This window comes from Marinobacter sp. JSM 1782161 (assembly GCF_011421605.1).
Lineage (GTDB): Bacteria > Pseudomonadota > Gammaproteobacteria > Pseudomonadales > Oleiphilaceae > Marinobacter_A > Marinobacter_A bohaiensis.
Map to the genome: position 1 here is coordinate 1,322,204 of NZ_WSSA01000002.1, position 111,418 is coordinate 1,433,621.

The 111,418-nt window shown below is 63.5% G+C and carries 115 protein-coding genes, 1 pseudogene and 2 riboswitches (2 of these 118 cut by a window edge); of the genes and pseudogenes, 44 read left to right on the forward strand and 72 right to left on the reverse strand.

The genetic code is table 11. From position 1 onward, the window contains the following. On the forward strand, positions 1 to 175 hold the 3' portion of the coding sequence (locus GQB00_RS05825; RefSeq protein ID WP_165855528.1) for a DUF1338 domain-containing protein. The gene continues 632 nt to the left of window position 1, outside the view; only the last 175 of its 807 coding nucleotides appear in the window; the start codon falls outside the window, past its left edge; the stop codon is at positions 173 to 175. Between the two features lie 80 nt (positions 176 to 255). Here the strand turns inward: GQB00_RS05825 and GQB00_RS21825 are convergent, their stop codons facing one another. Next, a complete protein-coding gene (locus tag GQB00_RS21825; RefSeq protein WP_111495620.1) occupies positions 256 to 951 on the reverse strand; it encodes a PEP-CTERM sorting domain-containing protein in 696 nt (231 codons plus the stop codon). A 357-nt stretch (positions 952 to 1,308) separates the two neighbouring features. On the opposite strand from GQB00_RS21825, the gene GQB00_RS05835 reads away from it, so the two are divergent. Then, the gene (locus GQB00_RS05835; RefSeq protein WP_165855529.1) at positions 1,309 to 1,869 is read left to right on the forward strand and encodes a DUF5615 family PIN-like protein; all 561 of its coding nucleotides are present in this window, start codon (positions 1,309 to 1,311) and stop codon (positions 1,867 to 1,869) included. Positions 1,870 to 1,875: 6 nt separating this feature from the next. Here GQB00_RS05835 and GQB00_RS05840 read toward each other — a convergent pair whose 3' ends face one another. The 3 genes from GQB00_RS05840 to GQB00_RS05850 all read right to left on the reverse strand — a co-directional run bounded on the left by GQB00_RS05840 (position 1,876) and on the right by GQB00_RS05850 (position 4,530). Then, positions 1,876 to 2,451 (reverse strand): sugar O-acetyltransferase, encoded by a 576-nt coding sequence (locus GQB00_RS05840; protein WP_165855530.1) that lies wholly within the window; start codon positions 2,449 to 2,451, stop codon positions 1,876 to 1,878. 59 nt (positions 2,452 to 2,510) lie between these two features. Beyond that, entirely contained in the window at positions 2,511 to 3,641 is a 1,131-nt protein-coding gene (locus GQB00_RS05845) for a fatty acid desaturase (RefSeq protein WP_165855531.1), read from the reverse strand. A gap of 385 nt (positions 3,642 to 4,026) precedes the next feature. Further along, positions 4,027 to 4,530, reverse strand: coding sequence for a gamma-glutamylcyclotransferase family protein (locus tag GQB00_RS05850; protein WP_165855532.1), 504 nt, complete (start codon positions 4,528 to 4,530; stop codon positions 4,027 to 4,029). Between the two features lie 207 nt (positions 4,531 to 4,737). Here GQB00_RS05850 and GQB00_RS05855 point away from each other — a divergent pair, with 207 nt between their 5' ends. Together GQB00_RS05855 and GQB00_RS05860 are read left to right on the forward strand one after the other, a co-directional pair. Continuing rightward, positions 4,738 to 5,610, forward strand: a complete 873-nt coding sequence (locus tag GQB00_RS05855) for a helix-turn-helix transcriptional regulator (protein WP_207950618.1) — start codon at positions 4,738 to 4,740, stop codon at positions 5,608 to 5,610. Positions 5,611 to 5,647: 37 nt separating this feature from the next. Then, positions 5,648 to 6,250 carry a LysE family translocator gene (locus tag GQB00_RS05860; RefSeq protein WP_165855533.1) on the forward strand — a complete coding sequence of 201 codons (603 nt, stop codon included), beginning with the start codon at positions 5,648 to 5,650 and terminating at the stop codon, positions 6,248 to 6,250. Between the two features lie 5 nt (positions 6,251 to 6,255). On the opposite strand, the gene GQB00_RS05865 is transcribed toward GQB00_RS05860, so the two are convergent. The 17 genes from GQB00_RS05865 to GQB00_RS05945 form a co-directional block, all read right to left on the reverse strand. After that, on the reverse strand, positions 6,256 to 7,200 hold the full coding sequence (locus GQB00_RS05865) for an AEC family transporter (RefSeq protein WP_165855534.1): 945 nt from the start codon (positions 7,198 to 7,200) through the stop codon (positions 6,256 to 6,258). A gap of 8 nt (positions 7,201 to 7,208) precedes the next feature. Continuing rightward, complete coding sequence (locus tag GQB00_RS05870) at positions 7,209 to 8,150, reverse strand: 2-hydroxyacid dehydrogenase (protein WP_165855535.1); 942 nt, start codon at positions 8,148 to 8,150, stop codon at positions 7,209 to 7,211. A 155-nt stretch (positions 8,151 to 8,305) separates the two neighbouring features. Then, the gene (locus tag GQB00_RS05875; RefSeq protein WP_165855536.1) at positions 8,306 to 9,883 is read right to left on the reverse strand and encodes an aldehyde dehydrogenase (NADP(+)); all 1,578 of its coding nucleotides are present in this window, start codon (positions 9,881 to 9,883) and stop codon (positions 8,306 to 8,308) included. A 98-nt stretch (positions 9,884 to 9,981) separates the two neighbouring features. Continuing rightward, on the reverse strand, positions 9,982 to 10,746 hold the full coding sequence (locus GQB00_RS05880) for a FadR/GntR family transcriptional regulator (protein ID WP_228160527.1): 765 nt from the start codon (positions 10,744 to 10,746) through the stop codon (positions 9,982 to 9,984). Between the two features lie 42 nt (positions 10,747 to 10,788). Continuing rightward, positions 10,789 to 12,114: an enolase C-terminal domain-like protein gene (locus tag GQB00_RS05885; protein WP_111495598.1), complete on the reverse strand. Its 1,326-nt coding sequence runs from the start codon at positions 12,112 to 12,114 to the stop codon at positions 10,789 to 10,791. Positions 12,115 to 12,169: 55 nt separating this feature from the next. Further along, positions 12,170 to 13,081, reverse strand: coding sequence for a 5-dehydro-4-deoxyglucarate dehydratase (gene kdgD / locus GQB00_RS05890; protein WP_165855537.1), 912 nt, complete (start codon positions 13,079 to 13,081; stop codon positions 12,170 to 12,172). A 172-nt stretch (positions 13,082 to 13,253) separates the two neighbouring features. Continuing rightward, complete coding sequence (locus GQB00_RS05895; RefSeq protein ID WP_162628772.1) at positions 13,254 to 14,747, reverse strand: tripartite tricarboxylate transporter permease; 1,494 nt, start codon at positions 14,745 to 14,747, stop codon at positions 13,254 to 13,256. Between the two features lie 2 nt (positions 14,748 to 14,749). Continuing rightward, positions 14,750 to 15,256 carry a tripartite tricarboxylate transporter TctB family protein gene (locus GQB00_RS05900; protein WP_111495592.1) on the reverse strand — a complete coding sequence of 169 codons (507 nt, stop codon included), beginning with the start codon at positions 15,254 to 15,256 and terminating at the stop codon, positions 14,750 to 14,752. Between the two features lie 10 nt (positions 15,257 to 15,266). Beyond that, positions 15,267 to 16,220, reverse strand: coding sequence for a Bug family tripartite tricarboxylate transporter substrate binding protein (locus GQB00_RS05905; RefSeq protein WP_165855538.1), 954 nt, complete (start codon positions 16,218 to 16,220; stop codon positions 15,267 to 15,269). A 385-nt stretch (positions 16,221 to 16,605) separates the two neighbouring features. Continuing rightward, the gene (locus tag GQB00_RS05910) at positions 16,606 to 17,559 is read right to left on the reverse strand and encodes an HlyD family secretion protein (protein ID WP_111495588.1); all 954 of its coding nucleotides are present in this window, start codon (positions 17,557 to 17,559) and stop codon (positions 16,606 to 16,608) included. 2 nt (positions 17,560 to 17,561) lie between these two features. Next, positions 17,562 to 17,894, reverse strand: a complete 333-nt coding sequence (locus tag GQB00_RS05915; RefSeq protein ID WP_111495586.1) for a DUF3302 domain-containing protein — start codon at positions 17,892 to 17,894, stop codon at positions 17,562 to 17,564. Between the two features lie 117 nt (positions 17,895 to 18,011). Beyond that, positions 18,012 to 18,962: a LysR family transcriptional regulator gene (locus tag GQB00_RS05920; RefSeq protein ID WP_165855539.1), complete on the reverse strand. Its 951-nt coding sequence runs from the start codon at positions 18,960 to 18,962 to the stop codon at positions 18,012 to 18,014. A 59-nt stretch (positions 18,963 to 19,021) separates the two neighbouring features. Next, positions 19,022 to 19,888, reverse strand: coding sequence for an HlyD family secretion protein (locus GQB00_RS05925; protein ID WP_111495582.1), 867 nt, complete (start codon positions 19,886 to 19,888; stop codon positions 19,022 to 19,024). Between the two features lie 47 nt (positions 19,889 to 19,935). Next, the gene (locus GQB00_RS05930) at positions 19,936 to 20,148 is read right to left on the reverse strand and encodes a DUF1656 domain-containing protein (RefSeq protein WP_228276672.1); all 213 of its coding nucleotides are present in this window, start codon (positions 20,146 to 20,148) and stop codon (positions 19,936 to 19,938) included. Then, on the reverse strand, positions 20,135 to 22,309 hold the full coding sequence (locus GQB00_RS05935; protein ID WP_165855540.1) for an FUSC family protein: 2,175 nt from the start codon (positions 22,307 to 22,309) through the stop codon (positions 20,135 to 20,137). The genes GQB00_RS05930 and GQB00_RS05935 overlap by 14 nt, the downstream gene beginning before the upstream one ends. Next, positions 22,299 to 23,759: an efflux transporter outer membrane subunit gene (locus tag GQB00_RS05940; RefSeq protein ID WP_207950619.1), complete on the reverse strand. Its 1,461-nt coding sequence runs from the start codon at positions 23,757 to 23,759 to the stop codon at positions 22,299 to 22,301. Before GQB00_RS05940 ends, GQB00_RS05935 begins: the two co-directional genes overlap by 11 nt. Before the next feature lie 307 nt (positions 23,760 to 24,066). Then, entirely contained in the window at positions 24,067 to 24,330 is a 264-nt protein-coding gene (locus GQB00_RS05945; RefSeq protein WP_165854814.1) for a hypothetical protein, read from the reverse strand. A 108-nt stretch (positions 24,331 to 24,438) separates the two neighbouring features. Here GQB00_RS05945 and GQB00_RS05950 point away from each other — a divergent pair, with 108 nt between their 5' ends. Beyond that, positions 24,439 to 25,368, forward strand: coding sequence for a LysR family transcriptional regulator (locus tag GQB00_RS05950; RefSeq protein ID WP_165855541.1), 930 nt, complete (start codon positions 24,439 to 24,441; stop codon positions 25,366 to 25,368). Between the two features lie 9 nt (positions 25,369 to 25,377). Here the strand turns inward: GQB00_RS05950 and GQB00_RS05955 are convergent, their stop codons facing one another. Further along, entirely contained in the window at positions 25,378 to 26,010 is a 633-nt protein-coding gene (locus GQB00_RS05955; RefSeq protein ID WP_165855542.1) for a LysE family translocator, read from the reverse strand. A gap of 101 nt (positions 26,011 to 26,111) precedes the next feature. On the opposite strand from GQB00_RS05955, the gene GQB00_RS05960 reads away from it, so the two are divergent. The 6 genes from GQB00_RS05960 (at position 26,112) to GQB00_RS05985 (ending at position 34,272) form a co-directional block, all read left to right on the forward strand. After that, on the forward strand, positions 26,112 to 27,047 hold the full coding sequence (locus tag GQB00_RS05960) for a LysR substrate-binding domain-containing protein (RefSeq protein ID WP_165855543.1): 936 nt from the start codon (positions 26,112 to 26,114) through the stop codon (positions 27,045 to 27,047). 231 nt (positions 27,048 to 27,278) lie between these two features. Then, positions 27,279 to 27,381, forward strand: a riboswitch (guanidine-I (ykkC/yxkD leader). Between the two features lie 59 nt (positions 27,382 to 27,440). Beyond that, positions 27,441 to 28,166, forward strand: a complete 726-nt coding sequence (locus GQB00_RS05965) for an urea amidolyase associated protein UAAP1 (RefSeq protein WP_165855544.1) — start codon at positions 27,441 to 27,443, stop codon at positions 28,164 to 28,166. Positions 28,167 to 28,179: 13 nt separating this feature from the next. Continuing rightward, on the forward strand, positions 28,180 to 28,818 hold the full coding sequence (locus tag GQB00_RS05970) for an urea amidolyase associated protein UAAP2 (protein WP_165855545.1): 639 nt from the start codon (positions 28,180 to 28,182) through the stop codon (positions 28,816 to 28,818). After that, complete coding sequence (gene uca / locus GQB00_RS05975) at positions 28,809 to 32,435, forward strand: urea carboxylase (protein ID WP_165855546.1); 3,627 nt, start codon at positions 28,809 to 28,811, stop codon at positions 32,433 to 32,435. The genes GQB00_RS05970 and uca overlap by 10 nt, the downstream gene beginning before the upstream one ends. Positions 32,436 to 32,488: 53 nt before the next feature. Continuing rightward, positions 32,489 to 33,556 carry a putative urea ABC transporter substrate-binding protein gene (locus tag GQB00_RS05980; RefSeq protein WP_165855547.1) on the forward strand — a complete coding sequence of 356 codons (1,068 nt, stop codon included), beginning with the start codon at positions 32,489 to 32,491 and terminating at the stop codon, positions 33,554 to 33,556. Positions 33,557 to 33,636: 80 nt separating this feature from the next. Next, positions 33,637 to 34,272 carry a TetR family transcriptional regulator gene (locus GQB00_RS05985; RefSeq protein WP_165855548.1) on the forward strand — a complete coding sequence of 212 codons (636 nt, stop codon included), beginning with the start codon at positions 33,637 to 33,639 and terminating at the stop codon, positions 34,270 to 34,272. A gap of 118 nt (positions 34,273 to 34,390) precedes the next feature. On the opposite strand, the gene glnT is transcribed toward GQB00_RS05985, so the two are convergent. Next, positions 34,391 to 35,749 carry a type III glutamate--ammonia ligase gene (glnT, locus tag GQB00_RS05990; protein ID WP_165855549.1) on the reverse strand — a complete coding sequence of 453 codons (1,359 nt, stop codon included), beginning with the start codon at positions 35,747 to 35,749 and terminating at the stop codon, positions 34,391 to 34,393. Between the two features lie 150 nt (positions 35,750 to 35,899). Between glnT and GQB00_RS05995 the strand changes: the two genes are divergently transcribed. The 4 genes from GQB00_RS05995 (at position 35,900) to atzF (ending at position 40,721) form a co-directional block, all read left to right on the forward strand. After that, entirely contained in the window at positions 35,900 to 36,910 is a 1,011-nt protein-coding gene (locus GQB00_RS05995) for an alpha/beta fold hydrolase (RefSeq protein ID WP_165855550.1), read from the forward strand. Between the two features lie 238 nt (positions 36,911 to 37,148). Next, positions 37,149 to 37,252: riboswitch (guanidine-I (ykkC/yxkD leader) on the forward strand. Between the two features lie 49 nt (positions 37,253 to 37,301). Further along, complete coding sequence (locus GQB00_RS06000) at positions 37,302 to 38,117, forward strand: ABC transporter permease (protein ID WP_165855551.1); 816 nt, start codon at positions 37,302 to 37,304, stop codon at positions 38,115 to 38,117. Further along, on the forward strand, positions 38,117 to 38,920 hold the full coding sequence (locus tag GQB00_RS06005; RefSeq protein WP_165855552.1) for an ABC transporter ATP-binding protein: 804 nt from the start codon (positions 38,117 to 38,119) through the stop codon (positions 38,918 to 38,920). Before GQB00_RS06000 ends, GQB00_RS06005 begins: the two co-directional genes overlap by 1 nt. A gap of 7 nt (positions 38,921 to 38,927) precedes the next feature. After that, the gene (atzF, locus tag GQB00_RS06010; protein WP_323127251.1) at positions 38,928 to 40,721 is read left to right on the forward strand and encodes an allophanate hydrolase; all 1,794 of its coding nucleotides are present in this window, start codon (positions 38,928 to 38,930) and stop codon (positions 40,719 to 40,721) included. A 72-nt stretch (positions 40,722 to 40,793) separates the two neighbouring features. Here atzF and GQB00_RS06015 read toward each other — a convergent pair whose 3' ends face one another. From GQB00_RS06015 to GQB00_RS06065, 11 genes are all read right to left on the reverse strand, one after another. Next, positions 40,794 to 41,162 carry a DUF3703 domain-containing protein gene (locus GQB00_RS06015; protein ID WP_165855554.1) on the reverse strand — a complete coding sequence of 123 codons (369 nt, stop codon included), beginning with the start codon at positions 41,160 to 41,162 and terminating at the stop codon, positions 40,794 to 40,796. A gap of 40 nt (positions 41,163 to 41,202) precedes the next feature. Continuing rightward, positions 41,203 to 41,838: a glutathione S-transferase family protein gene (locus GQB00_RS06020; RefSeq protein WP_165855555.1), complete on the reverse strand. Its 636-nt coding sequence runs from the start codon at positions 41,836 to 41,838 to the stop codon at positions 41,203 to 41,205. A 128-nt stretch (positions 41,839 to 41,966) separates the two neighbouring features. Then, the gene (locus GQB00_RS06025) at positions 41,967 to 42,284 is read right to left on the reverse strand and encodes a DUF3175 domain-containing protein (RefSeq protein ID WP_165855556.1); all 318 of its coding nucleotides are present in this window, start codon (positions 42,282 to 42,284) and stop codon (positions 41,967 to 41,969) included. Between the two features lie 55 nt (positions 42,285 to 42,339). Continuing rightward, positions 42,340 to 42,723, reverse strand: a complete 384-nt coding sequence (locus GQB00_RS06030) for a nuclear transport factor 2 family protein (RefSeq protein WP_165855557.1) — start codon at positions 42,721 to 42,723, stop codon at positions 42,340 to 42,342. A 186-nt stretch (positions 42,724 to 42,909) separates the two neighbouring features. Beyond that, positions 42,910 to 43,452, reverse strand: a complete 543-nt coding sequence (locus tag GQB00_RS06035) for a DinB family protein (protein WP_165855558.1) — start codon at positions 43,450 to 43,452, stop codon at positions 42,910 to 42,912. 188 nt (positions 43,453 to 43,640) lie between these two features. Further along, positions 43,641 to 44,084 (reverse strand): SRPBCC domain-containing protein, encoded by a 444-nt coding sequence (locus tag GQB00_RS06040; RefSeq protein WP_165855559.1) that lies wholly within the window; start codon positions 44,082 to 44,084, stop codon positions 43,641 to 43,643. 111 nt (positions 44,085 to 44,195) lie between these two features. After that, positions 44,196 to 44,756, reverse strand: a complete 561-nt coding sequence (locus GQB00_RS06045; RefSeq protein WP_165855560.1) for a hypothetical protein — start codon at positions 44,754 to 44,756, stop codon at positions 44,196 to 44,198. 111 nt (positions 44,757 to 44,867) lie between these two features. After that, positions 44,868 to 45,290 carry a hypothetical protein gene (locus tag GQB00_RS06050; RefSeq protein WP_165855561.1) on the reverse strand — a complete coding sequence of 141 codons (423 nt, stop codon included), beginning with the start codon at positions 45,288 to 45,290 and terminating at the stop codon, positions 44,868 to 44,870. Positions 45,291 to 45,370: 80 nt separating this feature from the next. Continuing rightward, positions 45,371 to 45,742, reverse strand: coding sequence for a molecular chaperone DnaJ (locus GQB00_RS06055; RefSeq protein WP_165854815.1), 372 nt, complete (start codon positions 45,740 to 45,742; stop codon positions 45,371 to 45,373). A gap of 196 nt (positions 45,743 to 45,938) precedes the next feature. Further along, positions 45,939 to 46,619: an SIR2 family NAD-dependent protein deacylase gene (locus tag GQB00_RS06060; protein ID WP_165855562.1), complete on the reverse strand. Its 681-nt coding sequence runs from the start codon at positions 46,617 to 46,619 to the stop codon at positions 45,939 to 45,941. Positions 46,620 to 46,767: 148 nt separating this feature from the next. Continuing rightward, positions 46,768 to 48,162 carry an FAD-binding oxidoreductase gene (locus GQB00_RS06065; protein ID WP_165855563.1) on the reverse strand — a complete coding sequence of 465 codons (1,395 nt, stop codon included), beginning with the start codon at positions 48,160 to 48,162 and terminating at the stop codon, positions 46,768 to 46,770. A 212-nt stretch (positions 48,163 to 48,374) separates the two neighbouring features. On the opposite strand from GQB00_RS06065, the gene serA reads away from it, so the two are divergent. Together serA and GQB00_RS06075 are read left to right on the forward strand one after the other, a co-directional pair. After that, the gene (gene serA / locus GQB00_RS06070; RefSeq protein ID WP_111495532.1) at positions 48,375 to 49,604 is read left to right on the forward strand and encodes a phosphoglycerate dehydrogenase; all 1,230 of its coding nucleotides are present in this window, start codon (positions 48,375 to 48,377) and stop codon (positions 49,602 to 49,604) included. Positions 49,605 to 49,904: 300 nt separating this feature from the next. Next, complete coding sequence (locus GQB00_RS06075) at positions 49,905 to 50,189, forward strand: hypothetical protein (protein ID WP_165855564.1); 285 nt, start codon at positions 49,905 to 49,907, stop codon at positions 50,187 to 50,189. Positions 50,190 to 50,407: 218 nt separating this feature from the next. Here GQB00_RS06075 and GQB00_RS06080 read toward each other — a convergent pair whose 3' ends face one another. Together GQB00_RS06080 and GQB00_RS06085 are read right to left on the reverse strand one after the other, a co-directional pair. Beyond that, entirely contained in the window at positions 50,408 to 51,067 is a 660-nt protein-coding gene (locus GQB00_RS06080) for an OmpA family protein (RefSeq protein ID WP_165855565.1), read from the reverse strand. Positions 51,068 to 51,156: 89 nt separating this feature from the next. Beyond that, a complete protein-coding gene (locus GQB00_RS06085) occupies positions 51,157 to 52,191 on the reverse strand; it encodes an alpha/beta hydrolase (RefSeq protein WP_165855566.1) in 1,035 nt (344 codons plus the stop codon). Between the two features lie 282 nt (positions 52,192 to 52,473). On the opposite strand from GQB00_RS06085, the gene GQB00_RS06090 reads away from it, so the two are divergent. Together GQB00_RS06090 and GQB00_RS06095 are read left to right on the forward strand one after the other, a co-directional pair. Further along, positions 52,474 to 53,361 (forward strand): alpha/beta hydrolase, encoded by an 888-nt coding sequence (locus GQB00_RS06090; protein ID WP_165855567.1) that lies wholly within the window; start codon positions 52,474 to 52,476, stop codon positions 53,359 to 53,361. Between the two features lie 10 nt (positions 53,362 to 53,371). After that, positions 53,372 to 54,139 carry an SDR family oxidoreductase gene (locus GQB00_RS06095; RefSeq protein ID WP_165855568.1) on the forward strand — a complete coding sequence of 256 codons (768 nt, stop codon included), beginning with the start codon at positions 53,372 to 53,374 and terminating at the stop codon, positions 54,137 to 54,139. Here GQB00_RS06095 and GQB00_RS06100 read toward each other — a convergent pair whose 3' ends face one another. Continuing rightward, on the reverse strand, positions 54,140 to 54,418 hold the full coding sequence (locus GQB00_RS06100; protein WP_165855569.1) for a GIY-YIG nuclease family protein: 279 nt from the start codon (positions 54,416 to 54,418) through the stop codon (positions 54,140 to 54,142). Next, positions 54,415 to 55,317 (reverse strand): DMT family transporter, encoded by a 903-nt coding sequence (locus GQB00_RS06105; protein ID WP_111495518.1) that lies wholly within the window; start codon positions 55,315 to 55,317, stop codon positions 54,415 to 54,417. Before GQB00_RS06105 ends, GQB00_RS06100 begins: the two co-directional genes overlap by 4 nt. 270 nt (positions 55,318 to 55,587) lie before the next feature. Here GQB00_RS06105 and GQB00_RS06110 point away from each other — a divergent pair, with 270 nt between their 5' ends. Next, entirely contained in the window at positions 55,588 to 55,965 is a 378-nt protein-coding gene (locus tag GQB00_RS06110) for a DUF4168 domain-containing protein (protein WP_111495516.1), read from the forward strand. A gap of 76 nt (positions 55,966 to 56,041) precedes the next feature. Here the strand turns inward: GQB00_RS06110 and GQB00_RS06115 are convergent, their stop codons facing one another. Together GQB00_RS06115 and GQB00_RS06120 are read right to left on the reverse strand one after the other, a co-directional pair. Continuing rightward, positions 56,042 to 57,322 (reverse strand): TRAP transporter large permease, encoded by a 1,281-nt coding sequence (locus GQB00_RS06115; protein WP_111496791.1) that lies wholly within the window; start codon positions 57,320 to 57,322, stop codon positions 56,042 to 56,044. A 43-nt stretch (positions 57,323 to 57,365) separates the two neighbouring features. After that, on the reverse strand, positions 57,366 to 58,115 hold the full coding sequence (locus GQB00_RS06120) for a TRAP transporter small permease (RefSeq protein WP_162628767.1): 750 nt from the start codon (positions 58,113 to 58,115) through the stop codon (positions 57,366 to 57,368). A 67-nt stretch (positions 58,116 to 58,182) separates the two neighbouring features. Between GQB00_RS06120 and dctP the strand changes: the two genes are divergently transcribed. Further along, positions 58,183 to 59,298 (forward strand): TRAP transporter substrate-binding protein DctP, encoded by a 1,116-nt coding sequence (gene dctP, locus GQB00_RS06125; RefSeq protein WP_165855570.1) that lies wholly within the window; start codon positions 58,183 to 58,185, stop codon positions 59,296 to 59,298. Positions 59,299 to 59,370: 72 nt separating this feature from the next. Here dctP and GQB00_RS06130 read toward each other — a convergent pair whose 3' ends face one another. From GQB00_RS06130 to GQB00_RS06150, 5 genes are all read right to left on the reverse strand, one after another. Next, the gene (locus GQB00_RS06130) at positions 59,371 to 60,378 is read right to left on the reverse strand and encodes an META domain-containing protein (protein WP_165855571.1); all 1,008 of its coding nucleotides are present in this window, start codon (positions 60,376 to 60,378) and stop codon (positions 59,371 to 59,373) included. 32 nt (positions 60,379 to 60,410) lie between these two features. Next, the gene (locus tag GQB00_RS06135) at positions 60,411 to 61,214 is read right to left on the reverse strand and encodes a mechanosensitive ion channel family protein (protein ID WP_111495508.1); all 804 of its coding nucleotides are present in this window, start codon (positions 61,212 to 61,214) and stop codon (positions 60,411 to 60,413) included. A gap of 34 nt (positions 61,215 to 61,248) precedes the next feature. Beyond that, on the reverse strand, positions 61,249 to 62,436 hold the full coding sequence (locus GQB00_RS06140) for a hypothetical protein (RefSeq protein ID WP_165855572.1): 1,188 nt from the start codon (positions 62,434 to 62,436) through the stop codon (positions 61,249 to 61,251). A gap of 1 nt (position 62,437) precedes the next feature. Further along, positions 62,438 to 62,848 (reverse strand): DUF1330 domain-containing protein, encoded by a 411-nt coding sequence (locus GQB00_RS06145; RefSeq protein WP_111495504.1) that lies wholly within the window; start codon positions 62,846 to 62,848, stop codon positions 62,438 to 62,440. Positions 62,849 to 62,910: 62 nt separating this feature from the next. Then, on the reverse strand, positions 62,911 to 63,756 hold the full coding sequence (locus GQB00_RS06150; protein ID WP_165855573.1) for a 23S rRNA (adenine(2030)-N(6))-methyltransferase RlmJ: 846 nt from the start codon (positions 63,754 to 63,756) through the stop codon (positions 62,911 to 62,913). Between the two features lie 168 nt (positions 63,757 to 63,924). Between GQB00_RS06150 and GQB00_RS06155 the strand changes: the two genes are divergently transcribed. The 5 genes from GQB00_RS06155 to GQB00_RS06175 all read left to right on the forward strand — a co-directional run bounded on the left by GQB00_RS06155 (position 63,925) and on the right by GQB00_RS06175 (position 70,243). Continuing rightward, a complete protein-coding gene (locus tag GQB00_RS06155; protein ID WP_165855574.1) occupies positions 63,925 to 65,226 on the forward strand; it encodes an imelysin family protein in 1,302 nt (433 codons plus the stop codon). Between the two features lie 69 nt (positions 65,227 to 65,295). Further along, positions 65,296 to 66,696, forward strand: coding sequence for a di-heme oxidoredictase family protein (locus GQB00_RS06160; RefSeq protein ID WP_228276673.1), 1,401 nt, complete (start codon positions 65,296 to 65,298; stop codon positions 66,694 to 66,696). Between the two features lie 13 nt (positions 66,697 to 66,709). Continuing rightward, positions 66,710 to 67,744 carry an imelysin family protein gene (locus GQB00_RS06165; protein WP_165855575.1) on the forward strand — a complete coding sequence of 345 codons (1,035 nt, stop codon included), beginning with the start codon at positions 66,710 to 66,712 and terminating at the stop codon, positions 67,742 to 67,744. A 3-nt stretch (positions 67,745 to 67,747) separates the two neighbouring features. Next, positions 67,748 to 68,851 carry a DUF1513 domain-containing protein gene (locus GQB00_RS06170; RefSeq protein WP_165855576.1) on the forward strand — a complete coding sequence of 368 codons (1,104 nt, stop codon included), beginning with the start codon at positions 67,748 to 67,750 and terminating at the stop codon, positions 68,849 to 68,851. Positions 68,852 to 68,935: 84 nt separating this feature from the next. Then, the gene (locus GQB00_RS06175; protein WP_165855577.1) at positions 68,936 to 70,243 is read left to right on the forward strand and encodes an MFS transporter; all 1,308 of its coding nucleotides are present in this window, start codon (positions 68,936 to 68,938) and stop codon (positions 70,241 to 70,243) included. Between the two features lie 65 nt (positions 70,244 to 70,308). Here GQB00_RS06175 and GQB00_RS06180 read toward each other — a convergent pair whose 3' ends face one another. From GQB00_RS06180 to GQB00_RS06190, 4 genes and pseudogenes are all read right to left on the reverse strand, one after another. Then, a complete protein-coding gene (locus tag GQB00_RS06180; RefSeq protein ID WP_165855578.1) occupies positions 70,309 to 70,836 on the reverse strand; it encodes a YgjV family protein in 528 nt (175 codons plus the stop codon). Between the two features lie 263 nt (positions 70,837 to 71,099). Continuing rightward, positions 71,100 to 72,197, reverse strand: a complete 1,098-nt coding sequence (locus GQB00_RS06185; RefSeq protein WP_323127281.1) for a thrombospondin type 3 repeat-containing protein — start codon at positions 72,195 to 72,197, stop codon at positions 71,100 to 71,102. Further along, positions 72,192 to 72,479: pseudogene (locus GQB00_RS22005) on the reverse strand (thrombospondin type 3 repeat-containing protein); the annotation flags it as partial. The pseudogene GQB00_RS22005 and the gene GQB00_RS06185, both read right to left, overlap by 6 nt. A gap of 132 nt (positions 72,480 to 72,611) precedes the next feature. Then, positions 72,612 to 73,628, reverse strand: coding sequence for an OmpA family protein (locus tag GQB00_RS06190; protein WP_162628766.1), 1,017 nt, complete (start codon positions 73,626 to 73,628; stop codon positions 72,612 to 72,614). A gap of 716 nt (positions 73,629 to 74,344) precedes the next feature. Between GQB00_RS06190 and GQB00_RS06195 the strand changes: the two genes are divergently transcribed. Beyond that, on the forward strand, positions 74,345 to 74,647 hold the full coding sequence (locus GQB00_RS06195; protein ID WP_111495486.1) for a DUF6316 family protein: 303 nt from the start codon (positions 74,345 to 74,347) through the stop codon (positions 74,645 to 74,647). Positions 74,648 to 74,755: 108 nt separating this feature from the next. Here the strand turns inward: GQB00_RS06195 and GQB00_RS06200 are convergent, their stop codons facing one another. From GQB00_RS06200 to GQB00_RS06210, 3 genes are all read right to left on the reverse strand, one after another. Next, positions 74,756 to 76,828, reverse strand: coding sequence for a phosphatase PAP2 family protein (locus GQB00_RS06200; protein ID WP_165855580.1), 2,073 nt, complete (start codon positions 76,826 to 76,828; stop codon positions 74,756 to 74,758). A gap of 361 nt (positions 76,829 to 77,189) precedes the next feature. After that, on the reverse strand, positions 77,190 to 77,552 hold the full coding sequence (locus GQB00_RS06205) for a DUF4870 family protein (RefSeq protein WP_111495482.1): 363 nt from the start codon (positions 77,550 to 77,552) through the stop codon (positions 77,190 to 77,192). Positions 77,553 to 77,601: 49 nt separating this feature from the next. Continuing rightward, entirely contained in the window at positions 77,602 to 78,234 is a 633-nt protein-coding gene (locus tag GQB00_RS06210) for a LysE/ArgO family amino acid transporter (protein WP_111495480.1), read from the reverse strand. Between the two features lie 89 nt (positions 78,235 to 78,323). Between GQB00_RS06210 and GQB00_RS06215 the strand changes: the two genes are divergently transcribed. Further along, on the forward strand, positions 78,324 to 79,226 hold the full coding sequence (locus GQB00_RS06215) for a LysR family transcriptional regulator ArgP (RefSeq protein ID WP_165855581.1): 903 nt from the start codon (positions 78,324 to 78,326) through the stop codon (positions 79,224 to 79,226). 5 nt (positions 79,227 to 79,231) lie between these two features. Here GQB00_RS06215 and GQB00_RS06220 read toward each other — a convergent pair whose 3' ends face one another. The 5 genes from GQB00_RS06220 to GQB00_RS06240 all read right to left on the reverse strand — a co-directional run bounded on the left by GQB00_RS06220 (position 79,232) and on the right by GQB00_RS06240 (position 84,363). Further along, a complete protein-coding gene (locus GQB00_RS06220; protein ID WP_165855582.1) occupies positions 79,232 to 80,869 on the reverse strand; it encodes a methyl-accepting chemotaxis protein in 1,638 nt (545 codons plus the stop codon). A 132-nt stretch (positions 80,870 to 81,001) separates the two neighbouring features. Further along, complete coding sequence (locus tag GQB00_RS06225) at positions 81,002 to 81,517, reverse strand: DUF4136 domain-containing protein (protein WP_165855583.1); 516 nt, start codon at positions 81,515 to 81,517, stop codon at positions 81,002 to 81,004. Positions 81,518 to 81,615: 98 nt separating this feature from the next. Then, positions 81,616 to 81,933, reverse strand: coding sequence for a YtxH domain-containing protein (locus tag GQB00_RS06230; protein ID WP_111495471.1), 318 nt, complete (start codon positions 81,931 to 81,933; stop codon positions 81,616 to 81,618). Between the two features lie 180 nt (positions 81,934 to 82,113). Next, positions 82,114 to 82,371 carry a hypothetical protein gene (locus GQB00_RS06235; RefSeq protein ID WP_111495469.1) on the reverse strand — a complete coding sequence of 86 codons (258 nt, stop codon included), beginning with the start codon at positions 82,369 to 82,371 and terminating at the stop codon, positions 82,114 to 82,116. Between the two features lie 186 nt (positions 82,372 to 82,557). Continuing rightward, positions 82,558 to 84,363 carry an acyl-CoA dehydrogenase gene (locus tag GQB00_RS06240; protein WP_165855584.1) on the reverse strand — a complete coding sequence of 602 codons (1,806 nt, stop codon included), beginning with the start codon at positions 84,361 to 84,363 and terminating at the stop codon, positions 82,558 to 82,560. Positions 84,364 to 84,516: 153 nt separating this feature from the next. Here GQB00_RS06240 and GQB00_RS06245 point away from each other — a divergent pair, with 153 nt between their 5' ends. Continuing rightward, entirely contained in the window at positions 84,517 to 85,491 is a 975-nt protein-coding gene (locus GQB00_RS06245) for a GlxA family transcriptional regulator (protein ID WP_111495465.1), read from the forward strand. Here the strand turns inward: GQB00_RS06245 and GQB00_RS06250 are convergent. Further along, positions 85,474 to 86,391 (reverse strand): LysR family transcriptional regulator, encoded by a 918-nt coding sequence (locus tag GQB00_RS06250; RefSeq protein ID WP_228276674.1) that lies wholly within the window; start codon positions 86,389 to 86,391, stop codon positions 85,474 to 85,476. The two genes, GQB00_RS06245 and GQB00_RS06250, sit on opposite strands and share 18 nt — an antisense overlap. Before the next feature lie 98 nt (positions 86,392 to 86,489). Here GQB00_RS06250 and GQB00_RS06255 point away from each other — a divergent pair, with 98 nt between their 5' ends. Continuing rightward, positions 86,490 to 87,560 carry a YeiH family protein gene (locus tag GQB00_RS06255; protein WP_165855585.1) on the forward strand — a complete coding sequence of 357 codons (1,071 nt, stop codon included), beginning with the start codon at positions 86,490 to 86,492 and terminating at the stop codon, positions 87,558 to 87,560. 16 nt (positions 87,561 to 87,576) lie between these two features. Here the strand turns inward: GQB00_RS06255 and GQB00_RS06260 are convergent, their stop codons facing one another. After that, a complete protein-coding gene (locus GQB00_RS06260) occupies positions 87,577 to 89,631 on the reverse strand; it encodes an NADPH-dependent 2,4-dienoyl-CoA reductase (RefSeq protein WP_165855586.1) in 2,055 nt (684 codons plus the stop codon). A gap of 105 nt (positions 89,632 to 89,736) precedes the next feature. On the opposite strand from GQB00_RS06260, the gene GQB00_RS06265 reads away from it, so the two are divergent. Continuing rightward, positions 89,737 to 90,549, forward strand: coding sequence for a crotonase/enoyl-CoA hydratase family protein (locus tag GQB00_RS06265; RefSeq protein ID WP_165855587.1), 813 nt, complete (start codon positions 89,737 to 89,739; stop codon positions 90,547 to 90,549). Between the two features lie 61 nt (positions 90,550 to 90,610). On the opposite strand, the gene GQB00_RS06270 is transcribed toward GQB00_RS06265, so the two are convergent. After that, positions 90,611 to 90,937 (reverse strand): EF-hand domain-containing protein, encoded by a 327-nt coding sequence (locus GQB00_RS06270; RefSeq protein WP_111495456.1) that lies wholly within the window; start codon positions 90,935 to 90,937, stop codon positions 90,611 to 90,613. A 612-nt stretch (positions 90,938 to 91,549) separates the two neighbouring features. Here GQB00_RS06270 and GQB00_RS06275 point away from each other — a divergent pair. From GQB00_RS06275 to GQB00_RS06300, 6 genes are read left to right on the forward strand one after another with little or no spacing between them, the layout of a single operon-like run. Further along, complete coding sequence (locus GQB00_RS06275; protein ID WP_165855588.1) at positions 91,550 to 94,345, forward strand: monovalent cation/H+ antiporter subunit A; 2,796 nt, start codon at positions 91,550 to 91,552, stop codon at positions 94,343 to 94,345. Continuing rightward, positions 94,345 to 94,728: a Na+/H+ antiporter subunit C gene (locus GQB00_RS06280; protein ID WP_111495452.1), complete on the forward strand. Its 384-nt coding sequence runs from the start codon at positions 94,345 to 94,347 to the stop codon at positions 94,726 to 94,728. Before GQB00_RS06275 ends, GQB00_RS06280 begins: the two co-directional genes overlap by 1 nt. After that, positions 94,725 to 96,248 (forward strand): monovalent cation/H+ antiporter subunit D, encoded by a 1,524-nt coding sequence (locus GQB00_RS06285; protein WP_165855589.1) that lies wholly within the window; start codon positions 94,725 to 94,727, stop codon positions 96,246 to 96,248. The genes GQB00_RS06280 and GQB00_RS06285 overlap by 4 nt, the downstream gene beginning before the upstream one ends. Further along, positions 96,245 to 96,736: a Na+/H+ antiporter subunit E gene (locus GQB00_RS06290; protein WP_111495448.1), complete on the forward strand. Its 492-nt coding sequence runs from the start codon at positions 96,245 to 96,247 to the stop codon at positions 96,734 to 96,736. The genes GQB00_RS06285 and GQB00_RS06290 overlap by 4 nt, the downstream gene beginning before the upstream one ends. Then, positions 96,733 to 97,002: a K+/H+ antiporter subunit F gene (locus GQB00_RS06295; RefSeq protein WP_165855590.1), complete on the forward strand. Its 270-nt coding sequence runs from the start codon at positions 96,733 to 96,735 to the stop codon at positions 97,000 to 97,002. Before GQB00_RS06290 ends, GQB00_RS06295 begins: the two co-directional genes overlap by 4 nt. Positions 97,003 to 97,012: 10 nt before the next feature. Continuing rightward, on the forward strand, positions 97,013 to 97,345 hold the full coding sequence (locus tag GQB00_RS06300) for a Na+/H+ antiporter subunit G (RefSeq protein WP_111495444.1): 333 nt from the start codon (positions 97,013 to 97,015) through the stop codon (positions 97,343 to 97,345). Positions 97,346 to 97,355: 10 nt separating this feature from the next. Here GQB00_RS06300 and GQB00_RS06305 read toward each other — a convergent pair whose 3' ends face one another. Next, positions 97,356 to 97,862: a DUF4112 domain-containing protein gene (locus GQB00_RS06305; protein WP_228160522.1), complete on the reverse strand. Its 507-nt coding sequence runs from the start codon at positions 97,860 to 97,862 to the stop codon at positions 97,356 to 97,358. 66 nt (positions 97,863 to 97,928) lie between these two features. Between GQB00_RS06305 and GQB00_RS06310 the strand changes: the two genes are divergently transcribed. The 4 genes from GQB00_RS06310 (at position 97,929) to GQB00_RS06325 (ending at position 101,249) form a co-directional block, all read left to right on the forward strand. After that, a complete protein-coding gene (locus GQB00_RS06310) occupies positions 97,929 to 98,210 on the forward strand; it encodes a pyrimidine/purine nucleoside phosphorylase (RefSeq protein ID WP_111495442.1) in 282 nt (93 codons plus the stop codon). A gap of 176 nt (positions 98,211 to 98,386) precedes the next feature. Continuing rightward, positions 98,387 to 100,033 carry a fatty acid--CoA ligase gene (locus tag GQB00_RS06315; protein WP_111495440.1) on the forward strand — a complete coding sequence of 549 codons (1,647 nt, stop codon included), beginning with the start codon at positions 98,387 to 98,389 and terminating at the stop codon, positions 100,031 to 100,033. Between the two features lie 214 nt (positions 100,034 to 100,247). Next, a complete protein-coding gene (locus tag GQB00_RS06320; protein ID WP_165855591.1) occupies positions 100,248 to 100,760 on the forward strand; it encodes a DUF2780 domain-containing protein in 513 nt (170 codons plus the stop codon). 15 nt (positions 100,761 to 100,775) lie between these two features. Then, on the forward strand, positions 100,776 to 101,249 hold the full coding sequence (locus GQB00_RS06325; protein WP_407657829.1) for a DUF4442 domain-containing protein: 474 nt from the start codon (positions 100,776 to 100,778) through the stop codon (positions 101,247 to 101,249). A gap of 17 nt (positions 101,250 to 101,266) precedes the next feature. Here GQB00_RS06325 and GQB00_RS06330 read toward each other — a convergent pair whose 3' ends face one another. From GQB00_RS06330 to GQB00_RS06370, 9 genes are all read right to left on the reverse strand, one after another. Beyond that, positions 101,267 to 101,680 (reverse strand): hypothetical protein, encoded by a 414-nt coding sequence (locus tag GQB00_RS06330; protein WP_165855592.1) that lies wholly within the window; start codon positions 101,678 to 101,680, stop codon positions 101,267 to 101,269. Continuing rightward, a complete protein-coding gene (locus GQB00_RS06335; RefSeq protein WP_165855593.1) occupies positions 101,667 to 102,332 on the reverse strand; it encodes a glutathione S-transferase in 666 nt (221 codons plus the stop codon). The genes GQB00_RS06330 and GQB00_RS06335 overlap by 14 nt, the downstream gene beginning before the upstream one ends. A 107-nt stretch (positions 102,333 to 102,439) precedes the next feature. Next, entirely contained in the window at positions 102,440 to 103,312 is an 873-nt protein-coding gene (locus GQB00_RS06340; RefSeq protein WP_165855594.1) for a DMT family transporter, read from the reverse strand. A 72-nt stretch (positions 103,313 to 103,384) separates the two neighbouring features. Then, complete coding sequence (locus GQB00_RS06345) at positions 103,385 to 104,638, reverse strand: D-amino acid dehydrogenase (RefSeq protein WP_165855595.1); 1,254 nt, start codon at positions 104,636 to 104,638, stop codon at positions 103,385 to 103,387. 165 nt (positions 104,639 to 104,803) lie between these two features. After that, positions 104,804 to 105,559, reverse strand: coding sequence for a glutathione S-transferase family protein (locus tag GQB00_RS06350; RefSeq protein WP_165855596.1), 756 nt, complete (start codon positions 105,557 to 105,559; stop codon positions 104,804 to 104,806). A 76-nt stretch (positions 105,560 to 105,635) separates the two neighbouring features. Then, complete coding sequence (locus GQB00_RS06355) at positions 105,636 to 105,992, reverse strand: translation initiation factor Sui1 (protein WP_165855597.1); 357 nt, start codon at positions 105,990 to 105,992, stop codon at positions 105,636 to 105,638. Positions 105,993 to 106,038: 46 nt separating this feature from the next. Then, complete coding sequence (locus tag GQB00_RS06360; protein ID WP_111495422.1) at positions 106,039 to 106,389, reverse strand: DUF2007 domain-containing protein; 351 nt, start codon at positions 106,387 to 106,389, stop codon at positions 106,039 to 106,041. 10 nt (positions 106,390 to 106,399) lie between these two features. Then, positions 106,400 to 106,921 (reverse strand): DUF4136 domain-containing protein, encoded by a 522-nt coding sequence (locus tag GQB00_RS06365; protein WP_111495420.1) that lies wholly within the window; start codon positions 106,919 to 106,921, stop codon positions 106,400 to 106,402. Between the two features lie 59 nt (positions 106,922 to 106,980). After that, a complete protein-coding gene (locus GQB00_RS06370) occupies positions 106,981 to 107,607 on the reverse strand; it encodes a YigZ family protein (protein WP_165855598.1) in 627 nt (208 codons plus the stop codon). A gap of 91 nt (positions 107,608 to 107,698) precedes the next feature. On the opposite strand from GQB00_RS06370, the gene GQB00_RS06375 reads away from it, so the two are divergent. Continuing rightward, positions 107,699 to 107,872 carry a hypothetical protein gene (locus GQB00_RS06375; RefSeq protein WP_165855599.1) on the forward strand — a complete coding sequence of 58 codons (174 nt, stop codon included), beginning with the start codon at positions 107,699 to 107,701 and terminating at the stop codon, positions 107,870 to 107,872. A 5-nt stretch (positions 107,873 to 107,877) separates the two neighbouring features. On the opposite strand, the gene GQB00_RS06380 is transcribed toward GQB00_RS06375, so the two are convergent. After that, complete coding sequence (locus tag GQB00_RS06380) at positions 107,878 to 109,191, reverse strand: sensor histidine kinase (RefSeq protein WP_165855600.1); 1,314 nt, start codon at positions 109,189 to 109,191, stop codon at positions 107,878 to 107,880. Next, a complete protein-coding gene (locus GQB00_RS06385; RefSeq protein WP_111495414.1) occupies positions 109,188 to 109,874 on the reverse strand; it encodes a response regulator transcription factor in 687 nt (228 codons plus the stop codon). Before GQB00_RS06385 ends, GQB00_RS06380 begins: the two co-directional genes overlap by 4 nt. A 205-nt stretch (positions 109,875 to 110,079) precedes the next feature. Between GQB00_RS06385 and GQB00_RS06390 the strand changes: the two genes are divergently transcribed. Both GQB00_RS06390 and GQB00_RS06395 read left to right on the forward strand, forming a co-directional pair. After that, on the forward strand, positions 110,080 to 110,652 hold the full coding sequence (locus GQB00_RS06390) for a Spy/CpxP family protein refolding chaperone (protein WP_165855601.1): 573 nt from the start codon (positions 110,080 to 110,082) through the stop codon (positions 110,650 to 110,652). Positions 110,653 to 110,716: 64 nt separating this feature from the next. Then, positions 110,717 to 111,418: the 5' portion of a GNAT family N-acetyltransferase gene (locus GQB00_RS06395; protein WP_165855602.1), read on the forward strand. 471 nt of this gene lie beyond the right edge of the window; only the first 702 of its 1,173 coding nucleotides appear in the window; the start codon lies at positions 110,717 to 110,719; its stop codon lies off the right edge, out of view.

The window sequence follows — 111,418 nt, forward strand, 5'->3', positions numbered from 1 at the left end:
GTCCTCGACCATGGCGGACAGAGTGGAGGTATCCTTCCGGGACCAGAAGGCAACGATCCCCAGCTGCTTCTACGAGTTCGCCCTGCGCTACCCCAAGCCGGATGGCCAACTCTATTCCGGCTTTGTGGCCGCATCGGCCGACAAGATCTTCGAGAGCACCGACGCCGGGATGTGATCGTCAGCACAGCTGCCGGGAGCGGATACGAAAAATGGGGCCAACAGATGGCCCCATTTTCGTCTGTGGCGCCCGAGTGATCAGGCTTTGCGGCGACGGGTCGCGCCGAGGCCTGCCAGCCCCAGACCCAGCAGCGCCAGGGTGGCCGGTTCCGGAACGGAGGTTGCGGACATGCTGGCGATTGAGAAATCGCTCTGGTTGTTACAGCTGCCCGCGCCGCAATCGCTGGAAGCCAGCGCCTCATAGGACAGCGAGGACAGCACTTCGGTACCGAACAGCGCGCCCAGGTCCACGGTCGCAGCCGCACCAGCGACCGCCTCGGTGGCGCCGAGGATCAGGCTGTTGCTGAGCACACCGTCAATGAACAGCTCAAGCACCAGATCGTTGGTGCTGGTATAGGTGTTCTGGATGGTGGCCGTGCTGGAACCGCCGCCCAGGAAGGTCGCGGTCAGACTGGCCACTTCTTCGTAGTCACCGTGTTCCGGGCCGTCGAACAGGAAGGCCAGTGTCGTGCCTTCAAAGGTGAAGCCCGTGTCGGATGACGCGGTAACACTTTGTCCAACATCGATTTCATTGCCGCCAGCGCCCGTGCTAACACCGGCACCGGTCACACCGTCAACGGTTTTCAGACCCAGTGAACCGCCGCTCGCGGTAAAGCTGATACCACCGGCCGACCCAGACACGATATCCGATGCGCTGATCTCGGCGGCCGACAGATCGGCGGCCCAGAGACCGGAACACATCAACGCAACTGCTAGGGATGCACGCAACTTCATGATTCTTACTCCTTCCTTGAAAGAAATTCCCCTGGCTCAATGCGAAACCGGTGCCATGTCCTCAGGCCACTGTTTTCACTGGGTTTTAAGGATGAAACACAGATGCACTGTAAATAAAGCCGACGCCGCTGATAGCCACGAGCCGGTCGAAAACCGCTATACCGACGCCAACAGGTCAGCGTCCCAGTGGATCAGCAACGGCTCCCTTCCCCTTGTCGTCCAAGGTCTACCGGGGCAATACTGGGAAAAGAAAGAGGTTTGTTCGTATACCTGAGCAGGACCTGGAGCGTCTCCAGGCGACCCGGGAGAGACTGTTAACCTGGGTTAACACCTGATTAGAATTTCGACAGGGCAGGCATGACGGGACGACGACCGCGCTGGATTGAAGGAGCGCTTTGCCCGCTGGAAGCGCCACGTTTTCTGTGCGACGAGATGCTGCGGGGCTTCGGCCAATGGCTGCGCGTGGCCGGCTACGACACCACTTCCCCCGCCAGCGGCACTCAGGATCGGGACGTGCTGGGCACCGCCATCCGCGAGAACCGCTGGCTGATCACCCGGGATCGGGAACTTGAGCTGCACCGCAACGCCCCGCACTACGTGCTGTTGCTTGAATCCAACGGTATGGATGCGAATTTCCGCGAACTGACCCGCCGACTGAACCTGAACTGGCTGCACGACCCGTTCTCCCGCTGCAAACGCTGCAATACGCCGCTGCGAGCCGGTCAACTGCCGGGTAACGACCTGGAGGAAGCCGGTGACCGTCGAGTCTTTTGCCACTGTCCCGGGTGCCGACATGTCTACTGGGAAGGCAGCCACGTGCGACGCATGCGGGCACGCCTGCTGAGTTTTAACCGCTGGCGCACGCCCACCCGCTTCCTGCCCGGCAACAGCCCGCTGGCGGACTACCCAACGAGCTGACGCCGGTCAGTCGTCGGCGCCAATGGAACGGATCACGCGGCAGGGATTGCCGGCGGCAAAGACGTCGGCAGGAATGTCCCCGGTAACAACGCTGCCTGCCCCGATGACGGAACGCGCGCCGATGGACACTCCGGGACAGATGATGGCACCGCCGCCCACCCAGACGTCGTCATCGATGGCGACCGGCTTGCCGGACTCCAGGCCCGTGCGGCGCTCGGCGGCAGAGAGAGGATGTGTCGCGGTGTAGATCTGCACCGCCGGGCCGAACAGCACGTGATTGCCGATGGTCACCGGGCAGACGTCCAGCACGACACAGTTGAAGTTGAAGAAAACGTCACGCCCCAGCGTGATGTGGCTGCCGTAGTCGCAGTAGAACGGCGGCTCGATCCAGACGCCCTCGCCGGCCGATCCGATCAACTCGCCAATGAGGCGGGTCCGCTCAGCCTGCTGGTCCGGTGAGCTGGCATTGAGGGCCCGGGTCAGCAGGCGGGCGCGGCGCTGATCCGCCATCAGCTCCGGGTCCTTGGCGTTGTACAGCTCGCCCGCCAGCATTTTTTGTTTTTCCGTGGGGCTCTTGGTCATCGTGACCTCCTGGTCCGGTTGGCAACGTCAATCGGGCCAGTCTAGCAGGACGGGACATCCTAGGCAGACGTTTTGGACAACACCCCGAATCCGGACACACGCCGCTCCACCGCTTCAAAGGATGTGATCCGGTGGTGATCGCGATCCCACAGGTTATTGCGCAAGGCTTTGGGCACATCGCGCAGGGTAATCCGCGTGACGTCCGCAAACAGGTGGGCATAGGCCCGATGACACTCGGCCAGCCGGTAGTTCGGAATCGACGCCGACAGGTGGTGGACGTGATGGTAGGCGATATCGGCGGTGAACCAGTTCAGCCAGCCCGGCAGGACCAGGAAGCTGGTGCCTTCGACGGCGGCCCGGCTGTAATCCCAGTTGGACTCGTCCGCCGCCCAGGAATCCTCGAAGTTGTGCTGCACCGTAAACAGAATGATCCCGCCAGCACCGGACAGCGACAGACTGGTCAGATAGATGACGACGAAGACCAACGGCCCGACCGCCGCGCACATAAGCGCCCAGAGGCTCAGCAGCACCAGGTTGTTGGCGGTCATGTGCCGGTAGTCCTTCCAGGTCTTCCAGTAACGTGGCTGGAACTCACCGGCGATCGAGCGCATCGACCGCGTCGGCTGGCGCAGTTTGCCGCGCAGGATAAAGGCAAGCAGCGCCAGGCTGCCTTTAAGCCAGGTGTAGCGCGGGTTGAATATCAGGTAGAGGAAGCCACCCAGCGGCGCCACGGCAATGTGACGCATCAGGCGGTAGCGGGTCTGCTGGGCCGGTGTCAGCGCGTTGAATTCATCCAGCGACAGCGTCGCCAGCGGACCACGGTACTGATCCCAGTTCCCGTTGGTGGCATGGTGGAAAGCGTGATTCTTCGACCACACGTACTGCGGCATGCCGCAAACCACGCCGAGCAGGAATCCGGCGCGCCGGTTGTAGGCGACCTTATCGAACAGCGCGTTATGGCCGCAGTCATGCATCAGTACGAAGACGCGGAGCAGGAACAGGCACAGAACCGCAATACACACGGCCGTCAGCCACCAGGAAATGGCGACGCTTTCAACAGCCAGATACCAGACCAGACCATACGGAACCAGGGTGGTAAGTAGTTGCCAGAGGGCAATGGCATTACTTTTGGCGGAAAAACGCGCAATGATTTCTTTCTTCTTATCGGCTAACGCCTGTAGATCGGACATGATTGATGTACTGCTTGTGAACCCAAACTTTCCCTCCAAACGGCACCATTCCCAAGTTGGCGCGCAGCCGTTCCCTTCCATGGACGGCCAGGACGGCCCGTCCATCGACCATACGATCAACAGAAACCGGCAAGCCCTTACACCGTTGGCCTCGCTGTTATCGTCATTTTGAATGTGCAGGCGGGACAGACGGTGAGATGCGCCAAACTAACACGTCACTATGGCAATAGATACGAAATACAATAACTTATTTGGAAACGCTTTGTTTCTGTGTGATGGGCAGCAACCCGCTACGCCGTCGATAGCACCGCCACTGATCCAGCCGTACCGGGCAAGCGGCCACCCGTGACACCTCCACAATGCCTGGACTTTTCGGCAACCGGATTCAGTCACCGCGCTGGTATATCGCGGTCTCCCGGTAATGCCGATCGACGTCCAGATCCTCCACCGTCTCCACCGCTTCGATGACGTCGATATAGGCCGAAGGAAAACCATGCTCCCGGGCGCCGGCCAGAACGTGCTGCTTGTACCAGCCGTAGGGCCGGTAACCCGCGTCAATGTCGGAGGCCACGTAGAGCCAGACCCTCCGTCGGCTTGCGTCGCCGAGTTCGACAACCACCTGCTTCTCGTCATAGCCATGGCCCAGGCCTTCAATCCGATCCAGCACCCGCTTGCCTTCGTCCGACACGTCATAGATCACACCCAGGACACGATCTCCCCTATCGCCGGTGTATAACGCATCACACTTCCCGGATCCGTCACGACGGCTGACCTTGTGAAAACACAGGCGGTGCTCCGGCAGGCTGGCCACCGCGACCGGTTCGGCCTCGGGAACCCTGGCCTGCAACCGGGCGCGAGACAGGTTGGAGCCATAGGCAAAATAGAACATCGTGCGTTTCTCCCATCGTTATCAATAAGGATCGTTATCAATGCAGGTTTTCAACATGGCGTCTTCAATGCGGCTTTCTCAATAAAGGCTTTCGGTACCGCGCCCGCCATATCGGGAGCCGATTGCGCAATTTTGTCCAAGCGTCGCCCCCGCTCCGGCGTTACAGTATGGATGAAACGGGCCAGTCTCCCATGAGGGAGACAGCCCATGAGCAGACCGGCGTCCAGGGGAAGAACGGTGAGTGTAAGGGTGGAACAGGACAGCCAATTTCGCTTCATCCGGAGCCAGCATCTGCCGGAAGTGACCGCGCTGCAGGCAAAGATGGACGGGTTTACCTACGACAAGCACGCCCACGAGGAATACGCGTTTGGCGTGACCCTCAGCGGTAGCCAGGATTTCTTCAGCAACGGTAGCTTCCACCGCAGCCCTCCGGGCAAAGTGATCCAGCTCAGTCCGGACGAGGTGCATGACGGCCACTCCGGCGGCGACGACCCGCTGAGCTATGTCATGCTGTACATCCACCCGGGGCAGATCGAGCCGCTGATGACAGACGCCGCCGGACGCACGCGCATCGGCGACATCCACTTTAACGAGACGCTGCTTGACGACCCGCTGCTGCGCGACCAGATCATCGGACTGGTGCGCCTGATCGCCGACAACGTGGGCAGTCGCATCGAGCAGGAACACGCCCTGTTCCAGATCGCCTCGCGTATGGTGCAACGTGTCGGCTCGTTCGAGATGGACGCCGTGTCCAGGCGCCCCGACGTGTTGCTGGAACGGGCGAAGGACTTTATCCACGACTGCATCGATGCCGACCTGTCTCTGGAAGACATCAGTGCAGCGGCCCACCTCTCGAAGTACCACTTCCTGCGGCTGTTCCGGCGCCAGTTCGGCATCACCCCGCACCAGTACGTGATCAACTGCCGCATCAACGCCGCCCGCTCGGCGCTGGAGGCCGGCGAGTCGGTCAACGATGTCGTCCACCGTTACGGGTTTTCCGACCTGAGCCACTTCAACCGACGCTTCAAGCGCATCTATGGCATGACGCCGACGAGCTACCAGCAAAGCATTGGCGCCTGACGCCAACGTCACACGACGACCTTTTCAGGAAACCACCATGATCGAGATCCTCGCCTACGCCATAGGCGTGATGTACACGCCTGGGCCTGTGAATCTGCTCGGCCTGAACGCGGGCATCCACGGCCAGTTCCGCAGCTCCGCCGGCTTTTACGTCGGCGTCGGCAGCGCCATGCTGATCCTGTTCCTCGGCTTCGGCCTGCTTGGCGGGGCGCTGGTGCACAGCAGGAGCCTGGTGTTCGTCAGCCTGGCCGGCTGCGGCTACATCGCCTACCTGGCCTTCAAGATACTCAGGGCCAGTGTCGACATCCGCACCGAAGCCAGCGCCAATGCCCTGCGCTTCCGTGACGGGCTGTTTATCCAGCTCCTCAATCCCAAGGGCATCGTCGCCACCCTGCCCATCGCCACCATCCAGTTTCCCGGCGCCGGCATTTACGGCCCGGCGGTGGTGGGCTGGTCCTGCGTCCTGGCGGTGCTGGCCGTGGGCGCTCCCGGCAGCTACGCCCTATTCGGCAAACTGCTGGGTCCACGCGTCGGCAGCCCGGTGTTCTTTCGCTGGTTTAACCGGGTGATGGCGGTGTTGTTGCTCTACGTGGCGGGCTCTATCGGCGTGGAATACGTCTGGCCGGAGTTGGCCGGCTGATCCACTCAGATCAGCCGATAATGCTGCAACAGATACAACCCCGCCATAATCGTGGCCACCGAGAGTACCGTGGAAATGGCGATGATGTTGGCGGCCAGCTTGTCGTCGCTGCCAGCGGCCCGCGCCATGACGTAGCTGACGGCGGCGGTGGGACTGGCCAGGAACAGGTAGAGCATGCCCAGGTCCCGGCCTTCAAAGCCCACCAGCCAGGCCAGGACGGTGAAGAGCACCGGACTCCAGAGCACCTTGATCAGGCTGGCGCTGATGGCCGGGCGCCCCGAGTCCAGCAGTGCGCCCAATGACAGCGAGCCGCCGATACAGACCAACGCCAGCGGCAGCGTCATGGATGCCAGGTAGTCGCCGGACACCATGATCCACTGGGGCAGCGTCACGCCCGCCCAGGAAGCCAGCAGTCCCGCCAGGACGCTGAGAATCAGCGGATTCCGGGTCAGGTTGATGACCACCGACCGCAGGTTGGTCTCAAACGTGGGGCTGTAGATGCCCAGCACCACCACCGACAGGACGTTGAACAACACAATGCCAATACCGGCAATCACACCGCCGGTGGACAGGCCATAGTCACCGTAGTAGCTGGCCGCCAGCGCCAGGCCGACGATGCCGCAGTTGCCCCGGAACGCCCCCTGCACGTAGACGCCGCGATCGGAACGCGGCACCGAGCGCATGGACCAGAACCAGGAGGCGGCGAACGTCAGCATGGTGGCGAGGTAGAAATAGCCGATCAGCTTCGGCTGAAACGCGGTACGCAGGTCAGCACGCAGAATCGAGAAGAATAACAGCGTGGGCATCAGCACCCGGAAGCTGAGATTCGAGGCGGTGCCGATAAAGGCATCGTCAATCAGCTGCAACCGTCGCAGGACCAGCCCCGCCAGCAGCATGGCGAACACCGGCCCGGTGACGGTGAAAACCTGGGCGAAGAGATCCGTCTGCATCGTTCAGCCTACACCGGTGAGAGCAGCGGACGCCCTGCGAAGTGGGCCTTCACATTGTCCACCACCCGCTGCGCCATGGCATTCCGGGTTTCCACGGTGGCACTGCCGTTGTGGGGCTGGAGCACCACGTTGTCCATGGCGAACAGGGCTTCCGGCGCGTTGGGCTCGTCGGCGAACACGTCCAGCCCGGCGCCGGCAATCTCGCCTTCCTGGAGTGCTCGGACCAGGGCCGCTTCATCCACCACCGATCCCCGGCCGATGTTGACGAGATAGCCGTCCGGGCCCAACGCCCGCAACACGTCCGGCCCCACCAGGTGTCGCGTGGCTTCGCCCCCGGGCAGCACGATCATCAGGAAATCGACCTCCCCTGCCAGGGTTTCCAGATCGGCATACCAGGGATAGTCGACATTCGACTGCTCGCGCCGGCCGTAGTAGGCCACCTCGATACCGAACACCTCCGCCCGCCGGGCGATGGTTTTGCCAATGCGCCCCAGCCCGGCAATGCCGAGCGTCTTGCCACGGACACAGCGACTGAGCGGCATATTGCCCTCGCGCTGCCAACGGCCTTCCCGCACCCAGCGGTCGCCCGCCACCAGGCGTCGGACGGTGGCCAGCAGAAGCATCATCGCCATGTCCGCCACATCGTCGTTGAGAACGTCCGGCGTGTTCGCCACCAGCACGCCGCGATCGTGGCAGGCCGCGACACAGAGTCCGTCCGTGCCGACGCCCTGGGAGGACACCAGCTCCAGGTTCGGCAACCGGGCGAGCAGGTCTTCGCTGAAGCCCGCGCTGTTGCCGGTCACCACCGCGCGAATCCGCGGGCCGACGTCGGTCAGCAGTGCGTCGGGATCCTCGGCCAGGTCCATTCGGTGCAGTGTAAAGTGTCGCTCCAGCTCGGCCATTTGTGGCGCGCCGCTGGCAGCAACAATGAGAACGTCCGGTTTTTCCATCACGCTATCCCTCGCGGTTCAGGGCGGTCTGGACGGATGTCCAGAGACACGCCCCACAACGAAAAAGGCCCCGCGGACGCAGGGCAAGGAGAGGATCGTCTACGCCGGGCGTCGGCAAGCGACACCCGGCCTGTCTCCATCGACGGAGTTCAGGATCAACGCTGGTCCTGGCCGTCCACCAGCCGGCGGATCGACAACGGGTTGCCGTCCCGGATCGCCTCGGGCAGCAGCGCCTCGGGCAGATCCTGGTAGCAGACCGGACGCACGAACCGCTGGATCGCGGCAGAACCCACCGAGGTGGTGCGGCTGTCGGACGTGGCCGGGTAAGGTCCGCCGTGAACCATGGCGTGGCACACTTCGACGCCAGTCGGGTAGCCGTTACAGAGGATCCGGCCCGCCTTACGCTCCAGCACCGGCAGCAGTTGGCGGGCGGCATCGATATCGCCGTCGTCCAGCTGCAAGGTCGCAGTCAGCTGGCCTTCCAGATGCTCGGCGACGCGGGCGAAGTCGTCCGCACTCTTGCAGGTCACCACCAGCGAGGTGGAACCAAAGACCTCGGCGGACAGGCTCTCATCGGCGATAAAGTTATCCGCCGTGGTGACGAACAGCCCGGCCTGGCACTGGTTGGGCTGATCACTGCCCTGACCACGCGCGGCCTCCGTCACGCGGCCATTGCCGCTGAGCTGATCGACGCCCTTGCTGTAGGCCTGATGGATACCCGGTGTGAGCATGGTCTGGGTGCCGGCGTCTTTCAGAGTGGCGGAGGCCTTCTCCAGGAAACGGTCGAAGTCGTCGCCTTCCACAGCGAACACCAGCCCCGGGTTGGTGCAGAACTGGCCGGCGCCCATCAGCAGAGATCCAACGAGGCCTTCGGCAATGCTCTCGCCACGGGCCTTCATGGCTTCCGGCATCAGGAAGACCGGGTTGATGCTGCTCATTTCCGCGTACACCGGAATCGGCTCGGGGCGATTGGCGGCGATATTCATCAACGCCGTACCACCGGAACGCGAACCGGTGAAACCGACCGCCTTGATCTGCGGGTGCGCCACCAATGCCTGGCCCACTACGTTACCGGATCCAAAGATCAGCGAGAAAACGCCCTCGTGCAGCTCACACTTGGCCACGGCTTTTTGCAGGGCACGACCGACCAGCTCCGAGGTACCCGGGTGGGCCGAGTGGGCCTTGACGATCACCGGGCAGCCAGCCGCCAGCGCCGAGGCGGTGTCGCCACCGGCCACGGAAAAGGCCAGCGGGAAGTTGCTGGCGCCGAAAACGGCAACGGGGCCCAGCGGGATGTTGCGCATACGCAGGTCCGCCCGCGGCAGCGGCTGGCGGTCCGGCATGGCCGGGTCGATGCGGGCGTCCAGGTAGTTGCCGGCGCGAACCACCGAGGCAAACAGACGCAGCTGGTTCATGGTGCGGCCGCGCTCGCCCTCGATGCGGGCACGGGGCAGACCGCTTTCCGCCATGGCGCGCTCGACCAGCTCGTCCCCCAGCGCGAGGATTTCGTCGGCACAAGTCTCCAGGAACACGGCCCGGGCCTCCGGGCTGGTGTCGCGGTAGCTGGCAAACGCCGCGCGGGCCAGCTCGGCGGCGCTATTCACATCCGCTTCGGTGCCGCCGTTGAAGGCCGGCTCAAGTTTCTCGTCCGTCGCCGGGTTGATGGCCTGGATCGGGCCGTTGGTACCTTTTACGGCGCGCGCGCCGATGAGCATTTCGCCAAGAATAGTCATGTGTCTCTCCGTTAACGAGTGTCCGCACTCCGGGCAAGCCGGAGCCACGTTCATTCAGGCCAGAAGACTGAGAACGACCAGCGGTTCAGGTTCGGTGGTTACTCGAATGCCTGACTGGTCCGGTATTTCTCGTAGAGGTGATAGGCACGGTAGAGGTGCGTATGCATCGCCTTTCTGGCCGCTTCGGGCTGTCTCGATTGGATGGCGTCGAAGATCTCGCGATGCTCCTGCCGCACCCGGTCCAGATACTGCTCGGTGGCCGGGTGATCGAGACTGGTATTGACGATCTTGGCTCTGGGGATGATGTTCTTGTTGAACTGCTCGTAGAACTGCCGGAAAAACGGGTTCTTGGTGGCGTTGGCGATGCCCAGGTGGAAAGCCAGGTCCTCGTCCCGCGCCAGTTCCCCTTTTTCCAGCGCCCGGTCGAAGCGATCCAGGCACTGTTCGAGCTGTTCGAGGTCCTGATCGTCCCGGCGCAGCGCGGCGAATTCCGCCGCCTGGGTCTCGACACTGAGACGCAGTTCCAGGATGTTCAGGATGTCCTCAACGGCCGTCGGATTGATGGTATAGGCGTACAACGTTTCCGCCGGCTGGCTGCGGATGACCGTGGTCCCCACGCCGCGCCGCGTCTCGACCAGGCCCAGCGACTTGAGCTGGGTGATCGCCTCGCGCACCACCGTGCGGCTGACCTCGAACATGTCGCACAGCTTGCTCTCGGTGGGCAGTTTCTCGCCCACGGGAATCTGTCCCTGGGTGATCATCTGCTCCAGTTGTGACGCGACATGTGCGCCAAGGCTGCCCGTGCGTTTGACGGGTTGAACCTTGAGGGTGCTTCCGGTGGTGCCCATTTTTGTTGTGTCCATCATCAATTCAGTTCGGCCGAGTTACATTATCCCAAGAGCGGATCAGCGAACAAGCGCGGGACGCTTGGGGTCGAATGTCCAGCCGGGAATCAGGTACTGCATGGCCATGGCATCGTCGCGCTGGCCCAGGCTGAGGGACTTGAACAGGGCGTGGCCCTGCTCCAGTTTCTCCCGGTCCAGATCGATGCCCAGCCCCGGCCGGTCGGGAATGGTGAGTTTGCCGTCGCGGATCTTCAGCGGGTCACGGGTGAGCCGCTGTCCGTCCTGCCAGATCCAGTGCGTGTCGATGGCCGTGATCTCGCCCGGGCAAGCAGCCGCCACGTGCGTCATCATCGCCAGCGAGATGTCGAAGTGGTTGTTGGAATGCGATCCCCAGGTCATGCCCCACTCGTTGCACAGTTCACCCACGGCGACCGCCCCCTGCATGGTCCAGAAGTGGCAGTCCGCCAGCGGAATATCCACGGAATCCAGGCGCACCGCGTTACGCAACTGCTGCCAGTCGGTGGCGATCATGTTGGTCGCCGTTCGCAGCCCGGTCTGGCGGCGGAACTCGCTCATGGTTTCACGGCCGGACCAGGCACCCTCGGCGCCGCAGGGGTCTTCGGCATAGCTGAGCATGTGCTTGACCGGCGTCAGGTATTCGATGGCCTGCTTGAGCGTCCAGGCGCCGTTGGGATCGAGGGTCAGGCGCGCTTCCGGGAAAGCGTCGTAGAGTGCGGCGATGCACTCCGCTTCCTGATGACCGTCCAGCACCCCGCCCTTGAGCTTGAAGTCGCGGAAGCCATAACGCTCGTAGGCCGCCTTGGCCAGCCTGGCCACCGCGTCCGGCGTCAGGGCTTCGCGGGTGCGGACGCGGTCCCACTCATCCTGCGGGTTCTCGCAGGTCGGATACGGCAGATCCGTCTTGTCGGGATCGCCGAGCAGGAACAGGTAGCCCAGGGCCTCGACCTGGTCGCGCTGACGGCCGTACTGGCCCAGCAACTCCACCACCGGCAGGCCCATGTTCTGGCCGGCCAGGTCCAGCAACGCCGACTCGATGCCAGTGATCACGTGGACCGCCACCCGGAGGTCGAAGGTCTGGTTGCCGCGCACATCATCGGACTGCCCGGAGATGGCGTCACGCACGCGGCTGATGATCGCCTTGTAGCGCCCGACCGACTGCCCTTCCACCAGCTCGCGACAGGCTTCCAGCGTACGGACGATGGCATCGGTGGCCGGGATTTCGCCCAGGCCGATGTTGCCGTCGTTGTCTTCCAGGACCACCACCGTCCGGATAAACCAGGGGGCGTGGCCACCGCTGAGGTTCAGCAGAAAGCTGTCGTAGCCCGCCACCGGAACCACCGACATTTTCTTGATTGTTGTAAACATCGTTCTACCTCGCTCGGTTGGGGGCGGATACTTCCACGCCCCGGAATCGCTGCGGTCAGCGGTTGTTGCTGATGATCGCCGCCAGGGCTTCGCGGTCTGTCGGCGTGGGCATCGTCAGCGGCGCGCGTACGTCACCGGCCGGCTGGCCCACGATGTCTGTACCGGCCTTGATCAGGCTGACGGCATAGCCCTTCTTACGGTCGCGCAGGCGGCAGAAGGGAATAAAGAAATCCCGGATGATCGCCTGCACGGTGGCCGAGTCACCGCCCCGCAGCGCCCGGTAGAACTTCATCGCCATCTCCGGCATGAAGTTGTACACGGCGGACGAGTAGGTGTTCACGCCGATCGAGAGGTAGGCCTCGGCAATGATCTCGGCGGTCGGTACGCCGCCGATGTAAACCAGACGATCGCCGACGGTCTTGATGGTGTCGTTCAGGGCCGCCATGTTGCCGACCCCGTCCTTGAGACCGATCATGTTGGGACAGGCGGCCGCCAGGGCCTTCACGTTGTCGGCATCCAGGATACCGTTGGCGCGGTTGTAGTAGATGACCTGCAGGGACGTGCTGTCGATGACCGCACGGGCGTATTCCACGATGCCTTCCGTCGGGCATTCGGTCAGGTACGGCGGCATCAGCAGGATACCGTCGCAACCCGCCTCCTCCGCGGCCTGGCAGAAACGCTGGGCCTCCGGCACGCTGCGGCCGGCGCTGGCAATGACCGGCACCCGGCCGTCCACCACCTCTACCGCGACCCGGACGATCTCGCGGTACTCCTCCAGCGACAGGGAGAAGAACTCCCCGGTGCCGCCAGCGACGAACACGCTGGACACCCCCTGCTGCACGAAGCGCTCAATGCGTTCGCGATAGGTGTCGGCATTGAAGCGGCCGCTGGCGTCCAGGTCGGTGACCGGGAACGACAGCAGGCCGTCGCTCAGCGACTGTCGGATACGTTCTACAGAAAGCGTCATGGTTGTCAGTCCTCATTGTCCATGTTGTTTCGGTTCGCAGCGGTTCGGGCTCTGGCCGGGGACTGAGTGACCTGTTTATATGACATCATACAACAGGACATCCTCTCTTCAAGTCAGCCTCGTCCAGCCAGCCCGCTCCCGGGCGCGCCAAAGTCAGGGAGCTATAAGCCACTCAGGCGTGAGCGGCTTTGCCCCGGTGTTTCGAGTTTTGCCAGTAAGTGAAAATCAGGAACGCCACAGCGATGCCGATGAAAGCCAGGCTGATCGGCCGGGATACCAGCACGGACCAGTCCCCGCCGGACAGCAACAGCGCACGTCTCAGGTTGGATTCGGCGATCGGCCCCAGAATCAGGCCCAGGATCACGGGTGCGGTGCCAAAGCCGTACTTGTTCAGGAAGAAGCCCAGTACACCAAAGCCCAGCATCAGGTAGACGTTGAAGATGTCGCCATCCACCGCGTACACGCCGATGACGCAGAACACGAGGATCATGGCCATCAGGATCTTGCGCGGCACCTGCAGCACCTTGACGAACATCCGGATGCCGAACCACTGGATCAGCAGCATGAACACGTTGGCCACCAGGAAGGCGATAAAGATCCCGTAGATGATCGGCGCCTGGTCGGTGAACAGGGTCGGTCCGGGCTGGATCCCCTGGATCATCAGACCACCCATCAGCACCGCCGTGGCCGCTTCACCGGGCACCCCGAGGGTCAGCATGGGAATCAGCGCGCCGCCCACCAGCGAATTATTGGACGACTCGGACGCCACGATGCCTTCGTGGTGGCCGGTGCCAAACTTCTCCGGCGTCTTCGACATCTTCTTGGCCTGATCGTAGGACAGGAAAGACGCGATGCTGCCACCGGCGCCAGGGATTGCCCCGACAATCACGCCGATGATCGAACTGGAACCGAGCACCTTCCAGCTGCGGAAGACTTCCAGCCAACGTGGGGCGGCCTTGTCCATACACACATCGGAACGCTGCGCCGCCTTCGCCTTGAAGTAGTCCACCACGTCCGTCAGCACCTGGGACACGGCGAACAGCCCGATCAGCGCCGGCAGCAGGCTGATGCCGGTGAGCAGCGAGAAATTGCCGTAGGTGAAACGGGTCACACCCGCCACAGGATCCGTGCCCACGGTCGCCAGCAGCAGACCGATCAGGCCGGCAATGATGCCTTTCATCAGCGTTTTCGCCACGGAGGCGATGATCACCAGCCCGAAAATGCTCAGGGCGAAATATTCCGCCGGACCGAACTGCAGCGCGAAATCCGCGATGGGCGGCGCCAGCAGGCTCAGCACGATCGCGCTGAAAATGCCGCCGAAGAAGGACGCCACGATGGCAATCCCCAGGGCCCGGCCGGCTTCGCCACGGCGCGCCATCGGGAACGCATCCAGCGTGGTGGCCACGGACGACGGCGTGCCTGGAATATTCAGCAGCGTAGCGGACACCGAGCCACCGGCAATCGCGCCGCACAGGGTGCCCAGCAGCATGCCCATGCCCATCACCGGCGGCATGCCGAAGGTCAGGGGCAACAGCAGCGCAATGGCCATGGCCGCCGTCAGTCCCGGCAGCGCCCCCATGATCAGGCCAAGCAGCGTGCCGCCGGCAATGGCCAGGAGAACGTAGAACTGGAAGACCAGTCCCAGGGCGTCGAGATACTGTCCCATGATTACACCCCCATCGCGCCCAGGGTGGGCAGAACCAGCCCAAACCCTTTGCTGAAGAGAAGGAAGATGGCCACGGACACCACCGCAGAGAATCCGACCAGCATGCCGGCACTTCGCGGCGTGATACGCTGGCGCTCACCGGCGCTCAGCAGCATCAGCGTGGCCACCACGGCAACGATCAGCAGGGCCGTGGAGATCACGTAGCCCAGCGGCTCCAGCACCAGTGAGTAGACCACCAGCTCCGCCAGCACGATCAACCAGCCCAGTACCGCGCCCCGGGTATCTCCGCCTTCATCGGGTTTTGCCTCATGCCGCACCTTGAGGAGCGTGCGAAACAGCGACACGCCCAGGAAGATCAGCAACAGGGTACAGATAGCCTTGGGGAAGAAAGCCGGCGCCAGACTGCCGCCGGCTGCGCTGCCACGAATCCCGAAGGCTTCGTAGAGCGCGAATCCCGCAAAGCCCATCAGCACCGCAGTAAAAACGGCTTCACCAACAGACCTGCTCATAAGTCACCCGTTATTGCTTGACCGACTCGGCAATGGGAATCATCAGTTCCGCATTGTCCTTGATGAAGGCGTCCAGCTCGTCGCCGTACAGCGGCTTGATATCCGTGCCGCCGTTCTTGGCCGCTTGCCGGAACTGCGGATCCTGGACGGCTTTCTTGATGGCCGTGACCCACTGTTCCTCGATGGCCGGATCCAGTCCCTTCGGAGCGGCGATACCGCGCCACTGGTTCAGCTCCATGTCGAAGCCCAGTTCTTTCATGGTCGGTACTTCCGGCATGGCGCTACTGCGCTCACCACCGGTGGAGACAATGGCCGTCAGCTTGCCGGACTCCACCGCCGACATGATCTCGGACGGGTTCAGCACGACCGCATCGACATGACCACCCATGGCCGCTGACACCGCCGCGGAACCGCCATCAAACGGAATGAACTGGAAGTCCATGCCCAGCTCGCGCCCCAGCGCCACAGACGTCACATGAGTCGAAGAACCCACGCCGGAGAAGCCCACCGACAGCTTGTCGCCGGACGCCTGCAGGTCCTCCTTCAGGGATTCGAAGTCGGTCCACTGATCGTTGTCACGTACCGCCAGGACGTAGGGCATCACGGTGACACGGGCGATGTATTCAAAGTCGTTGTAGGAGAAACCGACGTTGCCCAACCCTTCCAGAGTGAAGTTGGCGTTGTTGGGGGTGGTGACGGTGTAACCGTCAGGACGGGACGTCACAGCACGGGAGTAGCCCACGGCACCGCCACCGCCGGAGATGTTGCGAACGACCAGGGTGCCGCCGAGCGCGTCTTCCAGAGCCGGCTGGATGGAACGGACGAAGGTATCAGAGCCGCCACCCGGGCCATAGGGTACGATGAACTCAATGTTTTTCTCGGGGTAACCATCATCTGCCTGCACCAGGGCCGGAACGGTGGCGCTGGCAAGCGCAACGGACAATGCGATGATTGTTTTTTTCATATCAAACCTCGTTAACGTCTTGAATTTGTTGTCGTGACCGAGTGTTTTGCTTTCCGGCGAGTGCGTCGCCTTCCAGATTGTCATGCCCACATCCGGCGAGGAAGGGGCGCGATGGCAGGCCAATATCGTATCTGGCCGGACCATAACCTGTGTTTACTTTCCGAGCACCTCCTGCCCTGTTTCATTCACCGCGACGTTCACGTGACGGTTGCTTGAAGTTCGTACTACGTCATACATCATACAACTTAAAAGTCATCCTCTCCGCTTTACAGAAGAAATGCAACCACCGAAAGAAAAAAATCGACGAAAAATATGGGCGCCTGTTACAGGCGCCCATCGGAAAGGCTCGGTCCTTTTTGACGAATCGGTGGAAAGGGTTGACGACTCAGTGGAACGGGAAAAGGTAGTTCATCCACGCCGACATGCGCAGCAGGATTTTGCGCATGATCGCCACGTGCTCGAAATGCTCGCTGTAGAGGGCCATCTGGCCATAGGCACCGCCGGGCAACGTCTGCCGGTATTTGTCGAAGGATGGGTCCGTGATGTGCACCCGCACCGGCACCCTGCCCGGCGGGGCGTTGTCGATGGCCAGATTGCCAGTGGGCTGGAGCTGGCCTTCAGCCAGAATCGGGATAACGGTGACCACCTCGCCGGAGAAGACCTTGCCCGGAATGCCATCGAACGCCACTTCGGCTTCGTCCCCTTCTTCCAGACGCAGCAGGCTGTTCTGGCGGAACCAGCCGGTGAAGATGTCCGCTTCCTGGTGCACAAACACCAGTGACGGCCGCAACGGCAGATTCACCGCCATCATGCCCGGCCGCAGGAACAGCTGCGACACGTAGCCTCGCGTCGGTGCCCGGACGACCGTTTCCTCCAGATTGTATTGCGCGGCCGTCAGCTCACTTTCCAGCTCATCCACCTGGGCCTCGGCCACGTCCTGATTACGGCGTGGTCCGGCGCCTGTGCGGGCCAGTTGGGTGGCACGATCCAGATCCAGACGGGCGGATTTAAGCTGTGCCTGGAGCGAATCGACCTTGGCCTGGAACGGTGTCGGGTCCAGCCGGAACAGCACATCTCCCTCCTCCATCAGGCGGTTGGGCGTGGCCTCCACACTCACCACCCGGCCGCGAACGGTGGGAATGATCGGCGTGGTCAGCTCGTACTTGCGGGCCCGCTCCGAATACGGATGGTTGTAGTTCATCAGCATCAGCAGCGCGCCGATCAGGAAAATGCCGCCCAGCACCGCGGTCGGCACGGTCCATTTGTTGAGCGGCACCCGGAAGACCTTGAAGACAACGATGCAGATCGCGGTATACGTGAGGATCAGCAGCAAATCCATGTTCAGCCCTCCCCACGATCGGATTCGAGACGCTTCAACCGATCACTGAGTTCTGTGACCTGGCGCTCGAGGCTTTCGATGTGATCGTGACCGGAGCGGCCATCCTGGAAGCCCCAGCCGCGGTCGCTGCGGTAGAGGGTGGCCCAGATCCAGAGGAACGGCCACAGCACATGCAGGGTCAGCAGACTGATCCAGCCGGTGACGTGGATGGCGTCCTGGTGGGGGTGATTGCGCTTTTTGGCAATTTCGTACGGAATATCGTGAATCGCAATAATGCCGTAGAACAGCACCACGACCACAAAGAACAGCATGAACAACGCGAAGTAATCGAGCATGTACGGCTTCCCTGGCCAGCTAATATTAAGAGGTTATAAGCAACCCTTAAAAAGATTAGCAGCAATTCGGCAGAGCGCCGGGAAGACGGTGCCGGGAAGACAGGAGAGCCGTTCAGCCTATTGCAGCGAACACCCCAGACTCATGGCGCGAACCAGCTCTTCGTCCTCCCCGACCCACTGGGGCAGGTTGGCCTGCAGGAATTCGAGCCAGGTCTTCACCTTGGCGTCCAGATACTGGCGCGACGGGTACAGAGCGTGGATGTTGAGGGTTTGCAGCCGGTATTGAGGCAGGACGCGCACCAACGCGCCACTGCGCAACATGCTCATCGCCGAGTACAGCGGCAACGCCACGATCCCCAGCCCTCCGGCGGCCGCCTCGGCGATGGCGTCACCCACGTTGACCTGCAGGGGCGATGCCCCGAGTTCAACGGTCATGTCGCCATCGGGCCCGTGCAGATTCCAGTTGTCCATCGGCAGCACCGGGCTGGCCAGGCGCAGGCAGTCGTGGTGGCGCAGATCCTCGGGCGTGCGCGGCTCGCCCCGGGCGCGCAGGTATTCCGGTGACGCACACAGCACGCTGTAGGTCTGACCCAGACTGCGCGAGATCAGGCTGGAGCTGGGCAGCTGTTTGCTGATCACGATGGCGACCTCGAAGCCTTCCTCCAGCATGTCCGGGATGCGGTTGGCCAGGGTCAGCTCGAAGGACACGTCCGGGTAAAGCTGGCGATACTGATTGATCGCGCGGATGGCGTAGTGCTGCCCCACCCCGGTCATCGAATGCAGCCGCAGGACGCCGCGCGGGCGCGCATGGGCGTCCGAGGCCTCGGCTTCGGCCTCTTCGATGATCGGCAGGATCTGCTGACAGCGCAGCAGGTAGCGCTGGCCGGCTTCGGTCAGCGCCAGACGGCGGGTGGAGCGGTGCAGCAGCCGCGTTTGCAGATGCGATTCCAGATTGCTGACCGCGCGGGACACGCTGGCCGTGGTGGTATCCAGCACCTGCGCCGCGCCGGTGTAGCTGCCGGTTTCGGCCACCTGCACGAAAACGCGCATGTTGTGCAGAATATCCATCGACGACGCTCCCGTCCGTGTGCTTCACCCAGTTGATTCACTCAGCCCATTCAGGCCACTCAGCCGGCATCCGGCTGGACGATCACCGTGGCCGTGGTGCCTGCGGCCAGCACCAGTCCGTCCGGCACCTCATCGATATGGACCCGCACCGGAATGCGCTGCGCCAGACGCACCCAGGTAAACGTCGGGTTGACGTCCGCCACCAGTTGGCGGCTTTGCGGGTTGTCGTGATCGTAGATGGCGCGGGTGATGCTCTCCACATGGCCCTTCAGTATCTCACCGCTCATCAGTTCCATCCGTACGGGATCCCCGACGTGCACGCCGGGCAGCTTGTTCTCCTCGAAGTAGCCGTAAACCCAGTACGAGTGCTCGTCGACCACCGCCAACCGCGGCTTGCCGGCGGTCGCGTAGTCGCCCTGGTGAACGTTGAGATTGGTGACGTAACCGTCTACCGGCGCGCGGATCTGCGTGCGCGCCAGCGACCATTGGGCCTCGTCGAGTCTGGCCAGGGCCTGCTGGTATTCGGCGCGGGCGATGGCGGCGGCGTTGGAGGCATCGTCCAGGCTCTCCCGCGAGACCACCTTGCGATCCAGTTGCACCCGGCGTTTGGCTTCCGCCTCGCGCATGCGCATGGAGGCTTTGCGGGACGCCACCAGGGCTTCGGCCTGTTCCACAGCGATCTCGTATTTCTCGGGATCGATGCGCATCAGCAGGTCGCCCTTTTGCACCCGCTGATTGTCGGACACCGGCATTTCCACCACACGCCCGGACACATCGCTGGCGACGTTGATGATATCGGCCCGAACCCGGCCGTCCCGGGTCCAGGGCGCGTCCATGTAATGCTGCCAGAGTAGCGTGCCCAGCAGGGCTGCGGCGGCGAAGACGAGCAGTGTCACCGCAAGACTGATGACTGTTTTCAGTTTCATGGCTAAATCGAAGATCCGTCAGTGAACGAGTGTGAATGGCCGCGCCATCAGTAGATGAGCAGCGCCATGGCGCAGAACAGGGCCAGGAACAGCGACACCCGGAACAGCGCCGGATGCCAGATGACCTCGTAGGCCCCGAACCGGCGCAGACCGACGTCCAGCCCCCAGGCCAGGGCCAGCGCGCCCACAAAAACCAGCATCAGCGTGGGCAGCAGCAGCCCCTCCATCGGGGTTTCACGGGCCCACTCAAGATTGAGCATGGAGGTCTCCTTCCGCGTTTCCGGTCTGTACGGCGATCTGACGCCGCAGGATGGAATGGCGATCGAGCAACGTGGTGCGAACGAAATGCAGGTAGCTGAGCACCCGGCGCTCGGCCGAATGCTGGAAATGGGACTGCGCCTCGATGCGACCGTGCAGGTCCCAGATCACCCGCTCGACCTGCTCCCTGGCGCGATTCAACGCCCCCGGCGACGGCGTCGCGAACAACGTCACCAGCCGGCGTTCAAGCCCGGCCAGCTCGACGGCCAGGTCATCAGCAACGGGCTGCGCGGCGAGTTCCTGGCGCCAGTTGATCATGGCGTGCCCCACTTCCTGCACGATCAGGCTCCACTGCACCAGGGCGGCCTGCACGTCCGGGCGCCGGGCCGCCAGACCATAGGCCTGGGCCAGGATGTCCCGGGTCCGGCTTTCGAAACGGCCGTTGAGACCATCCAGCCCACCCGTCGCCGCCAGGCCCAGAACGCCGCGCAGATCTTTTTCCAGCACCCACCACATCCAGGCGCTGGCCGGCGGCAGGATCACGCTGGTGGTCACTGCGGCCAGAACACCGCCCATGAACAGCCCGAGGTAGTTGCTGATCACCGTGACCGGCGCGTACTGGGTCGGGTTGGTGGGCACGCTGCCCATGGTGAACATGATCAGCAGCCCCAGGCCGACAAACGCGTAGGCGGGTTTCAGGCTCAGGTAAAGCCCCAGCAGGTAGACCGGCAGCAACGCCATCAACAGTAACGGCAGGCCATCGATCAACGGGAACACGTAGACGCTTTCGATGACCCCGAGCACCCCGCCAATGAAGGTGCCGATGGCCATCTGGATCGCCAGCCGGGTGGGATGGGGCATCCCCGAGGACAGCGCGCATATGGCCGCCGCGTTGGCGATCATCAGCACGCCGGCGCGCCAGTCCAGCGCGAACCAGATTGCCCCGCCCAGGAAGATGGTGATCGCCGCCCGACTGCCGGCCACCAGCGACGCGTAAAGATTGGCCCGGGAGGCAAACCCGCCCCGCACCTGCTCGCGCGCGTGGTTCCGGCTGCCCAGTGTCTGGTGGGCCCGGGCGTAGGCGTGCAGGGTTTCGGCGAATCGGTACAGCAGTTCGGCGGCCGTGTTGAATTCAAGCAAATCGGACTCGGAAGCCCCACCCGCCAGCAACGCCCGGCGGCTTTGCCGGATGCGCTGCATCAGCGGCGCCCGCGCCTGCTCCAGGGCGTCGGCAAACTGGCCGGCTTCCTGCGGGCTCATCAGGCTGTCGGGCCAGGGCTGCAACAGGCCCGCAACGAGTTCCAGGCAGGGCGACAGCGACTCGATTACCGGCTCCAGGGATTCCTCGCGCAAACGCCGCAACTGGCGGTGTAGCGCGTTGAAGCGGGTCAACAGCCCCAGGAATGCGTGGTTCAGGTGCTGCAATCGCCGGCTGCGCAGACGTGTGTGGGGATCTTCGATGGCGGACGCCGAACGGCTCGCCTCCAGCCCCACCGCCTCGGTCGCAAAGTCGGCGTTGACCTTGCTCAGCGCATCGGGATCGCGCCCGTCCAGGTGCGCCAGCACGAAGCCGGCGAACCGGCCGAACCGACTGGCCACGGCGCTGCGCATGGCGGCGTGGCTGGTCTGGGGGAACACCAGGATGCTCACCACGCTGGACACGAACAGCGCCAGAAAGATCTCAAGCACCCGCCAGATGGCATCGGCGATCGCGGTATCCGGATGCGCCGACGCCGGCAGGCCGATCAGTGCGGCGGTGTAGCCGGCCAGGACGCAGGCGTAGAAGCGCATGTCCCGGTAACGCGCCGCGCCGGCGATACAGGCGCCGATCCACAGGGACATGGCGGCCAGGAACAGCCAGCGCTGCTGGGCGAACAGCGCCACCAGCACGATCATCACGCCCAGGCCCATCAGCGAGCCCACCGCCCGCGCCAGACTCTTGGCCATCACCTGCCCGCTCTGCGGCTGCATCACGATGAACACCGTGATCAGGGCCGTGCTGGGCTGTTGCAACTGCAGCAACATCGCCAGCCAGAGAGTGATAAAGGCCGCCAGCAGCGTCTTGAACACGAACAGCCAGCTCAGGCCGTCGCTGCGACGCCATGATCGCCAGGCCTGGCGCCAGTCGGATGCGGCTGGCAACGTCATGCGCTCAGTGGCCATCGTGGGCCGCCGCCTCATCCGCCGGCTGCAGACGGCCCGCCTCGGGGCCCGCAGCCTCGCTCATCAGACCGCCACCGAGAGCCACCTGCAATTCCGCATGGGCCGCCAGCCGCGAGGCCACCAGGCGCTCCACGACCAGCTTCTGGTTGTACAGGTTCTGTTCGGTGTTAAGCACATCCAGGTAGTCGCTCAGCCCGCCCTCATAGGCTTCCAGCGTCAGGTCGTAGCTTTCCTGCGCCACTGCCACCGCCTCCGCGGCCATGGCCTGCTGTTTGTCGAGGGAGTGCAGCCGCACCAATTGGTCGGAGATCCCACGCAGCGCATTGAGCAACGTCTGGCGATAGCCGGCCACGGCCACGTCGTACTCCGCACTCTTGCCCGCCAGGGCACTGCGCCGGGCGCCGCCGTCGAACACTGGCAGGGACAGCACCGGGCCGGCGCTGTAGGTGAACTTGTCGGAATCGAGAAAATCCAGCATCCCGCCCTGCACCGCCGAGAAGCCTACGGACGCCGCCAGATTGACGTTGGGATAGAAGTCCGCCCGCGCGGCGTCGATGTCCCGGGCGTAGGCGGCCACGCGCCAGCGGCTGGCAACCACATCCGGGCGATGACCGACCAGGGCCAGCGGGATGGACTCGGGGATGACCGGCGCCTCGGTCAGCGACAGGGCCGGCCGGTGCAACGCCGAGCCGGCGGCCGGCGAGCGTCCGGCCAGGACCGCAAGCTCGTTGCGGCTGAGCTGGATTTTCTCGTCCAGGTCTTCCAGCTCCTGGCGCATGGCCGGTATGGGCGCCCGCGCCTGGGTCACTTCCAGCTCGGTGCCCAGCCCGCCATCGAGACGCTTTTCCACCAGTTCGAGGATGTGGTGCTGTTGCTTGAGCAGGGAGCGTTTGACGTCGCGTTGGGCGTAATAAAGGGAAAACCGGATGTAGGCACGAACCAACTGGTCCACCAGACTCAGCTGCACCGACCGGGCCTCGGCCACGCTGGCCTGGGCCCGGTTGAGGGCGGCCTCGGTGCGATTGTGCTCGCGCCCCCAGAAATCCAGCAGATAGGAGGCGCCCATCGCCAGGTTATTGTCCCAGGTGCGGCTGTCGGCCAGTTCGCCGGGCCCGTAGAAGTTGTCCGTGGGCCATTGGTGACGACGCAGCCGACCGTCCAGATTCAGCTGCGGTGCTTCCTCCGATTCGGTCAGCCCGGCGTAGGCCATGGATTGGCGGATCCGTGCCCGCGCCTCGGCCAGCGACGGGCTGCGCGCCAGCGCCGTGTCGATCCAGCGGTTGAGCTGCGGGTCGTGCAGGGCCTGCCACCAGTCGCTCTCCGGCCAGGCTGCGTCCTGTCGCGCCGCGCGGGTGGCCTCGCCCAGCGACAGATCCTCGGCCGCGTCCGGATCGGCGGCCGGCCCGAGCCCACGGGAGCTGATGCACCCGGCAATTGTTGCAAATATCACAAAAACACCACAGACACCCAGCCCGCGGCGTATCGACAGGTCTAACACGCTTGGAAACTTCCCGGATCAGCAGAAAAAAGAGGCAAGTAACGATTTGGAGGATCAAAAATACAGGTCGCGAGGGATCAGCAGAAGGCGCCAAGCGGCAAGAGACTGTTGCGCTATTGGTAACAATTCAGGAAGCCATCGCCACAACACCATTATGCGGGACCGCAACGAACAGCCGGGTTCAGACGCTCACTGCTTAACCAATCGGCGACTGAACCCGGCCCAACATGTCGCCTGACAGCTCCGCTACACGGCACGGTCAGGCTTTCCAGAACGGCCTCCGAGCCTCTTCAACCAGGGTGCCGATGGGCAGCCCCACGTCTTTCTCGGCCAGGCCCGCGTCCATTTCCCGCAACTGACGGCGCAGGCGAGCCCGGGCCCGGTAGCGCCGGAGCCATTCCCGCAGGATTGCGCCGGCACGGGCCCTGCGCGTCCGCCGACGCACCGGCGACGACCGCTCGGCGACGGCCTCGAAGGGCGGGATAAACACGGTTTCGCGTTTGCTGGATGCAATGGTCTGCATGACATCTTCCTCCATAAAAAACGAATTGAGGCCGGCCGGTAAATGCCATTAAACTGCGGTAAAGTGGTCCCATCCATCGGTGTTTATGAAAGTCGGCGTTCGTAAAACATGAACATAAAACTCGATAAACTACGCTCGTTCGTGCTGGTGGCGGACGAAGGCAATCTGACCCGTGCCGCCAACCGGCGCCACACCACCCCGTCGGCGGTCAGCGAACATCTGCGCCAGCTGGAAGATCATTTCGGGCTGCCCCTGTTCCAGCGCAACACCCGGGGCATGGCGCTGACCGATGCCGGACGCCGCCTGCTACCGGCCGCGCGTCAGGTCCTGCGGCAAGTGGTCGAACTGGACGACATCGCCCGCGCCCTGCGCTGCGATCAACCCACGCCACTGTCGTTTGCCCTCAACGCACCGCCGGAATACCTCAAGGTGGACCAACTCCTGCGCACCGCCGCTCGCGACCGGCCGGAGGTGGCTCTGGAACTGATCACCAGCTCCTCGTACATGATCCTCGACCAGGTACGCGCCGGTGAGGTGGACATGGGATTCGTGTACGGAGACATCTTCGACGAGCAGATCCTGAGCCTGCGTCTGGCGCCGATTCGGGTGAGTGTGGTCGGCCCGGTGGACAGCGGTCTGGCGCGTTTTCCCATCGATTCGGCCGAGCGACGCGCCCTGCCCTGGATCTGGCCGGCCAACACCTGCCCATTGGCCAACATGCTGCCGGACATCCTGGAGGGCGGTCGCGAGCAGGCCAACACCGTGTCGTCGTCCATCGACGAACACAGCACGCTGTCGATGATCCGCGCCGGGCTGGGCTACGGGCTGGTGGAGCACGAACTGGCCAGCCACTGGGCGGGCCGGGGCAGCGTGAAGGTCTACGACGACCCGCTGCTGACCATCAATCTCAACCTGCTGGTCCGGCGCGACCGGCTGGACCGGGAAGCGGTAAGCGCCGTGGTGCGGCTGGTGGAGCGGATCTGGCAACCCGAGGTGACCGAGCCAGCACCGGCGGGCACCGAAAGCGTCAACGCCTGACCCGTCCCGTCATCCGCTCGTGGCCATGCGGATGCCCAGACCGACCAGGCAGGCGCCGACCACCTTGTCGAGCACGCGACCGAACGACTGCAAACGCCGCTGCATGCCCCGGGTCGCCACCAGCCGCGTGAGCAGTGCGAACCAGGCGACATGTGCCAGCGCGATGAACAGGCCGTAGCCCACCTGCACGGACAGCGCCGTGCTCGACGACACCACCTGGCTGAACAGCGCCACGATGAACAACATCGCCTTGGGGTTCAGCGCATTGCACAGGACACCCTGCCAAAGCAACCAGGCGTCGCCTGAACGACGCTGCGAATCCTCCACAGTCTCGACGGGATCGCCCTGCCCGCGTGACGGCAAGAAGGCCCCAAGCCCCAACCAGATCAGGTAGGCCGCGCCCAGGTAGCGGATCACTTCGATCAGCCAGGCGTGCTGGGCCATCAGCAGGCCGAAGCCCAGCAAGGTGTAGCTCACGTGCACCGCAATACCGAGACCGATCCCCACCGCGCCCAGATAGCCGGCGCGCGGACCTCGCATCAGACACTGACGAACCACGAACGCGAAATCCGGGCCCGGGCTCATCACCGCCAGCAGCGTGATGGTGGCGACGGCGACCAGCTCAACCGATACAGATGGCATGTCAGGCTCCTTTCCATGGCATTGAAAAAGGGCATTGTGGGGGATGCCGGAATGTCGCAGAATCGAAACTTTCTGACCGGAGCTGTGAGGCAGACTCACCGATGAGCCATCGACGCCGACTGCTGCCCGGCCTCCCCGCCTTCGAGGCCGCCGCGCGCCTGAACAACTTCACCCGCGCAGCGGAGGAGCTGCACCTGACCCACGGCGCCATCAGCCGGGCCATCGCGCAGCTGGAGGAGCGTCTGGGGACGCCGCTGTTCGTGCGCCACCCCCGCCGGGTCAGCCTGACGCCGGCCGGGTACCGGCTGCTGGAGGCGACCCGCAACGCCTTCGCTGAACTGGATCGTGCCGCCGATGAGATCGGGCGTGGTGACAGCGCGGATCCGTTGCTGCGCGTGTCCTGTGAGCCCACCCTGTCGATGCGCTGGCTGATGCCGCGCCTGGGCCGGCTGCGGCAGCGGCACCCGGAACTTCAGGTGGAGCTGAGCACCGCCGGCGGCCCGATCGACCTGAACGCCAACGGCTGCGACCTGGCCATTCGCCGGCTCGACTTTACCCCGCCGCAGGAAGCCGTCATCGACGTCCTGTGCCCGGAGCTGGCCGGCCCGGTGTGCCACCCCGAATGCTGGGTGGGCATGCTCGGACAGGACCTCAACCGCGCCCGCTGGCTGCACAGCCGCACACGGCCGTCCGCCTGGAGCGACTGGTGCCGGATGGCCGACCACCCCTACCAGCCCGCCAGCGAGCAAAGCTACGACCACTTCTATTTCACCCTGCAGGCCGCCCTGGACCAACTCGGCACCGCCATCGGCCCGCTGCCGCTGGTGTACGATGACCTCCAGGCGGGCCGCCTCACGGCGCCGTTCGGCATGCGTCCGACGGGTGTGGATTACGTGATGCTGACGCCGCCCGAGGGTCAGAGCGATCAACGCACCCAACGGTTTGCCGACTGGCTCAGGAGTGAAGCGGCCCATATGGCGCGTTTCGAACCGGCGTCGACAAGGCCTCATTCGGCTGGACTGGAAACCGACGGTTAACGGATCGACTGAGGCCCGATCACGCTGCACCATGGCACGCCAGCATGCACCAACAGCGTGCACCGCGTTCCCCTTTCCAGACCCACGATGCATCGGTCCGACCAGCCAAGGCCCCTGGAACCGGCACTTGACGGAAGTGGCACGGAACTTGTTTTGTTCCCGTCACGCAGCGAGAGGTCGGTTTCTGTAACCACTGGTTTCCATAACCACTATCAACGCGCAACAATCTGACAAATGGTCAACTAGGGTTCCGGCCCGTATTCGATACGGGTGACTGGTCCGAGAGTTGACGGCCTTTTCCAAGGCTACACGGCGGGACAAAAGCCCGGGAGGATCGTTCAGTTACTGACGCCTCTCGTGTTTTTTTGACCCCCTAGCCAGGAGGAAAAGGCCATGCTCGAAACGGCATCCCCCCTCTACGACGATCTGATTCCCGGCGGATCCCACTGGTCCTTCATCATGCGCCGCGGTCACGTGCTGCGTCTGATCGACGAGACCGGCCACGCCAATGTCGGCATGCTGATGTACAACCCCGAGAACCCTCTCGAGCGGTACAACATGCCGGACACCCTCAAGAACCAGCACACATTCAAGCTGACCAGGGGGCACGTCCTGCTGTCGGACATGGGCCGGGTGTTCGCGTCCATCATCCGCGACGACCTGGGCTGGCACGACACCGTCAGCGGCACCTGCAACGCCGAGCTCGTGGCGCACCGCTGGGGCCGCAAGACCTATCAGCAAGCCCACAACCAGTATCACCGCAACGGTCTTTCCAGCTTCCTCAACGAACTGGCCAAATACGGCCTGGGCAAGAAGGACCTGACCGCCAACCTCAACTGGTTCAGCCGGGTGAAGACCGACGACGCGGGCAACATGACCTACGTGAGCGATCACTCCCACGCCGGCGCCACGGTCGACCTGCGCTTCGAGATGGACACCATCGTGGTGCTGCACACCTGCCCGCACCCGCTGGACAGCGCGGCGGACTATCCCAGCCATCCCCTGCGTTACCAGCTCTTCAGGGCGTCACCGGTCACCGATGCCGATCCCTGCAAGACCTCGTCGCCGGAGGCCACCCGCGCCTTCGCCAACACCGCCCTGTACCACCTGATACCGTAAGAGGAGCCCGGAGATGATCAAAGAAAGCGCACTCAATCCGGAAACCGCCAGCTTCCGCGAAACCGTCCCGGCGGGGGAATACTTCCTGAAGGTGGTCAAGGCCGGCGAGACCCTCCGCATCCTCGATCTGGAGGGCAACCAGGCCGCCGACACCCTGTTCTACAACGCCCACAACCCCACCGAGCGCTACAGCGTGACGGACACCCTGCGCGCCCAGGGCAATGTGTACCTGACCGCCGGCTCCAGACTGATGTCCTCGGAGAACAACGTGATGCTGGAAATCACCGCCGACACCTGCGGCCGCCACGACACCCTCGGCGGCGCCTGCGCGGCGGAGAGCAATACCACCCGGTATGCCCTGGAGAAGAAGTGCATGCACGCCTGCCGCGACAGCTGGCTGGTCGCGGTCACCGAGCATGAAGAGCTGGGCATGACCAAACGGGACATCACCCACAACATCAACTTCTTCATGAACGTCCCGGTCACCGCCGACGGCGGCCTGACCTTCGCCGACGGCATTTCCGACGCCGGCAAGTACGTCGAGATGGAAGCCAGAATGGACGTGCTGGTGATGATCTCCAACTGCCCACAACTCAACAACCCGTGCAACGGCTGGAACCCGACGCCGATCGAGGTGCTGGTATGGAGCTGAGAGACACCGGCATACAGAAGGTCCTGATCGCCAACCGTGGCGCCATTGCCTGCCGGGTGATCCGTACCCTGCGCGCCATGGGCATCATCTCGGTGGCGGTCTACGCCGAGGCGGACGCGGACTCCCTGCACGTGCGCCAGGCCGATGAAGCCTGGCCCCTGGGGGAAGGCGGCGCGGCCGACACCTACCTGAACCAGGACAAACTCTTCGCCATCCTCGCCGAGAGCGGCGCCCAGGCGGTGCATCCCGGCTATGGCTTCCTCAGTGAGAACGCCGACTTCGCCCGCCGCTGCGATGCCCTGGGCATTGTCTTCCTGGGCCCGACGCCGCAGCAGATGGAGGACTTCGGCCTCAAGCACACCGCTCGCGCCCTCGCCGAGCAGGCCGGCGTGCCCCTGCTGCCCGGGACCGGCCTGCTCAACAGCCTGGACGACGCGCTGACGGAAGCCGAGCGGATCGGCTACCCGGTAATGCTCAAGAGCACCGCCGGCGGTGGCGGCATCGGCATGTCCCGCTGCTACACCGCGGATGACCTGAGCCGCACCTTCGAGTCGGTGCAGCGGCTGAGCCAGAACAACTTCAGCAACGCCGGCGTGTTCCTGGAAAAATTCGTCGAGCACGCGCGCCACGTCGAAGTGCAGCTGTTCGGTGACGGCGCCGGCACCGTGGTGGCCCTGGGCGAGCGCGACTGCTCCGCCCAGCGGCGCAACCAGAAGGTGATCGAGGAAGCCCCGGCCCCCGGGCTCAGCGACAGTGTGCGCCGGCGCATGCACGATACCGCCCGCGCCCTGGGTGAGCGCATCGACTATCGCAGCGCCGGCACGGTGGAGTTCATCTACGACCCGGACTCCACCGAGTTCTACTTCCTGGAAGTGAACACCCGCCTGCAGGTGGAACACGGCGTGACCGAAGCCGTCTACGGCGTCGACATCGTCCGCTGGATGGTGGAATTGGGCGCCGGCACCCTGTCGAACCTGGGCGAGCGGGCCGCGAACCTCCAACCAAGGGGCCACGCCATCCAGGTGCGACTGTACGCCGAAGACCCCAACAAGGACTTCCAGCCTTCGGCCGGCCTGCTCACCAACGTGGTCTGGCCGGAAGGCGACCGGCTGCGTATCGACACCTGGATCCAGCCGGGCACCGAGGTATCCCCGCTCTACGATCCCATGCTGGCCAAAGTCATCGTCCACGGCGACGACCGGGAAGCGTCCCGTAACGCGCTGTTGGACGCCCTGGATCACAGTCAGCTCTATGGCATCCAGACCAACCGCGACTACGTGCAACAGGTTCTGGCGGACGACCGTTTTGTCGAAGGCCGGCTGACGACGCGCAGCCTGAACGAATTCGACTACCGGCCGGCCACGGTGGACGTGCTCAGCGGCGGCACCCTGACCACCATTCAGGACTACCCGGGCCGCATCGGCTACTGGGAAGTGGGCGTGCCGCCCTCCGGCCCCTTCGACAGCTATTCCTTCCGCCTGGGCAATCGCCTGCTGGGGAACGAGGCGTCGGACGCCGGTCTGGAAATCACCCTGCGCGGCCCGACCCTGCGTTTCAACCGGGCCACCCAGATCGTGCTCGCCGGGAGCGAACTGGACGCTACGCTGGACGACGTTCCGGTCGCCTTCTGGCAGGTGCTGGATGTGGCGGCCGGCGCCACCCTTAAACTCGGCAACGTAACGGGCGATGGCGCCCGGGCCTACCTCCTGTTCCGCGGCGGACTGGATTGCCCGGCCTACCTGGAATCCCGCAGCACCTTCACGCTGGGCCAGTTCGGCGGCCACGGCGGTCGCGCCCTGCGGGCGGGCGACGTGCTGCCACTGACCGACGCGGAACCGGTCGCTGCCGCGTCACTGGAGCGGGGCCTGAAACCGGCCATCGGCAAGACCTGGCAACTGCACGTCACCTATGGCCCCCACGGCGCTCCGGACTATTTCACCCAGGCCGACATCGACACCTTTTTCGCCAGCGAGTGGGAGATCCACTACAACTCCAGCCGGACCGGCGTGCGCCTGATCGGCCCCAAACCGGAGTGGGCGCGCAGCGATGGCGGCGAAGCGGGCATGCACCCGTCCAACATCCACGACAACGCCTACGCCGTGGGCACCGTCGACTTTACCGGCGACATGCCGGTGATCCTCGGCCCGGACGGCCCCAGCCTGGGCGGTTTCGTGTGCCCGGTAACGGTGATCAGCGCCGACCTGTGGAAACTGGGCCAGCTCAAGGCCGGTGACAAGGTGCGGTTCGTCCCGGTCAGCCAGGGCCAGGCCGTGGCCCTGCGCGAAGCGCTGGACGAATCGGTGGCAACGCTGACGGCGGCCACCACGCGCATCACCCCCATCCGCCCGGAGACGCCGGTCCTCGCGTCGCTGGACACCGATGCGCACGAAACCGGCGTGGTCTACCGGGCCGCCGGCGACAACTACGTGCTGGTGGAATACGGTCCGATGGAACTGGACATCCGCCTGCGCTTCCGCGCCCACGCCCTGATGCTTTGGTTACGGGAACAGGCGCACCCCGCGATCCTGGAGCTGACCCCGGGCATCCGCTCGCTGCAGGTGCACTACGACAGCCGCAGGCTCAGCCAGCCGGATCTGATAACTCTGTTGACCGGCGCTGAAAAGGAGCTGGAGCAGCAGCCGGAATGGGACGTGCCGGCGCGCATCGTGCACCTGCCCCTGTCCTGGGACGATGAAGCCTGCCACCAGGCCATCGCCAAGTACATGCAGTCGGTACGCAAGGACGCCCCCTGGTGCCCCAGTAACCTGGAATTCATTCGCCGCATCAACGGCCTGGACAGCATCGACGCGGTCAAGAGAACCGTCTTCGACGCCAGCTACCTGGTCATGGGCCTGGGCGACGTCTATCTGGGCGCACCGGTGGCCACCCCCATGGACCCACGCCACCGTCTGGTCACCACCAAGTACAACCCGGCCCGAACCTGGACCGCGGAAAACTCCGTCGGCATCGGCGGCGCCTACCTGTGCGTCTACGGCATGGAAGGACCCGGCGGCTATCAGTTTGTCGGTCGCACGCTGCAAATGTGGAACCGCTACCGCACGACGGACCTGTTCGAGCCGGGCAAGCCCTGGCTGCTGCGCTTCTTCGACCAGGTGCGCTTCTACGAAGTCAGCGCGGAAGAACTGCAGCGGATTCGGCGCGACTTCCCCAACGGCGACTACCCCATCCAGGTGGAGCACACCCGCTTCAACCTGAAGGACTACGAAGCGTTCCTGGCGGACCACGATGACGCGATCCGGTCGTTTACCGCCAAGCGCCAGCAGGCCTTCGACGAAGAACTGCAACGCTGGATCGAATCCGGCCAGATCAACTTCAGCGCCGAGGCGCCCCTGGAGGATGCCGGCGACGACGACCTCGCCGATCTGCCCAGCGGACAGCACGCCGTGGAAAGCCACGTCGCCGGCAACCTCTGGGAATGCCTGGTGCAGCCGGGCGATGCGATCGAGGCCCAGCGCCCGGTGGCGGTGGTGGAATCCATGAAGATGGAGATCGAACTGCTCAGCCCGGTCAGCGGGCGGGTGGTGGACGTTCGCCGCGAGGCGGGCCAGGCGGTAGCGCCGGGCACGCCGGTGGTGATTGTGGAAGAACAACAATGAGTGGCCAACAACCCAAAACGTCAAATAACGGGCTCGACCCGAGGAGAGCATCCATGAAAGCACGACAACTGACGCAACGGCTGGGCGCGGGTCTTCTGACCGCGACCCTGTCCCTGGGCGCCCTGGCCCAGGAGCGGGACTCCTTCAGCATCGCCTGGACCATCTACGCCGGCTGGGTGCCCTGGCAGTACGCCGAGGACAGCGGCATCATGAAAAAGTGGGCCGACAAGTACGACATCGACGTGGATATCGTCCAGGTCAACGACTACATCGAGTCCATCAACCAGTACACCGCCGGCCAGTTCGACGGTGTGGTGGCCACCAGCATGGACGCGCTGTCCATCCCGGCGGCGTCCGGCAAGGACACCACCGCGCTGATCGTGGGCGACTACTCCAACGGCAACGACGGTCTGGTGTCGAAGGACGCCACATCCATCGAAGACCTGGAAGGCGAAACCGTGCACCTGGTGGAACTGTCCGTGTCCCACTACCTGCTGGTGCGGGCGCTGGACTCCGTGGGCCTGGAAGAGCGCGACATCAACGTGGTGAACATTTCCGACGCCGACCTGGTGTCCGCCTTCCTGACCGACGAGGTCCGTCACGTGGCCACCTGGAACCCGTTGCTAACCGAGGTCGCCAACTACCCGGGCGCGACGGAGCTGTTCAACTCCAGCCAGATCCCGGGCCACATCAAGGATCTGACCATCGTCGACAGCCAGACCCTTGAGGACAATCCGGCCCTGGGCAAGGCCCTGGTGGGCGCCTGGTACGAAACCATGAGCATTCTCAAGGCCGACACCGAGGAAGGCCGGGAAGCGCGCGCCATGCTGGGCGAGATTTCCGGCACCGACCGGGAAGGCTACGAAGCCCAACTGGCCGGCATGAAAATGTTCTGGGAACCGCAGATGTCGGTCGACTTCATCAACGGTGACCAGGCCCACGAGGCCATGGACAGCGTTCGCCAGTTCTCCTTCGACAAGGGACTGCTGGGCCAGGGTGCCATGAGTCCGGACTTCGTCGGCATCGAATTCCCCGACGGCAGCGTGATGGGCAGCGAGGACAACGTGAAGCTGCGCTTCAACGACGACTACATGGAAATGGCGGCCGACGGCGAGATCTGATCCCGGCCTTGCCGCAAACCACCGCTGAGGGCACGATAGTCGTGCCCTCTTTTTCGTTCTGCCAGAGACCCGAACCACGCATGCGCCGCACCAAGGAAGACGCCGAGAAAACCCGCCGCAACGTTATTGAAGCCGCCCTGACCCTGTTCAGCCGCGATGGCTATTCCCTGACCACCCTCAGTCGCATCGCGCGGGAAGCCGGCTGCAGCCGCGGCCCCATCTACTGGCACTTCGAAACCAAGGACGATCTCTACGAGGCGGTGCTGGCCTATTCCCAGGAGCCGCTGGAAGCCCTGGTGGCCGAGTGCCATGCCATGGCGGATCACCCCATCCAGGCAATGGACCATTTCATCGACCGCTGGCTGTCCCTGCTCGCAAACGACCGGCGCTACCGGCAATCCTTCGAGATCCTGCTCAACAAGACCGAACTGACCGATGCCATGTCGCGCACCCTGAAGCGCGAACGAGCGCTCACCCAGTCCATCGTGGCCCTGTTCGGTGCGCTGATAGACACGGCCCGGACGGCGGGGCTGATCGACAATCCCGGGCCGGCCGACAAGCTGGGCCTGGTCAGCTACACCTACCTGATGGGCATTACCCAGACCTGGCTGTTCGCGCCGAAGCTGTTTTCCCTCAAGCAGGAAACGGCGTTCTTCCGGCAACAGTTCTGGCGACTGCTGGGATCACAAGCGGGAGGGGGTGATAAGGCGGGGTGAATCGCAAGGGCGAATCACGGGAGCGGCCATGCCAGAGGACCGGTCCGCTCCCTTAAGGCGGCTGCCCGGCCCGCGCACTGACCCGTTCAGCCAGGGCGCGAGACGGTTCTACGGCTGGTCAGAACATCTTCAGGTAGCGGTCCACCTCCCAGGACGACACGTGGTTCTGGTAGCTTTCCCACTCCCCTTTCTTGAACGCCACGAAGCTGTCGAACATCGCCTCGCCGAAGACCTGCCGTGACAGCGGGTCGGCTTCGAAGGCCTCCACCGCCTCGCCGAGGTTCCGCGGCAGGTACTCGATGCCCCGGGCGGCGATCTCGGCGTCGCCGTAGTTGTACATGTTCTCGTGGTGCGGCTCGCCCGCATCCAGCCCCTCACGAATGCCTTCCAGCCCCGCCGCCAGCATCATGGCGCCGCCCAGGTACGGGTTACAGGCAATGTCCGCCGCGCGGCATTCGATGCGCCCGCCGGCGCCAGGAATCCGGATCATGTTGGTGCGGTTGTTGGAGCCGTAGCACTGGAACACCGGTGCCCAGGTGGAGCCGGACATGCTGCCCTGACGCACCAGGCGCTTGTAACTGTTCACCGTGGGCGCGATCACGGCACTGATGGCGCCCGCGTGCTTCAGCACCCCGGCGATGAAGTGATAGGCGATCCGGCTGATGCCGCAATCGTGAAGGTCATTCCCCTGCGGTTCGAACAGGTTCTCACCGGTCTTCAGGTCCGCCAGCGACATGTTGTAGTGGGCGCCGCTGCCGGTGCGGTCGGCGAACGGCTTGGGCATGAAGCTGGCAAAGGCGCCGTGCTTGCGGGCAATCTCGTTGGCCATCATGCGGAAGAACACGAAGCGGTCCGCCATGGTCAGGCCGTCGGCGTATTTGAAGTCGGTCTCGAACTGGCCGTTGGCGTCTTCATGGTCGAACGAATACACGTCCCACCCCAGCTCGTTCATGGCCTCGACGATCTCGTCGACAATGGCCAGGTTGTCCATCATCGAGCGCGGGTCGTAGCAGGGCTTGCCTTCAGTATCCCGGTCGCTGATCGGGGCGAACCCGCCGTCTTCGGTCTCGCGGAACAGGAAGAACTCGGTCTCGATGCCCAGGTTGAAGCGGTACCCCATGTCCGCCGCCGCATCAAGCTGGCGCCGGAAGATGTTTCGGGAACAGGCCTCGAACGGCTGGCCGTTGAGGTACAGGTTGCCCGGAAACCAGGCCAGTTGTCGGTTCCAGGGGCAGATGGCCATGCCGTCGGCGTCGGGCATCGCCGCCACTTCGTCGTCGGAGATGTCCTGGGGCACACCGTCCAGGGCCGCGCCGGTGTACAACTCCGAGCCCTCCATCATCTGGCCCAGATGGGCGATGGGCACGAACTTGCCCTTGCTGATGCCGTGAATGTCCACATAGCTGGCGATGGCGTACTTCACCCCCGCTTCCTCAAGTTGCCGTTTCAAAGCTTCGCTGGATGGTTGATCTGACATGGTGAATGTCCTGTGACAGGGAGAACCAGGTAGCGCCGTGATCGTTGGCGCTGATTTAAATTGGCACGAACTTTCCATTCAACATACATGCCAGCATGTATATATAACGACAGCCAAGCCGCCCGGAACGAATGGCAAGGAGCTACCCAAATGACTGATAAGCAATGGATAAAACGCGAGTTCGCCGTACCAGACTTCCCGCTTTCCGCCGGCGGTTCTCTGCGTCAGGCTCGACTGATTTACCACCAGATGGGCTCGCTCAACGCACCAAAAGACAACCTGATCCTGCTGCCCACGTACTACGGTGGTGCGGCGGCGGGCAACCACCCCTGGGTCGGCCCCGGCAGCCCCCTCGATCCGGATCGGTACTGCATCGTGATTCCCGCGATGCTGGGCGCCGGCGAGTCGTCTTCCCCATCCAACACCCCAGCACCGCAGGCCGGATCGAACTTCCCCACTCTGCGACTGGCGGACAATATCCAGCTGCAGAAGCGACTGGTGGACGAGGTGTTCGACGGCGCCACCCTGGCGCTGGTTGCGGGCTGGTCCATGGGCGGGATGCAGGCGCTGCAGTGGGCCAGCCTCTATCCCGAGCGGGTTCGTGCCGTGGTCGCCAGCTGTTGCACCGCCCGGTGCAGCCCGCACAACGGGCTGTTTCTGGAAGGACTCAAGAGCGCACTCCAGGCTGATCCCCGCCTGAACGACGGTTGCGCCGCGCAGCCAGTCGATGGCCTGAAGGCCTTCGCCCGGGTCTATGCGGGCTGGGCGTACTCTCAAGCGTTCTTTCGCAACGGTGACTACCGGGCGTTGGGATTCGACGACATCGACGCCCTGCTCGCGTTCTGGGAGCAGGATCACCTCGACCAGGACGCCCACGACCTGCTGGCCGTGCTCAACGTCTGGCAACACGCCGATATCAGCGCCGCGGCGGACGCGTTCGAAGACGCCCTGGCCCGCATCACCATGCCCACCCGCATCCTGCCCTGCCGCAGCGATCTCTACTTCACAGAGGACGACGCACGGCGGGAGGCGGCCCTGATGCCGGGCGCGCACGTACAGGTGCTGGATTCGGACTGGGGACATATCGCCGGTGGCCCCGGCCGGAATCCTGCCGTCATGAGGATCGTGTTCGACGCCGTGAGGGCCGTTCTGTCTTCCTGATCCCGTGAACCAATTCAGGGCATCGTGAAAAGGCACGCCCTGCCACGGCGCAAAATATCCGCCATCCGATCCATCACAAGCGCGACGACGCAGAGGGCAACCCCATGAATGACGCTTTCTTTCGCAGCCACGCCGGAGTTGGTCGGGGCTGGCATAAGCCTTGCTCCTCCCCTGGCAGACGACACCTTGATCCGGTCACAGCAACACCGCATGTCAGGGATGCGCAAAACAGTGCTGAAAAATGGGTGACTAGGGTTCCGGTCCGGGCGACAGCTCCGGGCGACTGGTCCGAGAGTCACCGACCTCTGCGAGGTTACACGGCGGGACAAAAGCCCGGGAGATCGAATCGCTGCGATTCCAACGCCGTGTTGCTTAACAGAGGAGACCTTGAATGCGCCTGATCAACCGTTATCCCGGACGCGCCCCGGCGCTGCTGCTGGGTCTGATCCCCTTCCTCCTGATCGTCCTGATCTACGGCATGGCCTCCCAGGCCAGACTGGCCGAGAACCCCAACGACAAGCTCCTGCCGGGCCTGGAACAGATGACCGGGGCGGTCAATCGCATGGCGTTCCAGGAAGACCGCCGCAGCGGCGACTACCTGATGTGGCAGGACACCACCGCCAGCCTGTCCCGGCTGGCCATCGGCGTGGGCGTCGCGGCGTCACTGGCGCTGGTGGTGGGCCTGCTGAACGGCATCCTGCCCATGGCCCGGGCGGGCCTGGCGCCATTGGTGTCCGCCCTGTCAATGATCCCGCCGCTGGCGATCCTGCCCATCCTGTTCATCGTATTCGGGCTGGGCGAACTGTCGAAGGTGATGCTGATCGTGATCGGCACCGCTCCCATCATGATGCGGGATGTGGCCCAGCGGGTGCGCGAGCTGCCCGTGGAGCAGCTGATCAAGATCCAGACCCTGGGCGCCAATTCCTGGCAGGTGGTCACCCGCATGGCGCTGCCCCAGGTCCTGCCGCGACTGATCGACGCGGTGCGCCTGAGCCTGGGACCGGCTTGGCTGTTCCTGATCGCCGCCGAGGCCATCGCCTCCACCGAGGGGCTGGGCTATCGCATCTTCCTGGTGCGCCGCTACCTCGCCATGGACGTGATTCTGCCCTACGTCATCTGGATCACGATTCTCGCCATTGTCATCGACCAGTGCCTGCGGTTCGCCAATCGCCGGCTGTTCCCCTGGTACAACGCCGGAGGCCACTGATGAGCCAAACCACCGACAACGCCTTCATCACCGTCAACAAGCTCTGGAAGGAATACGGCCACCAGGTCGTGCTGGAGAACCTGACCCTGTCTATCGGCGAAGGCGAGTTCTGCACCCTGGTCGGCGCCTCCGGCTGCGGCAAGTCCACCTTCCTCAAGATGCTGCTGGGTCAGGAACATCCGACCCGGGGCGAGCTGAGCCTGAACGGCCAACCGTTCCCGGCGGAGCCGGACCGTAACCGGGGCATCGTGTTCCAGCGCTACTCGGTGTTCCCGCACCTGACCGTGCACCAGAACGTGCTGATGGGGCTGGAGCTGGAGCAGCGCCCGTTCCTCGGCAAACTGTTCGGCGCCGCCAGGCGACAGGCCCTGCACGAGGTCGATGCCATGCTCGACGCTGTCGGACTCAGCCACGCCGCCGACAAGTGGCCCCACGAGCTGTCCGGCGGCATGCAGCAGCGGCTCGCCATCGCCCAGTCGTTCATCATGAAGCCCCGCATCCTGCTGCTGGACGAACCCTTCGGCGCCCTGGACCCGGGCATCCGCGGCGACATGCACGCGCTGATCCTCAAGCTCTGGCGCGAGACCGGCACCACCATCTTCATGGTGACCCACGATCTCTACGAGGGTTTCCACCTGGGCACCCGCCTGCTGGTGTTCGACAAGATCCGCAACGATCCCCAGCAGCCGGAAGCCTACGGCGCCACCATCACCTACGACCTGCCTATCGGCCAGAACGACCGGCAGGTCTATGAATCCATCGAATCGTCCGTGTCGGAAACGGCCCGGGCCCTGTCCGCATGAGGCCATTGTGAAGACCAGCATCCCTCTCGACATCCCTGCGCTGCTGCAGGCCTACCGCAGCGGTGACCTGACGCCGGCCGCGGTCGTCTCCCACCTGTTGGAGCGAGCGTCCCAGTTCAGCGCCCACAACGCCTGGATCCACCTGGCCGGCGAGGACGAACTGACGCCCTACCTGACGCGTCTGCAGCGGAGCAGCCCGGATGAGCTGCCCCTGTACGGCATCCCCTTCGCCGTCAAAGACAACATCGATGTGGCGGGCATGGACACGACGGCCGGCTGCGAAGCCTTCCGCTACCGGCCCGGGCGTCACGCCGCCGTGGTGGAGGCGCTGGTCGCCGCCGGTGCGATTCCCCTGGGCAAGACCAACCTCGACCAGTTCGCCACGGGTCTGGTGGGCACCCGATCCCCGGAACCCTGGGGCGCGTGCCGCAACAGCATCGATCCGGATTACGTCTCCGGCGGCTCGTCCTCCGGCTCCGCGGTGGCCACGGCCCTGGGGCTGGTGAGTTTCGCCCTGGGCACGGACACCGCCGGTTCCGGCCGCGTGCCCGCCGCCTTCAACAACCTGATCGGCCTCAAGCCCACGCTGGGCCGACTCAGCGTCCGGGGCGTGGTGCCGGCCTGCCAGAGCCTGGATTGCGTGTCCATCTTTGCCCGCTCGGCGGAGCAGGCACAGGCGGTCCTCACCGTGGCGTCCGCACCCGACGCCGAGGATCCCTGGCAGCGTCCGGCACCCATTGGCCGGCAACCCATCCCGGCCCGTTTCCGCTTCGGCGTCCCGCAGGACAAGCAACTGGATTTCGATGGCAACGAAGGCGCCCGCCAGCTCTTCAACAACGCCATCCGCGACCTGGAAGCCCTGGGCGGCGAAGCCGTGACGCTGGATTTCCAGCCCTTCCTCGACACGGCCAAACTGCTCTACGAGGGTCCCTGGGTGGCGGAACGCTACCTGGCCACCAGCCCGCTGATTCAGGAGCAGCCGGACGCCCTGCTGGACGTCACTCGCGGCATTATCAGCCAGGGCGCCAACGGCAGGGCCGCCGACGCCTTCAGCGCCCGTTACAGGTTGCAGGCCCTGAAGCAGGTGGCGGACCAGGCCTGGGACGAGGTGGACGTCATGCTGACACCGACTGCGCCCACCATCTACACCATCGCTGAACTGGACGAGGAACCGGTCGCCCGCAACAGCCGCCTGGGCACCTACACCAACTTCATGAACCTGCTGGATTACAGCGCCGTGGCCGTGCCGTCGGGTTTCCTGGAGAGCGGGCTGCCGCTGGGCTGCACCCTGTTCGCTCCGGCCTTCCAGGACGAGGCCCTGCTGGCCCTGGCCAGCCGCCTGCATCCCAGGGGCACTCACACCGTCGGCGCCCTGGGCGACACCTTGCACAGCCCAGCCATTGACGCCTCCGCCGGCACCATCGACGTGCTGGTCTGCGGCGCCCACCTGTCCGGCCTGCCGCTGAACCACCAGCTCACCGAGCGCCACGCCGTACTGCAGGAGACCACCGAGACCGCAGCCGCCTATCGCATGTACCTGCTGGCCGGCGGGCCGCCCCTGCGACCGGGCATGATCCGTGACGAGCACGAGGGCATCCGACTGCCGGTGGAGATCTGGCGCGTTCCAGCCGACCGTTTCGGCAGCTTCGTCGCCGGGATTCCGGCACCGCTGGGGATTGGCAAAGTGGAGCTGGCCGACGGCCGCTGGGTGTCGGGCTTTATCTGCGAACCGATCGGTCTTGAGGGCGCGGAGGACATCACGCACCTGGGCGGCTGGCGCGGGTTTCTGGCATCTCGATGAGTTAAGGTTTGATCAACGGGCGACACCGCTGCCCCGCGTCGAATCGGTAGCGTTTGCGCAACGGCAGCGGCATCAGTGTCCCGCACGCGCCTTGCGAATCATCGCCGCCAGCTCCGGCTCCACCGGCATGCGGCGGAAGGGGCTGACGTTGGCGCCGCCCGTATTGCCTTCCGGGACCAGCCCCAGGGCGGTCTTGGTCGCGGCGCCGACCGTACGGATGACCTGACCCACCGCTTCGCCCGGCGCGTGTTGGCGCAGCGCCCACAGAAACATCAGCCCGTGGACTTTGACGTGCCAGTACGTTGAAGCCTGGCCCACCACATGCGCCCGCTCCAGATAGCGGAACGCCTGCGCCGGATCACCGGCGTTTTCAGCCTCGCGAGCCTGATCCAGCTCAGCCCGAACAAAAGGCGCCACCGCCCGGGTGAAGGTCCGCTTCATCGCACTGCTCTCCTGGCTTCAAAATCTCAAGATACAGTCGTTAGGTCTTCGGCGTCAGCTCGTCGTCCATCGCCGTCGCCGCCTGCAACGCCGGACGGTCCATCAGGCGGGCGGCGTAGCTCTCAAACTCCGGGCGCTTGGGCAATGAGCCGAACTGCATCCCCCACATCACGTGGGCTCCAACGTAGACATCCGCCGCCGTGAACTCATCGCCGGCCACATAGCGCGACCTGGATACCGCCGACGCCAGCACGTCCACGGCGCGGTCGTAGCTGCCGTAGCCCACCATGCGTTGCTGCTCGTCGCTGACTGTTGCGCCCAGGGTGCGGTCGGTAATCGCCGCCTCCAGCGGGCCGGCAGCGAAGAACAGCCAGCGGTAATAGGCCGCGCGCTGGTCGGTCGGCGGCGCCAGACGCGCTCCCGGAAAGACATCGGCCAGATAGGCGCAGATCGCCGCGCACTCGGTCACCACCTGCCCGCGGTGCACCAGGGCCGGCACCTTGCCCATGGGATTGATCGCCAGGTAGTTGTCGGATTTCACGGCATCGCCGTATTCCAACAGCTCCTGGCGATAGGAGGCACCCACTTCCTCCAGCATCCAGCGCACGATGCGACCGCGGGACATGGGGTTGGTGTAGAACACGAGATCGCAGTCGGGGGAATCGGTGATCGGCATGGTGACGCTCCTTGTTGGTATCTGGCGTGATCCAGACAGGTTAGGCGAGATTCGCCGGCAACGTCGTCATGGCCGTTAGAATTTATTGGAATGTGGGTTGTCGAAGATCGACCTCGGCGACGGGTGCCTCAGCCCCCTCTTCGTGGACGGCCAAACAGCTCGCGTAGTTCGTCCTTCGCCGCCTCGAGAATGTCGCGCTGATCCTGAGGCATGGTCTTCCCCGCCCGATTCAGATAGAAGGTCAGCATCGACATGGCGGAGCGATAGGGATCGGATTTGCGCTGCTGGCTGTTCTCGGCGGATTGTTTGAGCGAACGGGCAATCGCTTTGGGATCTTTCAGGGTGAAGACGCCCTGCTCCAGATCGAGGGCGTGGCTGGATTCGGTGACGCTTTGGGACCAGTTTCTATTGGACCTGTGTTTATCCGTTTGCTGCGATCCGGACATCCATCGCCCCCTCTTTCAGTCGGAAAGTCAGTCCTCGCTCCCGGGCCAGCTCCTCTCAAGCCTGGTCCGCGGAAGGCAGGTTCCCGCCCAACATGTTCTCAACCACCGCCGCGTTGTAGAAGGTTTCCATCGTCTGGATCTTGTCGCCCTTCACGCGGAACCAGACGGCCAGCCGCACATCCCCGATCGGCTCGAAATGCGTCTGGTAATCCAGGATCGCGAACACATGCTCGCCATCGGCGCTGAGCTGACGAACGATCAGGTCTTTCTGGATGGCCGCCATGCCGAACTGGTAGGCCAGCATGTCGTCCGGGCTCAGGAAGCGCGTGTTCGGTCCCACGTACTCGAAGCCCTCAGTCGCCAACCAGGATTTCGCCTCATCAAAACGCTGGTCATGAATATCGGCGATGAACTGCGACACGATGTCTTTGGGCTGCATGGGTGGATTCCTCTTCCTGTGTGGGGGGGGCACTTGGCGGCCAGTTCCGCTTAGGCAATGGCGTTAGCTTACCGTTTTCGCCCAACACGCCCAAACGTGCGTTGGCTATCAAGGTTATTTGAAGGGCTTGCCGGCCTGATTGGCGTTACGGTGCCGGCGGATGAGCGGGCCGGCGTCTGGGCCTGGTTACGCTTGAGTTTCCTCAGGAATCAGGGCCAACAGGTCCGTCACCCCGATATCGACGCCCGCCTGCGACAGCAGCGTCGAAACCTGCCCCCGATGATGGGTCTGATGATTGAAGAAATGCAGCAACAGGCTCGCAAACCGCTTGTTACCGGGGATCCCTTTGGTGTTTCTGTAGCTGAGGATCGCCCCGAGATCGTCTTCCGACAGCTCACCCACCCAGCGAATAATCTGCCGATCCAGCCAGTTGCGCTGTTCGGTCAGGCTGCCCAGATCCTCAAAGAGCAGCTGATCCAAACTTGTGGGATCCGGAAGGTCCGCCACCGCCTGCAGCGTATGCTGGCAGGCGGGATGGGTGGCAAACCGTTTGAGCCAGATCATATCCGCGACAAGGATGTGGTTCAGTGTACCCAGAATGGAGCCAAAGAACGCGCCCCGGTCTTTTACCAAATCCGCCGCAGGAAGCCTTTCGGCCGCCTCGTAGATCTTGGCGTTCATCCACTGGTTGTAGGTGGCCAGCAGTTCGAGGTGTTCTTTTTGGCTCATTGGGGAAACCTCTCATTCGTAAGGCCACGCCAAGCATCATGCGGCTTTGGCGCATTCGGTTAGAGCCGAGCCCCCATGCGGTCTGGGGCTATGGGTGCCATGAAGCTTTTACTGGCTGCACCAAATGCCCCATATCATGCCTTCGGAAGTCCTTTGTCGGGAAGTCCACGGTCAACCTGAGCCCCTGGTTATACAGCATTTCTCGCCTGTTCCAGCACGCGCGTGAGCCGATCGAGATTCTGCTCATTTGCTGGCCCCGCCCTTTCTTTAACGGCCTGCGCAGTTTGAGCATCTTCGAACTCCTGATTCCAGGTTACGTGGGTTCCACGACCCTCAGCCGAGAGTTCAACTGTGAGCCGGAAATTGGGCGGGCAGTCATGATGAATGACTATTTTCGAGTTGGGTTCTAGTGTTTCGAACTTGCTCTCGTTCAGGTGCTCGGTTCCATCTGGGGCATGCATAATGAATTTCCAGCGTCCCCCTTCCTTGAACTCATGAATCTCGAAGGTATTTGAAAAGCCCTCAGGTCCCCACCATGCGGCCAGCAATTCAGGCGACTCAAATGCCCCGTAAATTTCTTCTGGGGAGAACGGCAGGGTCCTGGAGGTACGTCGCGTTCTGTTTTCAGTCATGCATGGAACTCCAAGTTGAATGAGATTTGTGCCTCATAACGCTTGCAGCATGCGCGCCCTTGGAATGGAGCCGAAGGCGCAATGTAAAGGGCGTCGCCGTGCCTGCACTGGTTATGTTGCAAACCACCGAATCCCCTCAAGTACCAAGTACGCACACGTCGTTAAACCTACAATCAAAAGTGCCCACACCAGACGACGTGCCCAGGGTTTCGCCTGTGGTTGGAGCAGTACCGGAACAACTTTAGCGGGTCCGTCATCTGACTCGACATGGGTGTTCACCTTTTCCCACGTAGTAGGCGCAAAATAAAGGTAATTGATGCTGACCTCCTTCTTGGGAACGAGAGTTGGGAAGACTATCTCTTTTCCACCACCAGGCAGGTCTCTAATCTGATGATCCGTGTCGGGATACACGTTTACATTCGGCAAAAAGTTATGGCCAAGCCGTACGTTAGTAGCCGCCCGACGACCCGTGTTTTTGATAATCACGGAGTGGGTATGAACAACGGCCCCAGGTGTCCCATCTTCATTAGGACCTAGCTTGTGTGCCGAAATGAACCCCAAGTGAGAGACGAGTTTGGGGCGACTTTCAAGAAGGTGATTGATCAAAACACCCAGGAATAGAGTGATGATCGGCATTCCCACCGCCGCTGCCAGATTCCAATCGATCTCCATTACTCAACCACTCTCCTTGCAACATAACGCCAGCCATAAGCGGCCGAAAAAACCGCCAGGTTTTTGAGGTCCAGCCGACCGCACTGCGGGCGGCGATGCTTGATGGCCTTGTTACTTGTTGCCAGCAATTTCCTCCAAAGCCCTTCTAATGCAAGAGTGATCGCTTTTCACGAGCGCGTAACCACCAAAAGTAAGTAGGCCGCAGGCAACAAAGCCAAATAACGAGAAGCCCTGAACAAACATTAGTGTAACGCCCAGAGCGCCAAAAGCTATTCCAACGCCAGTGGCCAAACTTACATCGCTAAATTTTCCAACGATGCAGGCTTTACCGTCGATTTCCTGAACAAAACCATCGAATCTCCCTCTTCCAGGAAAATGGACGGGACCCGCCCTTCGAATCAACTGGATTCGTGATCCCTCTACGCGGCCATCAATTTCTTTAGGTCGCGAGTACCAAGTTTCATACTCGACGAAACTTGAAGCTCTCGCGAGAATTATGTCTTTGGAATAATCAGAATCGCAGCGATAGTTCATACAAGTAACGCCCGCAGCATGCGCGGCTTTGTAATGGAGGCGAAGCCGCAATGGAAAAGACGTCGCCGTGCCTGCGTTTGTTATGACTTGTTCTGGCGTGATGAAAAGTAAAACCCCACCACAGACCCGATGATGGCACTACCGAATGCCAGAAGCTCTGAAAAATATTGGCTCTTGAGTAAAGCTGCACCCGAAATCATTACCAGCAAAAAAATGGTTAAAAATATGGCTAGCATCGGTGCAATGCGTTTATTCATCCGCTCCGTCAGTGGCTCTGCTTGCCCAATACCACCACACGAACCACACATCAGGCCACGCTGGCCGCGCTGCTGCCAAAAAGGGAGTTCATGCTTTTTAGCACAAGCCAGACATGAAGCTTTGTCCTTGCCATTTGTGCAGGTGCCAGTACCCGAGCAATGCCTGCATTCGTAAAGGGTGGATACCACTTCCAAAATCGACTACTCCTTAGTCATAACAGTACTTAGACCGCGTTCCATAATATTGAATAATCGAGCATTCGGTATAATGTCACGAATTCGCGGCCTTCATCTTTTCTCTTTATTCAACCTGAACAACAGCTTAGCCACTCAGCGGCGTCCCTGCCATGCATTATCGCGACATCTTCATTTCGTGCATCCAATATCCCGCTCACTGACGCCGCAGCGATTCCATCCACTCCAGCACCCCGTCACTCGCCGTCTTGCGAATCACTCTGGCCCGGGACACGCTGGCCTCGCCCGGGTCGATGACGGTGATGGGCACGTCGATGTCGACGCAGTTGACCAGTCCGGCCGCGGGGTAGACCTGGAGTGAGGTGCCGACGATGAGGAGTTGGTCGGCGGTGCTGACGACTTCGGCGGCGGTTTCGATCATGGGGACGGCTTCGCCGAACCAGACCACGTGGGGCCGGAGCTGGCCGCCATTTTCGGCGGTGTCGCCGAGCTGGATGTCGTCGTAGCCGATGTCGTAGACGGTGTGCTCGTCGTGGATGCTGCGGGCCTGGGTGAGCTGGCCGTGGAGGTGGACGACGTGGCTGGAGCCGGCGCGTTCGTGCAGGTCGTCGATGTTCTGGGTGACGATGGTGACGCGGTATTCTCTTTCCAGTTCCGCCAGGGCGTGGTGGGCCGGGTTGGGCTGGGCGTCTTTCAGTTGGCGGCGGCGGTCGTTGTAGAAGCGCAGCACCAGTTCGGGGTTGCGCTGGAAGGCTTCGGGGGTGGCGACGTCGTAGACGTTGTGTTTTTCCCAGAGGCCGTCGTTGTCGCGGAAGGTGGACAGGCCGCTCTCGGCGCTCATGCCGGCGCCGGACAGGACGACGATGTGGTCGGTCATCTTGAGTCTCTCCAGAATCGCGGGGATATCCGGGGACTGTAGCACCGGCCGGTCAGGCTGTGGAGGTCGGCCCAACGAAAAACGGGAGACCGCTGGTGCGCTCTCCCGTTTCCGTCATGCCCCTGGCGAGGGGCTGTGAATCAACCGCTTACAGATCGAAGATCTTGCCCGGGTTGATGATGCCGTTGGGATCGAACACCTGCTTGATGCCCTTGAGGTAGGCGATTTCCGACTCGCTGCGGGTGTATTGCAGGTACGGCTTCTTGGTCATGCCCACGCCGTGCTCGGCGGAGACGCTGCCGTTGTAACGCTCGACGATCTCGAACACCCACTTGTTGACCTGCTGGCACTTCTCGAAGAAGTCTTCCTTGGCCATGTCCTCCGGCTTGAGGATATTGAGGTGCAGGTTGCCGTCGCCGATGTGGCCGAACCAGATGATCTCGAAATCCGGATAGTGCTCGGTGACCACGGCGTCGATCTCGCGCAGGAACTCGGGCACCTTGGAAACGACTACGGAGATGTCGTTCTTGTAGGGCGTGCGCGGGGCAATGGACTCGGAGATGCCTTCGCGCAGCATCCACAGATTTTTGGCCTGGGTCTCGCTCTGGCTGATGGCGCCGTCCAGCACCCAGCCGTTTTCCATGCACTGCTCGAACAGGGCCATGGCGTCGTCCATCACCGCGTCGGACACGGCTTCGAACTCCAGCAGCGCGTAGTAAGGCGCTTCGGTCTCGAACGGCGCCTGCACGTTACCGTGGGCCAGCACGTGCTGCATCGCCTGATGGGAGAAGAACTCGTAGGCGGTGAGGTCGATCTTCTTCTGGAAGGTCTGCAGCACGTCCATGGTGTTGGTCAGGTCGTTCAGCCCCAGCACCAGGACGGTCAGGTTGTCCGGCTTGCGGGTCAGCTTCATGGTGGCTTCGGTGATGAAGCCCAGGGTGCCCTCGGCGCCGATGAACAGGTGGCGCAGGTCGTAGCCGGTGTTGTTCTTCTCCAGGTCCTTGTTCAGTTCCAGGATGTCACCCTTGCCGGTGACCACGGTCAGACCCGCCACCCAGTCACGGCTCATGCCGTAGCGGATGACCTTGATGCCGCCGGCGTTGGTGGAGAGGTTGCCGCCCAGTTGGCTGGAGCCCGCGGAGGCGAAATCCACCGGGTAGTAGAGGTCGTTTTCCTCGGCGAAGTTCTGCAGCTGTTCGGTGATCACGCCCGCCTGGCAGTGCACTACCCGATCGCTGGCGTTGAAGTCCAGGATCTGGTTCATGTAATCGAAGGCCACGACGACTTCGCCGTTGGCCGCCACGGCGCCGGCACTCAGGCCGGTGCGGCCGCCCGATGGCACCAGCGCCACCTGGTTCGCGTTGGCAAAGCGGACGATGGCCTGCACCTGCTCGGTGCTCTTGGGGAAGACGATCGCCACGGGTCTGGGTGCGTAGATCTTGGTCCAGTCCTTGCCGTAGGTGTCGAGATCATCCGGATCCGTGAGGACCTTGCCGTCGTCAACAAGGGAGGTCAGGGCGGAAACAATCTGGTCTGGCGTCATGGGCAGTCTTGGTCTCGTGATGGGAAAAGGCTGACTCCCTGTGCAGTTATCAAAGGCGGGCCCCAGCGGCCTCACCGTCGATTGAGGGATGTCACCGAACACAATGTGAAAACGGGTGATTATGGTATCATACCGGCCCTGTTCTGCGAGCCCGCCCCTTTTCGCGGCCGGGCTGCCGGTTTACTTCACGCGACGAAAGGTCTGTTAAGCCCATGGCAAATACGTCCCTCGACAAAAGCAAGATCCGGATCCTGCTGCTGGAAGGTGTCCATCAGTCTGCGCTGGATACGTTGCACGAAGCGGGTTACACCAACATCGAGTACCTGACGCACTCCCTCGGTAACGAGGAGCTGAAGGAAAAGATCGCTGATGCGCACTTTATTGGCATCCGCTCCCGCACCCAGCTCACCGAGGAGGTCTTCGAGGCCGCCGAGAAGCTGGTCGCCGTGGGCTGTTTCTGCATCGGGACCAACCAGGTCAACCTGAAGGCCGCCACCCGTCGCGGCGTGGCCGTGTTCAACGCGCCTTTCTCCAACACCCGCAGTGTCGCCGAGCTGGTACTGGCCCAGGCGATTCTGCTGCTGCGCGGCATTCCCGAGAAGAACGCCAAGGCACATCGCGGTGAATGGCAGAAATCGGCCAAGAACAGCTACGAAATTCGCGGCAAGAAGCTGGGCATCATCGGCTACGGCAACATCGGCACCCAGTTCAGCGTGCTGGCCGAGTCCCTGGGCATGGACGTCTACTTCTACGACGTGGTCTCCAAGCTGTCGATCGGTAACGCCACCCAGGTCAACAGCCTCAACGAGCTGCTCAACACCTGCGACGTGATCAGCCTGCACGTGCCGGAAACCCCGGCCACCAAGTACATGTTCGGCGCCGAACAGCTGGCTCAGATGAAGCCGGGCAGCATTCTGATGAACGCCTCCCGCGGTACGGTGGTGGACATCGAAGCCCTGTCCGAAACGCTCAAGAGCGGCAAGCTGCTGGGCGCGGCCATCGACGTGTTCCCGGTCGAGCCGAAGTCCAACGACGAGGAGTTCGTCTCCCCGCTGCGCGAGTTCGACAACGTGATCCTGACCCCGCACATCGGTGGCTCCACCGCCGAGGCGCAGGAAAACATCGGTCGCGAAGTCGCCGAGAAGCTGGCCATGTACAGCGACAACGGCACCACGGTGTCCTCCGTCAACTTCCCGGAAGTGGCGCTGCCGTCGCACCCGAACCAGCACCGTCTGCTGCACATCCACGAGAACGTGCCGGGCGTGATGTCCGAGATCAACCAGGTGTTCTCCGAGAACGGAATCAACATCTGCGGCCAGTACCTGCAGACCCAGGAAGACATCGGCTACGTGGTGATCGACGTGGACAAGGAGTACGGCGAACTGGCGCTGGAGAAGCTCAAGTCCGTGCGTGGCACCATCCGCTGCCGCGTGCTGTTCTGAGTCGCCTCGCGGAGCCAGAACGCCAGTGAGAAGAAGGCCGGGCTTGTCCCGGCCTTTTTTGTGCCTGATCGGTCTACCTGATCTGTGTGCCTGCTTTGTGTCCCTGAATTGCGCGCCCGCCCTGCCCGCTTTCGTCGTGGATGACCCTTTCTTAATCCGTTCCGGCCCACGCTGACCTTGTTTCGTCACCGAACACCCCTAAGGTTAATGGGTGTATCGGGAAAAAACGGGCTTTGATTCAGACAGCCGCGTTTCATTCATCGCTTCGTGTTTCATGCATAGGCTGACAAGGAGACGACCATGTCACTGAAGGACTCGCTGTTGAACAAACTGGAAACCCAGACCGAATACTGGAGCAAGCAGATCGACAGCCTGCGCGCCCAGGCCGATGAGAAAATGGCGAAGGCCAAGGACGAGCAGGCGGAAGCCCAGATCCAGGAAGACTTTGCCAAGCGCATTCAGGAACTGGAGGAAAGCGTGGAAAGCGCGCGCCAGAAGATGGGCGAGCTGCGCGATTCTGGGGAAGACCGCCTGAACGACCTGAAGAAGCGGATTGAGGAATGGTTGCCGAGTAACACCAACTAGGCTTGAACTTTAAGTTGCTCAATGTAGCAGACGCTTTAGCTTCTGAGGCGCCGAAGGTGCCTTTTTTGGCGTCCTAACTTCACGGCAGCCCTTCAGGCTGCCCCGAAGCTGAAGCGTCGGCTACACGCTCAAGTAAATGCCAGCTCTGACAAACCATCTGGCATAAAAAAAGCGGAGACCTTCAGGAGGGCTCCGCTTTTTGGTTGGCCGTTTCGGGATTAACCCTGCATCGGCACCAGCGTCAGCTCCACGCGGCGGTTCTGCGCCCGGCCGGAATCAGTGGAGTTGGAGGCAATCGGGTTGCGCTCACCGTAGCCGTTGGCGCGGGTACGCGAGGACTGGATACCCTGGTTGAGCAGGAAGTCCCGCACGGAAGACGCCCGACGCTCACTGAGCATCTGGTTGTAGGAGGCGGAACCGGTGCTGTCGGTGTAGCCGTCGATCTGGATGATGGTCTCATCGTACTCTTCCAGCACGATCGCCACGGACTCCAGCACGCTGGTGAAGGACGAGCGAATACCGGACTGGTCCACGTCAAAGGTGATGTTGCCCGGCATGATCAGCTGGATCTGGTTGCCGTTGCGCTGGACGCGCACGCCGGTGCCTTCCAGCTTGTGGCGCAGGGCCGCTTCCTGGCGGTCCATGTAGTAGCCGATACCGCCACCGGCCGCGCCGCCGGCTGCCGCGCCGATCAGGGCGCCCTTGCCGCGGTCGCTGCTGCTGGAGGTCGCCGCACCGATGGCCGCGCCGGTGACGGCACCGATCACGCTGCCCTTGGTCGCATTCGATACTTTCTCTTCGCCCGTGTACGGATCATAGGTCATGCAGCCGCTCAGGGTTACGACAGCCACTGACACTGCCATGATTGTTTTTTTCATCCCACTCAACTCCTTAACTTCTTCATGGAATCGCTGGAAAGTCACGCTATCGGACTCATCGAAAAGTCACGGTGCCTTCCAGTCTTTCTTTATACACCGGCAGCCTGCGCGGCCTCGGTCCGTTCTTCGCATCCGTCGACGAATGCACTGATGGTCACATTGAACACGGTCGCCTGGAGATCGCTCGCTTCGTTCACCAGGTGATGTCGGCCGTCGGGCAGGCGCCGTTCGGCGACCGACGAAAACTTGTTACGGATGATCCGCAAATTGTGGTGCCAATCCACGGTCATGTCCTTCTCGCCCTGGATCACGGTCACCGCGTAATCCACCGGCTTGGCAGCCTCGATGGCCGGCACCCACTGACGCAGGGCGCTGACCCAGTCCACGTGCACCGCCCGCGCCTGCAACGGATCGTGCTCACGCAGGAAGCGCAGGAAACGCGAGTTGCCGCTGTTCTCCGAGAACATGCGCCGCCAGCGTTTGATAAACGGCCGCGCCAGACTGTGCAGCATCTTCGCGCCGATCCAGCCATTGGGACGCACCAGCGGCGCCAACAGCACCACATGACGGAACTCGGCAGTGCCTCGGGGCACCCGGTGCAACAGGTAATCGATCAGAACGCCGCCTCCGGTGCTCTGCCCCACTGCAAACCAGGGCCCATCGATCCGGCCACGAACCGCCTCCAGGACGTCCAGCAGCACCTGCTGGTATTCAGCAAAACTGCCAATCGCGGCCGGCGTACCGCTGGACAGCCCGTGCCCCGGCTGATCATAGGCCAACACATTGAAACCGGCGCCCAGGCAGCGGTCAATCAACTGGCTGTACAGGCCGACATGATCAAAGTAGCCGTGCAGGATGAACACCGTGCCCCGGGGGCGTGGGGTGCGGTAGCAATGTATGGCGACGCGGTGCTCGCCGGCCTGCAGGTTGCCGACGGAATACTGCACGTCGGGATGCTCCACCCACAGGTCCAGACCGTAGAAGCGGCAGTACGCCGCCACTTCCTGCGACAGACCGTCCTGGAAGGGACCCCGTTCGCGGTCGGCCTCAAAGGCCCGGAGCTGGTTGATCAGGCTGGCCCGATCCCAGTCGGGCATGTCCAGGTTGTCGGTTTTCCAATACACAGTGGTTCGGCCGTTTGTCGCGTATTCTACGTATGGGGCTGCAGGCCCGGTATTACGTCTCTGTCATATCGGCGACGATCTTTCGTCGCCTGTCCCGATGCGCCTACATTAGCACAGGAGCGTCCGCCATCGACCGCCCGTCGTCACGATTGGCTGAAATGAGGAGCCGAAGGATCACGGCGGCCATCTGACAGGGTCGACTTTTGCGGCAGGCTGTAGGACATCGTTTTCAACAGCGCTATTCTTCATCTTCATGATCCTCAACGCCGCCGGGAGAGCACCATGCTGCAAACGGTCCTTCAGAGCGGCCTGCGGCTGGGTATGCAGGCCTTCGTCAAACCGCTGCTGACGCCCGCCCTGCCGGTCCGCATCCAGCGCCGGCTGATCCGCCAGGCCTATCGCCTGAGCACCCCGCCCGCCGGCATACGGTTCACGGACAACGTCATCGACCAGGTGCCTTACCGGGAAGTGACACCCGCCGACTGTACGGAAAGCGCCCTGCTCTACCTGCACGGCGGCGCCTTCCTGATCGGTTCGCCGGACACCCACAAAGGCATCACCGGCCACCTCGCCGCAACCACCGGCGCCAGAGTCGTCGTACCGGATTACCGCCTGGCGCCGGAGCATCCCTATCCGGCGGCGCTCGACGACGCGCTCACCGTGTACCGGCACCTGCTGAGCTGCGGCTACCATCCGGACAAGCTGACCATCGCCGGGGATTCCGCCGGCGGCGGACTGGCCCTAGCGCTGGCGCTCAGGCTCAAACGCGAGCACCTGCCGCTGCCGGGCCACCTCGTTCTGCTGTCACCCTGGCTGGATCTCACCCACAAGAACACCTACGAGCCAGCCGTGGAGCCGGTTCTGCAATTGGGCTGGATCAAGGCCGCGGCCGAAGCCTACCGCGGCACCCATGCCCTGGCCGACCCGCTGATATCCCCGCTGTTTGATGATCTCTCGGACCTGCCGCCCATCCTGATCCAGGTGGGCTCCCAGGAAATCCTGTTCAACGACGCCCAGCGCCTCGCCGATAAAGCCCGGGAAGCCGGCGTTTCCGTGACGCTGGAGATCTACGACGGCCTCTGGCACGTGTTCCAGATCCATGCCGGCGCCCTGTCCGTGGCCAACGAGGCGATCACCAACATCGCGACATTCATCCACCCCAATCGCTGAGGAAGGCACGATGGCAAAGACCCTTTTCATCACCGGCGCCGGTGCCGGGATCGGTGCGGCCACGGCGCGACGCTTCGCCCGGGAAGGCTGGCAGCTGGGGCTGGTCGACCTGGACGGCGAGGCGGTGGCGGCCCTGAACGAAGAGCTGGGCGGACAGCACTGGCACCGCCAACTGGACGTCACGGATAGCGACGCCGTCACGGCCGCGCTCAGTGAGTTCGGCACGCACGCCGGGGGCCGCCTGGACCTGCTGTTCAACTGCGCGGGGGTTCTCAAGGTCGGCGAGTTCGAGGACATCGACTTCGAGTGGCATCGCCGCATCATGGAGATCAACGTGATCGCGCTGATGGACGTGACCCGGAAGGCTTTCCCGCTGCTCAAGGCGACGCCCGGCGCGCGGGTGATCAACATGAGTTCGGCGTCCGCGCTCTACGGCACGCCCTACTTCGCCAGCTACTCCGCATCGAAGTTCGCGGTGCGCGGACTGACCGAAGCCCTCAACCTGGAATGGGAACGTCACGATATCGTGGTGCAGGATATGATGCCGCCCTTCGTGAAGACCCGGATGGTGGCGGAACAGACGTTCCAGGCGCCAATCATCGAGCGATTGGGCGTGAACCTGGAGGCGAAGGATATTGCCGAAGCGGTGTGGCGGGCCGCGCGCGGCAAGGACGTTCACAACCCGGTGAGCCTGCAGTTCAAGTCGCTGGTGTTCGGCAACAAGTGGCTGCCCAACGCGTTCACCCGACAGCTGATCGGGCTGCTCAGCAAGCGCTGATCAGGTCTCGATGTCCCGCAGCCGGATGCGCCCGGCCACCAGGGCTTCCTTACGCTGACGCGGCCACTGTTTGAGGGCGTATTCCAGTTGCGCGGCGCGGGTACGGTTGCCGATGGTTTCCTGGAAAGCCAGGGTCAGCGGTCCCTTGCCACGCAGGCTACGAGCCGCTCGCACACCGCCCGACTGGTGTTCGGCAAAGCGCCGCGCCACGTCGGTCGTTATTCCCGTATACAGCGCGCCTGAGCGGGTGCGCACCAGATACAGACTCCACTGGGTCATGCCGCGGTGGCTTCCGGCGACGGTTTACGGCCGCGCTGCTGGAACCACAAACCGGCGACGATGAGCACCAGCCCCACGTAGGTGGAATGGTAAATCGTCTCGCCCAGGATGAAGTGGATGAACACCAGCGACAGGAACGGCGAGATGAAGATCAGGTTGCTCACCTGCGACGTGTTCTCGGCCTTCTTCATGGCGAACATCCACAGCACGAAGGCAATCCCCATCTCGAACACGCCGACGTAGATCGAGGCGGACAGGGCCACCGGCGAGACGTCGGGCAGACCGTCCGTCAGCAGGCACAGGGCCACCACAAACGGCATCCCGAACAGGAAGTTGAGGAACAGGCCCACCAGCGGATCGCGGCGATCGCGGGTATTGAGGATCCAGTAGAGCGCCCAGATCACCGTGCTGGCCAGCGCCAGGGCGACGCCAATGGGATCGGAGAACTGCAGCCCCAGGATGTCGCCCCGGGTGGCGATCACGACGACGCCGCTGTAGCAGATCAGGCCGGCGATGATGTCCGCGCGACTCAGACGCTGCCCCAGCAGCGGCACCGACAGGTACGCCAGGGTCAGGGCCCAGGTGTAGTTGAGCGGCTGCGCTTCCTGGGCCGGCAGGCGATCGAACGCCCCGAACAGAACGATGTAATACAGCCCCGGGTTGATCAGCCCATAGAAAACAGAACTCAGGTACTGCTTCGGTGTCAGTTGAAAAACCGCCCGACCGCGCCCCTGAATCACCAGGATAACCCCAATCACCACGACCGACGTGCAGCCCGCCATCAGCATCAACTGGAACGGCGTCATTTCCCGCAGCGACAGTTTGAAAGCCGTGGCCACGGTGGACCAGAGCAGTACCGTGGCACCACCAAACATCAAGGCCTGCTTCTGGTTCTTCATGGGGCTTCCTTTCGGCTGATTCGAACACGTTCACGACACGTCGCCCGGTGCGGCGCGGGGTCCCGGGCGAGGCAGGATAACCAAGACCGCCCAACGACGCCACCTCGCGGGATTTCTGTACAAATTATGACCGCAAGATGTGGAATCCTTAATTTGATCCATGACGCAGCCGTGGCACTGTGACCGCAGTTCATCCCGGCCAGGCTGTCGCCAATAACCCCTCTGTGCTGGCCGGAGCGTGCGAAAACCACTCCACCGAAGGAGATTACGATGAAAACCATGATGACTTCCGTTGCCGTTTCCATGGCCCTGCTGGCTGCCGGACCGGCTCTCGCACAAAACACGTCACAGAACCAGGGTTACGAGAACCCAGCAGCGACAGGCACACAGAAAACCAACTACTCCGACGCCGAGCTGAAGAAGTTCGTCACGGTCCAGAAAGACATTTCCTCAATCCGCAAGGAATACATCCCGCAGATCCAGGAAACCGAAGACAAGGCCAAGGTCAAGAAGCTGCAGATGGAAGCCAACGACAAGATGGTCTCCGCGATCCAGGACAAGGGTCTGGACATCCCCACGTACAACGCCATCGCCACCGCTTACAACAGCGAGCCGAAGGTCCGCAATCGCGTTGATGCCCTGATGTAAGCTGTCCGTTCTCCGGACGTAAAAAAACCCCGCTCGCAAGCGGGGTTTTTTGTGCCTGACGGTTGGCTGCGCCCGCCTACTGCATGAGCCCGGGCAGGAACAGCGCGATCTGCGGGAACAGGATCAGCAACACGGTCGACAGCAGCAACAGGATGATGAACGGCGGTGTGCCGCGGATCACTTCCAGATACGGTCGCCTGAAGATCGCCACCGCTGTGAAGATGTCGCAGCCGAACGGTGGTGTTGCGGAGCCAATCGCCGCCTGCAGCGTCACCAGGGTACCCACCAGCACCGGATCGATCCCCGCAGCGGCCACGGCCGGCGCGAAAATCGGAGTCAGCACCAGGATCACCACGATCGGGTCGACGAACATACAGCCGACGAAGTAGGACACCGAGATCAGCGCCAGGATGAAATACGGGCTGTCCGCGGCATTGGCCACCACGTCACCCAGCAGCAGATCCGGAATCTTGGCGAAGGAAATCACCCAGGAGAAGGCCGTACCGGCCGCCACCAGGATAAACACCACCGCGGTGATCAGACCGGTCGACAGCGCCACCGCCGGCAAGTCGCTCATGCGCACCTGCCGGAAGATGACCATCTCCAGCACCAGCGCATAGGCCACCGACATGGCCGCCGCTTCAGTGGGGCTGAACATGCCCGAATAGATCCCGCCGATGATGATCACCGGGAAGCCCATGGGCAGAATCGCCTTCTTCAGGGCCGTCATGCGTTCGGACCAGCTCGCCTTCGGCAGAACGGGAATCTTCAGCTTCACCGAGAGGAAATAGCAGTAGATGGAGAACAGCACCAGAATCATCAGTCCCGGCCCGATACCAGCGATGAACAGGTCGCCCACCGAGGTGCCGGAGACCACGCCGTAGATGATCATGCCGATGGACGGCGGAATCAGCAGGGCGATGTCACTGGCATTGATGATCAGCGCCATCGCGAACTTGTCGGTGTAACCCGCCTCAATCAGCTTGGGCCGCAACGGCTGGCCCATCGCTACGACCGTGGCCTGGGTCGAACCGGACACCGCACCGAACAGGGTGCAGGACATGGCCGTGGTCATCGGCAGCCCGCCACGCAGGTGGCCGACGAACTTGGACACCAGATCCAGCAGACGGTCCGCCGTGTGCCCCTTGATCATGATGTCGGCCGCCAATATGAACATGGGCACCGCCACCAGCACGCTCTGGGAAATCCCGCCAATCATCTGCTGGATGATCACCGAGCCTTCCAGGAACGGGAACTGGGAGAACAGCAGCACCATGGCCCCCACCAGCAGCGGCACCATCATCGGGAACCCCATCAGCAGGAACGCCACCATGACGACCGCCACAATGATGGCCATCACCGGCATGCTCATCCCGGCCAGACCGAGCCACTCCATGAAATCAGCCATTGGGCTTCTCCTTCTGCTGCTGGGTGTCCTGCTGGCTTGTGGAGGCCGAGGCGTTCTGTTCCTGGTAGTAGGCCTGCTCCTCCTCCGACAGACCGGCCTCGATGGCCAGTTCGTCTTCGTATTCGTCCCGGTGGTGCCAGGACAGCCAGGCCCCCTTGCTGATGAGGTTGCGCACACCAGCCAGGAAGAACTGCGCCGAACCGACGATCAGGCCGATCGGGACAATCAGGTAGGGGATCCACAGCGGGAACTGCATCGACGGCATCACCCGACCGGACTGGCGCAGGTTCTGTATGTAGTCGATCGAATACATCGCCAGCAGGGCCAGCAACGCGCAGGAGAAGAAACTGACGATCGTCAGGAGAATTTTCTGCCCTGTGGGCGGCAGCAGGTCATGAACAGCGGAAACTCGGATGTGGCGGGCATTGCGAACGCCATGGCCGACGCCAACGAAGGTCACGATGACTACAAGAATCTGGGCCAATTCGTCGACAAACGACAGACTGTGGCCCATATTTCTGGCAAAGACGCCGACGATACTGGCCGCAGCCATGATGAGTATGCCGACGATCAGGATGCCCTGTTCAATTACATTCAGTCCGGTATCCAGCAAATGAAAGGGCCCTTTCTTTGCCTTTCCATGTTTTGGGCCTTCGGACGCGCCCCTGGATTCAGCCATGGTCTCGCTCCATTTTCTTTTCACGTGAATACAGTATACGTTGTAATAGATGGCAGACTTCAAGAAATATGTCTATTTGATAGTGTGTTATCGTGGCCACATTGGTTAGAACTCTAAAGGAGATAAGAACATGAGAAGACTCATTCGCTGGCTCGGAAGCCTGACAATTCTGATGGCATTCGCCCTTGTCGGGTGTTCGGAATCAGGCGATGACAGCGCCAACCAGGATGCGAATACCCAGCAGGAAAGTTCCAGCTCATCGTCCGAATCCGCGGCCAAGAGTGAGCCGGTGACCTGGCGCTTCGCGCTCGAAGAAATCGAGGGCAGTGTGCAGGATGCCTACGCCCAGGAATTCAAGAAAGAAATCGAGGAAGCCACTGACGGTGGCGTCAAGGTAGAGATCTACCCCTACGGCTCCCTGGGCACGTCCTCCCAGTTGACCGAACTGGTCCAGCAGGGCGCTGTCGAGCTGGCCTTTGCGTCTCCGGGCCACCTGGCCTCTGTCATTCCCGAAGTGGGTATTTTCACCCTGCACTTCGTGCTGTCTGACAACAACGACGTCAACAAGGCCGTACTGTCCAGCGACGAGGTCCACGACCTGTTCTCCGACCGCTACAACGCCCAGGGCCTGGAGCTGCTGAGCATCGTGCCGGAAGGCTGGATGGTCTGGACCGGCAACAAGCCGCTGCGTACCCCGGCCGACTTCGAAGACTTCAAGATGCGCACCATGACCTCGCCGATTCTGACCGAATCCTACAAGGCCTACGGCGCCAACCCGACCCCGATGCCCTATTCTGAGGTCTACAGTGGCCTCCAGCTGAAGCAGATCGACGGTCAGGTCAACCCGATCTTCGCCATCGAGGAAATGAGCTTCTACGAAGTACAGGAAGCCATGACCCTGGCCCACCACGCCCAGTTCATCGCCACCGTGATTGCCGGCAAGGACTGGTACGAGGGGCTGCCGGAGGATCAGCGCACCGCTCTGAACACCGCGCGTGACAACCTGGTCGACTACATCTACGACAAGCAGTCGCAGTTCAACCAGGAGCGTCTTGAGAAGATCAAGAACAACAGCGACATCGAGGTTATCGAGCTGACCGACGAAGAGCGTCAGGCCTTCCGGGAAGCCAGCATGGGCGTTCGTGACACCTACATCGAGGCCGCCGGCGAGCGTGGCCAGCAGGTGCTGGACACCATCACCTCCATGGTCAAGGAGAAAGAAGCGGAGATGGAACAGGGCTCCTGATCCAGACCGCTTCATCGCATTGAAAAAAGGCGTGGCCCTCGGGTCACGCCTTTTTTTATGCTTGGCGCCCCGTCATTCTGAAGCGCGCAGCACCGCCAGTACCTGCCCGTTACCAGACATCAGAAACAGACGGCGCCCCTCGATGGCAAAGCGTTCGGTGCGGCCGAGCGCATCCAGGAACGCCTGTTCGGTTTCCTGCCGTTGCGGGCACATCATGCGAGTGGTGGCCAACGGCCCCAGGCTCAGGGCATCCCGACGTCGTTCAAACGGACCGCTGAAACGATTGCATCCCGCCAGTCCGTACGCACGGCGATCCTCTCCGAAGATGATGTGCACCGGGTCGTGATCGCCCTCCGTCTGGACCGGTTGGCGGTCCAGCTGTCGCAGGACCCAGTCCTGGCCCTGCAGGTCCAGCGCCGGGCAGCGCAGAGAGTCCGCATCCATCACGCCGTTCACCTGCGACACCCTCAGGAAGAGCTGTTCGCCGCCGGCGTCCGGCGCTTCCCGTTGAACCCAGTGGCCATCGACGCTCACCGCCACCCGTTGCGGCGGCTGGCGCTCCGACTGGGCATAGATGGTTTCCAGTTGTGGGTAGGCCTGCTCCATCGCCACCGGCCAGTTACGCATGGTGCGGGGATCATAGGCCAGCGGCGCGTCTGCCATCGTCATGAAACACAGCGCCATGGACCGGTCCTGTTGCAGCGGCGCCGGAGCGTCTTCCCATTCCAGCTCGACCGGCGCCGCCGTCCCGGCGACCGGCAACGCCAGCGTTTTCCCCGACACGATCCGCAGCATCTCCGGCGCAGCACCACCGCCCCGCGCCACCAGGGTCTGATCGCCCGGCACCGGCCACCACTGCCCCCAGTCGATGACCGGCGGTTTGTCGGCAGATCGGGCCAGAGCGCGTTCAAACACACCGTTGGGCCAGAAGACCCAGACCTGGTTTTCATCCTCCGCCACATAACGCCCCGCGGCCAGCTCGCCCGGGATCAGGTCGGGCGCATCCACGGCACCACCGCTGGCGCAACCGCCCAGCAACGAAGCGGTGGCCAGCAGAGTGAGGGTGATCGGGTATTTCATGACAGTGGTCCTTGTGTCCAGGTTGGCGGCCACTACGGGCCGACCGCCACCGGCGCGGTCACCGGGGTCGCATTGAGTTGCCGAAGCGCCACCTTGCCGCGGATGGTGAGATCGGAGATGAACTGGAACTGGTCTCGCGGATCGATCGGGTAAGCCTTGACCCGGTAACGGGTGCCCCAGGGCGTTTCGCTGAGCACAACGATAACCGGCTGGTAGGTCTTCACCCAAGGGCTGGTAAAAGCGACATCGCGCAGGGCTGTACGGACTTCGGCGGCGTCGTGCTCCGGCGCCAGGTAGAACTCGGCCACGCACATCAGGTTGCTGGTGCCGCTGTTGGCGTTGGCGATCAACGCGTCCCAGAGCTTGCTGTGGGGAATCACCACCGCCGTGTCGTCCGCGGTGACGATGGTCGCCGCCCGGGTACCGATGGCGCGGACTTCGCCGTAGCGGCCATCCACCTCGATCCAGTCACCGGGCCGGTATGGCATCTCGTAGAGGGTCACGATACCCGCCAGCAGACTGTTGGCGTAGTCCTTGAACGCGAACCCCAACGCCAGGGCCAGCGCCCCGAAGATAGCGATCAGGTTCTCGAACGTGGGCTCCACCAGGATCGGCACCACCAGGATGATCACGCCGACGATAATCACCAGCCTCAGCAGCGGGGCCACCGCCAGGATGTACAGCCGGGTCTTGCCGGAGAAGCGCGACGCCACCCGCGGCACCGCCAACTGGATGGCGACGATCAGCACCCAGGCGCCAATCGCCAGCAGAATCGCATCCAGCAATGCGCCGGAGGTGATCGCTTCCAGCGCCTTGCCCAGTCCCAGCTCTTCCATCGCTGTCTCCTCTATTAACCGGTGCGGCCCCGCCTCAGAAACCGTCCACGGCGAACCCTTCACTCTGCAGGTAACGCCGCACCGCCGGATAGCCGCCGGCGCTGACAAACCAGCCCCGGGGGTGCGGCTCCACGAGTTCCGCACGGCGCAGGGAATGCAGCGCCAACTGGATGTCGTCATCCCCCAATCCGGTGACCGGCTGCAAGGTGCTTTCATCGAGCCCCTGGTGCAGCAGCAACGCGTGCAGCACGAAAGCCAGCGGGCGGGATTCGCCCGGCGGCAGCGCCGGCAGGGTCAACTGCGACCAGGGCACCACCCAGCAGCGCTCGCCGTTGTCAGTCGCCCCGCTTGCGTCCGCCGTCGCCGCCTTGTCTTCGGGACGTGCCCGCAAAGCACGACGCCACACGGCCCAGGCAACTTCCGGCAGGCCCCGGGACCAGGCCGCCAGATCGCGCAGGAAACCTGATTCGCCTTCACCGTCCGGGGCCGCCACGAGGCTGTCGTCGGTGGTCAGGTGGAAACGGGGCCGCGTGTCGTTCTCCAGGGTGGTCAGCCACTGGCCCAGACGCTCGCTGTCGAAGGCCTGGGCAGTGATCACCGGCACACGCAATTCCGGCATCAGGTGGTTCCAGAACGTCCAGCACCAACTGGACGCGGCCACGATTCCGGGCCCCAGCGATCCCTCGGTAGCGGCGCCCAGCAGCCGGCGCACCAGTGCCAGCCCACCGGGCGTGCGCAGCCAGCAATGGCCCAGCTCCGGCAAAACCCAGGGCTCGTCGCCCTCGAACTGGGCCCACCAGGCCTGCAAGTCTTCCCCGCGGTGGATGCTGCCACCGGGCGGCGGCTGGATCAGGCGCCACTGGCGGTCTTCGGCCAAAGCCTCCAGTGCTCGCGTCACACCCGAGAAAGGCGGCGCTACCAGAAAGGTCACCGGCTGACTGTCACGCCAGCGATTGCGCCACTGGTCCAGGCCGTCGGCAAAGCCGGCCAGACCCCGACGCCAGTCCGGAGACGGTGCCCAGCGGGCGAGTTGATGGTCGCTTAGCGGCTGCAGGGACTCGCCGTTGGCGTCGCGCTCGTCCTGCAGCCAGTCCGGCGCCCGCACCCGGGCGAACACATCCGCCAGGGCATCGCGCAGGGTGCGGTGTACCGAGGTGGTCGGCAGGGCCCACTGATCCCGCGCCACGAGCTGCGGGTGACCGGAATCGGAATCGACGCCCATATCAGGAGGACTGAGGGCGCATGGCAATCAGGCGGGAATCGGCCAGGGCCGCCGTGCGGTGATGCACAATGGCCCGATACTCCGGCGCGGCCACCATGTTAAGGAAAGCCTGGGCCGAGGGATAACGCACCAGCAGCACTTCGTCCCAGTCCTCGTCGTGCGGCGCGATCACCGGCGCCATGGCCTGCCCCATCCATTCCGGCCGGGCACCAACGCGGGCCAGTTGGCCGAGCGCCAGCTTGCTGTAGCGGGCATAGGCTTCGCGCCCGGAACAGGGCCGCTCGTCGGTTTCTTCGGCATAGCTCGCCTCCTCCCGGAAGCGCAGCAGGTTGAGCATCACCACCGGTTCTTCCGGGGAGAAACGTTGCACGAGGGATTCAAGACGATCGCGGGACGGATGAATCGAGGACATAGGTGCTCCTTGCGTCTTTCGGTCTGTGGTGGCGGAGGAGCGCGAGATACCGGGGCGGCCGGTCAGGCTTCGGGTACCGCCCAGTCGATGCGTTGCCGGGCATCGATCGCGCCGCTGCTACGCACTTCCTCCAGCATACTTTCCATCAGGCCCGCCCATTCCCAGGGCGGGTTCACCAGCAACAGCCCCGACCCGGCCATGCCCCGCTCCGGCGGTGTTTCCAGGCGGTACTGGCTGTGCAGCACCTTGCGCACAGGGCTGTCCTGCAGGCGGCGGATCATGGCCTCATGCCGGGCATCCGGCAGTATCGGATACCATACAAGATAGACACCATGGCGGCAGCGCTGCCAGGCCTTGATGACCGTTTCCGCGGTGGTCAGGTAATCGTCCTTCACCTCGTACGGCGGATCGATCAGCGTCAGCAGGCGCGGCTCTTTTGGCGGCAAAGCCCTGAGCAGGCCCGCAAACCCATCCTCGGCCCGCACATCGACCCGGCGTGTACCGGCCCAGTCGTGCAGCCGCTGGCTCTCGCCGGAGTGAAGCTCAAATACGGTGAACCGGTCCTGGTCCCGCGCCAGTTGTTCGAACCAGGCCGGCGACCCCGGGTAAAACCGCAGTGTTTCACCACCCGGCGAATCCGGCCCATCCAACAGGCGCCAGACCTCTTTCCAGAGCGGGTGCTGCAAATCGTCACGACACGCCCACAGTTTGCGGATGCCTTCGTCGGCCTCACCGGTCTTGCGCGGTCGTTCTCCCTCCAGGTCGTAAGAGGCACTGCCGCCGTGGGTATCGAAACAGGCCACGGCGGACGGTTTCTTCTGCAACAGGCGTAGCGCCAGGAACAACCCGATGTGCTTGTGGACATCGGCAAAATTGCCGGCGTGGAAAGCGTGGAGATAACTCAGCATGACGGCATGTGCCTATCCGGTGAAAGCGTTATTAGGCCCCAGGGCCCAGAGCGGAACAATACCTCTTCGCACTAATTGCAATTGCGATCGTTAGTTCTATAATCGCAAATACAAATTAATATCATTAATAATATTCAACGACGCATGGTTGACAGGGAGCACCACTCGATGAAGTCAGGTTTTAACATGAAAGCGCTGTCGTTTGCCGTATCCCTTCCGGTAGCGCTGACCGCATGCAGCAGCCTCCAGGGCAACTCGGCCCAGTCGGACAAGCCCGCCACACCGGCCAACGTGGTCGAGCAATACGCCGACATCGCCCACGCGACCTACGAAGATGCGCTGATCACGGCCCGGGCCCTGGACGTCGCAACCGATACGCTGATCGCCAATCCCACCGAGGCCAATCTGCAGGCGGCACGCGAGGCCTGGCTGGCTTCCCGGGTGCCCTACCAGCAATCCGAAGTGTTCCGCTTCGGAAACGCCATCGTGGATGACTGGGAAGGTGAGCTCAATGCCTGGCCGCTGGACGAAGGCATGATCGATTACGTCGAGACCAGCGATTACCAGTACGAGCTGGGCAATGCCGGCGCCACGGTCAACATCATCGCCAGCGAAACCATCAACATCGGCGGCGAAACCATCGATGTGGCCACCCTCACGCCGGTGTTGCTGGCCGACCTGAACGAAATCGGCGGTTCCGAGGCCAACGTGGCCACCGGCTACCACGCCATCGAATTCCTGCTCTGGGGTCAGGACACCCACGGCTTCCAGGCCGGCAATGGCGAGCGTCCCGCCAGCGATTACGTCCAGGGCGAAGGTTGCACCCACGGCCACTGCGACCGCCGAGCCGCCTATCTGGATGCTGCCACAGACCTGCTGATCTCGGACCTTGAGTGGATGGTGGCGCAGTGGGCACCTGGCACAACCGACAACTACCGTGCCGAGCTGACCGCGATGGAACCCCAGGCGGCGATCCAGAAAATGCTGTTCGGCATGGGCTCCCTGTCCCTGGGCGAGCTGGCCGGCGAGCGCATGAAAGTGGCACTGGAGGCCAACTCGTTCGAGGACGAACACGACTGCTTCAGCGACAACACCCACAACTCGCACTATTACAATGCCCTCGGCATCCGCAACATCTACAGCGGCAGCTACACCCGGGTGGACGGCACCGCCGTGAGCGGCCCATCGCTGTCGGACCTGGTCGCCCAATCCGATCCGGCGCTGGACAAGCAACTGCGTGACGACCTCAACCAGACCATGGCCGCTCTGCAGACCATGAAGCAGACGGCCGAAGCAGACAGCGACGCGATGACCTTCGACATGATGATTGCACCGGGCAACGAGCAGGGCGCAAAAATCATTAACGACGCCATCGTCGCGCTGGTGAACCAGACCGGCGACATCGAGGAAGCGTCCCGCCTGCTGGGCGTGGAGTCGCTGCAGCCGGACGACGCCGGCCACACGTTCTGAGCCCTGGTTTTCCGGGCCCGGTGACTGAGCACCGGGCCCGTGCCGTTTGCACGAGATCCAAAGAGATTGATGAGAGAAGGTTACACCCTGTTCCTGGCCGCGTTTCTGGGCCTGACCGCCTTCCCCGCCGCCGGGGCTCCGCCCATCCAGGACACGCCGATGACCGGTGGTGACGGCTCCGTGAAGCAGTTCGACCACAACGCCTTTTCCCTGCCCCAGGGCAACCTGCCCATGACCAGGCGCCTGGATTTCAGCGTGGGCAACAGTTTTTTCCGCAATCCCTGGGTGGAAGCCCCGGCCAGCACCGACGCCCGCGACGGCCTGGGCCCCCTGTTCAACACCAACAGCTGCCAGGGCTGCCACATCAAGGACGGCCGGGGCCATCCACCCGGCCCGGGTGAAGCGCCGGTCTCGCTGTTCCTGCGCCTGTCGGTGCCCGCCGATCCGCAAGCCGATGCGCAGCTCCTGAAACGGCACGGTTTCAAGCCGGCACCGGTCTACGGCAGCCAGCTCCAGACCGCCGCCATCACCGGCCAGACGCCGGAAGCGGATCTGGTCCTGAGCTGGGAGCCGGTGGAACAAACGCTCGACGACGGCACCGTCATCACCCTGGAACGGCCGGTCTACCGCATCGAGAACCCGCAGTTCGGCCCCCTGCCGGAGAATCTGCTGACGTCCCCGCGCGTCGCCCCGCCGATGATCGGCATGGGCCTGCTGGCCGCCATTCCAGCGGCCGACCTGGAAGCCAGCGTCGACCCCGACGACCAGAACCACGATGGCATCTCAGGCCGCATCAACCGGGTCTGGGACAAGGCCGGCGGCGATACCGTGATCGGCCGTTTCGGCTGGAAAGCCGGCGCACCGTCGGTGTTCCAGCAAAGCATGGACGCCTTTGCCGGCGACATGGGCCTGACCTCCAGCCTGGTGCCGGCCACCGACTGCACGCCGCAGCAGCAATGCGAGTCATTTGCCCACGGCGGCGAGCCGGAAGTCAGCGACAAGGTGGCCCGCTTCATCGACTTCTACGCCAGCAGCCTGGCCGTACCGGTACGGCGGAACATGGAACAGCCCGAGGTGCGCCAGGGCGCGCGAATTTTCAATGACATCGGCTGCGCCGGCTGCCATACGCCGCGCCAGGTCACCGGAACCATCGCCGACCGTCCGGACCTCAGCCACCAGACCATCTGGCCGTATACCGACCTGCTCCTGCACGACATGGGGCCGGCCCTGGCGGATGGCCGGGGCGAGTTCCTGGCCGATGGCAACGAGTGGCGCACCTCGCCCCTGTGGGGCATTGGACTGGCCAAACAGGTCAACCCACGCGCCGGCTTCCTGCACGACGGCCGCGCCCGCACCCTGGAGGAAGCGGTGCTCTGGCACGGCGGTGAAGCCGCTGCTTCCCGCGACGGCTACCGCGCGCTGGACAGCGACGGGCGCGCCGCCCTGATCCGTTTTTTGAACTCGCTCTGACCGGAGATCAACCATGCCTGCATTCGCCCGCCCTGGCCGTCCTCTGCTGGCCGCCGTCTTCGGCGCCTTCGCCCTGACCGCCCAGGCTGCCGACACGCCGCGGGACACGTGGCACGCGGCGTTCCAGTCCGGCTACGACGCCCTGGCCGCCTCCGCCCAGACCCTGCAGCAATCGGCCACGGCCTATTGCGACGCCCCCGACGACACCGGCCGCGCCAGGCTGGTGGCGGACTGGCGCGCCGCGTTCCTGGACTGGCAGGCCATCCGCTTTGTCGACTTCGGCCCCATCGAGCAGGACAGCCGCGCCTGGCAGATCCAGTTCTGGCCCGATGCCAAGAACCTGGTAGCCCGCAAGGTCAGCTACGCCCTCAAGCAGGAAAACGCCGCCGTGCAGGACCTGGTGGACGACTCGGGCGTTGCCCTGCAGGGCTTCCCGGCCATCGAATACCTGCTCTACGACCCGGCCATGCAGGATGGCGACGACGCACTGCCCGCCGCCAACACCTGTCTCTTGCTCACCGCCATCGGCGGCCACCTGGAGCTGACCACCGCCACCCTGGCCGAAGACTGGCGCGCCTTCGGCAACTTCTACCGACAACAGGATCGCTACGAACACCGCACCGTAGAGGCCGCCCTGAACGGCCTGGAAATCCTGCAGGACCGGCGCCTGGCGGATCCGATGGGGCTGCGCGGTAATACCCGACACAACCCCTACCTGGGCGACGCCTGGCGCAGCGGCCAGTCCCTGGCGGCCATCCAGGCATCCATCGAGGGCCTGGACCAATACTTCAAACCCGGCCTGCAGGCGCGGCTGACGGCCGCCGGCCACGCCGACCTGGCACAGCGACTCGATCAGCAGCTACAGAACACGCTCGACGAGTTCCAGGCCCTGCCCACGGCGATGGCCCCGCTGCTGGCCGACGAGGCGGGCTACGCCCAACTGCAGTCGCTGTACATCGAGGTGACCCAACTGGAGCAGGTCCTGGCCGGCCGCATTGCCCCGGCCCTGGGCGTGACTCGCGGTTTCAACGCCAGCGACGGGGACTGATCCATGCTCAGCCGCCGACATTTCCTGCAAGCCACCGCGGCCGGCCTGATGGCGGCCGGCACCGGTCGCCTGACCCTCGCCGCCGGCCTGAACCGTGAACCGCTGATCCTCAGCGCCGTGGACGACCCGGCGGGGAAGCACTTCATCGCCGGCATCGACCTTCAAGGCCGCCCGCGCTTCCGGCTGCCGGTAGCGGACCGCTGCCACGGTGGCTGCGCCCGTCCGGCATCGGACCAGGCGCTGCTGTTTGCCCGCCGGCCGGGACGGCATTTCTACGTGGTCGATACCGCACGGGGCGAGACGGTGGCGACCATCGCCGCCGGCACAGACCACCATTTCTATGGCCACGGCGTGTTCAGCCCGGACGGTCGCTTTCTCTACGTGACCATGAACCACTACACCACCAGCGAAGGGCTGGTGCGGGTATACGACGCCGACCGGAATTACCGTGCGGTGCGGGATATGCCGGTCGACGGCATCGGGCCCCACGAACTGCGCCTGCATCCCGACGGCGAGACGCTGATCGTGGCCCTGGGCGGGATCGAAACCCACCCCGACTACGACCGCATCAAGCTCAACCTGGATACGATGCAGCCGGCGCTGCTGTTGATGGATCGGCACAGCGGCAAGATCCGCGAGCGCCATGAGCCCTCCCACCACCAGTTGAGCTGCCGTCACCTGGATGTCAGCCCCGACGGTATCGTGATCGCGGGCTACCAGTACCAGGGCCCGGAGTGGGAAACGCCGCCGCTGATCGCCCGACTGGACACCCGCCGTGGCACGTTCGACGAAATCTCCCTGCCCGACGACCTGCAGCCGCGCCTGCGCAACTACACCGCCAGCATCGCCTGCTCTCACACCGGACCCTACACCGTCGTCACCGCGCCTCGCGGTGGCCTGGTGGTGGTGATCAACCACGCTACCGGCGCCCTGGTCCGTCATCTCGATGTGGCGGACGTGGCGGGCGCCCTGCCCCTGGCCGACGACTCGTTTGTGGTCTCCTCCGGCAACGGCTCGGTGCAGCGAATCCACGCGGACAGCGCGGGCACCGAAACCCTGTCCCATTCAGACATGCGCTGGGACAACCATCTGACGCTCTTCGGCTGAACGTTCCGGTTAAGCCGTCGCGCTGACGACGGGGCACCGCGCTGCTATCCTTGGCGTTCTTTTGCTTATGGAATCGGAGGCCCCTTGGCAGAGCCGCAGCGCGACACCACAGAAAAACTCTACAGCCTGATCGCCAACGAAGAGGACGCCCGCGTCTGCACGGACATTTCCGACGATGCCTGCCAGGAAGTCCCGCGTAACTTTTTCCTGATCCTGGGCAGCCTGGTGCTGACCAAGCTGGGCGATCTGCTGATCAGTCCCAAAACGGTGCTCGCCTGGTTGCTCGGGGCCGTCGGCGCCCCGGCGCTGGTGGCCTGGCTGGTGCCCATCCGCGAGTCGGGATCGCTGATTCCGCAGATGGTCATCGGCGCCTGGGTCCGCCAGCGCCCGGTGCGCAAGTGGTTCTGGGTAGGCGGCAGCCTGGGCCAGGCCGTCAGCGTCGCCGCCATGGCCGGCAGCGTCTGGTTTCTGGACGGCAACGCCGCCGGGCTCGGCGTCGTGGGCGCGCTGATCCTGTTCTCCCTGGCCCGCGGCTTCTGCTCGGTGGCGATGAAAGACGTGCAGGGCAAGTGCGTGCCCAAGACCCGGCGCGGCCGACTGGGCGGACTGGCCACCACCATCGGCGGCTCGGCCACGGTGCTGCTGACCGTCCTGCTGTTCTGGGAGCGAGGCGAACCGACACTGCCATTCTACGTTTCGCTGCTGGGGCTGGCGGCGGTTCTCTGGGTGATCGCCAGCGTGCTGTTTTCCGGAATCGAGGAAGAACCCGGCGAGACCAGCGGCGGCGGCCACGCCTTGCAGGAAGCCATCAGGAACCTGTCGCTGCTGCGGGACGACGCGCCTTTTCGCCATTTCGTCATCACCCGGGCCTTGCTGCTGTGCTCCGCCCTGGCCTCCCCCTACTTCGTGCTGCTGGCGCAGCAGCAGGACGACAGCGGCTGGTTGCTGGGCAGCTTCCTGCTCGCCAGCAGCCTTGCCAGCTCAGTCAGCGCCACCGTCTGGGGCTGGATGGCGGACCGATCCAGCCGCCAGGTGATGATTCGCGGCGCCGTGATTGCCAGCGGCGTGTGCCTGGTGATCGGCGTGTGGAACCTGCTGACCGGGGAATCGGCCAGCTCACCCTGGTTCTACCCGGCCGCCTTTTTCGTCCTGAGCATCGCCCACGCCGGGGTGCGCCTGGGCCGAAAGACCTACCTGGTGGATATGGCCGGCGGCAACAAGCGCACCGACTACACCTCGGTGAGCAACACCGTGATCGGCGTGTTGTTACTGGTCACCGGCGGCATCAGCGCCCTGGCCTCGCTGATTTCGCCGACGGCGGTGATCCTCCTGCTGGGCCTGATGGGCGCGGCGGGGACGGTCAGTGCGGTGCGCCTGAAGGAGGTGGAGTAACCGGAAAGTGGAGTAAACGGAAGATGGGGTAAGGCCCGGGCCGGGCCCGACGCGAACCCGAAACGCTATCGAATCACGTCCGGATAACGCCGCCGGTCCCGCATCAGACGGTAAATGGTAATGGCGTTGGTGAAGAGCACGAGGCCTTCGGCCAGTGTCCCGCCAACCGAGCCGACCAGCAGGTGGCTGAGCATCCAGGCCACGGCGGCCAGGCCCAGACAGACGCGCATGGGGATGCCCCGCAACAGAAACATGCCCATGGTTCCCAGCACCATGGCCACGAGAGCTGGCAGGTCCGCCCATCCCTGCCAGGTCAGCGCCGCAGCCATGCCGCTGGCCGCCAGAACCAGCGCCATCACGCCCCGGTTGCCCGGATAACGCCTCGCCAGCCCGATACGCACGATCACCAGTACCGTCAGGGCGGCAGCCGTCCAGCTTTCGAAAAACAGAAACTGCAGGGCGAAGGCCACGTTCGCCGCGAGCAGCAGCTTCAGCAGCCGATCATCCTGCTTGCTGGCAAACGCCAGGGCGCAGAGAATCAGCGAGATGAGACCGAAGAACTGGCCGGCCAGGGCGCTGTGGTTTTCCAGCATGGGGAACGTCACTCTCCGGAATGGGCAGCGTGATGCCGCACAAAGATGGGTTCGGATCGATCGACGAGCACCCGGAGGCTACGTGGCCTGCGTCCGGCAGACAACCCTCGCTGCACTCCAGAGCGGACACGCGCTCGCGCCTATCGGGGCCTGATCAATGTGGGAAAGGCTCCCGGCGATGACTGGAAGACCACAAAAAAGGGCCGGCAGATGCCGACCCAAATCCTCACGCCGCAAGGAAGACGTTCTTTGCTATCGGGACATTATGGAGTCACCTCGGTGCGGCTGGCGCAGACGCTGTAGACGCTGAACTCGTCAAGCACCGACAACACTCCGAAGCCGCCGTTGATGATTTCCACCTGATTGAACGGCAGAGAGGTCTGGAACACCAGGAAGCCCTGTTCGGTGCCACCCAGCATGCCGGATACACCCAACAGGTCCAGATCCACACCGATGTCTCCGTCACTGCTTTCCTGTACTTCACCATCCAGTAGGGTACGGACGATCAGGGTGTTGTTGGCCAGGAGGTCCAGCTGCAAGAGCTGTGCGCTCTCGGCAATGGACACGCCCAGCACGTTTTGGCCCGGATAGACGAAACCGGAGGTATCGGCGACCCGCAGCATGGCCTCTGACAGGCCCAGCAGATTGGTGTTGTAGATGGTCGCGGCGTTGCCCAGATCATTGTCGATCACGTTGGCCGCCCCGCTGACGCCACAGGTCGCGCCGCCGAGGACACCGCCCAGCAGACAGCCGGAATCATCCGCCGTGGACGTGGCGTCGTTATCGGCCAGGAATGGGGAGAACGTTTCCCCGGAGATGTCGCAGGCGTACTCGGTATCGTCGATCAGGTCGCAGGCGTCACCCAGACCATCGCCGTCCGTGTCGGCCTGGTCCGCGTTCTGCACCAGCGGGCAGTTGTCGTTGGGCTGGCCCAGCGCGTTCTCGTCTTCGATGCCGTCGCCGTCGGTGTCGGCGTCGCAGGCGTTGCCCGTACCATCGCCGTCCAGGTCTTCCTGGTTAGGATTGGCCACCGCCGGACAATTGTCATCGGAATCCGGCAGGCCATCGCCGTCGCCGTCTACGCTGTCTTCACAGGCGTCGCCGATCCCATCACCGTCGCCGTCCTCCTGGCCGGGATTTGCAAACAACGGGCAGTTGTCAGCGTCGTTATCCGCGCCATCGCCGTCCAGGTCAGCGTCGCAGGCGTTGCCCGCGCCATCGTTATCAAAATCCGCCTGACTGGCATTCGATACCGCCGGGCAATTATCGGCACCGTTGTCGACGCCGTCGCCGTCCTGGTCCGAATCGCAGGCATCGCCGAAGGAATCGCGATCCTGGTTCTCCTGGCCCGGGTTCGGCACGGCCGGGCAGTTGTCGACGTCGTCGTCGAAGCCGTCCATGTCGCCGTCGGCGTTGTTGTCACAGACATCACCCAGGCCGTCGCCATCGGCGTCCTCCTGGCCGGGGTTGGCCACCAGCGGGCAGTTATCGGCGGCGTCACTGAGGCCGTCGTTGTCCGAATCGGTGTCGCAGGCATCGCCGATGCCATCGCCGTCGGCGTCTTCCTGCAATGGGTTGAAGATGGCGGGACAATTGTCCTCATCCTCGGCGATGCCGTCGCCATCGTCGTTCTGCTCTTCCACCACACCGGCTACCGCCGAGTCCGAATCCCCGCTGCTGTCGGAATTACAGCCAGCGAGAACAAAAAGGGTCATCAAGCCCAAGAGTGCGAACCAAAGCTTCCTGTTCAACATGATCACTTCTCCCTTTTCTGCTTATTCGCCAGAGAGGACGTTGAATTCAACGCGCCGGTTTCTCTCGCGACCCTGCTCGGTGTCGTTCGACATCAGTGGTTGCGTCTCGCCATAGCCCGTGGCGGTGACCTGCCCCGGGCGCACGCCCTGATCCAGCAGGTAGTCACGCACGGCGTCCGCCCGTTCCTGGGACAGCTGCTGGTTGTAGGCGGCGGCGCCGACGTTGTCGGTGTGTCCGGCCAGCTCAACCTTCAGGTCCGGCTGCCCCTGCAGGGCATCGCCGGCGCGCTGCAGGATGTCGCGCGCGTTGGCGGTCAGGCGGGCGGAGTTGAACTCGAAGCTGACGCCCCGCAGCACAACAGTCTGGGCCTGGCCCGAATCGACGCAGCCAACGGCATCGACATCCAGCCCCTCAAGCGTGTTGGGGCACTGGTCAACGCCGTCGACGACGCCGTCACCATCGGAATCCGCCAGCTCCTGGACGCGGGTCTTCTCGACCACCACGGTCTTCTCCACCACGCGCTCACGCACCGCGCCGATGGGAATGGTGATCCCCAGCGCAATGTGGATGTCCTGGTAGCCATCGTCGTAGGTGTCGTAGAGGTAGCGGGCATCGGCGCGAACGCGCAGACCGGTTTCCGTGAAGGCCGGGCTCAGGAGGCCCACGCCCACATTGGCAAAGCCGCCAAACTCGCTCTCGTCGTCCCCGTCCACGTCGTTTCGTGAAACGCCCAGGCCGGCGAGCACGAACGGTTGCAGGTCACTGTCGGTGCGGAAGCGGTAGGCCAGGTCGCTGCCCAGCCCCTGCTGGTAGGCGTCAACCCCGGCGTCGTCACCGGTCTCGATGATGTTGGCGAACAGGTGGGGCTCCAGCCACAGGCTTTCGTCCAACTGGAAGCCGTAGGTGGCGCGCACCCCCGAACCGTATTCGTCGGTGCGGTCGTCATCGGTGATCAGATAGGCACCCTGGAAGGAGAACTCCTGGCGGTGACCGTCATCGGGATTCGATGCGGCCAGGGCGATCCCCGCCGGAAGCATGGAACACAACGCACTACAGCAAATAACTTCAGTGATTCGATGTCTCATCGGCTTGTCCCTTTTTTGTTGACTGGCTCTCACTGCAGCCCGGTTTCCCGGTCTGAAGAGCGGTCTTCCTCAGAGTCCATTCCTGCTGCGCTTGTGGCGCCTACCGACTCGGCTTGCCGTTCTTCTTGTGAAAGAGGCATTCGGCAAACGGGAAATGGCCTCCTGTTCTTGAAAATAGTGATCGACATCACAGCGTCGCCATGACCTCTCTGACACGGCGACATGACATTTCAGTCAGCCCAACAAACTGCAAAAGCTAATTGCCAGACAAAACAGCAATTTGATGGGACAGATGTACCAGCTCGCCAAATTGTCAAAATTGGTAAAACCGTGCATTTTGCTATTGCAACCGCGAAAACAATCACTTCGCTATAGCCTATGCGCTCGAGGCGCTCGTTCGGATGCAACATTCGCCAGATTTTTTCGGAGAAGAATCGCTGCAGCTGTGTTACTCCCCCTCAAAACTCCGCCGGTTGACCAGAATGAATGTGACGAATGTCACAGCGGCCAAATCAAATCGCACGGCGGCGGAGCAGGATGGCCGCAGGCCGTCTCCGGTTGGGTCATCGTCAGCGGGGCGTTTGGACGGTCGTTCGAATGGGTGTTCGAGTGGGCATTCGCATGGGTAGTCGTATGGAAAAGGCCATGCGCATCAGGGAGTCGTCGGCATGAGTGTGCAACAGAAGATGTATCGACCGGTTCGCAGCGAGCGCTTCGTCCATACGCTGGTCGGCTGGTATGTCAGGACCCGGGAAGCGGTGGATCTGGGCCCGTTCGGTAACGTTGGCGAAGCGGAATCGGCCCTGGAACGCCACATCAGCCAGTTCCGGGATCTGCCGCGCGCTGCAGCGGAGGACGGCCACAGCCTCGGCATGGAAGTGCACGATCCCGACACCTGCCGCAAGCGCAACTGCGCCATCTGCATGGAGGCGCACATCGCCTCGCAACACCGCTGGCAACCGGCACACTGAACCGACAGTGTCATTCTGACCGATAGCAGCACTCCGAAGGGAGTGCCCGCGACCACCCGGCCACGGGCAATCGCGGGCCACGACGGGCCGTAAAATGCGCGTCGGGGATTACTGGACAGTGGCGATCACGCTGCTGTCGGTGTAGCTCAACTCAACCGTCACGTCGCCGGCATCCACGCTGCCGAATGTCCCTTGCAGAGATGCCCCTTCCACCAGCGTCAGCGCCGTACCGGCGGTCGGCGCGTAGCCCGAGAAGTCCAGCGTCAGGTCGCCGCCGTCGATGTAGACGCGCTTGGCCACGCTCACCTGGCTGGCGTCCTCATCCATCACCAGCGCCAGCTCGCCGCCATCCATGGTGAAGCTTCCATCGATGGCCAGGGCGCCTTCGGCATCCACCCGTGCGGTGCCGTCTTCGACATACAGATCGCCTGCACCGAACGCCGAGGTGGAGGTCGCTTCCAGAACGCCACCCTGCAGCAGCGTGCCGCCGCTGTATCGGTTGTCGCCGGTCAGGGTCAACTGGCCGGTCCCGGCCTTGGTGAGCATGCCTTCACCGGTGATGTCGTTGCGCCACCAGTCGTGAACCGCGAATCCGCCCAGACTGGCATCCATGGTCACCGCCACATCGCCCTCGAAAGCACCGTAGCCGTCGGCAGCGGTTACCAGGTCCAGGCGGCCCCAGCCATAGGTGCCGTCCAGGATCGGGTAGCCCGAGTCGATGGACGTGGTGTACAGCACCGCGCGGCGCTGGGCGTCGGTCAGGTAGGGCTGGCGCGATTTCAGCAGGGCCTCGGCGCCTTCCGGCACGATGGGGGCCTGGCCCGCCAGGCTGGCGTCCTGGGTCATGCCGTAGGTCATGCGGAAGCGGTAGGCTTCCTTGTTGGCTTCGTGGTCGTCGTAGAGGTTGTTGTCGTAGACCTCGATGTTGACATTGCTGCCGTCGATCAGCCCGGCTTCGTCGGTCACCTCACGGTGGGCATACTCGTACAGGGTCATGTCCTCGGCGGCCGCCAGGTCACCGAAATACGACTGCGCCCGCTGGTAGGCGGCGTCCGCTTCGGCGGCGATATCCGCCTGGTTCAGCGCGTAGCTGGCCACGATCATGGAATGGACGCGGCCGCCGATCACGTCCACCGGCGAATGCATGCCGGCGACGATGCGGTCCTCGCCCAGTTGCGAGGCGCGGGTCAGCATCTCCGAGAAGCGCTGGGGCAGCGCATAGGCCAGGGCCATGGACGCCAGGTAACCGGCATTGGTGTGACCGCTGGGATAGCCGCCGTCCTTGCGTCGGTTCTCGGTGGTGGAGGTATAGAGACCGGCGGTCTCCTTGTCCGGGTCGTGGGCGCGGCGTGCGCACATCAGACCGGGCACGACGGCCACACTGGTGGTGTAGGTGTCGTAGGTGTAGATGGTCTCGCTGCCGGAACTGTCGATGCAGCTGTAATTCTGGTCGGTTCCCAGGAAGTCGATGGCACCGTCATCGTCCATGCGCCAGGGACGCGGCGTGGAGAAGGTGTACTTGGAGGCGCTGGTGGACGCCGGCGAACGCTGACGGAAGGCATCCACCAGGCTGACCATCTCGCCCAGGGTGCCGGTGGTGTCGCCGGCGAACATGATGTTGTCGTTGGAATCCGGCGCGTAGTTGGCGTCGGAGAGGACCTGCGCGGTGGTGGGCACGGCAATGTCGGTGTAGGCGCCGGAGCCGGCCACATAGGCTTCGGTCAGCGGGCCGTAGCCGTCGATGATGCTGTAATTCTTGCTGCGGCGATCGTCCAGGAACGCCAGGATGGCTTCCTCGTCGGTCCGGTTGTTGGTGACGTCGATGACGTACTGGATATTCTCCTGCCAGGTTTGCGCATCCACGATCGGGTCGCTCAGGTAGCTGTCCGGGCCGTCGCCGTTGGCGCCCGACTGCCAGCTATCCGACGTGCCCTTCCAGACGTCGTTGATGCCACCCAGCAGGTAGGACACCGGGTTGTCGCCAATGATGTAGCGCAGCGTGCCATCGGCGTTGTTCTCGGCATACTCCACCGACGGCAGCGGGTAATAGACCTCAGGAACCTCGACCACCAGTTCCGCGCCGACCCCGGTGGGCCTGGCGGGTTTGCCGGCATCGGCCGAGCCGTCGTCGTCCGAACTGTCGTTGCAACCGGCCAGCGCCAGGGCCGTTAAGGCGGCCATAGCCAAAGGCAGGCCAGCACTTTTCCACGTGCGTGCGTCACTCATAACCATCTCGCTTTTCATGGGTCTCGAAGGAGGCTCCGGCTCCCGCTCTTGATAACGACGGGTTACCCAGAGCCCGGGGGACTTAGGACGCTAAGCAGTTTTGGTTATAGAACGGTGACGCTTTTGTGAAGATGAAACCGATTCTCGATCTCAATTGACCTGGATCAACGAAGCTTCCACCGGCTCTTTTCAGCTCGGCGGATCGATCATGGATATCCGGCTTGTGACGGGAATACGGGGGAGCCCGGCGGCTCCCCATCATGGAAGGACTGTCTTGAGGACTCGCCGATTCAGCGCGCTTTCAATTAAGGCCCGTTCAAGGCCCCTTGCCATCATTCAACGCCAGGGCCCCTTTGACGACGCGATAGATCACCCAGATGGTGATCCCCAGCAGGATGAACCACCCCACCAGGATCGGCGCTGTGATGATGCCGATGACCGTCCACGCCAGACCAATCCAGAACGTCTTGATCTGCCAGCGAAAGTGCGGTTCAACCCAGGTGCCGGTCACTTCGTCGAGCTTGACGTAATTGATGATGACGCCGATCAGGCCGGTAATGCCGCCCAGAAAGAAGGCCAGGGCCTGCAGGATGTAGACCGCCACCGCCAGGTTGCGGGCGGGATCGCTGCGGCGCAGCAGCGGGTCGTCTTCGGCCGGACGAAAGTCGGAATCCGTCAATGTGCGTTCCTCAGTTGGCTTGGACATACCCGCAGTATATCGGAATCCATCAGGTGCTTGCGCCCGCCTCCGGTACGTGAATGCCGTTAACGATCAGGTGCACGGCGATGGCCAGCATCATCAGCGAAATGGCGCCGTCGATGATGCGCCAGGCGATCGGGCGTGACAGCACCGGCGCCAGCGCGGCACCGCCCCAGGCCAGTAAAGTGAACCACATGACCGACGCGCTGCTGGCGCCGGCCACAAAGCCCAGCGGTTCCGGTTGCTGGGCACCGATGGATGGAATCAGCAGTAGAGTGTCCAGATAGACCTGTGGGTTGAGCAGCGTCACCGCCAGGGTGGTCATCAACACCGCGCCCAGACTGCGGCGCGTGGTTTCCTCGGCCTGCAGGCCGCCGCGCCCCTGCAACGCCCGCAGGAAAGCGGTAAACGACAGCCACAGCAGGAAAGCCACGCCAGCCCAGCGCAGCACGTCCAGCGCCGAAGGCATGGCGACCAGCGCCGCGCTGACACCGAGCATCCCCAGACTGAACAGGATGACGTCCGAACTCATGCACAGCGCCGCCGACCACCAGTGATGCTCGCGTCGGAAGGCCTGCCCCAGCAGGTAGGCGTTCTGGGCGCCGATGGCGATGATGATGCCGCCGCAGACGACGAGACCGGTCAGGTAGCTCTGTAACATGGTGCCTTCTCCCTCAAGTTGCAGGGCAAGGCTAATCGAATCCGGCTATACTAAAAAATCATATTGCTAATACTGCATTAGATTTTCTTATGCTCGACTACAAACTCCTGGAAGCCCTGATCACCGTCGTGGAAACCGGCGGCTTCGAGCGGGCCGGCCTGGCGCTGGGGCTGTCGCAGTCCGCCGTGTCGCAGCGGATCAAGCTGCTGGAATCCCGCCTGGGCCAGCCGGTGCTGACCCGCCACCCCAACCTGCAGGCCACGCCCGCCGGGCGCCGGCTGCTCAACCACGCCCAGCAGGTGCAACTGCTGGAACGTGACCTGCGCCGGCAGATACCCGCGCTGTCGGAAGATCGAACGCGGCTGCGCATCGCGCTCAATGCCGACAGTCTGGCCACCTGGTGGGGCGACGCCATCGGCGCGTTTTGCCAGCAGGAAGGACTGCTGCTGGACATGGTGGTGGAGGACCAGGACGTGGGCCTGCGCCGCATGCGCGAAGGGGATGTAGCGGCCTGCCTGTGCAGCAGCGACCAACCGGTCGCCGGCGCCCGCTGCATCGAACTGGGCCAGATGCCCTACCGCGCCTGGGCCCGGGCCGACTACGTGGAGCAGCACTTTGGTAACGGCCTGACCGCCGAGGCTTTCCGCGAGGCGCCGGCCATCGTATTCGGCCCCCACGACCAGCTGCAGCACCGGTTCCTGGCGCAGTGCGGCTACCACGGTCGTTTTCCGTACCACTTGTGCCCGTCGTCGGAGGGCTTCATCCGGCTGGCCATGGCGGGCATGGGCTATGGGATGATTCCCGACAACATGATCGCCAACCAGGACACCACGCTGCTGGTGCCGGAAGGCGCCCTGGTGAACCTTGATGAGGAGACGGCGGTGACCGTACCGCTCTACTGGCATTACTGGCGGCACGGCGGGGAGTTTATGGAGCGACTGACCGAAACCATCGCCCGGGCTGGCCGGCAACTGCTCCAGCCCATGGCCTGAGGCGATCAGGCGTCGCCGGACCGGGGTCGGTAACCGAGCCGGAAACCGCCCCAGTGGCGGCCGTTGACGTAGATGGGAACGGACAGGTCGTGCATGATCTCGCCGGTGTCCCGCCGATAGGTCTGCAGCAGCATCTGTTCCTGATGCCTGCCGCAGCGCGCGCCGGTGCGGTCGTTGAACAGGCGTTTGCTGCGGCTCTTGACCAGGTCCACCTTGGGATCACCGGTGGGCTCGTGGGCGAAATCCCGATTGTGGGTGGGCACGTAGCCGTCCGGCGCGGTGGCGATGGCAAACACCAGGGCCGGATGGGTGTCTTTAACCGGCTCCTGAATGGCGTGCAGATGCCGGTCGGTGAACCGATCAAAGCCACTGTGGAATTTCTGGGGTGAGGTATCGGGAATGGGCTCGCGCCGGCTGTCGAACAGGGCTGACTCGGTCAGCGAGCCGTCGCTCAGGGCTTTCTCAAACAACTCGCCAATGCGGTCCGCCCCCTGCCGTGCCTGCTCGTAAAACGGGCGGTGGTAGCTGGCCTCGCTGTTCAGGGCGAACACGGCATTAGCGTTCTCGGCAATCTCCATCAGCGTCCCGGCCTGTTGGGCCAGGGCCTGTACGCTGCTGTCACTCTCACCCATTTCGTCGCGCAGGGTGGCGATCGCCTGGAACATCTGCTGCAGGCTGGCTTCGTTGTGCTGATCGCCCTCGGCGATGCCGGCCACCTGCTGCTCCACCTGATCGGCCTGGGCGCGGATTTCGTTGAGCCGCTCACCGACGTTCTCGACGGATTCCAGACCGGTTTCGATGCTGTCCGCCAGAGTCTGGATGCGCTCGACGATGCGCCCGGTATCGGTGCGGATCTCCGACAGCGTTTGCGCCACCTCGTCGGTGGCCTGGGAGGTACGACCCGCCAGCTGCCGCACTTCATCCGCCACCACCGCGAATCCCCGCCCCTGCTCGCCAGCCCGGGCCGCCTCGATGGCGGCATTGAGCGCCAGCAGGTTGGTCTGTTCGGCAATGCCCTGGATCACCGTGGTCACGCCCTGGATTTTCTCGGACTTGTCGTTCAGTGCGCGGATCTGGCTCAGGGTCTCGCCGGATTCCCGATGCACCTGTCGCACGTCCTCAATGGCGCTGGCCAGGGCGTCGCGACCGCTGACGCTCAGCTCGCTGGCATGGCGCGCCATGCTCGCCGCCTGGCCCGCCTGCTCGGCGGACTGCTTGACGGTTTCGGTGATCTGGCCGGCGTAATCCGCCATCTGCCCGGTTTCCTCCACCTGGCGATCGAGGCGCGACTTGAGCTGATCGGCGGCGTGGGAGACTTCAGCGGCGGAGATGGCGTTGGCATCGGCGCTGCCGGCCAGGGAATCGACCACTCCGCCGCCGGCGCGCGAACCGGCCGCCAGCGAGGGGCAGAGCTTCATCAGCGGGCTGGATTCGGGCACCGCGCCACCGGCTTCGGCGTCGACCAGGGCTTTCTCCAGCGGATAGAGCACCCGCACGACCAGCACCAGCGCGGCAATGGCCAGCCCCAGGATCAGGCCGGTAATCAGGGCGATCATGTCCAGCCCGAGAAAATAGCCGGCTAACGCCGGGACCAGTGCGATAACAAGCGCGGCAAGGAGTGCCGTACGACCCATCAATGTCATGGAACCTCAAACCTGTTCGTCGATCAGACCACGTCCAGTGCGGTCCGGATTGTTGTTATTTGACGTCGCAGCCTTCCAGGCTACGAGGGCTTTTCCAGTGTCGTCCAGCGCTGGCCGGACACCAACTGTACTTTAGTTGCTTTTCGCAGATGGCGGTGCAACAGATTGTATCCCGTCGAGAAACAGACGGACGCGCTCGACCACTTCGTCGTCGCGCATGAAGTCGAGATCGTTGCTGTTAAGGATGGGCGAGCGCCCTGTGCGGAGGATGCGATCGTCCTGATACAGGACCAGGGTCAGGCGACCGGAATCCACGGTATCCATCAGATCCGTGCGGAAAGTGTCGGTCCGGTCCAGGCGTACCGAGACTCGCAGATCGGCGGACTCACCTGCCTCGGTGTAACCCAGCGCCTGCATCTGACGGATCACTTCCTGCTCCACCCGGCGCAAGAACCGGCTGCGCCCCGGAGCGGGCCGGATACCGGTCGAGAAGCTGGTGGCAGCATCCGTTACGGACTTCGCGCCCTGGTCCAGAGACAGGGGAGGTTGCGGTTGTAGCGAACATCCGGTCAGCAGACCGGCGCCCAGGGCAAGAAAGGCGAACACGCACGCCCTGGCCGGGAAGGTAAAAGCCGGGATGGCTACCATGATGTCACTCCTGAATCGGCACATGGCTATCATCAGAGCATCGTGGAAACCATCCCGCAACCGGTAGCGTCCCAACGGGACTTACCGGCGGTTCACGATCAGTTGTTCACCGATTCCTTGGCGTCGTCGTAACCGTCTTCGACGGCGTCAGCCGTGTCCTCAGCGGCGTCTTCAACCGCCTCGCCGGCTTCCTCGGCGCCTTCCTTGGTGTTTTCCCAGGCACTGTCGGTCTGGCCGGTGGCGTCCTCGTAGGTTTCTTCCATGCTGTCGCCGGCGTCTTCCATCATGTCACCGGTGTTCTCGGCGGCCTGGTCTACCGACTCCTGCATCTCTTCGGCAGGCGACTCGTTGTCGCTGCAACCGGCCAGTGTCAGACCCACAACCAGTGCGAACGTACCTGCAATCACCTTGTTCATATGCTTTCCCTCAGCAAAGATTTGAATTCCAAACGATCGTTTGACTGCGAGTGCAGTGTAGAGGGCTGCGGCACGTAAACACAATAAACGCACAATTACGCTTTTTTTAGTTATGACAGAACGTTAGGAAACTTATTCCGCTGTGGAGAACACCCGCAACCGGCTCAGGTGAAGCGCCGTTCAGGCCGACACCTGACCACCCTGGGTGACCGGTTTACCATCCACCAGGATCAGGTGATCGAGCCGGATCAGCTGGCCGCGTTCGAGCAGCAGGAACTCCTCGCCGGCGCGGGTGAAAACATCACGGATCCGGTCGTGAAAGGTCTGTATCTGACCGGCTTCATCCCGGAAGATGATTTCCACCACCCGGCGAAAGGTGGCGGTTTCCAGCAGGATGTCGTGGGCGGAACAATCGATGGGCTGATAGGCGTGGGTCATGGGGCATCCTGTCGGTTGTGCCATGACTGCGATGCCCTTAAGGAACCGGCGAGACACCGCCTTAAGACATTCTCATGGTCGTATATAGCCGGACACGGAACATGTCCGGATGGACATGTTCCAGTCTGGTTCAGGACCCCGTTTTTCGCCAACCGGGAAGCCGGCCGGCGTGATCCGCCGCCGGAATCAGAACCACTCGGCCTTCATCTCGTAGCAGGTATCGTCCAGGTTCTTCAGCAGTACGATATCCTGAGCGACCGTTGGCAGCTCCCAATGGAAGAAGTACTGGGCCGCCTGCAGTTTACCCTGCAGGAAATGGTGCGCCTGCTCACCCAGGCCACCCTCAGCCAGCCGCTGTTCCGCCACATTGGCCTGACGCAGCCACATCCAGGCCACGCAGATGTGGCCAAACAGGTGCAGGTAGCAGGATGCGTTCGCCAACACCCGGTCCGGACTCTCTTTCTGCAAGGCGCCGCCCAGCGTCTGGGTGACCTTGACGGCCTGCTGCAGGGTTTCGCTCAGCGACAGCGCCCACTGCTGGCAGCGCTGGGTGGTGGCGGCTTCCAGATCCACCTGCAATCGCTGCATCAGCAACTGCAGACCGTGGCTCCGATCCTGCCAGACCTTGCGACCCAGCAGATCCAGCGCCTGGATGCCGTTGGTGCCCTCGTGGATCGGATTGAGCCGGTTATCCCGCCAGCACTGCTCCACCGGGTATTCCCGGGTGTAACCAGCGCCGCCGTAGACCTGGATCGCCAGATCGTTGGCCTTGGGCCCGTACTCCGAGGGCCAGGCCTTCATGATCGGCGTCAGCAGGTCCAGCAGTTTTCCGGCTTCTTCCCGCGCCGTGGCGTCCGGGTGCGTGTTCTGGTCATCCACCAGACGCGCGCCATACAGACACAGCGCCAGGCCGCCTTCGCTGTAGGCCTTCTGCGCCAGCAGCATGCGACGCACGTCGGCGTGCTCGACGATGGGCACCGGCGGCTGAGCGGGGTCCGGCTCCGACGGCTTGCGGCCCTGCAGGCGGTCCTTGGCGTACTCCAGGCTGTGCATGTAGCCGCGGTACCCAATCACCGCCGCACCGAAACCCACGCCCAGGCGGGCTTCGTTCATCATCTGGAACATGTACTTCAGCCCCTGGTGCGGCTCCCCCACCAGATAGCCGTGGCAGGGCGCGTCGTCACCAAAACTCAGAGCGGTGGACGTGGTGCCGCGGTAACCCAGCTTGTGAATCAGGCCGGCCAACGCCACGCCGTTGCGATCGGTGATGGCGCCATCGTCGTCAGTCCGGAACTTCGGCACGATGAACAGGGAGATCCCCTTGACCCCGGCCGGCGCGCCCTTGATCTTGGCCAGCACCAGGTGAACGATGTTGTCGGTGAGCGACTGCTCGCCGCCGGAGATGTAGATCTTGGCTCCCTTGATCAGGTAATGCCCGTCGTCCGTCGGTGTGGCGGTGGTGCGGATGTCGCTCAGGGACGAACCGGCATGAGGCTCGGTCAGGGCCATGGTGCCGGTGTAGCGGCCGTCGAGCATCGGCGGCAGGTATTTGGTCTTCTGCGCCTCGGAGCCGAACACCCGGATGACGTTGGCGGCGGCCGTGGTCAGGAACGGGTAGCCGGCGGTGCCGGGATTGGCGGCGGTAAAGAAGCCGTTGCAGGCGGCCATCACCGATTCCGGCAGCTGCATGCCGCCCAGGTCGTAGTCGTAACGCCCGGCAATAAAGCCTGCCTCGGCGTAGGCCTGGAACGCCTCCTTGACCTCCGGCAGCATCTCCACCTCGCCGTCGACAAACCGGGGCTCCTCCTTGTCCGCCTGACTGTTGTGGGACGCAAACTTCTCCCGGGCCATGCGGTCGGCGGTTTCGATCACCGCGTTGAAGGTGTCGCGGGTGTGCTCGCTGAAGCGCTCACGCTCGCCCAGGGCCTCGGTGTCCATTACGTCGTACAGCAGGAAATCGAGGTCCTGCCGGTCAATCAGGGTATCGCTCATCGGTGTTGGCCTTGTCGTTTTCAAACAAGCCAAGAGGGTGTCACAGCCGGGGATTGGTGAAAACCGTCATTTCTGACACAATCCTGGCCAAATCCGACACTGCCGGCACGCCCGACAACGTGCCGCCTCCAGGCTTTTCTGAGGCTCCCGATCATGCAGCGCGTATCCATCCTCGGTTTTCCCGGCGCCCTGGCCAGCACCATTACGGGCATGATCGACCTGTTCCAGCTGGCCGGTGTGACCTGGGCGCGCATCCAGGGAGAACGGCCGGAGCGCCGATTCGAGGTACAGCTGCTCACCGAAGACGGCGCCCCCTGCGCCTGCCTCAACGGCATCAGCCTGCTGGCCCACGGCAGCCTGGCGGACAGCGAACCCGGCGAACTGATCCTGGTGCCCACCATCGGCGGCCCGATCGATGCAACCCTGGCGCAGGCGGCACCACAACTGGCGTGGCTCCGGGCCCAGGCCGACCAGGGCCGCACCATTGCCAGCAACTGCACAGGCGCGTTCCTGCTGGCCGAGGCCGGTCTTCTCGATGGCCGCCGCGCGACCACTCACTGGGGGTTCAGCGACCAGTTCCGCCAGCGCTACCCGCAGGTCCACTGCGTGCCGGAACAACTGGTAACGGTGGACGGGCCCATCGCCTGCGCCGGTGGCGGAACGGCCTGGTGGGATCTGGGAATCATGCTGATCGAGCGTTACGCCGGCGCCAGCGTGGCGCGGGAATTGGCCAAGGCCTTCGTGGTGGATGCCGGTCGCCGCAGCCAGGCGCCCTATGCGCCCTTGCAGGGCAAACGCTACCATCAGGACGACGTCATCCTGGCGTTGCAGGACTGGCTCGACGCCCACTACAGCGAACCGCTGGGATCCGACGGCATGGCCCGCCAGGCGGGGCTGGGGGAACGCTCCCTGCTGAGGCGTTTCAAGGCCGCCACGGGTGAGACACCACACCGCTACCTGCAACAACTGCGCATCGAACGGGCCCGGCACCTTCTGGAAACCACTGCCCAGTCGGTCGACCGGATTACGCAGGCGGTGGGCTACGAGGACGTCAGCTCATTCTCCCGCCTGTTCCGCGACGCCACGGGTCTGTCGCCCGGCGCCTACCGGTCACGACTGGGTCGCTGAGCCGTCCAGAAAAGCCACAAAACGGCGGGCCGCGGGAGACAGCGGGCGATCACGGTGGGTGAGCCGGAAGAGAGGTCGTGACAGCGGCGCGATGCCCGGCGGTTCGACCAGGGTGATCCGCCCCAGCTCGATCAAGTCCGCCGCGACGACCCGCGGCACGATCGCCAGCCCGGCGCCACAGGACACGGAGCGTGCGATCGCCTCGTTGCTGCCGGCCTCTATCAGTGACGCCGGTGCAATCTGCAATGCTGCCATCATCCGCTGGGTCGCTTCCCGCGTTCCGGAACCGGGCTCACGCATGACCCAGCGTTCGCGGTTCAGGATATCCAGCCAGGATGCGTCCGCCGACGGTTGTTCCCAGTCCGGCGGACCGATCATGACCAGGGCGTCGTCCTGCCAGTGATCCCGCGCCAGCCGCTCGTCTGCAACACTGCCTTCGACCAGGGCCACATCCACCTCACAGTCAACCAGCCATCGACTCACCAATTCCGTATTACCCGCCCGCACCTCAATGGCGATATCCGGCCAGGCGTCGGCAAACAGCGCCAGGTAGGGTGCAAGCCAATAGCCGGCAATCGTGGTACTGGCGCCGACCACCAGCGCCCCCTTACGCAACCCGACACGGGCGTGGATATCGTCGATGGCCGCTTTCTCGAGAGCGAACAGGCCGCGGGCGTGCTCGAACAGCACCTCGCCAATCTGGGTCAACGCGACGCCCGCTCGCCGTCCTCCCGGGCGCTGCGCCCGTTCGATCAGCGCCACGTCCAACTGGTGCTCCAACTCGCGGACGCCTTTGGAAACCGCCGGTTGGCTGATATGAAGCGCCTCCGCCGCCCGCGAAAAGCTGCCTTCGCGGGCCACCGTATAGAAGATGCGCAGCAGGTGCAGATTCATCGCCATAACCTGAAGTTATTCCAAAATGATTAATATATATTCGTTTTACTTATAAGAAAACCATACCGTGTCCGCACTGCCACTCACCTTTAGAGGACACGACCATGACGGGTCGACTGACGCACGCCCTGCTGACCACGCCCCACAACCCCCTGCCCCGCCTGCGCCATCGCGAGTTCCGGCTGGGGCTCACAATGGTGCTGGCTGTCGCGGCGATCAGCCTGCTGCTGGCGCGCAACGACTGGATCGCCTCCCATGGACTGAGCCCCCTCACGCTGGCCGTTGTCCTGGGCATTGTTCTGGGCAACACCATTTTCCCCCGAATCGCCCGTGAAACCGCAGCCGGTGTGGATTTCTCGAAGAACAGCCTGCTGCGGCTCGGCATCATTCTCTACGGCTTCCGGATTACCTTTCAGGCGATCGGAGCCGTCGGCTGGAGCGGTGTCGTCGCCGACATAGCAACCTTGACACTGACCTTCGCTCTCGCACTGGCATTGGGTCGCAAAGTGCTGGGGCTGGATCGCGAGACCGCCGTGCTGATCGGCGCAGGCAGCTCCATTTGCGGCGCAGCGGCCATCATGGCGACCGAACCCGTGGTCCGGGCACCATCGCATAAAGTCTCCGTGGCCGTGGCGACCGTTGTGGTGTTCGGCACACTGGCGATGTTCCTGTACCCGGCAATGTACCCGTGGCTTGGGCTTTCCGAACACGCCTACGGCGTCTACGTCGGATCGACGGTACACGAAGTGGCCCAGGTCGTTGCCGCCGGCAGCGCCATCGGCCCGGCTGCGGGCAACACCGCCGTTATCGAGAAAATGCTGCGGGTCATGATGCTGGCGCCCTTCCTGCTTTTCCTGGGCCAGTGGTTCCGACGTCGACATAACGATGGCCAGCAGACAAAGGCGGGCCTGGGCATTCCCTGGTTTGCGGTGATCTTCCTGGGCGTCAGTGCACTGAACTCAGTGCAGGTCGTGCCGGAGGCCGTCGTGAAGGAGCTGATCGGTCTCGACACCCTGCTGCTGACGATGGCCATGACAGCGCTGGGGCTGCGCACCCACATCGGCGCGATTCGACAGGCCGGGGCACGGCCGATGGTGCTGGGGTTCCTGCTGTTCGGATTCCTGGTGGCAGGGGGTTACGCCATCAACTGGGGCGTTCTCCAACTGATGGCGTAACCCGGTGCGGGCGGCGTCAGAGGCCGGCCGCCACCTCCGTCCCCTGCCGAATGGCCCGTTTCGCATCCAGCTCTTCCGCCAGGTCGGCACCGCCGATCAGGTGGGAACGGATGCCGGCGGCGGAGAGCTGATCGTGCAGCTCGCGGAAAGACTCCTGACCGGCGCAGATCACCACGTGGTCCACGTCCAGCACGCGGCTTTCGGAAGTCTTGCCGTCCTTGCCGGTTACGGTGATGTGCAGGCCCGCGTCGTCAATGCGGTCGTAGCGGCAGCCTCCCAGCATCTCCACGTCCCGGTGCTTGAGGCTGTTGCGATGGACCCAGCCGGAGGTCTTGCCCAGGCCGCCGCCGACCTTGCTGGTCTTGCGCTGCATCAGGTAGATCTTGCGCGGCGAAGACGTGGGCTGACGCTCGGCCAGTCCACCTTCGCCTTCAAACGCCGGGTTCACGCCCCACTCTTGCTGCCAGTCCGCCACGCTGACCTGTTCGCCCTCCGCCTGGTGGCCGGCGTCGTGCGTCAGGAATTCGCTGACGTCGAAGCCGATGCCGCCGGCGCCGATCACCGCCACGGTCTTGCCGACCCGCTTGTTGTGGCGCAACACGTCCAGGTAACCCAGCACTTTCGGGTGATCAATGCCATCAATACGCGGCGTGCGCGGTTTGACGCCGGTGGCGATCACCACCTCGTCGAATCCGGCCGCTCCCAGCGCATCCGCGTCCACCCGGGTATTGAGTTCGAGGTCAATACCCAACAATTCGATCTGACGGCGGTAGTAGCGCAGGGTTTCGTAGAACTCTTCCTTGCCGGGGATGCGCTTGGCGTAGTTGAACTGCCCCCCGATATCGGCGTCGGCTTCGAACAGGGTGACCTTGTGGCCGCGTCGGGCCGCGGTGGTTGCCGCCGCCAGACCGGCGGGCCCGGCGCCGACCACCGCCACCTTCTTCTGCACCGGCGCCACGGTCAGGGTCAGCTCGGTTTCGTGACAGGCGCGCGGGTTGACCAGGCAGGACGCCCGCTGCGCCTTGAAGACGTGGTCCAGACAGGCCTGGTTGCAGGCAATGCAGGTGTTGATCTCATCGGCTCGCCCCTGTTCGGCCTTACGCACGAATTCGCTATCCGCCAGCATGGGCCGGGCCATGGACACCATGTCGGCCTTGCCGCCAGCGAGAATTTCTTCCGCCTTGTCGGGCGTGTTGATGCGGTTGGTGGTGCACACCGGAATGTCCACTTCACCGTAGAACTTGGCGGTGACTTCGGCAAAACCACCGCGCGGAACGGAGGTGACGATGGTCGGCACCCGCGCCTCGTGCCAGCCGATGCCGGTGTTGATGATGGTAGCGCCGGCCTGCTCGATAGCCTTGCCGAGGGTCACGATCTGATCCCAGGTCTGGCCACCCTCCACCAGGTCCAGCATCGACAGGCGATAGATGATGATGAACTCGGGTCCCACCGCTTCACGCATGCGGCGCACGATCTCCACCGGCAGGCGCATGCGGTTCTCATAGGGCCCGCCCCATTTGTCGGTGCGCTTGTTGGTGCGTTCGCACAGGAACTGGTTAATGAAGTAGCCTTCCGACCCCATCACCTCGACACCATCGTAACCGGCAAACTGGGCCAGCCTGGCGGCGCTGACGAAGTCGTCTATCTGGCGATCCACACCCTTGGTGGACAGCGCACGGGCCTTGAACGGACTGATCGGCGCCTTGGTCGCGGAGGCCGATACGATCAACGGCTGGTAGCCATAGCGCCCGGCGTGCAGTAGCTGCAGGCAGATCTTGCCGCCGGCCTCGTGCACGGCACCGGTGACCTGGCGATGCAGGAAGGCCGTGGCGCGGTTATTCATGGTGGATGACAGCGGCGCCAGTTGCCCCACCAGGTTCGGCGAGAAGCCCCCGGTGACCATCAGGCCAACGCCGCCTTCCGCCCGCTCGGCGAAGTAACGCGACAGCTTGTGGATGTTCCAGAAACGGTCTTCCAGGCCCGTGTGCATGGAGCCCATCAGCACGCGGTTCTTGAGTTCGGTGAAGCCCAGATCCAGGGGTTTGAGGAGGTTGGGATACGCGTCGGTCATGATCGGGTGCCTTCCAGTTTATCGTTATCGGCAAAGCGGTTCTCATCAGCAGCGGTCATGGTAGCATGCCCATCTACGACCAAAGGATAATAAAGACTCACAATTATGACGAAAAATCAGTCAGATCGGGTCCTTCTGGACATCGACAACGGCATCGCCACCGTTACCCTGAACCGGCCCGACAAATACAACGGGCTGGACATGCCCATGTTCGAGGCCATCGCCGCCACCGCCCGCAAGCTCAAGAAAGAGCGCCATGTGCGCGCCATTATCCTCAACGGCAACGGCGAAGCCTTCTGCTCCGGCCTGGACGTCAAACGGGTCAGCAGCAATCCGGTCAACTTCCTCAAGCTGCTGATCAAGCCCGGGCGCAAGATCAGCAACCTGGCGCAGGACGTCGGCTATCTTTGGCGGGAAGTTCCGGCGCCGGTGATCGCCGCCACCCACGGTTACTGTTTTGGTGGCGGTTTCCAGATCGCGCTGGGTGCGGATTTCCGCTTCACTACCGCGGATTGCGAGTTCTCGATCATGGAAACCAAGTGGGGCCTGATCCCGGACATGAGCCTGACGGTCACCCTGCCCGAGCTGATTCCGATCGATCTGGCCAAGGAACTGACCATGACCGCACGCCGGTTCGACGGCAACGAGGCCAAGGCCATGGGACTGGTGTCGCGGGTTTGCGACGACCCGGTGGCCGAGGCCCGACGCTTCGCCGAAACCCTCTGCCAGCAGTCGCCGGACGCGGTGGCTGCTTCCAAGCTGCTGTTTAACCGCGCCTGGCAGGCCGGTGATCGCGAGAGCCTGGCCTGGGAAACCCGCCTGCAGAAAAAAGTGCTGGCCCGCGCCAACCAGCGCGTCGCTGTGGCCCGGAATTCCGGCAAGCCGGAGCAGCCGTATGGGGATCGGCGGGATTTCTGACCGCCGTTTGCGGGGTCGATGACGGCGCCCGGGAGACCCCGGGCACCGTCAATACCTTGGCTTAGTGACGTTTCTCAACCGCTTGCTCGAATTCGTCCCGGTCGATCTGACCGTCCTTGTTCATATCGTGCTTGTCGATGAGATTCATATGGCGCTCGGCTTCCGAGTCGCCAGCAGCGGTCGCGCCATAGATACTGAGTTCATCCGAGGAGATGACACCATCCCCGTCCGTATCCATTTCGTCGAAATGGGGGCCTTTCATGGACATATCCTCGCCGTGCTCCCCCATCATCCCTTCTTCCTGATCCATCGCTTCGTCCGCCAGGGCCGAAGAGGCCGGAATGGCCAGGGCCACAATGGCGATCCATGGGAACATCCTGATCTTCATAACGAACCTCCTGAACGGAACCGGCTTGCCCGGCTCCCGGTGCTCATCAAGACCAAAACGTCGCGTTGCATTTGATCCGCTGAATATCGCGCCGACCGCCCGGTGGCCGCCCGCGCCCCTGTTTACACGTTCGATGACATAGCAGGACTGCCCATCAAGCAAACGTGACTGCCTCTGTTATTGAAGATGAAGGCGGCCAAAACAGCCAGTGAAAAATGGTCGTTCCGCGGGCGCAGGAAGGGTTGCGCCAGCGGCAGAAAAATAATCGCATCCTATCGATCCACCGTAACGGTTTGTCTTGACGTGGGACATTGGGCACGTATCATCGCCTTTCGAGTTCAATTCAGAACCGGTGGATCACGGACGGATCACCGTTCGTCAATGGAGTCATCATGCCTGCCAGTCGACATGTTGTGACGCTTCACAGCCCCGGTCCCGACGCGCTTGTTCCCCTGCGCCCCGGGCGTCTCCCCTATTTCCCCGATCCTCCCAGCGCTCGCTGATCCCAATCCAGTCGTGCCTGATCTGTGCAGGCGACAGGTCTGAGGGCTAAACTCAGGCTGCCCCTGTTTTCAACGCACACGCTTTCGAATCAAGAAGAATGAGGTTTCGATGACCCTCGCGCTGGTCGTTCTATTGCCTTTTTTGGGCGCTGCGGTAACACCGCTGTTTGCCCAGGCGGGTCGTACCGCTATCGCTATTGCCGCCTCGGTGCCGGCTGTGATCGCTCTTGCCGCCCTTTATCCGCATTGGCCAACTCTGGAGGCCGGCGGCATTCTGGTCCAGACCCACGAGTGGCTGCCGTCCATCGGCCTGTCCCTGAGCTTTCGCCTGGACGGCCTGTCGATGCTGTTTGCCCTGCTGATCCTGGCCATCGGTCTGCTGATCATCCTGTACTCCCGCTATTACCTGAAAAAACACGAGAACGTGGGCAAGTTCTACGGGCTGCTGCTGACCTTCATGGGCTCGATGCTGGGCATCGTCATGTCCAGCAACCTGATCCTGATGCTGATCTTCTGGGAGCTGACCAGCCTGGTGTCGTTCCTGCTGATCGGCTTCTGGAACCACAAACAGGATGCACGCCGTGGCGCGCGCATGGCGCTGGCGGTCACCGGTGGCGGCGGTCTGGCCCTGCTGGCCGGCGTCCTGCTGCTGGGCAATGTGGTGGGCAGCTACCAGATCGACGATGTGCTCGCCGCCGGTCACATCATCAAGAACCACGAACTCTACCCCTGGATCCTGACGCTGGTGCTGCTGGGTGCCTTTACCAAATCGGCCCAGTTCCCGTTCCACTTCTGGTTGCCGCACGCCATGCAGGCACCCACCCCGGTGTCCGCGTACCTGCACTCCGCCACCATGGTGAAGGCCGGCATCTTCCTGCTGGCGCGGTTGTATCCAGCCCTGGCGGGCACCGAGCTGTGGTTCTACATGGTCAGTTTCACCGGCATGGTGACCCTGCTGGTGGGTGCCTACGTGGCCCTGTTCAAGCACGACCTGAAAGGGTTGCTGGCCCACTCCACCGTCAGCCACCTGGGCCTGATCACCCTGCTGTTCGGCATGGGCACCAAACTGGCCGCCGTGGCGGCGGTGTTCCACATCATTAACCACGCCACGTTCAAGGCGTCGCTGTTTATGGCAGCCGGCATCATCGATCACGAAACCGGCACCCGCGACATGCGCCAGATCAATGGTCTGTGGCGCTTCATGCCGCATACCGCCACGCTGGCCATGGTGGCCGCCGCGTCCATGGCGGGGGTACCGCTGCTCAACGGCTTCCTGAGCAAGGAGATGTTCTTTGCCGAGTCGCTGGAGCTGAACCTGCCCGGCATCTGGGCCTACCTGCCGCCGTTGGTCGCCACTCTGGCGGGCATTTTCGCGGTGGCCTATTCGGCCCGCTTCATCCACGACGTCTTCTTTAACGGCAAGCCGCGCGACCTGCCCATCTTTCCACCCCATGAGCCACCGCGCTACATGAAAATCCCGGTGGAGATCCTGGTGTTTGCCTGCGTGATGGTGGGCATGTTCCCGGCGATCTCGGTGGGGCCTCTGCTGCACGCCGCGGCCTCCGCCACCCTCGCCGGCGCGGTGCCCGACTATCACCTGACGGTCATCCACGGCTTCAACCTGCCGCTGATCATGAGTTTCGTTGCCTTCTTTGGCGGGCTGCTGATGTATTCCCAGCGCCACAAACTGTTCGCCTTCCACGACCGCTTCAAGGAAGTGGACGAGAAAGCGGTGTTCGAGGCCGTGGTGTCCTGGGTGACCGAACGCGCCCACAACCTGACCGCCCGCATCGAGAACGGCTCGCTGCAGCGCTATGTCGTCCTGCTGCTGGGCAGCGCGGTGCTGGTGGCGCTGTGGCCGGTGGCCAGGCTGGGCTGGTTCATCGGCCCGGCCGGCGTCAGCCCGCTGGACGCGCCTACGGCCGTGGGGGCCGGCATCCTGGTCGTGGCGGCCATCGGCACCGCGGCCATGCACCGCGAACGCGTCTACGCACTGGTCCTGCTGAGCGTTGTGGGTCTGATGGTGGCGCTGGGCTTCGCCCGCTTCTCGGCACCTGACCTGGCCATGACCCAGTTGTCGGTCGAAGTGGTGACCATCATCCTGTTGATGCTGGCGCTCTACTACCTGCCGTCCTGGACGCCTCAGGAAGCCGGCCGATTCCGCCGCTGGCGCGATATCGTCATTGCGCTGGTTGCCGGTGGCGGCATGTTCCTGGTGACCCTGGCCATGCTGACGCGGCCGTTCGATTCGATTTCCAGTTACTTCCTGGAGAACAGCGTCTCCGGCGGCGGCGGCACCAATGTGGTCAACGTGATCCTGGTGGACTTCCGGGGCTTCGATACCCTGGGTGAAATCGCGGTGCTGGGCATCGCCGCACTGGGCATCTTCGCCATGCTGCGCGAAGCCAACCTGGCGGCACCACCCACCGACGGCCAGGGGCATCCCTGGTCGACGGATGCGCACCCGACCATGCTCAAGCAGATTTCCCGGCCACTGCTGCCGTTGGCGCTGATGGTGTCGGTTTATATCTTCCTGCGCGGGCACAACCTGCCTGGTGGCGGCTTCGTCGCCGGGCTGGTGACGTCAGTGGCGCTGATCCTGCAGTATATCGCCAGCGGCATGCGCTGGAGCCATATGCGCATGCCGTTCAGCCTGCGCACGCCCATCGGCCTGGGACTGCTGATCGCCACGGTGACCGGCCTGGCCAGTTTCGCCTTCGGCTATCCGTTCCTGACCTCCACCTTCAGCCACATTCACTGGCCGTTCGTCGGCGACTTTGAACTGGCCTCCGCCCTGGCGTTCGACATCGGCGTCTACCTGACGGTGATCGGCGCTACCCTGACCATCCTGGCCAGTTTGGGCCGGCTTTCCATGAAATCAGACGCGATGCCGGAGGATTCCTGATGGAGATTGTATTTGCCCTGGTGATCGGCGCCCTGACCGCGGCCGGCGTGTACCTGGTGCTGCGCGCACGCACCTTCCCGGTTGTCGTGGGCCTGACCATGCTGTCCTACGGGGTCAACCTGTTCCTGTTCTCCACCGGCCGCCTCGTGACCGGCGGCCAGCCGATCATCGACAGCACGGAGCAGTACTCCGACCCCCTACCCCAGGCGCTGGTATTGACCGCGATCGTCATCGGCTTCGCCATGACCGCTTTTGTGGTGGTGCTGGCTCTGCGCAGCCGGGCGGATACCGGTGACGACCACGTCGATGGCAAGATCGAGGAATTCTGGCCCGAGTCCGGCGCCGAGAAACGTGCCGAGACCGCACCAGAGGAGAAGTCATGAATCACCTGTTGACCGCCCCCATTCTGTTGCCGCTGTTGGGAGGCATCCTCCAGATCTTCATGAGCTTCGCGCCCCTGGGTCTCCGCCGGACGCTGGCACTGGCCACCACGACACTGCTGCTGGTGGTGGCTTTCAGCCTGCTGCTGATGGCCGATGATGGCACCTACCGCGCCTACGCCTTCGGCAACTGGGCGCCGCCCTTCGGCATCGTGCTGGTGCTGGACCGTCTGTCGGCGATGATGGTCTTCATGACCGCGCTACTGGCCTTCTTCTGCCACATCTACTCGACCCGCGGCACCGATGCGGTGGGCCGGCATTTCCACGCCCTGTTCCTGTTCCAGCTGCTGGGCCTAAACATCGCCTTCCTGACCGGCGACCTGTTCAACCTGTTCGTCGCCTTCGAGGTGCTGCTGATCGCCTCCTACGGCCTGCTGATGCACGGCGGCGGTACCGCCCGCACGGTGCCCGGCCTGCACTACGTGGTGCTGAACCTGATTGGCTCATCCCTGTTTCTGATCGCCGTGGGCCTGCTCTACAGCGTGGTGGGCACCCTCAACATGGCGGACCTGGCGGTTAAGGTGCCGCAGGTCAGCGGCAACGACCTGCTGCTGGTGCGGGCCGCGGGCATGCTCCTGCTGGTGGTATTCGCCCTCAAGGCGGCGCTGCTGCCGCTGTGCTTCTGGCTGCCACGGGCCTACGCCAGCGCCACGGCGCCGGTGGCGGCCCTGTTTGCCGTAATGACCAAGGTGGGCATCTACGCCATCCTGCGGGTCTACCTGCTGGTGTTCGGCGACAACGCCGGCCCGCTGGCGCACCTGGGGATGGACTGGCTGTTCCCGCTGGCGCTGGTGACCCTGGCCGCCGGCGTGGTCGGCGCGCTGGGTTCGGACGGGCTGCGCAAACTGGTCGCCTGGCAGGTGATCATTTCCGTGGGCACGCTGCTGGCCGCGATCAGTCTCAATACCGTGGCCAGTACGTCGGCGGCACTGTTCTACCTGCTCAATACCACCTGGGTGGTGGGTGGTCTGTTCCTGGTCGTTGACCTGGTGGCCCGCCAGCGGGGCTCGGCCCAGGACCGCATCGTGACCGCGCCGCGCATGCGCAGCCGTACGCTGCTGAGCGTGCTGTTCCTGATTGGCGCCACGGCCGCGGCCGGTCTGCCACCGCTGAGCGGTTTCTTTGCCAAGGTGCTGATCCTGGAATCGGTGCAACCGGGTATTGAACTGGGCTGGCTCTGGGGCGTGATCCTGGTGGGCGGTTTCCTGACCGTTGTGGCCTACAGCCGCGCCGGCAGCATCGTGTTCTGGCGTAACGTGGAGGGCCATGTTCGCGATCCCGGCCAGTTGACCCTTCCGGTGACCGTCTCCGCCGGTGCCCTGATCGCCATGAGCCTGGTGATCGTGGCCTTTGCCGGCCCGATCAGCCGCTACACCGATGCCACCGCACAGCAGTTGCATACGCCGTCGGCTTACATCGAAATTCTGGAGACACCGATGGTCAACGGGGGAGACACACTATGAACGGTCGTTTCGGACTGCCGCACCCGCTGTTGAGCGTCACCCTGTTCCTGGTCTGGCAGGCGCTGAGCAACGGCATCTCTGGCGCCAGCATCGTCATGGGCGTGCTGCTGGCCTGGTTGTTGCCGCTGTTCACGCGCAACTTCTGGCCCGACAACCCGTCCATCCGACGCCCTTTCCGGTTCCTGACCTACATCCTGCGGGTCCTTTGGGACATCGTGGTGGCCAGCGTCAACGTGGCCTACATCGTCCTCAACCCGGTGCGCAAACCGCGCCCGGCGTTCGTTTCCTACCCGCTGGAACTGAAGCACCCGCTGGCCATTTCCACACTGGCGGGCACCATCTCGCTGACACCGGGCACGGTCAGTGCCGACGTCAGTGACGACGAATCGCTGCTGCTGATTCACGTACTGGACATGGAAGACGAGGCGGCGCTGGTGGAAGAGATCAAGAAACGTTACGAGCGTCCGCTGCTGGAGATTTTCAAATGATTGCCATCGCGCTCAAAGTCACTCTGGGCATGGTCACCCTGGCGACGGTGCTCAACCTGATCCGCCTGATCAAGGGGCCGGATGCGCCCGACCGTATCCTGGCGCTGGACAGCCTGTACATCAACGCCATCGCCCTGATTGTGCTGTTCAGCATGGTCATCCACTCGCGCCTGTACATTCCGGCCGCGCTGCTGATCGCGGTCATGGGCTTTATCGGCACCGTGGCCCTGGCCAAATACCTCAAGCGCGGCAGCGTTATCGAATAGCGGAGGCCCCATGCCCGTAGCACTGGAAATACTGATTGTCGTTTTACTGATCCTCGGCGGCCTGTTTGCCCTGGCCGGCTCCATCGGTCTGCTGACCCTGCCGGACTTCTACACCCGGCTGCACGCCCCCACCAAGGCCACCACCCTGGGGGTGGGCGGTATCGTGTTCAGCTCGATGCTGTTCTTCACGATCTCCGACCGCAGCGTGGACGTGGAAGAAATCCTGATCATGGTGTTCCTGTTCCTGACCGCACCCATCAGCGCCAATATGCTGGCCAAGGCGGCCATGCATCTGGATGTGAAGCGGATGGACGACACCCGGGGCAACCCCTGGGATCAGTAACGCCGCCCGGTCAGGCTGCGGAGGCCTGGAACAGCGCGCCCCAGATCATCGCCAGCAGGAACAGCAGCAGCGCGCCAAACACGCCGATCAGTAAATAGAGACGCCAGGGCCGGCCGGGATTGTCCGGCTCCAGGCGCTGCTCGATGTGCTTGCGCAGCAGCGCGGCGTTGCGGTTATTGGCTTTCCAGGTCACGTCGAAGATATCCCCGACGATGGGGATCAGGCCCACCACAAACTCCAGCAACACGTTGCCGGCCATTTTGAACACCTGACGGGAGCCTGCCCCCAAACGCACCGACTCGACCATCAGGTAGAGCGACAGCAACAGCCCGGCGGCGTCGCCGATCCCCGGCAGCAGACCGATCAACGGGTCCAGCCCGAAGCGGATGCGTGTGAACGGAATCCGGAACTGGCTATCCAATAGCCGAGCCGAGCCTTCCAGCCGCGCCAGGGCCTTCTCCAGCCGCTCGCGTTCGGCCGCGTCGGGCATGGCTCTGTGGGTGTTGTCTGGGTCCATTATTTTTCATCCATGCCGGATCGTTTTCCCGTATAGTAGGCGATCCAGATTTCAGGAGACATCTTTATGCTGAACGTGAACGAATACTTCGATGGCAACGCAAAATCCATTGCCTTCCAGACGGCAGACCTGCCGGCCACCGTGGGCGTCATCAGCCCGGGTGAGTATGAGTTCGGCACCACCAAGAAAGAAACCATGACCATCATCAGTGGTGCGCTGGAGGTTCTTCTGCCGGGTATGGACAAGTGGATGACCTACGGCGCCGGCGAAACCTTCGAAGTGGCCGGACAGGCCAGTTTCAAAGCCAAGGCCGACGTGGACACCGCCTACCTCTGCACCTACGAGTAAGCGCATCCGGCGGGCGATGCCATCAGCGCGTCGCCCCGTATTGCCTGCTCCATTTCCCCGCTTTTTCTCCCCGCAAAATCATACTTTCTCATCCTTGCCTTTTCAGAATTCTGTGGCAGATTAGTTGTACAACCAAAACAAAACTCATTTCCAAAATCTGACGAGGTTGTTTCACAATGGCCGATACAAAAATAATTCCGCCAGTCAGCAACGCATATACCTATCCCCTGCTGATCAAGCGGTTGCTGCTTTCAGGCCCACGCTACGCACCCGACCAGAAGATTGTCTACGCCGACCGCAGTGAGTACACCTACCGCGAACTTGAGAAGCGCATCCACCGGCTGGCCAACGCCCTGACCGAAGCCGGCGTGAAGCCCGGTGACACGGTGGCGGTGATGGACTGGGACACGCCGCGCTACCTGGAGTGCTTCTTCGCGATTCCAATGATCGGGGCCATCCTGCACACCGTGAACATCCGCCTGTCGCCGGAGCAGGTCGTGTACACCATGAACCACGCCGAAGACGACCTGGTGCTGGTGCACGACGACTTCCTGCCGCTGGTCGAACAGGTGGAAAGCCAGCTGGAGACGGTCAAGGGCTACATCCAGCTCAGTGACGAGGCGCAGGCCAAAGCCACCTCGCTGAACAATGTCCATGGCGAATACGAGGCGCTGCTAGCCGACGCCGCCGATCACTTCGACTTCCCGGACTTCGACGAAAACTCGATCGCCACCACCTTCTACACCACCGGCACCACCGGCAACCCCAAAGGCGTCTACTTCAGCCACCGCCAGCTGGTACTGCATACCTTGACCCAGACCGGCACCCTGGGCTTCAACGACCAGATGCCGCTGCTGCGTTCCAACAGCGTCTACATGCCGGTCACCCCGATGTTCCATGTCCACGCCTGGGGCGTGCCCTACGCGGCCACCATGATGGGCATCAAGCAGGTCTATCCGGGGCGCTATGAGCCGGAGCTGCTGGTGGACCTGCTGAAGAAACACCAGGTCACTTTCTCCCACTGCGTGCCCACCATCATGCAGATGATGCTGGCCACCGAGTCGATCAAGACCGCGGACCTGAGCAACTGGCACGTGCTGATCGGCGGCAGCGCCCTGACCGAAGGCCTGTGCAACGCCGGCGCCAGACTGGGTATCCGCATGTACACCGGTTACGGCATGTCAGAGACCTGCCCGCTGCTGAGCACCACCTTCCTGAAGGAAGCAGACCTCGAACTGCCGCTGGAACAGCAGACCGCCAAGCGCATCAAGACCGGCGTCGCCAACCCCATGGTGGACCTGCAGATCGTCGATCCGGACGGCAACCTGTTGCCCCACGACGGCGAGACCAAGGGCGAAGTGGTGGCCCGTACCCCCTGGCTCACCCAGGGCTACCTGAAAGAGCCGGAGAAAGGCGAAGCCCTGTGGGAAGGCGGCTGGCTGCACACGGGCGACGTGGGCACCATCGATCCGGACGGCACGCTGATCATCCGCGACCGCATCAAGGACGTGATCAAGACCGGGGGCGAGTGGCTGTCCTCGCTGGATCTGGAGAACCTGATCAGTCAGCATCCCGCCGTCGCCGCCACCGCCGTGGTCGGGGTCCCCGATGACAAGTGGGGCGAGCGTCCGCACGCGCTGGTGGTGCTGGCACCCGGCCAGGACGCCTCGCTGGAGGACATCCAGGCGCACCTGCAACAGTACGTGGACGCCGGCGAGATCAATAAATGGGCTATTCCCCAGATGATCGATTTCGTCGAGGACATTCCCAAGACCAGCGTGGGCAAGATCAACAAGAAGCTCATCCGCGACGAACTGGCCTGATCATCACCAACACCGGCGCAGCGCCCGCTGCGCCGGTAACCACCTGCTTTCCTTGCCTTTCCGTAACCCTCCAGCGCTTTAAATCGTGCCGCCAAGCCCCTATATATAGTGGTGTCTATGCATCCAGAGGCCTGACGAGGCCCAAGCGGCATCCGCCGGCTTCCCAGCGTCGTCACGCCCGACTCCCTGCCAACAAGGACATGCCGGAGCCACCATGAATACCATTATCAAACGCTTTCTCATCGTCTCGAGTCTTTACCTGCTGGCCCCGTCGGCCGGCGCCCTGGACCTCGGCAGCAAACTGGAGTCCGGCAGCATGCTGTTGCCGGAAGAGTCGGTCGAAGTGACCGGCGAAGCCAGCGCCCTGGTCAGCGACCTGCAGGAACAGCTGGGAGTCACCCAGACCCAGGCCGCCGGTGGTGCCGGAGCACTGATGCAGCTGGCCCAGAGCCAACTGGGCGGGAATTCGTTCAGCCAGGTCAGCGATGAGGTTTCCGGGCTGGGCAGTCTACTGGGCAGTTCCGGAGACGGATCGAGCAACCTGCTGAGTTCGGCCCTGTCCAACGTTTCGTCCATGGACGGCGTTGAGAAAGCCTTCGGAGCCCTGGGCCTGCAACCATCTGCAATCGAGCAGTTCGCGCCGGTCATCCTGGATTTCCTGCAGGAACAAGGCCTGGGCAGCGACCTGCTGGGCAACCTGACCAGCCTGTGGATGCCTGCGGAGTAAACGGAGCCTGACGTGATCAATACCTTCCGGCGGCTGCTGGCGTCGGCCGGTGGCCTGCAGCGAGCGCTGAACGTATTCGGCCCCTACGTCGGGGCCGGCATCCGCGTGGAGCACATCGCACCGGATTTCAGCGAAGCCACGGTGTCCATGAAACTGCACTGGTTCAACACCAACTACGTGGGTACCCACTTCGGCGGCTCGCTCTACAGCATGACCGATCCCATGTACATGCTGCTCCTGATGAACCGGCTGGGGCCGGATTACATCGTCTGGGACAAGAGTGCCCACATCGACTTTCTCAAACCCGGCAAGGGGCGCATGACCGCCCGCTTCCAACTGTCCGACGACCGGGTGGAGGACATCCGCCAGCAGGCGGCGGACGGCAGCAAGGTGCTGCCGGAATGGGCGGTGGATGTGCTGGACGACAGCGGTGACACCGTCGCCCGCGTGCACAAGACGTTGTACGTGCGACGCAAGCGGACCAGCTAGATGGCCCGCGCGTCGGGTCAGATCCGCTGGTCGAGGACCCGCTGCATGATCTGACGGCGGGTTTTCAGGCCCGCTTCGGCGGCGTGCTCATGGGCTCGCTGACGGGCCTCGTCCTGCCCCGAGCCGGACACCACCGCGGTGAAATAGCGGGTCACGGCTTTTTCATAGGCCTGGAAAGCCCCGTCACAGGCGGCCTGGGCTGCATCCGCGATATCCGATGGCGGCGCCGATTCCACCCCAACGTACGGATCGGCCGAAGCCACCATGCAATCCTGATACGCGCCGAAGCGGTTCTGCAGTTCGCCCTGCAGGGTCTGGCGCTGTTTGTCCGTCAGGTCCGGCTGCATCATGGCACAACCGCTCATCGCAAGGCCGACGGCCGCCAGGCCGATCAGCCGGGGACTGCTCACCCGCAGGCTATGCAAAGTCATAGTCACCTCCCTTCTCCAGCGCACGGCGATAGGCCGGACGCGACTGATAGCGCCGCACATAATCCCGGATCGCCGGACGGTCGTCACCCACGATACCGCGCGCCACGGACGCCTCCAACGGGAAACTCATCTGGATATCGGCGGCGCTGAGCTTGTCCCCCAGGAACCACTCGTTGTTCTTCAGGTGGGATTCGACGAAGTCCAGGTGGTTCTTGATCTGCGGGCCGATAAAGATCTGGTTGGTCTTATCGGCAATGCCTTTGGCCACGGGGCGCACGAAGAAAGGCATGGGATTGGTCTTGACCTTCTCGAACACCAGTTTCAGCAGCAGCGGCGGCATCAACGAGCCTTCGGCGTAGTGCAACCAGTAGGTGTAATCGATCCACCGCTGGGTACCGGCTTCGGGTAGAAGGTCACGCCCGTACTGGTGGGCCAGGTAGTCGATGATGGCGCCGGATTCGGCCACCGTCAGCTCGCCGTCGGTCACCACCGGGGACTTACCCAGCGGATGCACCGCCTTGAGACTGGCCGGCGCCAGCATGGTTTTTGGGTCACGCTGATAGTGCTTGATCTCGTATTCCAGACCAAGCTCTTCCAGCATCCAGAGAACACGTTGCGAGCGCGAGTTGTTGAGGTGATGAACAGTTAGCATCCAGGTCTCCCTGACAGTTATTGTTCCGTGGGCGGTGGCCGGTATCGCGACGAGATACGCCCACGCATCTTTGGCGAACGGTTATTCGCACGGCAACGCCGACCGGATCACCCCGCCCTCGCCTTTCGGCTCCTGGCCAGGATCACCAGGCCTATGCCACCCAGGATGACCAGGGAAGCAATGACCAGCCGCGGCGTAATGGGCTCGGCCATAAGCGCCACCCCGAAGGCGGCCGCAATCACCGGCACCGACAGCTGGACACTGGCCGCCAGCGTCGCCGACAGGGCCGGTAACGCGGCGTACCAGATGGCGTAGCCCACCGCCGAGGCCAGAGCGCCGGACAGCACCGCGAGCACGGCGCCATGAAGGTCGACCGACCAGGCCGGCATCGCCACCATCAGGGCCACCAACGCCATGGGCGAGGCGCGCAGGAAATTATCCGCCGTGACCAGCAGGGGCTGGCTCACGCCGCGCCCCCGCAGTGAGTACACGCCCCACGCGACACCCGCGATCGCCATCAACACGGCGGCAAACAGCGGCGGTGCCGTAGCGCCCGGCGACAGCAGGTAAACCAGGCCGCCCACCGCCAGCAGCGTTCCCAACCATTGTACGAGGGACGGCCGCTCCCCCTGAATCAATCCCCAACCGATCATCGACAGCTGCACGCAGCCGAACAGGATCAGCGCGCCCACGCCCGTGTCCAACGACAGGTAGGCGAAGGAAAAACAGATGGCGTACAGGAACAGCATGGCGGCGGACCACCAGCTACCGTGCACCGAGCCATCACGCTTCGCCACACGCAGGCGCACCAGGATCACCAGCATCAGCGTGCCCGAAAGCAGGCGGATAAAGGTGAAGGACGCGGCGTCGATGGTGCCCGCCCCCAGCGCCAGGCGACAGAATACGGAATTGGCGGCGAACGCGAGCATGGCCAGGGCGGTCAGGACAGTAATGCGCAAGGGGCTGCTGGTTACGGCCATACGATCTCCTGTCTTGGTTATGGGTCCGGTTGGGCTGCGCCCGGTCCGGGAGCGGCCTGTCGCTCGACGGCGTCAGGCCGCGGTAAAAGCAAAATCCAGATCCGGCTGGCGACCCGCAACAATGTCCGCCAGAGCCGCCGCGGAGCCACAGGCATGGGTCCAGCCCAGGGTCCCGTGCCCTGTGTTGAGGAACAGGTTACGCAAGCGACTGCGGCCGATGTAAGGCAGATTGGACGGCGTGGTCGGGCGCAGACCGGTCCAGAACCGGGCCTGGTCCCAGTGACCGGCTTCCGGCATCAGGTCCGAGACCCGACGCACGATCGCCTGGCAGCGACGCAGGTCCAGGTCACGGCCATAGCCGTTCAATTCTGCCGTACCGGCGATGCGCAACCGGTCTCCCAGACGGGAATAGACCAGCTTGTACTGATCGTCGGTCAGACTCACCTTATAGGCCCGCTCCGGCGAGCGCACCGGCACGGTAATGGAGTAGCCCTTGGCCGGGTAGATGCTCAGCTTCAGACCCAGCTGGCGCGCCAGGAGTGGGCTGAAACTGCCCAGACTGAGGACATAACTGTCAGCCCGAAGGGTGTGATGAACACCGTTCTCGATCACACGCACACCGGCGACGTCACCGCGACGCTGCTCGAATCCGACGATCTCGGTGTCATACAGGAACCGGACACCCGCATCCGCTGCCTTTTGCGCCAGCGCCTGGGTGAATTTGCGGGCGTCGCCGGACTCATCGTCAGCGGTATAGGTGGCACCCACAAGACGGCCCCGCGCGCCGGCCAGCGCCGGTTCCAGCGCGACCGCCCGGTCGGCGTCGATGACCTCGCGTGCGCAGCCGAACGCCCGCATCTGACTCGCCGGCAACTGGGCCCGCTCGAACTCGGCCGGGTCGGTGTAGAAGTGCAGGATGCCACGAGTGACCTGGTCGTAATCCAGCGCCAGGTCCTCACGCAGCGACTGCAACCGCTCACGGCTGTAGGTGCCGAGGGTCACCAACTGGTGCAGGTTGTAGCGCGCCCGACGCGATGTGCACTCACGCAGGAAACGCGCGCCCCAGCCCCACTGGGCCGGATCAAGGCGCGGCCGGAAGCGCAGTGGTGCGTCCGGCTTGCCCAGCCACGCCATCAGCTTCAACGGCGCTGACGGGTTGGCCCAGGGGGTCGCGTGGGAGACGGAGATCTGACCTCCGTTGGCGAAACTGGTTTCCAGGGCCGCCCGGGACTGTCGTTCGACCACGGTCACCTCGTGGCCGGCCTGGCGCAGGTACCAGGCACTGGTGGTCCCGACAACACCGGCTCCGAGAACCAGAATCTGCATGCAGTGATCTCTCCTGAGGTTTTAAGCAAACAAGTTAAGAGCGCAACGTTCGTCGAATAAACCAAACGTGCGGGAATGATGACGCATCCAACCGGGTTATAAGGCGCCACGTCTGTCTGGCAGGTGATTGTAATACAACAGCGCGAAATACCGGAGCGGCCCGGCTCAACTGGCCCGCTTGCCACGATGCTCCCGGTACATACGGCGCACCCAGTCGATGGACGGGCGTTCCTGGAAGGCGTCGATAAAGTCCGTCAGCGCCGGTGGCAGGTCGTCCGGGAACTGGAACGGCGCCTCCGGCGGACGGGCCAGCGGCCCCAACAGCGAGGCGGCGGTCAGATCGGCGACGGAGAACCGGTCACCGGTGAGATAGGCGTTGTCCGCCACGCGGGCGTCGAGCCGGTCCAGCGCCGCTTCCAGTCGTTCCAGGCTGCGGGCGTAGCCGCGCTCGTTGATTCCCATGCCTTCTTTCATGGCGCGGACGACGACCGGCTGGCTGGCCCGGAACGTCATTCGTCCCACCGTGTTCTGGCCCTCCGTGAGTATATCGAACATCACGTGGGAGTGGTCGATGACGTGGAAATAGGCGGTGCGCCGCAGGTGCGGCCCGATCTCGCGGTCAGCGAAAGCCGCCCATTCCAAGGCCTCTTCGCGCTGCGCATCGTCTTCAGGAAACAGCACCGGCGCCGACGGGAAACGCTCGTCCAGGGTCTGGATGATCACCGACGACTCGTTGATGTAGCGGCCATCCAGCTTGAGCACAGGCACCTTGTTCTGGCGGGTTCGACGGAACACCGCCGGCATGTGGAACAACGGCAACAGGTTTCGGGTCTCGTAGGCGATGTGCTTGTAATCCAGCGCCCAGCGCACCTTCTCGCAGTAGTGGGAAACCGGAAACTGGTAGAGCACGGGTTTCGTCATGAGCGGCTTTCCTGTTGTTATCCGTTGTTATCGATCGTTCTCAGTGCACCTGTCCGGCCCCACTCCGGCCAGTGGATCAACCACCCGCCTTCTTGACCGTCCAGCCTTTTTCCTGGAGCAGGGGAACCAGCAGATCCCGGTGATCCCCCTGGATTTCCACCACGCCGTCTTTCACCGTCCCACCGGTTCCGCACTTGGCCTTGAGCGTCTTGGCGTAGGCCTTGAGATCGGCGCCCGCCAGGGGAATGCCGGTAATCAGGGTTACGCCCTTGCCTTTGCGGCCCTTGGTTTCCCGGCTGACACGCACAATGCCGTCACCGGCCGGCGCCACCGGTTCGCCGCAGCGACAGGCCTCCATCGGCTCGCGGCAACCGGGACACATCCTGCCCTGGTCCGTCGAGAAGACCAGACCACCTGAGGATCGTTTCTTCAAAGCTTTTTCTCCCTTTGCGTGACTCTCCGGCCCTTGCAGGCCGCGCTCAGGATCCGATAAACCAGAACAGGAATGCAAGGAAGAAGCCGCGGCGATAGCGCGGATCAGCCAGCCGTGACAGGCGTGGCTCGTCGCCATCCTCACGATGCGCCAGCCCGGGCGCGATGGATTCATCCACCACGTCCGAGCGGTCCTCGGCGAGAATCGCCCGCGCCCGGAACTCGTCTTCGGCGCGCACCTGCAGCCGCACTCCGCCCATGGCGTCGGAATAGAGCCACTGCATGCCAATGGTGTGTTCATCGGCCACAGTGGCGTCCACGCCTTCCGAATCCAGCCGGGCCCGAGCCACGTGGGCTTCGAAAGGTAACGAATAGCGCGCGACGGTCACCCAGCTCATAGGCGGCCCGTCAGCTCGGCGGGTACCGGTCAAACATGGCGGCGACCACCTCGTCGATCAGCTCGACGCGGTCTTCCGGCGACTGACGTTCGTCCAGGTAACGCCGGCTGACGCCGCGCCAGACAACGCGCTCCGAGGCCCGGTCAACGAACTCAACCACCAGTTTGCCCTGCTTGACCTGTCGCACGTCGGTGGGTGTGGACACGCCCCAACCAAAGTTGCCACGGCCGAAACCCAGACCGTAGCTGAATCCGGAACTCTCCAGCTTCTCGGCTTCCTCAACGCGATAGGTAACCAGCAGATCCGCATTGTCCGCAGGCCCGCGTGTCATGGTTTTCTGCCCCATCTCCCGCTCGACCGCGTTTTCCACCCGGGCACCGTCCAGACTCAGGAAATCGTCTTTCCCGTTGTCCGGTGCGAAGGCCCAGGTCTGGTAGCTGTTGAACTGGGCACCGGCATCATAGTCGGTCGCCACAATGCTGGCGCAGCCCGTCAGCAGCGCCAGGCACAGAACCAAAACCAGATTACGCATCAATGGAATCCTCCGTTTTATTCGCCAGAAAATCGTTCCCGTTCCGGGATATACGTCCCTCACTCTGGTTCGGAGGCATTCTGGTCGGATGCCGGCAGGGTGATGCCTTCGGCACGGCAGAACGCGTTGAATGCAGACCGATGTTCCAGGGGAACTTCGACCCGCATCGTTACTCCTTCACCATAGTTCACGTCCGCCACCTGCGCCTCATGCTGCTCGCACCAGTGTCGAACGGGCTGCTCCAGCGCAAAGTCCAGCTGCGCCTCGATCCGCTCGGTCGGGCGCTGAACCCGTCGCGGCACATCCGACAGCACCGCTTCCGTGGCGCCGGCGTAGGCGCGGACCAGCCCACCCGCGCCCAGTTTGATACCGCCGAAGTAACGGATCACCACCACCATGATATCGCCCATATCCTTGTGCTGAATGACATTAAGGATAGGTTTGCCGGCGGTGCCGGAGGGCTCCCCGTCGTCGTTCATGGCCGCCTGACTGGCCGCTTCGGGACGACCGATCTGGTACGCCCAGCAGTGATGACGGGCATCAGGATAATCGCGGCGCGCCTGTTCCAGGAAAGCCATGGCCTCCTCCCGCGACGACACCGGCGCCACCCGGGCGATGAACCGGCTCTTCTTGATCTCGATTTCCCGCTCGATGGATTCTGCGGGAATGGGATAATCTTTTGACATGTCACCTACGGCAGTAGTTCGATGGGCTGGAGCCGGTAATAAATGGCCCCGGCGAGCACCGATAGAGTAACAGGCAAGACAGGGAACCAACATGCGGGACGAAGACCACGATGCCCCGGGCGCGGCCGCGCCGCCGGGAACGACCAAGGCCGGCTGCGGCATTCGCTATGAGCCAGACGCGCCCAGCGCCGGTATCGACTTCAGTGGTGCCGAGGCGCTGCGGCCGACTCCCGACGACGGGGACACCCCGGACGCGGGCGACTGATCCCCTCAGGTGAACGGCGGCCAGTCAAGGCGCACCACCAGGCCGCCCTGCTCCCCGTTAAAGGCGGTAATCCGACCGTCGTGGGCCTGGACGATATCGCGGGTGATGGCCAGTCCAAGCCCCCAGCCCTGGCCGCCACGGGCCTTGTCGGAACGGAAGAAAGGCTCGAACAGGTTGGGCAGATCCTCCGCTGTGACGCCGGGCCCCTCGTCGGCAATTTCGCAGCGCAGCCAGCGATCGGCAAAGTGCAGCCGAACGGTGACCGTATGCGCCGGTGGCGTCACGTCGATGGCGTTCTGCAGGACATTATCCAGGGCCCGGCCAATCAACCCCTGATCACCCAGAATCGTGGCCTGACGAACGTCGTCGGCAATGTCCAGATGGCAATCGACCCGACGTTGCTCGGCGTAATCGGCGGCGTCCTGCAAGACATCGTTGATGACTTTCACGAGGCTGACCGGCTCCTGCGCCATGGACTGCCCCTGTGCGCTCAGCCGGTGCAGGGTGAGGATCTGCTCGGTCATGGCCTCCAGGCGCTCGTTCTGGCGCAACACCGAATCCATGATGTCCGGGTCGGCGATGCTGTCCCGCGCCAGTTCGATGGCCACCCGCTGCCGTGCCAGAGGCGTGCGCAGGTCGTGGGAGATGTCGCGCAGTAGCTGCTGCTGGCGTTCCAGCAGGGTGCACAGGCGATCGGTCATGGCATTGAACGCCCGTGCCAGGGCGCCAATCTCATCCCGGCGGCGGGCGACCTTTTGGGCCACACGCAACGAGGTATCGCCACTGGCGATGTCCCGGGCCGTGGATTCAACGTTACGCAGCGGGCGACTGATGTGCCGGGCGATCCACCAGCACGCCAGGGTGATCAGCAGGAACGTCAGTCCCAGCTCGAAGGAACGGAAGAAACGCGGATCCAGCCAGCCGTCGCCGCCGGCCTGGGGCCAGACCACCATCCGGTAGCCGCCCGGTGCGTCGATCACCGCCGGCTGGCCAGGCAGGCCGCCGGGCAGGTCCAGCCGGTGGCGGGAGCGGCGCTGATCCCGGAACAGGTCTTCGGTTTCCACCAGGAACAACCGCATGCGCAGGCGCTCGCCGGACTCCCTCAGCAGCCTGCGGGCATCACGCCGCTCGCCGGCAGCCTCCAGCTCCGCCGCCTGCCGTGCCAGTTGGGCCAGATCCTCACGCTGTTCCAGTTGCTTGCGCTCACGGTGCCCCAGCTCCTGCACCGCCATATTGCTCAGCACCACCGCCAGCGCCATGGCGAACCAGATCAGCAGGAAGATGCGCAGGGACAGGGGCCATTGGAAATTCAGCTTCATTCCAGCCCCCGGTAGCTGTAACCGAGACCGCGGACGGTCTCGATGCGTGAACCGTCGCCCTGGTCGAGCTTGCGGCGCAGGTTGCTGACGTGCATGTCCAGGGTACGATCGTGCGGGGTCAGGCGGCGACCGAGCGCCCACTGCATCAGGTCGGTCTTGCGCACGACCGAGCCGGCGCGGCTGATCAGCACCTGCAGGATCTCGTACTCGGTGCCGGTCACCTCCACCGGCTCACCATTCTGGAACACCCGCCGCTGGTCCGGATCAATGCGCAGGTCGCCCACTTCCAGGGTACGTTGGGGCTGGTTTTCATGGTCCCAGGCGACCCGTCGCAGCGCCGCCTGGATGCGCGCGACGAGTTCCCGGGGATTGCAGGGTTTGGGGATGTAGTCATCGGCGCCCACTTCGAAACCGACGATGCGGTCGGTCTCCTCCCCGCGCGCGGTCAGCAGGATCACCGGCAGGCGGGTACGCATCCGCAACTGGCGCAGCACATCCAGGCCGTTGATGTCCGGCAGCATGATATCCAGCACCACCAGGTCGGCCATCTGCTCCTGCGCCAGGGTCAGGCCATCCTGGCCGGTTCCCGCTTCGCGAACCACAAAGCCCTGGCCGCTGAGGTAGCGACTGAGCAGCGTGCGCAATTCCTGATCGTCTTCGATGAGCAGAATCCGGTCCTGCATGCACTCCATCCTTCCGGTCTTGTGTCTACAGTCGTTGTGTACTGGCGATTCAACGACCTGCAGTCTATCACGCGGGCAAAATTCCGCTTTCCACCTTTACCCAACCTTTACGTTGGCCTGACAGAACCTGACACAGGAAAGCGTATCGTGGTCAGTGTCACCGGCAGCAACGCATTGTCTGCCGTCACCAACAGGGAGTATGCCCATGAAAGCGATGAAATCATCCCGACTGATGATCCCGGCCATGCTGGCCGCGGCGATGGTTGCCAGCCCGCTGGCCTTTTCCGGCGAACACCGCGGTCACGACGACCGCCCGCCGATGCACCACGATGGCAAGGGTCCGCGTGGCGGCCTGCAGCAGCGTCTCGATTTCCTCAGCGACAAGCTGGACCTGAGCGCCGAACAGCGCGACCAGCTGCGCGACCTGTTCGACGAAGCCCACGTGGCCCGCATGGAACAGTTCAAGGCCATGCGCGACGGCGAGAAACCCGACCTGATGAGCGGCGACCCCGACAGCAGCGACTACAAGGACGCCGTCGCCGAAGCAGCCAACAAGGCGGCCGAGTTCGCTCGCCAGCGCATTGAATCCCGCGCCGAGCAGTATCGCGCCATCTACAACATCCTCAACGACGATCAGCGGGAAATCTGGGCGGAACTGCAGGCGGAGCGCAAGAAGCACTCGCCGCGTGATGCCGGTCCGCGCCGCGGTGGTCCCGGCCAGGGTCCGGATTGCGGTCCGGGACCGCGTCCACCGGAGCCACCTCAAGACGACGCGTGATCGATCGGCCGGGAATAGCGTATGGTTAGGTGGCCTGTCACAACGAGGAGTCACCTGACCCGCCATGGCCGATTCCACCACCCCGTCCCGCACCGACAACCTGACGATCGAGCCGGTGGCGTCCGTCGACGCCATCGCCCCAGGCGACTGGGATCGACTCAGCGGGACGGGGAACCCGTTCCTGCGTCACCACTTCTTTGCCGCACTGGAACACAGCGGTTGCACCACCGCGACCACCGGCTGGGAACCCGCCCACCTTCTGATTCGCCTGGACGGCCAGCTGCATGGCCTGATTCCCGCCTTTCGCAAGACCCACTCCATGGGCGAATATGTGTTCGACTGGGGCTGGGCCGATGCCTACGCGCGCTACGGCGTGGACTATTACCCCAAACTGCTGATGGCCGTGCCGTTCACGCCCTCCCAGGGGCACCGGCTGCTGCTCTCGCCCACGCTGCGTGACCGCCTGAAGCCCGGTGACCTGAACCCGTTGCTGGACGAGGCTGCCAGAGAGCTGGGGTGTCATTCCTGGCACCTGCTGTTTCCCAATAGCGCCGATCAGCGCCTGCTGGAGGCCCCAAACCGCTTGCATCGGCTGGGTTGCCAGTTCCACTGGTTCAACCGGGATTACCGCAGCTTCGACGACTTCCTCGCCCAGTTGACCTCGCGCAAGCGCAAGTCGATCCGCAAGGAGCGCCGCCAGATTGCCGAACAGGGCATCGCGTTCGACCACTACCCCGGCCACGCCCTGCCCAACTCGGTGCTCGAC

Coding starts and splice junctions, on each gene's coding strand:
- GQB00_RS05885 (WP_111495598.1), bottom strand. CDS start 12,114: ATGTTTACAACAATCAAGAAAATGTCGGTGGTTCCGGTGGCGGGCTAC.
- dctP (WP_165855570.1), top strand. CDS start 58,183: ATGAGAAGACTCATTCGCTGGCTCGGAAGCCTGACAATTCTGATGGCA.
- GQB00_RS06015 (WP_165855554.1), bottom strand. CDS start 41,162: ATGAAGCGGACCTTCACCCGGGCGGTGGCGCCTTTTGTTCGGGCTGAG.
- GQB00_RS06140 (WP_165855572.1), bottom strand. CDS start 62,436: ATGGGCGTCGATTCCGATTCCGGTCACCCGCAGCTCGTGGCGCGGGAT.
- GQB00_RS06130 (WP_165855571.1), bottom strand. CDS start 60,378: ATGAAATACCCGATCACCCTCACTCTGCTGGCCACCGCTTCGTTGCTG.
- GQB00_RS06305 (WP_228160522.1), bottom strand. CDS start 97,862: ATGGACCCAGACAACACCCACAGAGCCATGCCCGACGCGGCCGAACGC.
- GQB00_RS05910 (WP_111495588.1), bottom strand. CDS start 17,559: ATGGATTTGCTGCTGATCCTCACGTATACCGCGATCTGCATCGTTGTC.
- GQB00_RS05955 (WP_165855542.1), bottom strand. CDS start 26,010: ATGCCATCTGTATCGGTTGAGCTGGTCGCCGTCGCCACCATCACGCTG.
- GQB00_RS05875 (WP_165855536.1), bottom strand. CDS start 9,883: ATGACTATTCTTGGCGAAATGCTCATCGGCGCGCGCGCCGTAAAAGGT.
- GQB00_RS06145 (WP_111495504.1), bottom strand. CDS start 62,848: ATGTCCTCGATTCATCCGTCCCGCGATCGTCTTGAATCCCTCGTGCAA.
- GQB00_RS06275 (WP_165855588.1), top strand. CDS start 91,550: ATGACCCTCGCGCTGGTCGTTCTATTGCCTTTTTTGGGCGCTGCGGTA.
- GQB00_RS05870 (WP_165855535.1), bottom strand. CDS start 8,150: ATGGAAAAACCGGACGTTCTCATTGTTGCTGCCAGCGGCGCGCCACAA.
- GQB00_RS06330 (WP_165855592.1), bottom strand. CDS start 101,680: ATGACTTTGCATAGCCTGCGGGTGAGCAGTCCCCGGCTGATCGGCCTG.
- serA (WP_111495532.1), top strand. CDS start 48,375: ATGGCAAATACGTCCCTCGACAAAAGCAAGATCCGGATCCTGCTGCTG.
- GQB00_RS05965 (WP_165855544.1), top strand. CDS start 27,441: ATGCTCGAAACGGCATCCCCCCTCTACGACGATCTGATTCCCGGCGGA.
- GQB00_RS05905 (WP_165855538.1), bottom strand. CDS start 16,220: ATGAAAAAAACAATCATCGCATTGTCCGTTGCGCTTGCCAGCGCCACC.
- GQB00_RS06290 (WP_111495448.1), top strand. CDS start 96,245: ATGAACGGTCGTTTCGGACTGCCGCACCCGCTGTTGAGCGTCACCCTG.
- GQB00_RS06095 (WP_165855568.1), top strand. CDS start 53,372: ATGGCAAAGACCCTTTTCATCACCGGCGCCGGTGCCGGGATCGGTGCG.
- GQB00_RS05835 (WP_165855529.1), top strand. CDS start 1,309: ATGACGGGACGACGACCGCGCTGGATTGAAGGAGCGCTTTGCCCGCTG.
- GQB00_RS06045 (WP_165855560.1), bottom strand. CDS start 44,756: ATGGAGATCGATTGGAATCTGGCAGCGGCGGTGGGAATGCCGATCATC.
- GQB00_RS06285 (WP_165855589.1), top strand. CDS start 94,725: ATGAATCACCTGTTGACCGCCCCCATTCTGTTGCCGCTGTTGGGAGGC.
- GQB00_RS05865 (WP_165855534.1), bottom strand. CDS start 7,200: ATGCAGACGGATCTCTTCGCCCAGGTTTTCACCGTCACCGGGCCGGTG.
- GQB00_RS06000 (WP_165855551.1), top strand. CDS start 37,302: ATGCGCCTGATCAACCGTTATCCCGGACGCGCCCCGGCGCTGCTGCTG.
- GQB00_RS06335 (WP_165855593.1), bottom strand. CDS start 102,332: ATGCTAACTGTTCATCACCTCAACAACTCGCGCTCGCAACGTGTTCTC.
- GQB00_RS06315 (WP_111495440.1), top strand. CDS start 98,387: ATGGCCGATACAAAAATAATTCCGCCAGTCAGCAACGCATATACCTAT.
- GQB00_RS06235 (WP_111495469.1), bottom strand. CDS start 82,371: ATGACCCACGCCTATCAGCCCATCGATTGTTCCGCCCACGACATCCTG.
- GQB00_RS05895 (WP_162628772.1), bottom strand. CDS start 14,747: ATGGGACAGTATCTCGACGCCCTGGGACTGGTCTTCCAGTTCTACGTT.
- GQB00_RS05985 (WP_165855548.1), top strand. CDS start 33,637: ATGCGCCGCACCAAGGAAGACGCCGAGAAAACCCGCCGCAACGTTATT.
- GQB00_RS06060 (WP_165855562.1), bottom strand. CDS start 46,619: ATGACCGACCACATCGTCGTCCTGTCCGGCGCCGGCATGAGCGCCGAG.
- GQB00_RS06345 (WP_165855595.1), bottom strand. CDS start 104,638: ATGCAGATTCTGGTTCTCGGAGCCGGTGTTGTCGGGACCACCAGTGCC.
- GQB00_RS06350 (WP_165855596.1), bottom strand. CDS start 105,559: ATGACGAAACCCGTGCTCTACCAGTTTCCGGTTTCCCACTACTGCGAG.
- GQB00_RS06300 (WP_111495444.1), top strand. CDS start 97,013: ATGCCCGTAGCACTGGAAATACTGATTGTCGTTTTACTGATCCTCGGC.
- GQB00_RS05900 (WP_111495592.1), bottom strand. CDS start 15,256: ATGAGCAGGTCTGTTGGTGAAGCCGTTTTTACTGCGGTGCTGATGGGC.
- GQB00_RS06240 (WP_165855584.1), bottom strand. CDS start 84,363: ATGAGCGATACCCTGATTGACCGGCAGGACCTCGATTTCCTGCTGTAC.
- GQB00_RS06360 (WP_111495422.1), bottom strand. CDS start 106,389: ATGAGCTGGGTGACCGTCGCGCGCTATTCGTTACCTTTCGAAGCCCAC.
- GQB00_RS06020 (WP_165855555.1), bottom strand. CDS start 41,838: ATGCCGATCACCGATTCCCCCGACTGCGATCTCGTGTTCTACACCAAC.
- GQB00_RS06245 (WP_111495465.1), top strand. CDS start 84,517: ATGCAGCGCGTATCCATCCTCGGTTTTCCCGGCGCCCTGGCCAGCACC.
- GQB00_RS06265 (WP_165855587.1), top strand. CDS start 89,737: ATGACGAAAAATCAGTCAGATCGGGTCCTTCTGGACATCGACAACGGC.
- GQB00_RS06320 (WP_165855591.1), top strand. CDS start 100,248: ATGAATACCATTATCAAACGCTTTCTCATCGTCTCGAGTCTTTACCTG.
- GQB00_RS05850 (WP_165855532.1), bottom strand. CDS start 4,530: ATGTTCTATTTTGCCTATGGCTCCAACCTGTCTCGCGCCCGGTTGCAG.
- GQB00_RS05880 (WP_228160527.1), bottom strand. CDS start 10,746: ATGGACACAACAAAAATGGGCACCACCGGAAGCACCCTCAAGGTTCAA.
- GQB00_RS06005 (WP_165855552.1), top strand. CDS start 38,117: ATGAGCCAAACCACCGACAACGCCTTCATCACCGTCAACAAGCTCTGG.
- GQB00_RS06030 (WP_165855557.1), bottom strand. CDS start 42,723: ATGCAGCCCAAAGACATCGTGTCGCAGTTCATCGCCGATATTCATGAC.
- GQB00_RS05950 (WP_165855541.1), top strand. CDS start 24,439: ATGAACATAAAACTCGATAAACTACGCTCGTTCGTGCTGGTGGCGGAC.
- kdgD (WP_165855537.1), bottom strand. CDS start 13,081: ATGACGCTTTCTGTAGAACGTATCCGACAGTCGCTGAGCGACGGCCTG.
- GQB00_RS06100 (WP_165855569.1), bottom strand. CDS start 54,418: ATGACCCAGTGGAGTCTGTATCTGGTGCGCACCCGCTCAGGCGCGCTG.
- GQB00_RS05845 (WP_165855531.1), bottom strand. CDS start 3,641: ATGTCCGATCTACAGGCGTTAGCCGATAAGAAGAAAGAAATCATTGCG.
- GQB00_RS06105 (WP_111495518.1), bottom strand. CDS start 55,317: ATGAAGAACCAGAAGCAGGCCTTGATGTTTGGTGGTGCCACGGTACTG.
- GQB00_RS06155 (WP_165855574.1), top strand. CDS start 63,925: ATGAAGTCAGGTTTTAACATGAAAGCGCTGTCGTTTGCCGTATCCCTT.
- GQB00_RS06135 (WP_111495508.1), bottom strand. CDS start 61,214: ATGGAAGAGCTGGGACTGGGCAAGGCGCTGGAAGCGATCACCTCCGGC.
- GQB00_RS06035 (WP_165855558.1), bottom strand. CDS start 43,452: ATGAGCCAAAAAGAACACCTCGAACTGCTGGCCACCTACAACCAGTGG.
- GQB00_RS06165 (WP_165855575.1), top strand. CDS start 66,710: ATGCCTGCATTCGCCCGCCCTGGCCGTCCTCTGCTGGCCGCCGTCTTC.
- glnT (WP_165855549.1), bottom strand. CDS start 35,749: ATGTCAGATCAACCATCCAGCGAAGCTTTGAAACGGCAACTTGAGGAA.
- GQB00_RS06365 (WP_111495420.1), bottom strand. CDS start 106,921: ATGCGTAATCTGGTTTTGGTTCTGTGCCTGGCGCTGCTGACGGGCTGC.
- GQB00_RS06215 (WP_165855581.1), top strand. CDS start 78,324: ATGCTCGACTACAAACTCCTGGAAGCCCTGATCACCGTCGTGGAAACC.
- GQB00_RS06210 (WP_111495480.1), bottom strand. CDS start 78,234: ATGTTACAGAGCTACCTGACCGGTCTCGTCGTCTGCGGCGGCATCATC.
- GQB00_RS05860 (WP_165855533.1), top strand. CDS start 5,648: ATGATCGAGATCCTCGCCTACGCCATAGGCGTGATGTACACGCCTGGG.
- GQB00_RS06080 (WP_165855565.1), bottom strand. CDS start 51,067: ATGAAAAAAACAATCATGGCAGTGTCAGTGGCTGTCGTAACCCTGAGC.
- GQB00_RS05960 (WP_165855543.1), top strand. CDS start 26,112: ATGAGCCATCGACGCCGACTGCTGCCCGGCCTCCCCGCCTTCGAGGCC.
- GQB00_RS06255 (WP_165855585.1), top strand. CDS start 86,490: ATGACGGGTCGACTGACGCACGCCCTGCTGACCACGCCCCACAACCCC.
- GQB00_RS06385 (WP_111495414.1), bottom strand. CDS start 109,874: ATGCAGGACCGGATTCTGCTCATCGAAGACGATCAGGAATTGCGCACG.
- GQB00_RS05945 (WP_165854814.1), bottom strand. CDS start 24,330: ATGCAGACCATTGCATCCAGCAAACGCGAAACCGTGTTTATCCCGCCC.
- GQB00_RS06200 (WP_165855580.1), bottom strand. CDS start 76,828: ATGGCCGCCTTAACGGCCCTGGCGCTGGCCGGTTGCAACGACAGTTCG.
- GQB00_RS05925 (WP_111495582.1), bottom strand. CDS start 19,888: ATGAAACTGAAAACAGTCATCAGTCTTGCGGTGACACTGCTCGTCTTC.
- GQB00_RS06310 (WP_111495442.1), top strand. CDS start 97,929: ATGCTGAACGTGAACGAATACTTCGATGGCAACGCAAAATCCATTGCC.
- GQB00_RS06225 (WP_165855583.1), bottom strand. CDS start 81,517: ATGGTAGCCATCCCGGCTTTTACCTTCCCGGCCAGGGCGTGCGTGTTC.
- GQB00_RS06180 (WP_165855578.1), bottom strand. CDS start 70,836: ATGCTGGAAAACCACAGCGCCCTGGCCGGCCAGTTCTTCGGTCTCATC.
- GQB00_RS05995 (WP_165855550.1), top strand. CDS start 35,900: ATGACTGATAAGCAATGGATAAAACGCGAGTTCGCCGTACCAGACTTC.
- GQB00_RS06190 (WP_162628766.1), bottom strand. CDS start 73,628: ATGCTTCCGGCGGGGATCGCCCTGGCCGCATCGAATCCCGATGACGGT.
- GQB00_RS06110 (WP_111495516.1), top strand. CDS start 55,588: ATGAAAACCATGATGACTTCCGTTGCCGTTTCCATGGCCCTGCTGGCT.
- GQB00_RS06040 (WP_165855559.1), bottom strand. CDS start 44,084: ATGACTGAAAACAGAACGCGACGTACCTCCAGGACCCTGCCGTTCTCC.
- GQB00_RS05915 (WP_111495586.1), bottom strand. CDS start 17,894: ATGCTCGATTACTTCGCGTTGTTCATGCTGTTCTTTGTGGTCGTGGTG.
- GQB00_RS06390 (WP_165855601.1), top strand. CDS start 110,080: ATGAAAGCGATGAAATCATCCCGACTGATGATCCCGGCCATGCTGGCC.
- uca (WP_165855546.1), top strand. CDS start 28,809: ATGGAGCTGAGAGACACCGGCATACAGAAGGTCCTGATCGCCAACCGT.
- GQB00_RS05970 (WP_165855545.1), top strand. CDS start 28,180: ATGATCAAAGAAAGCGCACTCAATCCGGAAACCGCCAGCTTCCGCGAA.
- GQB00_RS06280 (WP_111495452.1), top strand. CDS start 94,345: ATGGAGATTGTATTTGCCCTGGTGATCGGCGCCCTGACCGCGGCCGGC.
- GQB00_RS06025 (WP_165855556.1), bottom strand. CDS start 42,284: ATGTCCGGATCGCAGCAAACGGATAAACACAGGTCCAATAGAAACTGG.
- GQB00_RS06380 (WP_165855600.1), bottom strand. CDS start 109,191: ATGAAGCTGAATTTCCAATGGCCCCTGTCCCTGCGCATCTTCCTGCTG.
- GQB00_RS06340 (WP_165855594.1), bottom strand. CDS start 103,312: ATGGCCGTAACCAGCAGCCCCTTGCGCATTACTGTCCTGACCGCCCTG.
- GQB00_RS06115 (WP_111496791.1), bottom strand. CDS start 57,322: ATGGCCATCATTGTGGCGGTCGTCATGGTGGCGTTCCTGCTGATGGGG.
- GQB00_RS05855 (WP_207950618.1), top strand. CDS start 4,738: ATGAGCAGACCGGCGTCCAGGGGAAGAACGGTGAGTGTAAGGGTGGAA.
- GQB00_RS06220 (WP_165855582.1), bottom strand. CDS start 80,869: ATGACATTGATGGGTCGTACGGCACTCCTTGCCGCGCTTGTTATCGCA.
- GQB00_RS06370 (WP_165855598.1), bottom strand. CDS start 107,607: ATGTCAAAAGATTATCCCATTCCCGCAGAATCCATCGAGCGGGAAATC.
- GQB00_RS06050 (WP_165855561.1), bottom strand. CDS start 45,290: ATGAACTATCGCTGCGATTCTGATTATTCCAAAGACATAATTCTCGCG.
- GQB00_RS06090 (WP_165855567.1), top strand. CDS start 52,474: ATGCTGCAAACGGTCCTTCAGAGCGGCCTGCGGCTGGGTATGCAGGCC.
- GQB00_RS06065 (WP_165855563.1), bottom strand. CDS start 48,162: ATGACGCCAGACCAGATTGTTTCCGCCCTGACCTCCCTTGTTGACGAC.
- GQB00_RS06250 (WP_228276674.1), bottom strand. CDS start 86,391: ATGGCGATGAATCTGCACCTGCTGCGCATCTTCTATACGGTGGCCCGC.
- GQB00_RS05840 (WP_165855530.1), bottom strand. CDS start 2,451: ATGACCAAGAGCCCCACGGAAAAACAAAAAATGCTGGCGGGCGAGCTG.
- GQB00_RS06295 (WP_165855590.1), top strand. CDS start 96,733: ATGATTGCCATCGCGCTCAAAGTCACTCTGGGCATGGTCACCCTGGCG.
- GQB00_RS21825 (WP_111495620.1), bottom strand. CDS start 951: ATGAAGTTGCGTGCATCCCTAGCAGTTGCGTTGATGTGTTCCGGTCTC.
- GQB00_RS06170 (WP_165855576.1), top strand. CDS start 67,748: ATGCTCAGCCGCCGACATTTCCTGCAAGCCACCGCGGCCGGCCTGATG.
- GQB00_RS05935 (WP_165855540.1), bottom strand. CDS start 22,309: ATGGCCACTGAGCGCATGACGTTGCCAGCCGCATCCGACTGGCGCCAG.
- GQB00_RS06260 (WP_165855586.1), bottom strand. CDS start 89,631: ATGACCGACGCGTATCCCAACCTCCTCAAACCCCTGGATCTGGGCTTC.
- GQB00_RS06270 (WP_111495456.1), bottom strand. CDS start 90,937: ATGAAGATCAGGATGTTCCCATGGATCGCCATTGTGGCCCTGGCCATT.
- GQB00_RS06375 (WP_165855599.1), top strand. CDS start 107,699: ATGCGGGACGAAGACCACGATGCCCCGGGCGCGGCCGCGCCGCCGGGA.
- GQB00_RS06160 (WP_228276673.1), top strand. CDS start 65,296: ATGAGAGAAGGTTACACCCTGTTCCTGGCCGCGTTTCTGGGCCTGACC.
- GQB00_RS05930 (WP_228276672.1), bottom strand. CDS start 20,148: ATGCTCAATCTTGAGTGGGCCCGTGAAACCCCGATGGAGGGGCTGCTG.
- GQB00_RS06195 (WP_111495486.1), top strand. CDS start 74,345: ATGAGTGTGCAACAGAAGATGTATCGACCGGTTCGCAGCGAGCGCTTC.
- GQB00_RS05980 (WP_165855547.1), top strand. CDS start 32,489: ATGAAAGCACGACAACTGACGCAACGGCTGGGCGCGGGTCTTCTGACC.
- GQB00_RS05920 (WP_165855539.1), bottom strand. CDS start 18,962: ATGGATATTCTGCACAACATGCGCGTTTTCGTGCAGGTGGCCGAAACC.
- GQB00_RS06075 (WP_165855564.1), top strand. CDS start 49,905: ATGTCACTGAAGGACTCGCTGTTGAACAAACTGGAAACCCAGACCGAA.
- GQB00_RS06230 (WP_111495471.1), bottom strand. CDS start 81,933: ATGAACAAGGTGATTGCAGGTACGTTCGCACTGGTTGTGGGTCTGACA.
- GQB00_RS06150 (WP_165855573.1), bottom strand. CDS start 63,756: ATGCTGAGTTATCTCCACGCTTTCCACGCCGGCAATTTTGCCGATGTC.